The sequence below is a fragment of the Sorangium sp. So ce185 genome, assembly GCF_051526825.1.
Lineage (GTDB): Bacteria > Myxococcota_A > Polyangia > Polyangiales > Polyangiaceae > Sorangium > Sorangium cellulosum_D.
Genome location: NZ_CP150316.1, coordinates 12,887,702 through 13,003,044, shown reverse-complemented (window position 1 = coordinate 13,003,044; position 115,343 = coordinate 12,887,702). Strand labels below are relative to the sequence as shown.

General features: G+C 72.6%; 89 protein-coding genes and 1 pseudogene (2 of these 90 running past the window's edge). 60 read left to right on the top strand and 30 right to left on the bottom strand.

The window, feature by feature from the left end; all coding sequences use genetic code 11:
* From WMF26_RS48035 to WMF26_RS48020, 4 genes are all read left to right on the top strand, one after another.
* Window positions 1-139, top strand: the 3' end of a protein-coding gene (locus WMF26_RS48035) for a hypothetical protein (protein WP_437998171.1). 227 nt of this gene lie to the left of the window's left edge; the window shows 139 of its 366 coding nt (coding positions 228-366); its start codon lies beyond the left edge, outside the window; its stop codon occupies window positions 137-139.
* A gap of 12 nt (window positions 140-151) precedes the next feature.
* Window positions 152-505, top strand: a complete 354-nt coding sequence (locus WMF26_RS48030; protein WP_437998170.1) for a type II toxin-antitoxin system RelE/ParE family toxin — start codon at window positions 152-154, stop codon at window positions 503-505.
* Window positions 506-599: 94 nt separating this feature from the next.
* Complete coding sequence (gene thiO / locus WMF26_RS48025; protein WP_437998169.1) at window positions 600-1,709, top strand: glycine oxidase ThiO; 1,110 nt, start codon at window positions 600-602, stop codon at window positions 1,707-1,709.
* A gap of 156 nt (window positions 1,710-1,865) precedes the next feature.
* Window positions 1,866-2,351 carry a hypothetical protein gene (locus WMF26_RS48020; protein WP_020741720.1) on the top strand — a complete coding sequence of 162 codons (486 nt, stop codon included), beginning with the start codon at window positions 1,866-1,868 and terminating at the stop codon, window positions 2,349-2,351.
* On the opposite strand, the pseudogene WMF26_RS48015 reads toward WMF26_RS48020, so the two are convergent.
* Window positions 2,348-2,599: pseudogene (locus WMF26_RS48015) on the bottom strand (hypothetical protein); the annotation flags it as partial. The gene WMF26_RS48020 and the pseudogene WMF26_RS48015 sit on opposite strands and share 4 nt — an antisense overlap.
* Before the next feature lie 176 nt (window positions 2,600-2,775).
* Between WMF26_RS48015 and WMF26_RS48010 the strand changes: the two are divergent.
* From WMF26_RS48010 to WMF26_RS47995, 4 genes are all read left to right on the top strand, one after another.
* Entirely contained in the window at window positions 2,776-3,360 is a 585-nt protein-coding gene (locus WMF26_RS48010) for an RNA polymerase sigma factor (protein ID WP_437998168.1), read from the top strand.
* A complete protein-coding gene (locus tag WMF26_RS48005) occupies window positions 3,300-4,043 on the top strand; it encodes a zf-HC2 domain-containing protein (protein ID WP_437334677.1) in 744 nt (247 codons plus the stop codon). The genes WMF26_RS48010 and WMF26_RS48005 overlap by 61 nt, the downstream gene beginning before the upstream one ends.
* 21 nt (window positions 4,044-4,064) lie before the next feature.
* Window positions 4,065-5,168, top strand: a complete 1,104-nt coding sequence (locus WMF26_RS48000; protein WP_437998167.1) for a cytochrome c biogenesis protein/redoxin — start codon at window positions 4,065-4,067, stop codon at window positions 5,166-5,168.
* A 146-nt stretch (window positions 5,169-5,314) separates the two neighbouring features.
* Complete coding sequence (locus tag WMF26_RS47995) at window positions 5,315-5,797, top strand: DoxX family protein (RefSeq protein WP_437998166.1); 483 nt, start codon at window positions 5,315-5,317, stop codon at window positions 5,795-5,797.
* A 54-nt stretch (window positions 5,798-5,851) separates the two neighbouring features.
* Here WMF26_RS47995 and mutT read toward each other — a convergent pair whose 3' ends face one another.
* Window positions 5,852-6,280: an 8-oxo-dGTP diphosphatase MutT gene (mutT, locus tag WMF26_RS47990; protein ID WP_437334674.1), complete on the bottom strand. Its 429-nt coding sequence runs from the start codon at window positions 6,278-6,280 to the stop codon at window positions 5,852-5,854.
* 410 nt (window positions 6,281-6,690) lie between these two features.
* On the opposite strand from mutT, the gene purM reads away from it, so the two are divergent.
* A complete protein-coding gene (purM, locus tag WMF26_RS47985) occupies window positions 6,691-7,737 on the top strand; it encodes a phosphoribosylformylglycinamidine cyclo-ligase (protein ID WP_437998165.1) in 1,047 nt (348 codons plus the stop codon).
* Between the two features lie 66 nt (window positions 7,738-7,803).
* On the opposite strand, the gene WMF26_RS47980 is transcribed toward purM, so the two are convergent.
* Window positions 7,804-11,454 (bottom strand): protein kinase domain-containing protein, encoded by a 3,651-nt coding sequence (locus WMF26_RS47980; protein ID WP_437998164.1) that lies wholly within the window; start codon window positions 11,452-11,454, stop codon window positions 7,804-7,806.
* 89 nt (window positions 11,455-11,543) lie between these two features.
* A complete protein-coding gene (locus tag WMF26_RS47975; RefSeq protein WP_437998163.1) occupies window positions 11,544-12,089 on the bottom strand; it encodes a Uma2 family endonuclease in 546 nt (181 codons plus the stop codon).
* Window positions 12,090-12,366: 277 nt separating this feature from the next.
* On the opposite strand from WMF26_RS47975, the gene purN reads away from it, so the two are divergent.
* Window positions 12,367-13,062 (top strand): phosphoribosylglycinamide formyltransferase, encoded by a 696-nt coding sequence (gene purN, locus WMF26_RS47970; RefSeq protein WP_437998162.1) that lies wholly within the window; start codon window positions 12,367-12,369, stop codon window positions 13,060-13,062.
* Entirely contained in the window at window positions 13,059-14,687 is a 1,629-nt protein-coding gene (locus tag WMF26_RS47965; RefSeq protein WP_061624474.1) for an NAD(P)-binding protein, read from the top strand. Before purN ends, WMF26_RS47965 begins: the two co-directional genes overlap by 4 nt.
* Before the next feature lie 249 nt (window positions 14,688-14,936).
* Here WMF26_RS47965 and WMF26_RS47960 read toward each other — a convergent pair whose 3' ends face one another.
* Window positions 14,937-15,731, bottom strand: coding sequence for an ABC transporter ATP-binding protein (locus WMF26_RS47960; protein WP_437952767.1), 795 nt, complete (start codon window positions 15,729-15,731; stop codon window positions 14,937-14,939).
* Window positions 15,732-16,468: 737 nt separating this feature from the next.
* Here WMF26_RS47960 and WMF26_RS47955 point away from each other — a divergent pair.
* Together WMF26_RS47955 and WMF26_RS47950 are read left to right on the top strand one after the other, a co-directional pair.
* Entirely contained in the window at window positions 16,469-17,872 is a 1,404-nt protein-coding gene (locus tag WMF26_RS47955) for a hypothetical protein (RefSeq protein ID WP_437998161.1), read from the top strand.
* Window positions 17,873-18,139: 267 nt separating this feature from the next.
* Window positions 18,140-19,504, top strand: a complete 1,365-nt coding sequence (locus WMF26_RS47950; protein WP_437998160.1) for a hypothetical protein — start codon at window positions 18,140-18,142, stop codon at window positions 19,502-19,504.
* Window positions 19,505-19,733: 229 nt separating this feature from the next.
* Here WMF26_RS47950 and WMF26_RS47945 read toward each other — a convergent pair whose 3' ends face one another.
* On the bottom strand, window positions 19,734-20,759 hold the full coding sequence (locus tag WMF26_RS47945) for an aminoglycoside phosphotransferase family protein (protein ID WP_437998159.1): 1,026 nt from the start codon (window positions 20,757-20,759) through the stop codon (window positions 19,734-19,736).
* A 123-nt stretch (window positions 20,760-20,882) separates the two neighbouring features.
* Complete coding sequence (locus tag WMF26_RS47940) at window positions 20,883-21,221, bottom strand: hypothetical protein (protein WP_437952763.1); 339 nt, start codon at window positions 21,219-21,221, stop codon at window positions 20,883-20,885.
* A 371-nt stretch (window positions 21,222-21,592) separates the two neighbouring features.
* Here WMF26_RS47940 and WMF26_RS47935 point away from each other — a divergent pair, with 371 nt between their 5' ends.
* Complete coding sequence (locus WMF26_RS47935) at window positions 21,593-23,404, top strand: DUF2169 family type VI secretion system accessory protein (RefSeq protein WP_437998158.1); 1,812 nt, start codon at window positions 21,593-21,595, stop codon at window positions 23,402-23,404.
* Window positions 23,405-23,503: 99 nt separating this feature from the next.
* Entirely contained in the window at window positions 23,504-24,958 is a 1,455-nt protein-coding gene (locus tag WMF26_RS47930; RefSeq protein WP_061621310.1) for a type VI secretion system Vgr family protein, read from the top strand.
* A 109-nt stretch (window positions 24,959-25,067) separates the two neighbouring features.
* On the opposite strand, the gene WMF26_RS47925 is transcribed toward WMF26_RS47930, so the two are convergent.
* The 5 genes from WMF26_RS47925 to WMF26_RS47905 form a co-directional block, all read right to left on the bottom strand.
* Window positions 25,068-26,282 carry an STAS domain-containing protein gene (locus WMF26_RS47925; RefSeq protein ID WP_437998157.1) on the bottom strand — a complete coding sequence of 405 codons (1,215 nt, stop codon included), beginning with the start codon at window positions 26,280-26,282 and terminating at the stop codon, window positions 25,068-25,070.
* A gap of 407 nt (window positions 26,283-26,689) precedes the next feature.
* Window positions 26,690-27,109, bottom strand: coding sequence for a PIN domain-containing protein (locus WMF26_RS47920; protein ID WP_437998156.1), 420 nt, complete (start codon window positions 27,107-27,109; stop codon window positions 26,690-26,692).
* Complete coding sequence (locus tag WMF26_RS47915; protein WP_437998155.1) at window positions 27,106-28,056, bottom strand: hypothetical protein; 951 nt, start codon at window positions 28,054-28,056, stop codon at window positions 27,106-27,108. The genes WMF26_RS47920 and WMF26_RS47915 overlap by 4 nt, the downstream gene beginning before the upstream one ends.
* Before the next feature lie 88 nt (window positions 28,057-28,144).
* On the bottom strand, window positions 28,145-28,549 hold the full coding sequence (locus tag WMF26_RS47910; protein ID WP_437998154.1) for a hypothetical protein: 405 nt from the start codon (window positions 28,547-28,549) through the stop codon (window positions 28,145-28,147).
* A 14-nt stretch (window positions 28,550-28,563) separates the two neighbouring features.
* The gene (locus WMF26_RS47905; protein WP_437998153.1) at window positions 28,564-29,310 is read right to left on the bottom strand and encodes a hypothetical protein; all 747 of its coding nucleotides are present in this window, start codon (window positions 29,308-29,310) and stop codon (window positions 28,564-28,566) included.
* Between the two features lie 455 nt (window positions 29,311-29,765).
* Between WMF26_RS47905 and WMF26_RS47900 the strand changes: the two genes are divergently transcribed.
* The 6 genes from WMF26_RS47900 to WMF26_RS47875 all read left to right on the top strand — a co-directional run bounded on the left by WMF26_RS47900 (window position 29,766) and on the right by WMF26_RS47875 (window position 40,964).
* Window positions 29,766-31,511 (top strand): ATP-binding protein, encoded by a 1,746-nt coding sequence (locus tag WMF26_RS47900; protein WP_437998152.1) that lies wholly within the window; start codon window positions 29,766-29,768, stop codon window positions 31,509-31,511.
* On the top strand, window positions 31,508-37,015 hold the full coding sequence (locus WMF26_RS47895) for a hypothetical protein (RefSeq protein WP_437998151.1): 5,508 nt from the start codon (window positions 31,508-31,510) through the stop codon (window positions 37,013-37,015). The genes WMF26_RS47900 and WMF26_RS47895 overlap by 4 nt, the downstream gene beginning before the upstream one ends.
* 112 nt (window positions 37,016-37,127) lie before the next feature.
* The gene (locus WMF26_RS47890) at window positions 37,128-37,739 is read left to right on the top strand and encodes a DUF488 domain-containing protein (protein WP_437998150.1); all 612 of its coding nucleotides are present in this window, start codon (window positions 37,128-37,130) and stop codon (window positions 37,737-37,739) included.
* An 85-nt stretch (window positions 37,740-37,824) separates the two neighbouring features.
* Window positions 37,825-38,478: a 16S rRNA (guanine(527)-N(7))-methyltransferase RsmG gene (locus WMF26_RS47885; RefSeq protein ID WP_437998149.1), complete on the top strand. Its 654-nt coding sequence runs from the start codon at window positions 37,825-37,827 to the stop codon at window positions 38,476-38,478.
* A gap of 215 nt (window positions 38,479-38,693) precedes the next feature.
* On the top strand, window positions 38,694-39,953 hold the full coding sequence (locus WMF26_RS47880; protein WP_437998148.1) for a hypothetical protein: 1,260 nt from the start codon (window positions 38,694-38,696) through the stop codon (window positions 39,951-39,953).
* 543 nt (window positions 39,954-40,496) lie between these two features.
* Window positions 40,497-40,964 (top strand): hypothetical protein, encoded by a 468-nt coding sequence (locus WMF26_RS47875; RefSeq protein WP_437334653.1) that lies wholly within the window; start codon window positions 40,497-40,499, stop codon window positions 40,962-40,964.
* A 51-nt stretch (window positions 40,965-41,015) separates the two neighbouring features.
* Here WMF26_RS47875 and WMF26_RS47870 read toward each other — a convergent pair whose 3' ends face one another.
* The gene (locus tag WMF26_RS47870) at window positions 41,016-41,945 is read right to left on the bottom strand and encodes a ketopantoate reductase family protein (RefSeq protein ID WP_437998147.1); all 930 of its coding nucleotides are present in this window, start codon (window positions 41,943-41,945) and stop codon (window positions 41,016-41,018) included.
* A 92-nt stretch (window positions 41,946-42,037) separates the two neighbouring features.
* Here WMF26_RS47870 and WMF26_RS47865 point away from each other — a divergent pair, with 92 nt between their 5' ends.
* The 5 genes from WMF26_RS47865 to WMF26_RS47845 all read left to right on the top strand — a co-directional run bounded on the left by WMF26_RS47865 (window position 42,038) and on the right by WMF26_RS47845 (window position 52,180).
* Window positions 42,038-44,764 carry an ATP-binding protein gene (locus WMF26_RS47865; RefSeq protein WP_437998146.1) on the top strand — a complete coding sequence of 909 codons (2,727 nt, stop codon included), beginning with the start codon at window positions 42,038-42,040 and terminating at the stop codon, window positions 44,762-44,764.
* A 353-nt stretch (window positions 44,765-45,117) separates the two neighbouring features.
* Window positions 45,118-47,658, top strand: a complete 2,541-nt coding sequence (gene nirB / locus WMF26_RS47860) for a nitrite reductase large subunit NirB (RefSeq protein ID WP_437998145.1) — start codon at window positions 45,118-45,120, stop codon at window positions 47,656-47,658.
* A 51-nt stretch (window positions 47,659-47,709) separates the two neighbouring features.
* Window positions 47,710-48,093 (top strand): nitrite reductase small subunit NirD, encoded by a 384-nt coding sequence (gene nirD / locus WMF26_RS47855; RefSeq protein ID WP_437952746.1) that lies wholly within the window; start codon window positions 47,710-47,712, stop codon window positions 48,091-48,093.
* A 134-nt stretch (window positions 48,094-48,227) separates the two neighbouring features.
* The gene (locus WMF26_RS47850; RefSeq protein WP_437952745.1) at window positions 48,228-49,943 is read left to right on the top strand and encodes a DmsC/YnfH family molybdoenzyme membrane anchor subunit; all 1,716 of its coding nucleotides are present in this window, start codon (window positions 48,228-48,230) and stop codon (window positions 49,941-49,943) included.
* A complete protein-coding gene (locus WMF26_RS47845) occupies window positions 49,943-52,180 on the top strand; it encodes a molybdopterin oxidoreductase family protein (protein ID WP_437998144.1) in 2,238 nt (745 codons plus the stop codon). Before WMF26_RS47850 ends, WMF26_RS47845 begins: the two co-directional genes overlap by 1 nt.
* A 99-nt stretch (window positions 52,181-52,279) precedes the next feature.
* Here the strand turns inward: WMF26_RS47845 and WMF26_RS47840 are convergent, their stop codons facing one another.
* Entirely contained in the window at window positions 52,280-53,143 is an 864-nt protein-coding gene (locus tag WMF26_RS47840; protein WP_437998143.1) for an endo-1,4-beta-xylanase, read from the bottom strand.
* Between WMF26_RS47840 and WMF26_RS47835 the strand changes: the two genes are divergently transcribed.
* The 6 genes from WMF26_RS47835 (at window position 53,142) to WMF26_RS47810 (ending at window position 59,890) form a co-directional block, all read left to right on the top strand.
* Window positions 53,142-53,498 (top strand): hypothetical protein, encoded by a 357-nt coding sequence (locus WMF26_RS47835; RefSeq protein ID WP_437316569.1) that lies wholly within the window; start codon window positions 53,142-53,144, stop codon window positions 53,496-53,498. The genes WMF26_RS47840 and WMF26_RS47835 overlap by 2 nt on opposite strands.
* Before the next feature lie 618 nt (window positions 53,499-54,116).
* The gene (locus tag WMF26_RS47830) at window positions 54,117-55,145 is read left to right on the top strand and encodes an ABC transporter substrate-binding protein (protein ID WP_437998142.1); all 1,029 of its coding nucleotides are present in this window, start codon (window positions 54,117-54,119) and stop codon (window positions 55,143-55,145) included.
* Between the two features lie 107 nt (window positions 55,146-55,252).
* Complete coding sequence (locus WMF26_RS47825) at window positions 55,253-56,803, top strand: sugar ABC transporter ATP-binding protein (protein ID WP_437998141.1); 1,551 nt, start codon at window positions 55,253-55,255, stop codon at window positions 56,801-56,803.
* Window positions 56,784-57,866: an ABC transporter permease gene (locus tag WMF26_RS47820; RefSeq protein WP_437998140.1), complete on the top strand. Its 1,083-nt coding sequence runs from the start codon at window positions 56,784-56,786 to the stop codon at window positions 57,864-57,866. The genes WMF26_RS47825 and WMF26_RS47820 overlap by 20 nt, the downstream gene beginning before the upstream one ends.
* Before the next feature lie 35 nt (window positions 57,867-57,901).
* Window positions 57,902-58,873, top strand: a complete 972-nt coding sequence (locus tag WMF26_RS47815; protein WP_437334639.1) for an ABC transporter permease subunit — start codon at window positions 57,902-57,904, stop codon at window positions 58,871-58,873.
* A gap of 24 nt (window positions 58,874-58,897) precedes the next feature.
* Window positions 58,898-59,890 (top strand): NAD-dependent epimerase/dehydratase family protein, encoded by a 993-nt coding sequence (locus WMF26_RS47810; RefSeq protein ID WP_437952741.1) that lies wholly within the window; start codon window positions 58,898-58,900, stop codon window positions 59,888-59,890.
* Between the two features lie 180 nt (window positions 59,891-60,070).
* Here WMF26_RS47810 and galK read toward each other — a convergent pair whose 3' ends face one another.
* Complete coding sequence (gene galK, locus WMF26_RS47805) at window positions 60,071-61,183, bottom strand: galactokinase (RefSeq protein WP_437998139.1); 1,113 nt, start codon at window positions 61,181-61,183, stop codon at window positions 60,071-60,073.
* Window positions 61,184-61,478: 295 nt separating this feature from the next.
* Between galK and WMF26_RS47800 the strand changes: the two genes are divergently transcribed.
* From WMF26_RS47800 to WMF26_RS47785, 4 genes are all read left to right on the top strand, one after another.
* A complete protein-coding gene (locus WMF26_RS47800; RefSeq protein ID WP_437998138.1) occupies window positions 61,479-62,570 on the top strand; it encodes an amidohydrolase family protein in 1,092 nt (363 codons plus the stop codon).
* Window positions 62,571-62,765: 195 nt separating this feature from the next.
* Entirely contained in the window at window positions 62,766-63,779 is a 1,014-nt protein-coding gene (locus WMF26_RS47795; RefSeq protein WP_061628578.1) for a zinc-binding alcohol dehydrogenase family protein, read from the top strand.
* A gap of 120 nt (window positions 63,780-63,899) precedes the next feature.
* The gene (locus tag WMF26_RS47790) at window positions 63,900-65,030 is read left to right on the top strand and encodes a mannitol dehydrogenase family protein (RefSeq protein ID WP_437998137.1); all 1,131 of its coding nucleotides are present in this window, start codon (window positions 63,900-63,902) and stop codon (window positions 65,028-65,030) included.
* A 204-nt stretch (window positions 65,031-65,234) separates the two neighbouring features.
* Window positions 65,235-66,500 (top strand): MFS transporter, encoded by a 1,266-nt coding sequence (locus WMF26_RS47785; protein ID WP_437998136.1) that lies wholly within the window; start codon window positions 65,235-65,237, stop codon window positions 66,498-66,500.
* Window positions 66,501-66,502: 2 nt separating this feature from the next.
* On the opposite strand, the gene WMF26_RS47780 is transcribed toward WMF26_RS47785, so the two are convergent.
* The 3 genes from WMF26_RS47780 to WMF26_RS47770 all read right to left on the bottom strand — a co-directional run bounded on the left by WMF26_RS47780 (window position 66,503) and on the right by WMF26_RS47770 (window position 71,053).
* Window positions 66,503-68,005: a UxaA family hydrolase gene (locus WMF26_RS47780; RefSeq protein WP_437952736.1), complete on the bottom strand. Its 1,503-nt coding sequence runs from the start codon at window positions 68,003-68,005 to the stop codon at window positions 66,503-66,505.
* A gap of 184 nt (window positions 68,006-68,189) precedes the next feature.
* Window positions 68,190-69,212, bottom strand: a complete 1,023-nt coding sequence (locus WMF26_RS47775; protein ID WP_437998135.1) for a sialate O-acetylesterase — start codon at window positions 69,210-69,212, stop codon at window positions 68,190-68,192.
* A 176-nt stretch (window positions 69,213-69,388) separates the two neighbouring features.
* Window positions 69,389-71,053, bottom strand: a complete 1,665-nt coding sequence (locus WMF26_RS47770) for an FAD-dependent oxidoreductase (protein WP_437998134.1) — start codon at window positions 71,051-71,053, stop codon at window positions 69,389-69,391.
* A gap of 136 nt (window positions 71,054-71,189) precedes the next feature.
* Between WMF26_RS47770 and WMF26_RS47765 the strand changes: the two genes are divergently transcribed.
* Window positions 71,190-71,921, top strand: coding sequence for a TetR/AcrR family transcriptional regulator (locus WMF26_RS47765; protein ID WP_437952732.1), 732 nt, complete (start codon window positions 71,190-71,192; stop codon window positions 71,919-71,921).
* 42 nt (window positions 71,922-71,963) lie between these two features.
* On the opposite strand, the gene WMF26_RS47760 is transcribed toward WMF26_RS47765, so the two are convergent.
* Both WMF26_RS47760 and WMF26_RS47755 read right to left on the bottom strand, forming a co-directional pair.
* Complete coding sequence (locus WMF26_RS47760; RefSeq protein ID WP_437998133.1) at window positions 71,964-72,236, bottom strand: hypothetical protein; 273 nt, start codon at window positions 72,234-72,236, stop codon at window positions 71,964-71,966.
* A 32-nt stretch (window positions 72,237-72,268) separates the two neighbouring features.
* A complete protein-coding gene (locus WMF26_RS47755) occupies window positions 72,269-72,487 on the bottom strand; it encodes a hypothetical protein (RefSeq protein WP_437570056.1) in 219 nt (72 codons plus the stop codon).
* Between the two features lie 78 nt (window positions 72,488-72,565).
* Here WMF26_RS47755 and WMF26_RS47750 point away from each other — a divergent pair, with 78 nt between their 5' ends.
* A complete protein-coding gene (locus WMF26_RS47750) occupies window positions 72,566-72,895 on the top strand; it encodes a hypothetical protein (RefSeq protein WP_129580459.1) in 330 nt (109 codons plus the stop codon).
* Between the two features lie 93 nt (window positions 72,896-72,988).
* Here the strand turns inward: WMF26_RS47750 and WMF26_RS47745 are convergent, their stop codons facing one another.
* Both WMF26_RS47745 and WMF26_RS47740 read right to left on the bottom strand, forming a co-directional pair.
* Window positions 72,989-74,044 carry a 2-isopropylmalate synthase gene (locus tag WMF26_RS47745; RefSeq protein WP_437998132.1) on the bottom strand — a complete coding sequence of 352 codons (1,056 nt, stop codon included), beginning with the start codon at window positions 74,042-74,044 and terminating at the stop codon, window positions 72,989-72,991.
* 203 nt (window positions 74,045-74,247) lie between these two features.
* Window positions 74,248-74,658 (bottom strand): VOC family protein, encoded by a 411-nt coding sequence (locus tag WMF26_RS47740; RefSeq protein WP_437952727.1) that lies wholly within the window; start codon window positions 74,656-74,658, stop codon window positions 74,248-74,250.
* Window positions 74,659-74,888: 230 nt separating this feature from the next.
* Between WMF26_RS47740 and WMF26_RS47735 the strand changes: the two genes are divergently transcribed.
* The 4 genes from WMF26_RS47735 to cysW all read left to right on the top strand — a co-directional run bounded on the left by WMF26_RS47735 (window position 74,889) and on the right by cysW (window position 79,401).
* Window positions 74,889-76,370 (top strand): hypothetical protein, encoded by a 1,482-nt coding sequence (locus WMF26_RS47735; RefSeq protein WP_437998131.1) that lies wholly within the window; start codon window positions 74,889-74,891, stop codon window positions 76,368-76,370.
* A gap of 113 nt (window positions 76,371-76,483) precedes the next feature.
* Window positions 76,484-77,548, top strand: a complete 1,065-nt coding sequence (locus WMF26_RS47730; RefSeq protein ID WP_437998130.1) for a sulfate ABC transporter substrate-binding protein — start codon at window positions 76,484-76,486, stop codon at window positions 77,546-77,548.
* Window positions 77,548-78,468, top strand: coding sequence for an ABC transporter permease (locus WMF26_RS47725; RefSeq protein WP_437998129.1), 921 nt, complete (start codon window positions 77,548-77,550; stop codon window positions 78,466-78,468). The genes WMF26_RS47730 and WMF26_RS47725 overlap by 1 nt, the downstream gene beginning before the upstream one ends.
* A 30-nt stretch (window positions 78,469-78,498) precedes the next feature.
* On the top strand, window positions 78,499-79,401 hold the full coding sequence (gene cysW / locus WMF26_RS47720) for a sulfate ABC transporter permease subunit CysW (protein ID WP_061622886.1): 903 nt from the start codon (window positions 78,499-78,501) through the stop codon (window positions 79,399-79,401).
* 29 nt (window positions 79,402-79,430) lie between these two features.
* Here the strand turns inward: cysW and WMF26_RS47715 are convergent, their stop codons facing one another.
* On the bottom strand, window positions 79,431-82,001 hold the full coding sequence (locus WMF26_RS47715; RefSeq protein ID WP_437998128.1) for a M1 family metallopeptidase: 2,571 nt from the start codon (window positions 81,999-82,001) through the stop codon (window positions 79,431-79,433).
* Window positions 82,002-82,200: 199 nt separating this feature from the next.
* On the opposite strand from WMF26_RS47715, the gene WMF26_RS47710 reads away from it, so the two are divergent.
* The 5 genes from WMF26_RS47710 (at window position 82,201) to WMF26_RS47690 (ending at window position 89,426) form a co-directional block, all read left to right on the top strand.
* On the top strand, window positions 82,201-84,069 hold the full coding sequence (locus tag WMF26_RS47710; RefSeq protein ID WP_437998127.1) for a CotH kinase family protein: 1,869 nt from the start codon (window positions 82,201-82,203) through the stop codon (window positions 84,067-84,069).
* A gap of 99 nt (window positions 84,070-84,168) precedes the next feature.
* Window positions 84,169-85,866, top strand: coding sequence for an ATP-binding protein (locus WMF26_RS47705; RefSeq protein ID WP_437998126.1), 1,698 nt, complete (start codon window positions 84,169-84,171; stop codon window positions 85,864-85,866).
* Between the two features lie 634 nt (window positions 85,867-86,500).
* A complete protein-coding gene (locus WMF26_RS47700; RefSeq protein ID WP_437998125.1) occupies window positions 86,501-88,234 on the top strand; it encodes an amidohydrolase in 1,734 nt (577 codons plus the stop codon).
* A 106-nt stretch (window positions 88,235-88,340) separates the two neighbouring features.
* The gene (locus WMF26_RS47695) at window positions 88,341-88,997 is read left to right on the top strand and encodes an HAD family hydrolase (protein ID WP_437998124.1); all 657 of its coding nucleotides are present in this window, start codon (window positions 88,341-88,343) and stop codon (window positions 88,995-88,997) included.
* Window positions 88,998-89,042: 45 nt separating this feature from the next.
* Window positions 89,043-89,426, top strand: coding sequence for a hypothetical protein (locus WMF26_RS47690; protein WP_437334615.1), 384 nt, complete (start codon window positions 89,043-89,045; stop codon window positions 89,424-89,426).
* 18 nt (window positions 89,427-89,444) lie between these two features.
* Here WMF26_RS47690 and WMF26_RS47685 read toward each other — a convergent pair whose 3' ends face one another.
* The gene (locus WMF26_RS47685) at window positions 89,445-90,311 is read right to left on the bottom strand and encodes a DUF899 domain-containing protein (protein WP_437952717.1); all 867 of its coding nucleotides are present in this window, start codon (window positions 90,309-90,311) and stop codon (window positions 89,445-89,447) included.
* 350 nt (window positions 90,312-90,661) lie between these two features.
* Between WMF26_RS47685 and WMF26_RS47680 the strand changes: the two genes are divergently transcribed.
* The 5 genes from WMF26_RS47680 to WMF26_RS47660 all read left to right on the top strand — a co-directional run bounded on the left by WMF26_RS47680 (window position 90,662) and on the right by WMF26_RS47660 (window position 95,649).
* Window positions 90,662-91,300: an OmpA family protein gene (locus WMF26_RS47680; RefSeq protein WP_437998123.1), complete on the top strand. Its 639-nt coding sequence runs from the start codon at window positions 90,662-90,664 to the stop codon at window positions 91,298-91,300.
* Between the two features lie 51 nt (window positions 91,301-91,351).
* On the top strand, window positions 91,352-91,741 hold the full coding sequence (locus WMF26_RS47675) for an AgmX/PglI C-terminal domain-containing protein (RefSeq protein ID WP_437998122.1): 390 nt from the start codon (window positions 91,352-91,354) through the stop codon (window positions 91,739-91,741).
* A gap of 622 nt (window positions 91,742-92,363) precedes the next feature.
* Window positions 92,364-93,512 (top strand): hypothetical protein, encoded by a 1,149-nt coding sequence (locus WMF26_RS47670; RefSeq protein ID WP_437998121.1) that lies wholly within the window; start codon window positions 92,364-92,366, stop codon window positions 93,510-93,512.
* Window positions 93,513-93,745: 233 nt separating this feature from the next.
* Window positions 93,746-94,474, top strand: a complete 729-nt coding sequence (locus WMF26_RS47665; RefSeq protein ID WP_437952713.1) for a metallophosphoesterase family protein — start codon at window positions 93,746-93,748, stop codon at window positions 94,472-94,474.
* Between the two features lie 713 nt (window positions 94,475-95,187).
* Window positions 95,188-95,649: a hypothetical protein gene (locus tag WMF26_RS47660; protein WP_061622719.1), complete on the top strand. Its 462-nt coding sequence runs from the start codon at window positions 95,188-95,190 to the stop codon at window positions 95,647-95,649.
* Window positions 95,650-96,013: 364 nt separating this feature from the next.
* Here WMF26_RS47660 and WMF26_RS47655 read toward each other — a convergent pair whose 3' ends face one another.
* From WMF26_RS47655 to WMF26_RS47645, 3 genes are read right to left on the bottom strand one after another with little or no spacing between them, the layout of a single operon-like run.
* Window positions 96,014-97,075, bottom strand: a complete 1,062-nt coding sequence (locus WMF26_RS47655; protein ID WP_437998120.1) for a hypothetical protein — start codon at window positions 97,073-97,075, stop codon at window positions 96,014-96,016.
* Window positions 97,072-98,724: a M16 family metallopeptidase gene (locus tag WMF26_RS47650; protein ID WP_437998119.1), complete on the bottom strand. Its 1,653-nt coding sequence runs from the start codon at window positions 98,722-98,724 to the stop codon at window positions 97,072-97,074. The genes WMF26_RS47655 and WMF26_RS47650 overlap by 4 nt, the downstream gene beginning before the upstream one ends.
* Window positions 98,725-98,728: 4 nt before the next feature.
* Window positions 98,729-100,630, bottom strand: coding sequence for a M16 family metallopeptidase (locus tag WMF26_RS47645; protein ID WP_437998118.1), 1,902 nt, complete (start codon window positions 100,628-100,630; stop codon window positions 98,729-98,731).
* Between the two features lie 175 nt (window positions 100,631-100,805).
* Between WMF26_RS47645 and WMF26_RS47640 the strand changes: the two genes are divergently transcribed.
* The 3 genes from WMF26_RS47640 (at window position 100,806) to WMF26_RS47630 (ending at window position 102,945) form a co-directional block, all read left to right on the top strand.
* The gene (locus WMF26_RS47640; RefSeq protein ID WP_020741644.1) at window positions 100,806-101,006 is read left to right on the top strand and encodes a DUF350 domain-containing protein; all 201 of its coding nucleotides are present in this window, start codon (window positions 100,806-100,808) and stop codon (window positions 101,004-101,006) included.
* Between the two features lie 16 nt (window positions 101,007-101,022).
* Window positions 101,023-102,303 (top strand): hypothetical protein, encoded by a 1,281-nt coding sequence (locus WMF26_RS47635; protein WP_437998117.1) that lies wholly within the window; start codon window positions 101,023-101,025, stop codon window positions 102,301-102,303.
* Between the two features lie 231 nt (window positions 102,304-102,534).
* Window positions 102,535-102,945 (top strand): response regulator, encoded by a 411-nt coding sequence (locus WMF26_RS47630; protein ID WP_020741642.1) that lies wholly within the window; start codon window positions 102,535-102,537, stop codon window positions 102,943-102,945.
* A gap of 215 nt (window positions 102,946-103,160) precedes the next feature.
* Here the strand turns inward: WMF26_RS47630 and WMF26_RS47625 are convergent, their stop codons facing one another.
* Window positions 103,161-103,436: a hypothetical protein gene (locus WMF26_RS47625; RefSeq protein ID WP_437334606.1), complete on the bottom strand. Its 276-nt coding sequence runs from the start codon at window positions 103,434-103,436 to the stop codon at window positions 103,161-103,163.
* Window positions 103,437-103,772: 336 nt separating this feature from the next.
* Between WMF26_RS47625 and WMF26_RS47620 the strand changes: the two genes are divergently transcribed.
* The gene (locus WMF26_RS47620; RefSeq protein ID WP_437998116.1) at window positions 103,773-104,198 is read left to right on the top strand and encodes a hypothetical protein; all 426 of its coding nucleotides are present in this window, start codon (window positions 103,773-103,775) and stop codon (window positions 104,196-104,198) included.
* A 114-nt stretch (window positions 104,199-104,312) separates the two neighbouring features.
* Here the strand turns inward: WMF26_RS47620 and WMF26_RS47615 are convergent, their stop codons facing one another.
* Both WMF26_RS47615 and WMF26_RS47610 read right to left on the bottom strand, forming a co-directional pair.
* Entirely contained in the window at window positions 104,313-105,677 is a 1,365-nt protein-coding gene (locus tag WMF26_RS47615; protein WP_437998115.1) for a hypothetical protein, read from the bottom strand.
* A gap of 42 nt (window positions 105,678-105,719) precedes the next feature.
* Window positions 105,720-108,623 carry a trypsin-like serine protease gene (locus WMF26_RS47610; protein ID WP_437998114.1) on the bottom strand — a complete coding sequence of 968 codons (2,904 nt, stop codon included), beginning with the start codon at window positions 108,621-108,623 and terminating at the stop codon, window positions 105,720-105,722.
* Window positions 108,624-109,536: 913 nt separating this feature from the next.
* Here WMF26_RS47610 and WMF26_RS47605 point away from each other — a divergent pair.
* The 4 genes from WMF26_RS47605 to WMF26_RS47590 form a co-directional block, all read left to right on the top strand.
* Window positions 109,537-110,529 carry a glycosyl hydrolase family 18 protein gene (locus WMF26_RS47605; protein ID WP_437998113.1) on the top strand — a complete coding sequence of 331 codons (993 nt, stop codon included), beginning with the start codon at window positions 109,537-109,539 and terminating at the stop codon, window positions 110,527-110,529.
* Between the two features lie 166 nt (window positions 110,530-110,695).
* Entirely contained in the window at window positions 110,696-111,289 is a 594-nt protein-coding gene (locus WMF26_RS47600) for a DUF4360 domain-containing protein (RefSeq protein ID WP_437998112.1), read from the top strand.
* A 314-nt stretch (window positions 111,290-111,603) separates the two neighbouring features.
* Window positions 111,604-114,351, top strand: a complete 2,748-nt coding sequence (locus WMF26_RS47595; RefSeq protein ID WP_437998111.1) for an AAA family ATPase — start codon at window positions 111,604-111,606, stop codon at window positions 114,349-114,351.
* 105 nt (window positions 114,352-114,456) lie between these two features.
* Window positions 114,457-115,343, top strand: partial view of a protein kinase domain-containing protein gene (locus WMF26_RS47590; RefSeq protein ID WP_437998110.1) — the beginning only. 1,402 nt of this gene lie beyond the right edge of the window; only the first 887 of its 2,289 coding nucleotides appear in the window; it begins with the start codon at window positions 114,457-114,459; its stop codon lies beyond the right edge, outside the window.

Below are 115,343 nucleotides of genomic sequence, written 5' to 3'. Positions count from 1 at the left end.
GGAGGAGTGGCAGCGAGCCCAGGTCTGGGCGGTCTGGGAGCGGATGAAGGCCGGAGAGCACGACGAGGCCTCGCGCCAGGAGATCGATTCCATCTTCGACGAGGCGCTCCGTCGCGCCCGTCGTCGCGGCGCCCGCTAGGCCAGGCGCCGCGTGGGCCGCCGCGTCCGCTTTCGCCGGGAGTTCGCCCGCGACCTCCGCGATCAGGTGCGCTGGCTCGAAGAGAACCGCGGGATCGAATGGGTGGAGCGCCTGCGGACCGGCCTCGACGAGGCCATCGAGCTCGTCGCCCGCCTCCCCGCGATCGGCCCCGCCGAGGCCAAGGACAGCCAAGACCGAGCCGTCGTCCGCAGGCTCCTCCTGCGCAAGCTCCCCTACGTCGTCTGGTATCTCGCGGACGACTCCGACCCCGACGCTGACCTCTGGCTGCTGCGCCTCTTCCACGCGCGGCAGCAGCGGCCGCTGGCCGAGGCCGGTCTCCCCCCACCGAAGCCGCGGAAAAGGTGATCGCGCAACGCATCGGGTCGCTCCTTCCGGCGCCAGCCGCCCGCAGCGCTCCCGCACGCCTCCCCGCGGCGCCCGGCGTGCTATGCACGCGCCGATGAGCGACGTGGTGGTGATCGGCGGCGGCGTGGCCGGGTGCGCGTCGGCGCTCGCCCTCGCGCGGCGCGGGCTGTCCGTCCGCGTCCTCGAGCGCAACCCGGGCGAGGGCGCCTCCTGGGCGGCGGCGGGCATCATCGGCCCCCAGCTCGAGGCCGCGGGCGACGGCCCCCTCGCGCGGCTCTGCCTCGCGAGCCGGAGCCTCTACCCGGAGCTCGCCGCCTCCCTCGCCGAGGCGACGGGCATCGACGTGGGCTACCGGCAGTGCGGCGCGCTGCGCGTAGCGCTCACGCCGTCCGGGCGCGACGAGATCGCGCGCGAGGTCGCCTGGCAGCGGGAAGCCGGCCTCGCCGCGGAGCTCTGCGACGGCGACGCGGCGCGGGCGCGCGCGCCGGCGCTCTGCCAGGAGGTCGCCGGCGGCGTGTGGTTCGCCGACGAGGCGCGGATCGATCCGCCGTCGCTCATGCGCGCGCTGCGCATCGCGGCCGAGCGCGCCGGCGTGCAGTTCCGCACCGGGGCGACCGTCCGGCGCGTCCTCGTCGATCGCGAGCAGGCGCGCGGGGCGCAGCTCGAGGACGGGACCAAGGTGGAGGCGCGCTGGACGGTGCTCGCCGCGGGGAGCTGGTCGTCGCTGCTCGAGGCCTCGGGGCTCGCGCCCGCCGCGGTGCGCCCGGCGCGCGGGCAGATCGTCGAGCTCACGCCGGCGTCGCCGGTGCTGACGCAGGTGATCTACGGGCCCGGGTGCTACCTGTCGCCGCGCGACGACGGGCGCGTGCTGGTCGGCGCGACCATGGAGTTCGCCGGCTACGTCCCCGCCGTGACCTCGCGCGCGGTGCGCGATCTGCTGACCGCGGCGCTGCGGCTCATGCCCGCGCTCGGCGACGCGCCGATCGGACGGACGTGGGCCGGGCTCCGGCCGCACACGAAGGACGATCTGCCGATCCTCGGCGAGGGGGAGCTCCAGCGCCTCGTGTTCGCGACAGGGCATTTCCGCAACGGCGTCCTCCTCGCCCCGGTGACCGCGAAGATCGTGGCGGCGCTGGTCGCGGGAGAGCAACCGCCGCTGGATCTGTCGCCCTTCTCGCCCGGGCGGCCCGGCATCGCCGGCTGAGCGCGGCGGCTGCCGCCGACGGCTGAGCGCGGCGGCCGCCGGCCCATCGCCGCCGCCTCGCGGGCGCCCGCGCGGCGGCGCGCCGCGCCCCCGGCGGCCTGGCCGGGGCAGGTTCACGTGCGCTCGCCGCGCGGAGCGCCTACGCTGAGCGCCGCGATGCCGCCCACCTGCGAGCTCATCCCGATCCGGTTCTACTTCCACTGCGGCTGGGCCATCCAGGTGGATCCCTCCTTCGAGTCCGAGCTCCTGTACGGCGGGGAGACGCTGCGGATGTTCGATCCGGGCGAGCGCCGCGAGGTCTCGCTCTCGTCGATGATCTACCGGCGGCACGACGGCGCGCCCTTCACGGCCAAGGAGGTGCTGGACACCTTCCCGCCGCACGAGATGTCCGGGCTGCGCTACGAGCACGAGGAGGGGCAGGTCGCGGGCGCCGCGCTGTGGATGCACGGCGAGAGCGATGACGAGCCGGAGCCGTGCTGGGTGCTCATGGCCATCATGGTGTGCCCCGAGGCCGGCCGGCTCGCGCGCTGCACCATCGTCTGCAAGGAGGAGTCGGACCGGGACTGGGCCGTCGACACCTGGCGGAGCATCACGCGGACCCCGCCGCCCGTGCAGCTCGGGCCTGGCCCGGCGACGAGCTAGCCGCGAGGGCTTCGTCGCCCGAAGGCGAGCTGGCGGCCGGTCAGCGGGAGATCTCCGCCGCCGCTGCTCTGCGTGCCGGTCGCGCCAGCGCTGGAGCTCGCGGTCGCATCGCTACCGGCGCCCCTCCACGTGTTGCTCGCGGGGTCGTAGGTATCCGCCGACGACAGCTCTGTCCCGTCGGTGCGCCGGCTCGTCTGCCTGCCGCCTGCCACGAGCCCATGGCCGTTCGGCAAGAGGATGGCCGCGTGTCCGGCGCGCCCTCGTTGCCCGTGCTACGGGCGACACTCACCGAATGTGAGGCTCGCTACATCACGGAGGCGCGAGCACGACCCGCGGGGTCGGGAACTTTTCGCGCCCCTCACCGTGTCCTGGGAGTGTCAGGGAAACGAGGCCGGCGAAAGCCCTCCCGCTCCCCCTCCAGCGCATGCCCACGTTTCCCCACGCCTCGTTCGTCGATCGGCTCCTCGCCGAGCTCCCGTGCCTCCTGCGCGCGGCGCGCCGCCTGACGCGCTCGGAGCAGGACGCCGAGGATCTGGCGCAGGCGACGGTGGTGCGCGCGATCGAGCGGCACGCCGATCTGCGCGACGAGGGCCGCATGCGGGCGTGGCTGCTCCGCATCGAGCGATCGGTGCTGCTCAACGCGACCCGCGGCGCCCGGCAGCGCCTCGAGGTGATCGAGGGCGGCCGCGGCGCCGAGTCGGTGCCGGAGCCGCAGGGGGATCTGGAGGCGGAGCTCCTCGGACGCGGCTTCGCGGACGAGGTCGAGCGCGCGCTCGCGCGCGTGCCGCCGGAGTGGCGCGAGGCGCTGCTCCTGCGGGAGGTCGAGGACCTTTCCTACGAGGAGATCGCGGATCTCCAGGGGTGCCCCGTGGGCACGGTGCGATCACGGCTCTCGAGGGCGCGGCTCGCGCTCGTCGAGGGCCTCTCCGAACGGCACGAGGAGACGTCATGGCAGGGTGCAACCGCGAGTGGTTCGAGAACATTTCGGCGTGGCACGACGACGAGGTGACGCCCGAGGACGCCGCGCGCATCGAGGCGCACGTCGCCGGCTGCGGGCCCTGCCGGCGCGCCGCGGAGGTCCTCGGCGGCGTGCGGCGCGCGCTCGTCGCGAAGGCGGACGGGGAGGTCCCGAAGCGCCTGCGCGACCGGGCGGAGGCCGCCGCGAGGAGCGCGCGCGCGCCGCGCCGCCGCCCCTTCGCGATCACGGGAGCCCTCGCCGCCGCCGCGGCGGCCGCCGCGCTGCTCGTCGGCAGCCCGAGCCGAGGCGTGGGCGCGGCGATGGCCGACGAGCTCGTGAGCCACCACGTGCGCGGCTTCGCGCGCGAGCGCCCGTGCGACTTCGAGTCCTCCGATCCGGGCGCCGTCGCCGGGTGGCTCGAGGGGAAGCTCGGCTACGCGGTGACCGTCCCGGCGGTGTCCGGCGCCCGGCTGCTCGGGGCGCGCCTCTGCCAGATCGGAGAGACGCGCACGGCGGCGCTCATGTACGAGAGCGGGGACAAGCCGCTCACGGTGTTCGTGCCGCCCCCCGGGTCCGACGCCGCGACGGCGGCGCGCGCGCTCGCGGGGCGCGGCGTGGGGTGCACCCGGGGGCCGCTCGGCAACGCGATCTGCGCGAGGAGCGTGGAGCAGCCGGTGCTCGCTGTCGCTGAAGTGGACGTGGCGGCGCTCGCGCCGGCGCTTGGCAGGCCCTGATCCAGTGCACCACGAGGACCCATGACGCTCGGTTCATTGCTGACGCTCTTCGGCGCGGGGCTGCTGACGTTCGCGTCGCCCTGCGTGCTCCCGATGCTCCCGGTCTACCTGTCGGCCCTCGGCGGCGCCGGGGCGCTCGGCGGCCCCGACCGCGCGGCGGCGAGCCGCAGCGTGCGCCTCGCCGGCGTCGGCTTCGCGATCGGCCTCGCGCTCGTGCTCGTCGCGCTCGGCGCCGGCGCGTCGGCGATCGCCGCGGCCCTTGCGCCCCATCGGCGCGCGCTCGCCCTCGCGTCCGGCGCGATCCTGGCGCTCTTCGGCGCGAAGCTCCTCGGCGTGCTGCGCCTCCCGTGGCTGGAGCGCGAGGCGCGCCCGCTCCTCGCCCGCCTGCCGGCCGCGGGCGGCTTCTGGGGGGGCATGCTCTTCGGGATCGCCTTCGCGGCAGGGTGGACGCCGTGCGTCGGCCCGGTGCTCGGCGCCGCGCTGACCTACGCGGCCAGCGCGGGGGCCAGCCCGCTCGCCGGCGCGGTTCAGCTCGGCGCCTACGCCGCGGGCCTCGCCACGCCGCTCGTCGTCGCGGCCTTCGTCGGGCCCGCGGCCGTCGCGCTCGCGCGCCGCCTGATGCCCGCCACGCCGGCCCTCCAGCGCGTGACGGGGGCGCTGCTCGTGGTCCTCGGGATCGCGTTCGCGACCGGCCGTCTGGACGCCCTCTCTCCGGCGCCCGCGGCGGCCGTGGCCGCAGGCGCGCCCTGCGACAGCGGCTCCGCATCGGCGTGCGCGGCCCCGACGGGCGCCGTCGAACCCGGCGACGCCGCCCTTCCCGAGGGGATGCCTCGGCTGATCGAGTTCGAGAGCGCGCACTGCGCGGTGTGCGAGCGCATGGCGCCGCTCGTGAAGGAGCTCGAAGCGCGGTGCGCCAAGGAGGCCGGCACGGTCCTGCGCGTCCGGGTCGACGATCCTCGCGGGCAGGCCCTCGCGGCCCACTACGGCGTGCGCTTCGTGCCGACGTTCCTCACCGTCGATGCCGCCGGTCAGGAGGTGGAGCGCGCCGTCGGCGAGCTCCCCCGCCAGCGGCTCGCGAGCCTGCTCGGCGACGTCCGCGGCGAGGCTTGCCCCCCTGCCATGTGAGCTCCCACGGCGAGCCCCCCACGGCGGGGCTCGCTCCCTCATCCGCCCCGCCAGCCGACCGCGGAGCTCGCTCCCTCATCCGCCCCGCCAGCCACCCGAGCCTCACGGGGTGCCTCGTACCCGCTCGGGCAGGAGACATCGTTAGTATGGCTAACAAACCATCGATTTCCGAAGCGCGAGCCGGCCAATGGGCGCCCCTGCTCCTGCGCCTGGTCATGGGTTATGGCTTCATCGTGCATGGCTGGGTGAAGCTCAGCCGAGGGCCCGCCAGATTCGAGGCGTTGCTCACCCAGCTCGGCGTCCCCTTCTCGAAGCTCATGTCCTGGGCGGTGCCGTTCGTGGAGCTCCTCGGCGGCGTCGCCGTCCTCGCGGGCGCGTTCACCGCGATCGTCGCCGTTCCCCTCATCGCCACGATGCTGACGGCGATGTTCTCCGTTCACCTCAAGCATGGGTTCAGCGCCGTCAACACGATCGGATTGACGGCGGATGGGCCTGTGTTCGGCCCACCCGGGTACGAGCTCAACCTGCTGTACATCGCGGGGCTGGTCGCCCTCGCGCTCGGCGGCGCAGGCGCGTTCTCCGTCGACGCGCTGATGGGCCACCGACGACGGCTGCGAGCACGCGCCTGACGTGAAGCGACGAGCGCGGCGGCTCGCGCCGATCCGCGCTCGGGCGACGCGGGGCTAGGCCACCGCGAGGCGCGCGCGCACCTTGGCGAGCACCGCGACGTCGGCCGGCGGGAAGAGCTCGTCCCGGAGCTCGGCCGCCTCGGCCCAGCGCACGGCGGCGACGTCGAGCGCGGCCGGCGCGGGAGACCCTTCGGCGAAGGAAGCCTCGTAGAAGAGCAGCAGCACCGGCTTCGCCGGATAGCGGTGATAGGTCACCTCCACGATGTCGCCGACGCGGGCCTCCACGCCGATCTCCTCGCGCAGCTCGCGGACGAGGGCGTCCCGCGGATCCTCGCCGGCCTCGACCTTGCCGCCCGGAAACTCCCACGCGCCCGCGAGGTGGGCGCCCACCTTGCGCTGCGTGAGCAGCACGCGGCCGCGCTCGATGACCACGGCGGCGGCGACGAGGACGAGGGCAGGCGGCGGATCGGGCGCGGCGGACATGGGCGCCTAGGATGTCGACCGCGGCGCAGAAGACAAGGCCGGAGAGCCGCTCACGACAGCACCGCAGCGAAGAATCGACATCGGCCGGAGATGGTCGGATCCAGCGAGAAAGTCGCACCCGAAAACGGAATGGTACGCAAGGAGAATGCGCGCCGCGGTGTGGGCAACCGGGCGACGGCCCTCGACGCGAGGAGCGGCCGCGCTCGGGGACTGTGCGGCGCTGCGCCGCCCTGCGGCGGCGGCGCAGCGGGGTGTGCCTCAGCCGCAGGCCGCCGCGCTCGCCGGCCGTGGCGAGCGGCGCGGTCGCCTGGCCGGGAGCAGGCGCGGCGGCCTCGCCGGGAGCGAGGCGCCGGCCTCGCCGGGAGCGAGCCCGCTTCCCTTTGCCGCCGAGGTATGGGATGGCGCCTCGCATGAGCGTCACATACCGGGAAGCGGGGGTCGACATCGATGCAGGGGACGCGCTCGTCGAGCGCATCAAGCGGCTCGCCAAGCCGACGCGCACCCCCGAGGTGCTCGCCGACGTCGGCGGCTTCGCCGGCCTGTGCGCGCTGCCGGGCGGGCTGTCCGAGCCCGTGCTCGTCAGCGGCACCGACGGCGTCGGCACCAAGCTCAAGGTCGCCTTCGCCACCGGCGTTCACCACACCGTCGGCATCGACCTCGTCGCCATGTGCGTCAACGACGTCCTCACCGTCGGCGCACGGCCTCTCTTCTTCCTCGACTACTTCGCCACTGGCAAGCTCGACGTCGACGTCGGCGAGGCCGTCGTCCGCGGCATCGCCGACGGCTGCAAGCAGGCTGGCTGCGCCCTCATCGGCGGCGAGACCGCCGAGCTGCCCGGCATGTACGCCGACGGCGAGTACGACCTCGCCGGCTTCGCCGTCGGCGTCGTCGAGCGCTCCCGCATCCTCGACGGAAAGCGCATCGCCCCCGGCGACGCCGTGCTCGCCGTCGCGTCCAGCGGCCTGCACTCCAACGGCTACTCGCTCGCCCGACGGGTCCTCGAGAAGGAGATGGGGCTGCGCATGGGCGACCGCGTCGACGAGCTCGGCGCCACCGTCGGCGACGCGCTGCTCACCCCCACCCGCATCTACGCCCGCGCCATCACCGCGCTCCTCGCCGCCTGCGGCGATGCGGTCCGCGGGCTGTCGCACATCACCGGCGGCGGCCTGCCGGGCAACCTCCCGCGCGTGCTGCCCGACGGGCTCGGCGCTCGGCTCGACCTCGGCTCCTACCAGCGGCCCGCCATCTTCCACCTGCTCCAGCGCGGCGGGCCCGTCGACGAGGCCGAGATGCGGCGCACCTTCAACCTCGGCGTCGGCCTGGTCGCCGTCGTCGACAAGTCCGCGGCCGACAAGGCCATCGACGCGCTCGCCGACAGCGGCGAGCGCGCGTGGGTCCTCGGCGAGATCGTCCCCGTCGGCGACGTGCCCTTCGAGGAGCGCGTCCGCTTCGGCTGACGGCGCCGGCGCGGCGCACGCAAGGGCCCGGCGCGACGGCGAAGGCAGCCGGGCGCCGGCGCGAGCTCACCCGCCTTCGAGCCGCGCCCTCAGCTTCTTGATCGCCTCGTCGATGGTGCGGTTCTTCGTGTAACAGGGCCTCACCGCCGTCTCGAGCACGACCAGGGTGCGCTGGTCGCCCTCGGAGACGGCGCGGTCGAGGAACGGCATCTTCTCGCCGCAGGTGGCGTCGCGCAGCTCGAAGGAGATCCGGACGGCCGGCGTCCCGCGGGCCGCGACCTCCGGATCGCGGAGCAGCTTCGCCGCGCGGGTGGCCGGGGTGGAGCGGCCCCGGGTCTCGACGATCTCGTAGAGCACGTCGAGGCCGGCGGTCCCGAACCGGCGCGCGAGCGCGTCGAAGACCTGGTCGGCGAGCTCCTCGCCCGTCTTCGAGATGGCGATGGCGAGGTTGCGCGCCGCGATCGCGACCGGGCGCTCGCGGAGCGCGGTCGGATCGCGCTCGGCGAGCAGGTTGAGCGCCTCGGCGGCCTTCACCCACCGGCGCGCCCGGGCCGCGTCGGTGAGCGCCTTCCGGGTCGCCTCGTCGGGCGGTGGCTCGGCGGGCGCCTCGGGCGCTGCGGGCGATGCCTGCGCAGCGTCCTCGGGCGCCGCGGTGGTGGGCCCGGAGGCCTCCGGGGCGGCCGCCGCGTCGGCCGGGGCGGGCTCGCTCGTGGCGAGCGCGCTTGCGGCCGGCGCCGCCTGGCCGAGCTGGGGCTCCGGCTCGGGCGGGGCGCGCCCGCTGCTGGCGAGCGCAGCGATGACGCCGACGGCGACGAGGGCGCCGCCGAGGTACGGGGCGAGCCGGCCCAGGCCGCGGCCGGCGCCTTCGTCGCGCCGTCGCGACGCGCGGGCCTCCTGGGCTGCGCGCTTCCGCCTGGCTTTTTCCTCGCGCTCCTTGGCGGCGCGCTCGGCCTCCTCGGCGAGCTTTCGCTTGGCCTCTTCCTCGCGCTCCCGGGCGACGCGCTCCGCCTCGGCGGCCTCCAGCTCCCGCAGCAGCGTGGGGGCGAAGGCGGGCCGCGAGCCGCTCATTCGTTCGGAGGTCGGCTCCGACGCGGGCGCGTCGTCCTCCGGGGGCGGCTCGTCCGGCGGCCGCGATGCGGACGCTGTGACGGGAGGGGGCTCGGTCACCGGCGGCCGCGATTTCGCGGGCGAGACGGGCGTCTTCGCGGACGCGGGGTCCTCTGCGGAGGGAGCGGGCGGCTTCGAGGGCGCCGGCTCCGCCGCGGGCGACGACGGCGCCGGCTCCGCTGCCGGCGATGACGGCGGCTTCGATGCCGCCGGCCCCGCCGCGGGTGACGACGGCGGCTTCGACGGCGCCAACTCCGCCGCGGGCGATGACGGCGCCGGCTCCCCTGCGGGCGATGACGGCGGCGTCGACGGCGCCGACTCCGCTGCCGGCGACGACGACGGCTTCGACGGCGCCTGCCCCGCCGCGGGCGACGACGGCGGCTTCGACGACGCCCGCTCCACCGGGGGCGACGACGGCGGCTTCGACGACGCCCGCTCCCCTGCCGACGCCGACGGTGGCTTCGAGGGCGCCGGCCCCGCTGCGGACGCCGACGGCGGCTTCGACGACGCCCGCTCCCCTGCCGACGACGACGGCGGCTTCGACGACGCCCGCTCCCCTGCCGACGACGACGGCGGCTTCGACGACGCCCGCTCCCCTGCCGACGACGACGGCGGCTTCGACGACGCCCGCTCCCCTGCCGACGCCGACGGCGGCTTCGATGACGCCGGCCCTGCTGCGGACGCCGACGGCGGCCTCGACGACGCCCGCTCCACCGCGGCCGCTGGCAGCTCCGCCGTGCCCGGCTGCGACGGCTTCTCCTGCGGGGGCGCCGACCGGCCACGCTCCGACGGCGCGGGCAACGTCGCCCTCATCGGTGGCTGCGTGGAGACCGAGCCCTCCCGCTCCTCGGGCACTGGCTCTTCCAGCGACCGTACCGGCTCCGCTGGCCCCGGAGACGGTGCCTCCTCCGGCGGGGGCGTCGAGACCAGCGGCGCCGGCTCCTGCGACGCGGGCTGCTCCCCCGATCGCGGCGAGGGCGCGCCCGCGCGGGAAGCAGCGTCGCGCGCGGCTTCTTCGCGCGAGAAGGCGACCTGCGCCATGAACGCCGCGCCGCCCACCGCGGTCGGGCGCGAGTCGCTCGACAGCGGCGCCGCCTCGACCTCGGCAGCAGCATCGCGCGCGGCTTCTTCGCGCGAGAAGGCGACCTGCGCCATGAACGCCGCGCCGCCCACCGCGGTCGGGCGCGAGTCGCGCGTCAGCTCGGCGACGAGGGTCGGCGTATTGCGCACCGGCGTCGGCCGCGAGTAGCTCGCGGCGTCCTCCTCGTCCTCATCCTCGCCCTCCGCCCGCGCCGTCGCCTCCGCGTCGTCATCCGCCCGCGCCGGCTCCGGCGCGCTCGCGCCGCCGCCCGCCGGCTCGCCGGCTGCCCGCTGCGCGGCCGGCTCCAGCTCGTCCGCCACGTCCGTCAGCGAGACCAGACACGAATCCCCGAGGAGGATCGCCGAAGAGCCGCCGGAGCCCGCCTCCGGCTCGCGCGGCGGCGCGGCGCTGGGCAGCGGCGGCGGCCGGTTGCTCGGCTCGCGCGGCGGCGCGGCGCTGGGCAGCGGCGGCCGGTTGCTCGGCACCCGCGCCGCCTCGCCGATCGCGGGCACCGACGTCATCTCGGCCCTCGACCCCATCTCCGCCCTGGGCTCGTCCATCACGATCCCCGACGCCGCGCACGCCGCGTCGAGCGCCGCGATCAGCTCCGCCGCGCTCTCGAAGCGGGCGCGCGGCTGCTTCTCGAGGAGGCGCCGCACGACCGCCTCGATGGCCGGCGGGACCGCGACGCCGGGCGCGTGCTCGGCGATCGCCGGGACGGGCGCGCTGCGCTGCTGGTTGAAGAGCTCGACCGGATCCTTGGCCAGGAACGGGTGCTTGCCGGCCAGCATCTCGTAGAAGATCAGGCCGAGGGCATAGAGATCCGCGCGCTCGTCGACGAAATCCATCCCCAGCGCCGACTCGGGGGCGAGGTAGGCGATCGTCCCGAAGATCACCCCGGCCGTCGTGAGCCGGACCGGGCGCGACTCCCCCTCCATGCGCGTCGACTCCGGCGACGCGACGGAGCGGCGCAGCTGATCGACGCTCACCTTCGCGAGGCCGAAGTCGATGAGCTTCACGAGGTCGCCCTGCGGCTCGACGACCATCACGTTGCGCGGCTTCACGTCGCGGTGGACGATGCTCATCGCGTGCGTCGCCCCGAGGGCGGCCGCGATCTGCCGGGCGATCAGGGCGGCGCGCGCCGCGGGCATCGGCCCCCGCCGGATGATCTCGTGGAGCGTCGTGCCGCGGACGTACTCCAGGACCAGGAAGAACGAGCCGTCCTCCGCCTCGCCGAAATCGGTCGCGGTCGCGACGTTCCGGTGCTGGATGTGGGCGCCGGCGATCGCCTCGCGCTCGAAGCGCTGCACCAGCTCGGGGAGCCGCTCGGTGTCCGGGTGCAGGATCTTGATCGCGACGCGCTTGTGCATGTGCACGTGCTCGCCGCGGTAGACCGCGCCCATACCGCCCATCGCGATGACCTCGTCGATGCGGTAGCGCTTCGAGATGACCCGCCCGAGGTAGGACACCGCCCGCTGCTTCGCGGCCTCTTCGGGGGTCAGGGTCGTCTCGGGCGGGCGTTCCGACATCGTGGCGGCGCCACCCTAACCCGAGCGGCGCGGCATTGGTAGGTGGCCGACCCGCGGGGACCGACCCCCGGCGGGGCCGCGTTCGCCGCTCATCCCCCGCGATTCAGCCGCGCCCAGTAGGCGTCGACCGCGTCCGCTTGATCGGGGATCCGCGCGCATTCCGCGAGCTCGTCCAGATCGAGCTCGGGGAGCAACCCGCTCCGCTCGATCGGCGCGTACCCACCCTCCCCCAGCCGGTGGACGGAGATGCGTCCCTCCTTCCAGATCCACACCTCGGGCACCCCGAGCCCCCGGTAGACGTCGAGCTTGTCGATGCCGCCGCTCGTGATGAACACCTCGATCGCGATGTCGGGCCGCTTCGTGTTCACCTTGCCGACGCAGTAACACTCGTCGGGCTCCAGGCCGCGCTGCCTCTTCTTGCGGCGGTACGTGGTCGAGCCGTAGCCGTAGAGGCGAGCCCGGCGCGCGAGCGCCCACAGCTCGACGAGGCGCCCGATGCGCGTCTTGACATCCTCGTGGTCCGCCGACGGGCTCGTGAGCTCGAGCACCCCTTCGCAGTAGGTCATCCGCAGCCCCGGGTGATCGTCGAGCAGCTTGCGCAGCGCGACGTACTCGTCCCAGGAGACGTTGGACATCACGAAGCGTTGCTCGCCCTGGCCGGACGGGGGCGCCAAGGGCTCGGACAGGGGTGCCAACGGCTCGGACAGCGGAGCGACGGCGACCATGGGCTGAGGATAGGCGACCGCGGCGAGGCCGCAAGCGACGCTCCGCGGCGAGCCGCGGCGCTCTTGCGCCGCTCGCGCGAAGGGCAGCGCGCCACGACCCCGGGGCCGGGCCCCCGCGCCGGCGCCGGACGGCCGCTGCCGCCCCGGATCTCTCCCGCGCCCGCCCCCGCCGTAGTATCTGCCCCCCATGCCCCCCCTCGATCTCGGCGTCCTCATCTCCGGCCGCGGCTCGAACCTCCAGGCGATCCTCGACGCCATCGCCGCCGGCCGCCTCGACGCCCGCGTGCGGCTCGTCCTCTCGAACCGGCCCGGCGCCGCCGGCCTCGCGCGCGCCGAGCGCGCCGGCATCCCGACGCGCGTCATCTCGCACCAGGGGTTCGCCGATCGCGACAGCTTCGACGCCGCCGTCGTCGCCGCCCTCCGCGAGGCGGGCGCGGCCTGGGTCGTCCTCGCCGGCTTCATGCGCCTGCTCACGCCGACCTTCCTCGACGCCTTCCCGCACCGGGTCGTCAACATCCACCCTTCGCTCCTGCCCTCCTTCCCCGGCGTGGACGCCCAGCAGCAGGCGCTCGATCACGGCGTGCGCATCACCGGCTGCACCGTCCATCTCGTGGACACCGGCACCGACACGGGGCCCATCCTCGCGCAGGCCGCCGTCCCCGTCCTCGACGGGGACGACCGCGACGCCCTCGCCGCGCGCATCCTCGTCGAGGAGCACGCCCTGCTCGTCCGCGCCCTCTCGTGGATCGCCGAGGGGCGCCTCCGGGTCGCGCCGCCCGCCGCGTCCGGCGGGCGCGCGCGCGCGACGATCGCCGGCGTCGACACCGCGCTCGGGCTCGCCCAGGGCGGCCGCGCGCCCGAACAGGTCGAGGAAGGGGCGTGATCCACAAGCACTACGACGTCATCGTCCTCGGCCGCTCCATCGGCGCGCTCACCGCCGCGGCGCTCCTCGCGCGGCGCGACTTCACCGTCATGGTCGTCGGGCACGGCGAGCGCCCGCCCACCTACCGCCTCGACCAGCACGTCCTCCGCCGGCGCGCCTTCACCATGCTCGCCGAGCCCTCGCCCGCGTGGCGCCGCTTCCTCGTCGAGCTCGCCCAGTCGCAGACCTGGAAGCGCCGCATCGTCCCGGCCATGCCCATGCTGCAGGTCGTCGCGCCGCGCCGGCGCCTCGACGTGCCGCCCGACATGGTCCTCTTCGGCCGCGAGATCGACCGCGAGTTCCCCGAGCTCCGGCGCGTCGTCGACGAGCTCTACGCCGAGCTCGCCCACGTCAACGGCGCCGCCGACGACGCGTTCTCGCACGACGCCGTCTGGCCGCCGGGCACGTTCTGGGAGCGGCGCGAGACCGCGCGCTACGCCGCCATGCTCCCGTACGCGCGCGCCGAGCCCGACGCCGACCTGCTCGTCGAGTTCCCGCGCGGCCACCTGTTCCGCTCGATCGTCACGCAGTCCGTCCTCTTCGCCACGGATCTCTCGGCGCTCCCGCCCCCCTTCGCGGTGGCGCGCCTGCACGGGGCGTGGACGCGCGGGCTGATGATGCTCCCGCGCGGCGAGGAGGAGCTCGAGGAGTTCCTCGTCGAGCGCATCCTCGCCCACGGCGGCCGCTGCCTCCTCGACGAGCGCGCCGCCTCGGTCCACGTCCGCCGCGGCACCGCCGCGGGGGTCGTCGTCGACGGCGACGACCACCCGAACGGCAGCAGCTTCGTCATCACCGACATGGACGGCGAGACGCTCGCGAGCCTCTCGGGCGGCGAGGGCATCCACAAGCGCGCGCTGCGCGAGTGGCCCCGCATCACCTCCTCGGTCGGCCGCTTCGTCGTCTCGCTCATCGTGCGCCGCGAGGGCTTGCCCGAGCCGCTCGGCCCCGAGTCGCTCCTGCTCCCCTTCCCGTCCGTGCCTGCCGGCCGCTCGCTCGCCCCGCCGCCGCCGCGCGCGCCGGGCGACGCCTCCGGCGGGCGGCCGAGCTCGCCGCGCGCCACGCGGCCGTCCGGGCCGGGGCGCCCGGTGATCCACCTCCAGCGCTGCGATCTCCCGCCGCCGTCGACCGACACGCTGCTCGTGGCGGAGATCCTGCTGCCCGACCGGAGCCCGCTGTCGCTGCTCGAGGCGCGCCAGGCGGTGCTCGACGCGCTCACGGCCGAGCTCCCCTTCCTCGAGCGTCACCTCGTGCTCGTCGACTCGGTGCACGACGGGCTGCCCGTGTGGCTCTACGACGGCCAGCGCCGCCGCCTGATCGAGCGCGCCGCCCTGAAGGGCGCGGCCCCGGGCGCGGAGCCGATGGTGCGCCAGCTCGAGGTCGACCCGCCCGGCTATCTCGGGCTGGCGGGCGAGCCGATCCGCGGTCCGATCGAGCGCACGCTGCTCGTCGGCCGGAGCGTGCTGCCCGGCCTCGGCCAGGAGGGCCAGCTGCTCGCCGCGTGGGGCGCGGCGCGCCTCGTGACCCGCACCGACCGGCGCAAGGAGCGGATGCGGAGGGACATGTGGAGCAAGGTGGAGATCGGGTAGCGCGGGGGGGGCTTCGACGAAATGCCCGGCCCCCAGAGAGGGTGTTCTCGGGGCGGGGTGGGGGCCCCGCCGAACTCGCCTGAACCATGAGCCATCCGGCAAGCCGGATGACTCATGGTTCAGGCTCAGACATCGGCCCATCCCCCACCCCGCCCCGAGAACACCCTCTCTGGGGGCCTACCGCTTTCTATGAATCTGATCGGAGATCGGTAATTTCCGGCGGCGGGTGAGTCGCGGGAGCGCCGTGTGTCACGGGGAGCGGGGGAAGACCTGGTAGAAGCCGTCTCGCTCGACCACGGAGAGCGGCACGTCGAACAGGCGCGACAGGTTCTCGTCGGTCAGCACCTCGCGCTTCGGGCCGTCGGCGAAGATGCGGCCTTTCCTCAGCAGGACGACCCGCTCGATCTCGGGCGGGATCTCCTGCACGTGGTGCGTCACCAGGATCAGCGTCTTCCCGCTCCGCACGAGGCGCCTGAGCAGGTCGACGAGCTCGAACGCGGCCTTCAGGTCGAGGCTGGTCGTCGGCTCGTCGAGCACGAGCGCCTCCGGGTCGTGCACGAGCGCGCGCGCGAGCAGGCAGCGCCGCTGCTCGCCGGCGGACATCTCCGCGATCGGCTTGCCCCCGAGGTGCGCCACGCCGAGCTCGCGGAGCACCGCCTCGGCGCGCCCGCGCTGCGCGCCGGTCGGCGGCTGGTGCTCGTGCAGCCCGGCGCTCGCGAAGAAGCCGGAGAGCACCACGTCGGCCCCTCGCACCTCCCGCGGATAGGACATCTGCAGCTCGTACGACACGAGCCCCAACCTGCGCCGGAGGGCGAACACCTCCCACCTTTCGCGACCGAGGATCCGCACGCCCGAGCCCTCGCGGTGGACCGGATAGATCTCCTTCGAGAGCAGCCGGAGCAGCGTCGACTTCCCCGCCCCGTTGGGCCCGAGGATCGCGGTGCTCTCCCCCTGCTCGATGCGCAGCGACAGCCCCTCGAAGACGCGCGTATCGCCGCGGTACACCTCGGCGTCCTCGATCTCGATGAGCGCGGGCGCGCTCATCGGTCCACTCCACGGTTCGCGTTCATGCGGCGCAGACTACCGGAGTGCCTAGCTGGATAAAAGATGTACATCCTATCCAGCGACACCTCGCAACTCAAGCGCTTTTGACGAGCGGCACACGGATCTCACATGTCGGTCTTACATGTCCGCACATGTCAGACACGCGCGGTGTGATGCGGCGAGACCGAGCGTCGTCAGCTTGAATATTACTGCCAGGCTGCGTCCTCAAGGCCTCTTTCGTGGAATCTTCTGCTACCGGGCGCGAGATGGCGCCTCTCCCGGTGAGACAGCGAACGTTCGTGGGTGCGAGCCGCGCCGAGCACCCGAATCGTGATCCCCTGATGTGGCCCTTTGCCACGGTCGCATTCTCCTATGTTTGCGCGAATTTTCCCCTGTTTTCCCGCGCTTTCCCAGCGTCTTTCCCAATCGAATCAGGGGTTTCGCGGTGGATCGTCCGTGCCCCGGATCGGCGATCCACTCGAGCGATCACTCACCATCTCTCGCGGACAGGCACCGTCGAAAATCTGCGCATGAATTGGCGTTTGCCGATCTCGAGAGATGGATGGCCCGGTCGTTGCAGTCCCCCTGGCACCTTCAACGAGTGCCCCGCGCCAAGCCGATGCTGGCGCTCGGGAGTGAGAAAAATCCGACGCGGCGCCGAGCCGCTCGGCCACTTGGAGATTGACGCAATGACGAAGATCAAGGGTTCGCTTTTCGGTGCTGGGGCAGTCTCGTGCATGCTCGCCGTTCTCGGCGGGTGCATCGTCGCCGCGGACGACGGCTCCAGCGTCTCGGAAGAGAACGAGATTTTCGCCGATGAGGTCGCAGCGGCCGCGGCGGCGTCGCAGATGCGCTTCGGCGTTGCCCCCCAGTGGAGCCAGAGCTGGGCGCCGGGCTCGTCCGGGCCGGCCAACGTCGACGTGGTCGCCGTGGGCGACTGGCTGCAGTCGAACGGCTTCACTTCCACACATAAGAGCAAGCTTCAGCAGATCGTCAACCAGGGGAAGACCCCCTACTTCTTCGGCTACATCGCCACGGACATGACGAAGAAGGGGCTCGGGTCCGATCGCGACTGCGACGGCGACTCCGGCGCGCCGCTGTGCCAGCGGGGCGCGGCGTACGTGCGCAGCAACATCGGCAAGATGGTGGAGGCCTACAAGCAGGCGGCGCAGTCGATCAACGCGTCCTTCGGCGGGCGGTCGGTCGAGGCGCTCATCCACATCGAGCCGGACTGGTACCAGTTCTCGCAGACGGCGCAGCAGAACGCGCTCACCGAGACGGAGTCCGACAGCTTCATGAACCAGATCCTCGGCGCCATCCGCTCCGGGTGCCCGTCGTGCAAGGTGGTCATCGACTTCAGCCCGTGGTTCAGCCCGGGGGCCACCAAGTGGGCCTCGTCGGTCGGCGACTTCTACGACGGCTGGGACCGCAGCGTGGTCAAGTACGTCGGCCTCACGGGCAAGCAGTTCCCGTTCACCGAGGGAAAGATCGACAACTTCACCTACCGCGAGATCACGGCCGCGCTCGCCCTGCCGCTCGTCATCGTCGACGCGTACACGTTCGGCGGCGGCCCGATCAACGTCGACACCACCTGGCTGAACGCGAACAACGTCGCCAAGGCGGTCGACATGGGCGTCGCCATCGTCATGCTCTCGCAGACCGGCGACGTCGCCGCCTACGACCGCTTCATCGCCAGCGTGAAGGGCGGCAGCTCCAGCAGCAGCTCCAGCAGCAGCTCGACGACCACGAGCAGCAGCTCGACGACCACGAGCAGCAGCAGCGGCGGGGGCAGCGGCGGCTCCGGCGGCAGCGGTGGCGCCGGCGGCAGCGGCGGCTCCGGCGGCAGCGGCGGCTCCGGCGGCGGCACCGGGACCGGCGTGCGCGTGGAGGGCGGCAATGTCGACGTCAGCATCACCACGTCCACGTCGTGGTCCAGCGGGTACTGCAAGGACGTCAAGCTGACGAACAAGGACACCCGCGAGGTCACGTGGACGCTCTATGTGCCCAGGGAGGGCACCATCTACAACAGCTGGAACGTCAAGGCCGACGCGACGAGCACCAACTTCGTGTTCTCTGGAACGTGGAACGCCAAGCTCTCGGCCGGCTCGAGCACCACCTTCGGCTATTGCGCGAACCGCTGACGGCCGGATCGAGGGCGCCGCGCGGCCGCGGAGGCGAGGAGCGCCTCACGGCCGCGCGGCGCGCCAGCCCGCCGAACGGCTGATCGACACGGGGCCAAAGGCCCTCCGGACTCCCCTCTTCTCCCGCTCTCCCGCGCCCCGCGCCTTTTGGTATCCTGGGCGCACCGTGCCACCCGACCCGCAGCGCTGCCTCCTCGCCGGCCGCGGCCCGATCCGCGCCACCCGCGCCGCCGCGCCGCGCGCGCGCTGTCCGGACCGGAGCGCCGCATGCCGCTGAAGCTCCGGGTCACCTGGCGCAACGCGGGCAGCCCGCTCTTGCCGGACGCGCTCTCCGAGGTGCAGGCGACGGCCGACGGCGCGCCGCTGCCGCTCGCCCGCGCGGGCCCGGGGCTGCGCGAGTTCGACGTCCCCGCGGGCGCGGCGCGCGTCGCGCTCACGGCGCGCTTCTCCGCGGCCTTCGGCGCCTTCGAGGACGTCCCGGCCCTCCAGGAAGAGGTCCTGTCGGTCGAGCAGGCCTTCGACGTCGCCGGCGGCGGGACGGCGCTCGGCCCCGCCCCGGACCCGGCGCTCGGGCAGGCGCACCCGCTCGTCGACGTGACGTCCACGCCGGGCCTCGCGCTCGCGCAGATCAGGACCGATTTCGTCGACATCACCCCGTTCTGGATGGCCTATGCGCGGTACTCGGACGAGTACCAGCGCGAGCACCGGCCCGGCACGGAGCTCGTGGCCCTCGGCGCCACCGCGGGAGAGCCGAAGATCTGGTTCGCGAGCATCCCGGAGGCGTGCAAGGCGCCGCCGGACGCCGGGGTCTCGGCCCTCGTGTTCTACCGGCCGGAAGGGTACGCGTATACCCGGGTCGATCAGCGCCACGAGATGTTCGGTCTGAATCGGTACCTGCTCAGCCCCGACCCGGATCCGAGCGCCTCGTACTGGGCGCGCGACGTGTTCGAGCGCGATCCGCGCGACCAGTCCCGCTGGGTGTATCTCCGCTGCGGCTTCGAGGAGGCGCTCGCCGCGAGCGGCCGGGCGGTGGTCCTGCTGCACCCGTGGCCGAGCGGCACGAGCTTCGGCGCCGCGACGAGCGCGGGCCTGCCCGGCCTGGCCGAGGCGGCGCTCCGCTTCCTCGGGGGCGCGCGCAGGATCGGGCTCGGGCCGGGCGGGGCGCGGCTCGGGAAGCTCGGGCTCGCGGGCTTCAGCGCGGGCGGGCTACCGCTGTGGCAGGCGCTGGCCGCCAACCTGCGACGGGTGAGCGAGGTGTTCGCCTTCGACGCCCGCGGCATCGCCAAGAGCGAGGCCACGATCCTCCGCTGGTACAGCGGCGACGCCTCGCGCCGGCTGCGGATGACCGGCGGGCACCAGCTCGACGCGAACGCGGCGATCCAGCGGAGGCTCGCGGGCAACTCGGACGGGGCCCGCGTCTCGTGCCTGCCGCCCGACAAGAGCGGCTATCTCCCCGGGGTCAACCCGCGCTGGGATCACGTGTGCTCCTCGCTCGACGCCGGCGAGAAGGACGCCTATCTGAACGCCGACTGGGTATGGCACCAGTTCGCGATGTTCGGCGGCGTCCCGGAGGCCGGTGGGACGAGCGCCGTCACGTTCCTCCAGCGCTTCCTCGAGGCGTCGGATCTCTGAGCCGGGCGGTTCCGGAGGGGCGCGGGGCCAGCCGGCCGACGAGGCGAGGGAGAGAATTTAACGCAAAGGCGCAAAGGCGCAAAGGCGCAAGAAGAAGAATGAGAAAAAGAAGAGATTGAAGCGCTCGCCAGATCGAGACGCTCGACGAACTCCCTTTTTTCTCTTATCTTTTTTGCGTCTTTGCGCCTTTGCGCCTTTGCGCCTTTGCGCCTTTGCGTCAAATTCTCCCTCACGCCCGCGCGACGATCCTCGAGAGCGCCCGCATGTCCGCGTCATCGCCGAGCCGCGAGAGCGCGGCGCGCGCCGTCGCCAGCGCGGGCTCGACGTAGCGCAGGTAGCTCGGATCGGCGCCGATGCGGTCGAGGAAGACGAAGCGCCCGGCGTCCTTGAGCTTGCGCTGGACCGTGACCAGCTCGAACTCCCGGCCGAGCGCCTCGCGCGCCGCCCGATCGAGCGAGGCGGCGGCCGCATACTCGTCGAGGCGGGCCTCGACGAACGGTCGATCGAGGTCCTGGAAGCTGTCGTTGAGGAGCGTCGCCAGGTCGTAGACGCGCGGGCCGAGGAGGGCGTCCTGGAAGTCGAGCCACGCGAGCTCGAGGCCCCCGCCCGGCGCGTCCACGACCATGAGGTTGCGGCTCTGGAGGTCGCGGTGGACGAAGCCGCGCGGCCACGCGGCGATGCGCCGGGCGAGCCGATCCGCCAGCGCGTCGAACTCGGCCCGCGCAGCGTCGTCGAGCCGGAGCCCGCGCGCGTCGAGCGCCCACGCGCGGAAATGGTCGAGCTCCCAGCGCAGCAGCGTCGCGTCGAGCGCGCAGGCGTCGACGATCGAGCCGCGCGGGAGCGCCGCGAGCGCCCGCTGCGCCCGCGCCAGATCGCGCACCGCGAGCGCGTAGACCTCGGCGCGACGCGCGGGCTCGCGCTCGACGAAGGCCGCGAGCGTGCGGTCCCCGAGGTCCTCCAGGAGGAGCAGGCCGTGCTCGCAGTCCTCCGCGAGCAGCGCCGGGACCCGGACGCCCCGCTCGCGCAGCAGCGCGTGCACCTCCAGGAACGGCCACCGCGGGGGAGCCGCGCCGGCCGCGGCTCCATCGCCGTCCGCGCTCGGCGCGAACATCGCGACCGCCGTGCCGGCCGGCGTGACGACGCGCAGGTAGCGCCGGCACGACACGCCGCCGCGCAGGGGCGAAAGCGACGACGGACCATGGCCCGTGACCCGCTGGACGAGCCGGTGCAGGGCGTCGGGGTCGAGCTCGCGCACGCCCCTTCGTACGCCGTCAGCCCATGCGGGCGCCAGCCTTCCCGGCGCGATCGCCTCCCGGCGCGATCGCCTCCCGGCGCGGATGCCCGGTTCCCGGCGCGGCGGCGTGGCCGCCAGCGCGCCTCAGCAGGCGCCGGCGCAGCCGTCGGCGCTCTGGAACCAGAGGCCGCCAGAATCCTCGCACTCGCTGCGGTCGTACCTGCCCGAGCAGCAGCGCTCCTTGCTCTCGCACACCTTCGCGACGCTCTCGCCGCTCCGGAAGCAGCATTTCCGGCTCTCGGGCGGCTCGGGCGCGGCGGCCGGATCCTGGGGCGCGGCCGGGTCCCCGGGCGCGGTCGCCTTCTCGATGACCACCGGGACTGCGGGCGCGACGAGCGTGGCCACCGTGTCGCAGCCGAACGAGCCAATCATGACGAGGACGGCGAGCGCCGCCAGCGCGCGAGCGGTTCCAGCCAGCTTCATGATCGCAGTGGGTCGCATGGGCGCAGGGCGGCCGCAAGTTTCTGCGCGCCGCCGCCCCGCGCAGCGGCCGATACGACGCTCGCCCCCAGCCATTCGTTATGGCGACAACGACCCTCTCGGGCGCCGCCACCGACCCTCGCGGCGCGCCATCGACCCTCTCGGGCGCCGCCACCGACCCTCGCGGCGCCGCCATCGACCCTCGCGACGCCGCCACCGACCCTCGCGGCGCGCCATCGACCCTCTCGGGCGCAGCCGCCGACCCGCGCGGCGCCCTACAGCAGGGCCGCCGCGCGCGCACCGCCGGCAGATCGGCCCGGCGCGGCGCGCGTTCGGCCGGGGGCGCGACGGCGGCTGTGCTATACACCCGTGGAATGGCGAACAGTGCGACGGCGCCGGAGAGGGTCACGCCGCTGAACGGAGCCGCGGCGACCTCGGTGGCCTGGCGTCACCGGGGCGAGCTCCGCATCACCGTGATCGTCAAGGCCACCTTCGCCTTCGCGGCGGACGCGGAGATGCCGAGGGTCGAGCCGCAGAAGATCCTCCACGGGGAGGTGCACCACGGCAACAACCCGGGCCGGAGCGTCAGGCTCACGAGCGATCTGGCGCCGCGCCTCGACCAGGCCGACGTGCTCTTCACCGGCCACGCCCACGCGCCGCCGCCGGGCGCGCCCGTGCACTCCCTGCCTGTGCGACTCACGATCTCCGACGAGGGCGAGGTCCTCCTCGACAAGGAGCTCCTCGTCCAGGACAGGGCCGGGTTCCAGCGGATGCCGATCGTGTACGAGCGGGCGCTCCGCGGCGAGAGCGATCACGAGAACTTCCTCGGCGTGCAGGCGACCGGCGACCCGTCCGATCCCGAGGCGAACATCCTCGATCCGCTCCATCCGGCGCGCGCGGCCGGCTTCGGCCCGATCGCGCGCGCCTGGCCGGCGCGCAGGCGGCTGCTCGGCGCCACCCCGCGCAAGGCGCTCGACGCCCCCATCGCCGACATCCCCGACGCCTTCGCGTGGGCGTATTACCAGGCCGCGCCCCCCGATCAGCGGACGCGCCCCCTGCGCGGCGGCGAATGGATCGAGCTCACGGGGCTGCACCCCACGCTGCCGCGCGTCCGGATGCGGCTGCCCGAGGCGCGCGGCCGCGCGCGCATCCACGGCCTCTCGGTCTTCGGCGTGAGCGAGGGCCAGCCGCTCGATCTGCACGCGGACACGCTGCGCATCGACGGCGACGAGCAGCGGTGCACCCTCGTCTTCCGGGGCAGCTTCGCCGTCCCCGACGAGGCCGCGCTCGCGGCGGCCGCCATCGTGGCGGGGGTCGAGCTCCCCGGGGAGCCGCTCGAGTGGCCCGAGCGGCCCGCCGAGGCGGGCGCCGCGGGCCCCGGCCTCGCCCGGGCGGCCGACGCGGCCGGCCGCGCGCTCGGCCCGGACGACGGCGTCCTCGGCGCCACCCAGGCCGATCCGGCCGCCGGGTCGCGCACGATGAGCCTCGCGGAGGACGGCGTCGCGGCCTTCGTCCGGGCGGCGACGCCGTTCCGCGACGGGCCTCCCCCCGGCGACCCCGCCGGGCACGCCGCGGGCGCGGGGGCGCCGGCGCCCCGGTTCGACACCGGGACCCTCTCGCTCTCCTCGGCGGAGGACGCCCCGGCGGGGTCTCCCCTCACGACGCTGGCCTTGCTGTCCGAGGCCGACGACGCGGCGGACGCGCCGGCGCTCCCGTTCCAGCCGGCGCCCCCGGGCGCCGGGCTGCCTCCGTCGATGCTCGCCCGGGAGCCGGTCGCGGCCGACGAGCGCATGGGCTCGGGCACGCTCGCGCTCTCGTTCGAGGACGACTGGGAGCCGCGCGCCGACGCGCCCGGCGGCGCCGTCCCCGCGGCGCCGTCGCTCGATCCGGAGCCCGCGGCCGCGGGCGCGACGGAGCCCTCGCTCGCGCGGCTCCCGGAGCCGTCGTCCCCGGAGCTCCTGCCGGCCGCGGAGCCGCCGCCTCCGGCGCCCGCGCTGCCGGAGCCGTCGCCTCCGCCGCAGCCGGTGATCAGCGCCTCGCCCGCGCGGTCGTTCGAGCCGGACGAGCCGCCGGCGGCCCCGCCGCTCCGGCGGCCGCCGCCCCCGCCGCCGGAGCGCCCGTCGCTGCCGACCCCGTCCCCCGCATTGAGGAGGAGCCTTTACGAACGGTTCGAGCGCAAACGATAGCCCGCAAGGCCCGCCTCGGCGGGCGCGCCGGGCGCCCTGGCGGGCGGCGCACCGAGGCGGGAGATCCTCTCCCACAGCACGATGGATGGAGCTGCGACGATGACCACCCAGCACGAATCCGTAGACATTCGCATCGAGCTCGCCGGCTTGTCGTCCGACGTCCTCCAGCTCAACAGCCTCTCGGGGCGCGAGGCGATCTCGCAGCTGTTCGCGTTCGACGTCGAGGTCGCGTGCCCGAACGAGGCGGCGGTCGACGGCCAGGCCTTCGCGGGCGAGAGCGTCGCGCTCGTCTTCGAGCGGGACGGCGTCGAGCTGCGGCGCATCCACGGGATGGTCGCCGAGGTGCACGATCGCCTCGCGACGCTGCTCGACCACCGGGCGTACCGGCTGCGCATCGTCCCGCGCGCGCACCGGCTCACGCTCGTCGAGACCACCGAGATCACGATGAACAAGGCGGTGCCGGAGATCATCAAGCAGAAGCTGGAGCTCGTGGGCCTGAGCGGGAGCGACGTGGACTTCCGGCTGATGGGCAGCTACCCGCAGCGGGAGTTCTCGGTGCAGTACCAGGAGACCGATTTCGCCTTCATCTGCCGCCTGGCCGAGCACGTCGGGATCAGCTTCTTCTTCGAGCACCAGGACGGTCAGGACACGATGGTCTTCACCGACGACGCCAGCGGGTTCAAGCCCGCGGCCGGGGCCGCCGCGTCCGTCCAGTTCCGCGAGCGCGGGGAGACCCGTGACGTCTTCGAGATCGGGGCGACATCGCGGCTCGTGCCGAGCGTGTTCGTGGCCCGCGACTACAACTACCGGCAACCGATGCTCGATCTGACGTCGGAGCACGTCCTGCCCGCCGGGTATGCGGGGGGCGTGATCGAGTTCGGCGGGCACTACAAGACGCCGGCGGAGGGGAAGGTGCTGGCGCAGATCCGGGCCGAGGAGCGGCAGGCGACGCAGCTCGTCTACACGGGCAGGAGCGCCGTGTGCGGGATCGGCGCGGGCGCGCGGTCGACGCTGGAGGGGCACCCGAACCTCGAGGGGCTCGAGCTGCTCTTCGTCGAGGTGGAGCACCAGGCGACGCAGCCCGCCGGCGGCTGGGGCGGGGGCGAGGCGCCCCAGCGCTACGTGAACACCTTCCGGGCGATCCCGAGCAAGAACACGTATCGGCCGCCGCGCGTCACGCCGGTCCCTCGGATCAGCGGCGTGGTCACGGGGATCGTCGACGCGGGGCCGGGCGGCGGGGGCAACGACGCGCAGATCGACGATCAGGGCAGGTACATGGTCCGGTTCCTGTTCGACACGGGGGCGGCCGGGGGCCTGACGTCGAGGCCGGTGCGCATGCTCCAGAACCACGCCGGCGCGAACTACGGCACGCATTTCCCGCTCAAGCCGGGGACCGAGGTGCTCATCGCCTTCGTGAACGGCGATCCCGATCGTCCGGTGATCGTGGGCGCCGCGCCCAACCCGCTGACGCCCTCTCCGGTGAACAGCGCCAACCGGTCGACCCACCGGATCAAGACGCAGGGGGGCATCGTCTTCGATCTCGTGGACGAGTGAGCCGCGCGCGGCGCCCCGGGCGAGGCGCGCCTGCGCTGGCCCGGGCGGCGCGCCGCGCGTGGGCGGCGCGGCTGGGCGCGGGGCGCTGCGGCCGCGCGCCGGGGGGCGTTCAGGGGGACGGCGGCTTGCCGGGCGCCGGGTGGCTCGGCGCGAGCGAGGCGGCCTGAGCGCGGGTCATGGTCCGGATGGCGTAGTTGAGGGCGGCGCGCAGGTTGCGTTGCGTGTTGAGCTGGGAGAGGTCGAGGCCGAGGGCGACCATGGTCTGGGCGACGGTCGGCTTGATGCCGGCGACGATGCCGTCGGCGCCGAGGAGCCGGATCGCGGTGACGAGCTCGACGAGGTGGGCGGCGACCTTGGTGTCGACGACCTCGACGCCGGTGAGGTCGAGGATGGCGAAGCTCGCCCGCTTCTCGACGATCTGCCGGAGCAGGCTGTCCATGACCTCGGCGGTGCGCACGCTGTCGACGGTGCCGACCATGGGCAGCGTGAGCACGCCGTCCCAGACCTCGATGATGGGCGTGGAGAGATCGCGAATCACCTTCTGCTGCGCCGCGATCCGGTCGATCTGAATGCGCAGCTCGTTCTCGACGATCTTGGAGTCCGACACGTCGAGCGAGATCCCGAGCACGCCGTCGACGCGCTCGCCGGGCGCGCTGCGGAGCGGGATGAGCCAGGTGTCCCAGTAGGTGCCGTGCGCCTCGCTTCGGCCGCGGCGCACCTGGCCGTCGTACCATTGCCGCATCTCGGCGGCGGTGTCCGGGGAGGCGGCATAGAGGTCGAACACGTTGAGCCCGAGGTGCTGCCCCGGCGTCAACCCGCTCTTCGCGATGGCCTTGCCCTGGTGATAGACGTAGGTCCCGTCGCCGTCGGTCGCCCATATCGCGATGGGTTCCACGTACTCGGCGATGCCGTCGAGGATGCGCGCCTTGAGCCGCAGCGTGCTCAGCTCCTCCTCGGTCGCCGCGGGCGCGGCGGCGGCCGTGGGCGCGGGGCGGAGCGAGCCGAGGACGGCGCCGCGATCGGACGACGACCGGCTGGCGGTGCACGAGAGCGGCCGGTAGGCGCCGCCGCCGTCGCGCAGGCGCACGTCGAACGAGACGGGCTCGCCGCGCTGGAGGAGCGCCGACCACGCCGCCGCGAGCGCCGCGCGATCGTCCGGGTGCGCGAGATCCGCGAGGAGCGCGCCGCCCTCGACCCCGGGGCCCAGCGCCTCGCGCAGCCCACCGCTCCCGTGGAGCAGCGCCCCGTCGGCCGAGGCGATGAAGAGCAGATCGGGAGAACGGGCGAAGAGCTCGCCGAGCAACGCGCTGGGGGCAGATTCCATCAGGCTCACATCTCCTCGAGGGCAAGAAGCCCAGATATACCGTGGACGAAGCGCGCGGGGGAAGGGCTTCCCGGGTCGGCGCGATGCGATCGGGATGAGAATGCGCGCGGCATCAGCGTGCCGGCTTACGGGGAGAGAAAGCGGGCCGGCTCAGCGGCGCGTGACGGAGAGGGCGGTCGAGGGCGACGGAGATCGACTTGCGCAGACAGGAGCGGCGCAGGGGTGGTGAGGGGCGCGGGGGATTTGGCGGTCACAGGAACGTGAGAGCTCATCGAGGATTGGTTTGATCGGCAGATCGGACGTAGTCGCCATAGGACAGGCCGTCGTCGCGCAGGACGTTGCAGCAGGACCAGAGCTTCTGGACGATTTGAGCGGAGGGGTTCGACACGTTCAGAGGACCTTGTCTTTCACTCGAAGCAGACGCGCTGGATGAACTCGCCGTGAAGTGGGTCGAAGTCCTTGTCCGTCGTGATCAGGGTAGCGGATGCTGCCCGAGCGCATGCCGCGATCCAGATATCGTTATCGGACAGCTTCTTTCCCTTTCGCACCAGGTATGTATGCATCGCGGCGTAGGCTTCGAACACGGCCTCATCGTGGATATCGATCGGCACGAGCTGCCCGAGGAGATCTCGGAGACGTTCTGTCTTGTCTTCGCCCCAGCCGCGGTACTGCGCAAACGCGAGCGCCTCGCCGACCGTGACGACGGAGATCAGCGGGCGCTCCGCGCGCTTGCCGAGGCGCATCGCTGCGTCGATCGCCCTGCCGGTCTCGTTCCCTCGTACGAGATGGAGGACGACCACAGTATCGAGCAGAACGAGCCCAGTCATGAGAGCTCTTTGATGGCCTGGTCGAACTCCTCGTCCGTCTCGTCGCCCGGCCACTTCCCGAAGATCGCGTTGACGCCGGACGTCGCGGTCTGCGGTCTGTAGAGCGCTCGCGGCTCCCTGCGACGACCGAAGATGGGCTTCGGGACCTTCGACCAGAAGCCGGAGATCCCCTCCCCATCTTCGATCCGCTCGGCGTCGAGCCGAAGGATACGACCCGAAGGGCGGTACACTGCCCGGCCGTGGACCATGACGCGACGGCTGAGGAGCTCGCGGGCGGCCTCGACGCTCCCCCCAGCGAGCACGCCCCGGATCTCCTCTCCGCTGTCGAGCTTGATCGCGAAGGACTGGGTGCTCATCCGGACCATGTCGAGCAGGCCAGCGATGCGCACGGCCTGGGCTCTTGGCGTGGATGCGCTGAGCTTCCTCGCCGTCTCGACCGTCACTCGGTCGACCACGGCCTCGCCGGGAGCACCGGTCCGGTGCTCCTCGACCCGAAGCGCGTCGAATCCGGCCTCGAGCAACCGGCCGAAATGAGCGACGCGCTGGAGCAGGGGGCGATCGAAGCGCTCGCTGTCCGGGTTGCCGGCGCCGACGTCCTGGAGGACGCCGGCGAGCACGTCGAACCCTGTCCAACCGGGAGGAGGCCGCGACGGCCATATCTCCGCCTGAAGATAGAGCTCCTCGGCGGCCTCGCCGAGCTCCGGTGCCTCGAAGTGCAAGGTCGTGTCGTCGTTGCCCTCGACGTCCACGAGCCGGATGTCGCAGGCGGCGTTGAACCAGGCACGAGGTCGTCCGGCCGCGACGCTCCGCCCCTCGAAGGCCATCAGGACGGAGCGCCGCACCGCAACGTCGACCTGCTGGAGGGCGACGCCCAGCGGGGCGGCTGGCACGCGATGGCCGAAGCGCTTCGCGCTGGAGAGGCGGACGGCGTGGTGGACGATGGGCACGGCGGGCTCCTTCGGGTCGTGGCGTGGCTCGGCCGAAGCCGACAGGAAGAGGATAGCGCGAGCGGGCGCCGCCGTGCACGGTGGGGCGTCAGGTGTCGGGCTCCTGAGCGAAGTACTCCGCCACCTTCTCGAGAAAGTTGGGCTTGAGGGACGATGCGAGCTGGAGCTTACGGATTCCCTCGAGGGTTTCGCACAGTTTGTTGAACGGCAGGAAGCCACAGACCTCGGGAAGTGCCTTCTCGCGCAGCGCGAAGGTCGGGCGCTGGATCTCGTGCTCGACCTTGTCGCGGCGCTCCTCGGGAGCGACCAGGTAGAGCTTGATGTCGAGGTTCGGCTGGAGGGACAGGAGATCCGACATCCGGAGCAGACCGGAGTAGATCGACGTGGTGCACTCGATCTCGAACACGCGCCGCACCCCGGTGAGATATCCAACGATCGTATCGAGGACCCATGCCCGCGCGCGAGGGCGGGAGGCCAGCTCAGTGGTGTACACGGCCTCCCCGGTGCTCAGGCAATCTCTGGCGGCGCGGGCGCCTCGGGCACAGCCTTCTTCGCCCTCTTCACCCTCGCCGCGGCGGCGCGGGGGACATTGAGCTCGTCCAGATAGCCGAACACCTGGGCTTCGAGGTCGGGCGGCAGCTTCGGGTTGTGCTCTAGCTCGTCGGCGATGCCCGCCCGCAGGCGGGAGAGGAGGCCTATCGTGGCGGCGCGGAGCGCGCCCGCGCCCTTGCGCGAGGTCTCCTTCATGTCGGCGCGATCGCTGAGCATGGAGTGGAGCCGCTCGCCGGCGTCGAGGAAGCCGCTGATCCAGTCATGGAGGGTCTCTCCGCCGGCGGCGGGGAAGCGCTCGAGATCGGCCTTGTGCTGCTTGAGGATCTTCTTGCGCTCGATGGCCGCCCTGGCCTCATCCGCGTAGCTCGCCTTGAGCTCGGACAGGGCGGGGATGAACGCGCGGCGGATCCGCGTCGCAGCGGCGACCGTCTCCGCCGAGACCTGCGGGTGCCGGAGGTAAGCCTCGGTCATGTACCAGACCGCCTTGCCGAAGCCATCATGCTCCACGTCGGTCTCCTCGAGCTCCGCCGCGAGGGCCTTCCCTCCGATCACGACGGGAGGGAGCGCGGAGATCTCCTCCAGCTTCTTCGCGAGCATCGGCTCGTAGGTCTCGCCGGAGCTCGTGCGCAAGAGCGCCGGTCTGCGCTTGTCGAACAGGTCGGTGAGCCCGAGCTTCAGATCGGACAGCGTGAGTAGTTGCATCCTGTCGAGGGTAGAAAGGCGAGCAGGAAGATCAAGCCGCCCCGGCCGTCGGAACAGTGCCGCTCGGGCGGCGAGGCGCGGGCGTCGCGCCGACCATCCCTGATGCCCCGGCCGCGAGGCGCGGGCGTCGCGCCGACCATCCCTGATGCCCCGGCCGCGAGGCGCGGGCGTTGCGCCGACCATCCCTGATGCCCCGGCCGCGAGGCGCGGGCGTCGCGCCGACCATCCCCGCTGCCCCGGCCGCGAGGCGCACGCGTCGCGCCGACCATCCCTGCTGCCCCGCCGGCGAGGCGAACAAGCCGGAGCCACGACGGCGATCTGCAGGGCGCCGGGAAGGGGACATCATGAGTCTTCCAGAACACGCCCGAGGACCGCCTCCGCCCTGGGATACCCCATGAGCCTTCCAGGACACGCCCGAGGACCACCTCCGCCCTGTGATACCCTCGCAACGCGCCATGGCCCCCTACCGATCGTCCCGCGAGGACCGCGCCGCGCCGAAGGCGCCGCCCCCAGGCCCCGTGGCCGACATGGTGCAGCAGTTCGCCGACCCGTACGCCTTCCTCCGCGAGCTCGTGCAGAACGGCATGGACGCCGGCGCGCGCAAGATCTCCGTGCGCGTCGAGACGCTGCCCGGCGCCTGCGCCACCTCGGTCGCCGACGACGGCAGCGGCATGAGCCGCGAGGACATCGAGGGACCGCTCCTCACCCTCTTCAGCTCGTCCAAGGAAGGCGACCCCAGCAAGATCGGCAAATACGGCGTCGGCTTCGTCTCCGTGTTCGCCATCCAGCCAGAGCAGGTCGACGTCGAGACGTGGCGCGACGGCCAGGCCTGGCTCCTCCACCTGCGCAGCGACACGAGCTACGAGCTCGAGGACGCCGGGCCCCGACAGGGCAGCGGCACCCGCGTGACCCTGATCCAGCGGCTCAGCCGGGAGGCGTTCGTGGAGCACGCGCGGCGCGCGCGGGCGGCGCTCCGCCGCTGGTGCCGCCACGCCGAGTGCGAGATCGCCCTCAGCATCGCCGACCACGAAGGAAACGCGCGCGCATCCGTCGAGCGCATCGACGCCCCGCTCTCCGTCGCGGCGCCCGTGTCCGTGACCGCCGTCGAGGAGGACACCACCTTCGTGGTCGGCCCGTCCGCCGGCGCCCAGCACCTCCCACCCCCCACCGGCGGCGAGCCCGCCGCCGAGCAGGGCCAGAGCTTCGCCGGCTTCTACAACCGCGGCCTCACCCTGTTCGAGACCACGGACGAGCTCTTCGGCGGGCTGTCGGGCGTTCGGTTCAAGGTGATGAGCCCCCACCTCCAGCACACCCTGAGCCGCGACAACGTCCGCCGCGACGACGCCTTCTGGGAGGCGCTCGCCCGCGTGCGCGAGCTCGTCAAAGGGCCGCTCCGCCGCAAGCTCGCCGCACGCCTCCCCAAGGCCGCGGCGAGGGCCGCCGCCAGCGAGCGCGCCGCCGCCACGTACGCGGCCATGCTCGAGGCGGCGCTGTCGCCGCCGACCGCGCTCGATCCCGACGAGATCCCGTTCCCGCTCGCGAGCCCCGTCGCCGGCGACCGGGCGCGCGCCGGCCTGCGGGCGCTCGCGCCAGGGCGCGAGCCGCTGCTCGTCGCCGATCGGGCCGACGCGCTGACCGAGGCCATGGCGCAGGGCGGCCTGCCCGTCGTGCTGTGCAACCACCCCGCCACCGTCGCGCTGCTCAAGCGGTGCTTCCCGGCGGCGCGCATCGAGCACGCGCGCGCGGCCTACCTGCTCGTGCACGAGGCGCCCGAGAGCGCCCGCGCGGCCGACGCGCCGCTGCTCCAGGTGGTCGAAGGCGCCCTCGCCCGCGCCCGGCACCGCGTCGCCCGCGTGAGCCTCTGCCAGATCCAGGGCGCCCTCCGCGAGCGCGGCGCGATCCTCCTGCCCGCCCGCGAGCGCGGCGGGCCCGAGCGGAGCTGCCACGCCGCGCGCGACGTGGTGCGGCGCGCGGCGCGCTTCCGGCCAGGGCACGCCCTCTACCTCAACGTCGACAGCGACACCGTGGCGCTCGCGCGCAGGCGCGCCGCCGTCGATCCCGTGACCGCCGGCAACCTGCTCGCCCGCGCGCTGCTCGTCGAGGCCAAGGGGCCGCTCGACCCCGACGACAGCGACCGGCTCCTCGACCTCGCGGCGAGCCCGCCGCCGCTCGCGCGCGCGCCGAGGGGGCTCCCGCGGTGAGCCGGATCGTCGCCCGCGGCGCCATCCGCGTCGATGCCCGCCGCGCCGTCCAGAAGCTCCGGGAACACCTGCTCGTCGACCTGGACCTCTACCTGCTCGAGCTCGTCCGCGCCGCCGCGGCCGGCGGCGCGACGCGGATCGACCTCGAGTACGACGCCGACGACGTCGCCGTGACCTTCGACGGAGCGCCGCCCGACGCGCCCGTCCTCACGCGCCTGCTCGACCACGTGCTCAACGCCGCGCCCGACGCGCCGTCCCGGAGGCTCCGGCTGCTCGCGCTCGGCGTGAACGCGGCGCTCGGGCTGCGCCCCGCGCGCGTCGACCTGATCACGACCGGCCGCGGGCCGTCCGGCGAGGCCTCCGGGGCGACCTGCACGCGCGTGCGCTTCACGCCCGCCCTGCTCGAGGCGCCAGCCGACGCCCTCGCGCCGGCCGCCGCCCCCGCCTGCGACGAGGTGCCGCGGCCGCCCGGGATGCCCGCCGCCGGGCTGCGCGTCGAGGTGCGGCGGCGGCTCGGATGGTCGGTGCTGCGCCGGGCGCTCACCGGCGACACCCCGCCGGAGCTCGCCCACCTGGCCGCGGCCACCGCCGACTTCCCGATCCCGATCACCCTCGCCGGCGAGCCGCTCCGCCGCGCCCTCCCGGGCGGCCAGCCCGCGGCGCTCGTGCGCGTGCCCTTCCACGTGCACGGCGCGCGCCGCGCCGCGATCGAGATCGTCGCGCCCCGCGACCTCGCGGCCGCGCCGGCCGCCGCCACGCCCCTGCCCGCGGCGCCCTCGTCGCCGCTCTCCAACGCCCTGTCTCCCCTCCCGCCGCTGTCCCCGCCCCTGTCCCTGCCCCTGTCCCTGCCCCTCTCCGGCCTCCCCGCCGTCGACTACCTCGAGCACGGCGTGCGGCTCGTCCGCGAGCGCTTCCACTTCGAGCCGCGGTTCCCCTCGGCGCCCTACCAGGGCGTCGAGCTCCCGGTCCGCCTCGTCGTCGACGCGGACGAGCTGCCCACCAACGCCTCGCGCTCGGCGCTGCGCGAGGACGCGCCCCTCCGCGCGCGCCTGCGCGAGGCGGCGAGCGGCGCGCTGCTCGACGCGCTCGCGGCGCTCACCGCCGTCGCCCGCGGCGAGGGCACGATCCCCGAGGGCGCGCTCGTCCTCGACGAGGACCGCGGCCGGATCGAGGACGCGCTCGCGGCCTTCGCGTGCGTCGCGACCGGGGCGGCGCGCGCGGGCGGGAGGCTGCCCCCGGAGGCGCAGGCCGCGCGCGAGCTCCCGCTGCTCCGCGACGGGCACGGGCGGCCGATGTCGCTCGCGGCGCTCGACGCGCACGACGCGACGACCCTGTTCCTCCATCGCGGCGACGCGAGGCTCCCGGAGGAGCTCTCCCCCTGGGCCAGCGACGTGATCTGGAGCCGCGGGGGGCTCGTCGAGCGCGCGCTCGCCGGGCTCCCGCTCGCCGACACGGAGGCGATGCTCGAGCAGGCGAAGCTCGGCGCCGGGCGCCGCAGGGCGTTCCTCCTGCACGCGACCGGCGAGCCCGTGGTGCCGCCCTCGCCCGAGCACGCCTTCCGCGCCGCCTTCCACGTGGACGAGGGGCCGCTCGACGGCCTGCGCGGCGAGCTCGCCGTCTTCGCCGACGGCGGCGAGGCCCACCGCGGCGCCGAGGTCCGGGTGTTCGTGGACGGGCGGCACCTCGAGACCGTGGCGCTCGATCCCGCCGCCGTCCCCCTGCCCGTGGAGATCGCGCTCGCGTGGGAGGGGCGCGTGCGGCCGCGGTTCGGGTACGACGGCGTGGAGCGCGACGCGCGCTTCATCCGCGCGATCCGCCACGCGCTCGGCGTCGCGCTCGCCGCGGCCGACGCCGAGGCGCGGCGGCTCTTCGGGCCGAGGGCCGCGCACCAGGGCGCGCCGCCGCCCGAGCGCGAGCTCGCTCGCCTGAGGGGCCCGCTGCGCGCCGCGATCGGGGCGCTGTTCTGCGCCCCGCCGCGCCTCGGCGCGCCCGGCGGCAGGCAGGCGCGGCGCGGCGCGCCGGGGCGGCGCGGCGGCGATGACCTCGCGCCGTCGCGCTTCGGCGGCCTCCTGGAGGCGCGGCTCTGGCCGCTGCACGGGTCGAGCCGGCTCATGAGCCTCAAGGGCCTGGCCGCGTTCGCGCGGGCGGCGGGCGGCCTCTGCACCGCGCCGCCCGAGGCGCGGGGGCGCGCGGCCGACCGGCGGCCCGTGCTCGCCGCCTCGCAGCGCGAGCTCGACTGGCTCGCCGCCGCGATCCCGGGGTGCGAGCTCGTCCCCTACACGCCGGGGCTCTTCGGCGAGGACGAGCTCGAGGCGCGCGGCCCGGCGCGGCGGCGCGCGCTCGCGGCGTCGCTGGAGAAGCTCGCGCCGAAGGGCGCCGCGGGCGCGCCGGTCCTCGAGGTCGCCGGCGCCGGCTTCCTCGCCCTCGCCACGCCCGGCGACGCGATGGTCGAGGTGTGGCACCACGCGTCGCAGCCGCTCGCCACCCTGAAGGCCGCGCCGCTCCTCGGCCCCGCCCACGTCGCGATCGACGACGACGCGGCGGTGCCGAACCGGGCGTGGAACGGGGTCGTGTCGCCCCGCAACGACGCCGCGGTCCACGAGGTCGAGCGCGCGCTCTGCGAGGCGATCGTCGCCGCGCTCGAGGGCGACGCGGCGGCGCGCGCGCGGCTCGGGCTGCGGGACGATCCGCTCCGCCACGGCGGCAGGCCGGACGCGCGCCTCGCCGCCTACCTCCTCGACAGCGCGCGGGCGCTCGCGGAGCGGGCCCGGAGCACGCCGGCCGAGGCGGGCCCCGGCGGGCTCGCGGCGCGCATCCGGCGCCTGCCGCTGCTCGCGATGCTCGACCCGCGCGGCCAGGAGGTCGCGCGCTCGCTCGAGGCCGTCGACCGGGCGCACCCGCCGCCGGCGCCGATCCCGGTGCTCGACGAGGCGCCCGGCTTCGAGACGCTCGCCTGGCACCCCCTCGTCGTCCGCGACCCGCGCGAGCGCGCGGCGCTCCTGCGGTGGGCCGGCGGCCGCGTCCTCCCGGCGGCCGCCGCGGTGCCGGCGCGGCGGCTCCGCGCCGCCATCGAGCAGAACCTCCGCAGGCGCGCCGAGAGCGCGCAAGAGACGCGAGGGACGCAAGAGACGCAAGGGACGCAAGAGGCGCAAGAGGCGCAAGAGGAGCGCCGGGCGGGCGCCGGCGCCGCGCCGGCGCCGCGCGCGCCGCTCGCGCAGCCGGGCGCGCCGTCGCACCCGCTCCTCCGGGTGAGCCCCGCGGCGCTCGGCGTGCGCGATCTCGAGGGCGAGATCGAGATCGTCGAGGGGCCGGCGTCGGACGCCCGCCTCGTCGGCCCGGGCGGCGAGGAGCGGCGCCTCGAGGTGGACCTGCCGATCCCGCTGCGCATCGTGGCGCGCGCCTCCTCCGCGGACCCGCCGAGGGACGAGGTGCACGCGCTGCTGACGCGCCTCGCGAAGGGCGCGGGCCGCTACCTGATCTCGCTCGCGCCCCACTTCGACGAGCTGCCGCCGTTCGTCCGGAGCCACACGCGCCGCGCGGTCCTGCGGACGCTCGCCCAGGGCAAGCGCGTGGTCGCGGGCGCCGCGAGCGCGCCGCTGTTCCCCGACATCGAGGGGACCCTCTGGTCGCTCGACGAGCTCCGGCTCAACCCGCGCGCCACGTGGCTGTGCACCTCGACGCCGCCGCCCTACCCGAAGCAGCGCTACGAGCGGCCGGTGCTCGCGCTGAGCACGCCCGAGCGGCTGCAGCTCGCGACGGCGGTGGTCGTCAAGGACATCACCGACGTCGTGGCGCGCGATCGCGCGACCGAGGAGCGCCTCGCGGCGCCGCCGCTCGCCGTCGTCGGCCTCGACGACGGCGCGCGCGCGGCGTGCTTCGCCGTCTTCCCCTTCGCCCCGCAGGAGGGCGCGCCGCCGGCGCACGGCGAGATCGGCCTGCTCGCCCCGGAGCACGCCGGCGCGGCCGGGATCGCGGTGCACGTCGGGCGGCGCCCGCTCTGCGCGATCGACGCCGGCGACGGGTGGCCGCTGTGCGCGGCCGTCAACGACGACGCGCTCGAGCCGAACCGCGCCTTCGACGGGCTCAAGGCGAGCGCGGACGCGGCGAGGCTCCGGCAGGCGGTGCGCGACGCCGCCGGCCGGTGGCTGCGCGGCCGGCTCGCGCCGCCCGGGGACGCGCTCGCGACGCGGTGGATCGACGCCGCCACGGGCGGGCCGCGGCCGCTGTTCGTGACCGGCGCGCTCTGGCTGCCGGCGCGGTGGCCCCGCGCGCCGCGGGTGCTCGTCGGCGCACCCTCCGCGGCGACCGTCGAGGGCCGCGGCCCCGGCGAGGCCGGCGGCGCCGGCGAGGGCCGCGGCGCCGGCGAGGGCCGCGACGCCGGCGAGGGCGGCGGCCACGGCGAGGGCAGCGGCGCCGGCGAGGGCGGCGGCCACGGCGAGGGCTTCACGCCGCGCGCGCTGCTCTCCGGGGCGGGCGCCGGCGGCGTGAGCGGGCTCGCGCCGGTCGAGGGGATGCTCCTCGTGTGGCCGCTCCACGCGGCGCCGTGGGAAACGGTCGCGGAGCTCGCGATGGCGGCGGCGGCCTCGATGGCGGCCGAGCTCTCGGACGAGGCGGCCGCCGCGCCCTACCTGTGGAACCTGCACCTGCTCGGCCGCCTCTCCGGCGGCAGGCTCGCCGCGCGGACCGCCGGCGGGGAGACCGTCGGCCCGGCGGAGGTCCGCGCGGAGCTCGCGGCGCGCGGCTGCCTGTGGATCACCGATCGCCGCGGCAGCGCGGACGGCGATTTCCCGGAGGAGACGCCGGCGTTCGTGCTGCTCGACGACGGCTCGCCGCTCGTCGAGGTGCTGCGCCACCGGGCCTCCCCGGGCGCGCTGCGCGAGCTCGGCGCGCCCGCGGCGCCGCCGGCGTCGACCGGCGCCGGCGTGGGCGCGGCCGAGGTCGGGGTCGCCGCCGGGGCCGTCGCTTTCGCGGCGAACGCCGAAGCGCCGCCGAGCTCCCGCGGCGCGCGCGCCGCCGCGGGCATGACCCTGGAGCGATCCCCCGCGGGCGCATCCAGCGCCGAGGCCGCCGCGGGCGCGCCCGACTCGAGCCGCGCGCGCGCGTGGGTCGGCGCGCTGTGGCGCAGCGTCCGCGGCCTCATCGGCGGCGAGGCGGCGGCGCTGCCCGGCGCCTCGCCCGAGCGGCGCGGCGCCCCGGCCGAGAGCCCGCTCGCGGCGGCGCTCGGCGAGGCCATCGCCCGGATGGGCCTCGCGGGGTCCCCGGTCCGCGCCGTCGTCGAGAGCCGCTCGGGGCGGCCGGTCCGTTACGACGCGAGCCGGTGCCACATCGTCGTCAACACCGAGCACGAGGCGCTCGCGTGGCTGCGCGGGCGCGGCGCGCCGGACCCCGCGGCCGTCGCGCTGCTGGCGGCGGCCGCCGTCGGCGAGGTGAACCGCGCGCTGAAGTCGGTCACCGACGCGGAGGAGCGCCGGGCGCTCGAGCACCTGCTGCGCTGGATGGGGTAGCGCGCGCCGGCGGCGCGCCGCCGGGGCATAAGGCCCGCGCCGGCGCGGCAGAGCCCGCCCCGCGCCTCCGCCGCGCGTTGCCTGCCCGCCGCCGGGACGCAAAGCTCTCTCCGTGGACACCGTCTTCACCATCGGCCACGGCACCCGCAGCGTGGAGGAGCTCGTCGAGCTGCTCGGCGAGGGGCCGGCCGACACGCTCGTCGACGTCCGGAGGTTCCCGGGATCCAGCCGCTCGCCGCACCTCGGCCGCCCCGCGCTGGCCGAGGCGCTGCCGCCGCTCGGGGTGACCTACGTCTTCCGCGGCGACGCGCTGGGCGGCCGGCGGACCGGGCGGGACGGCTCGCCCCATATCGCCTGGGAGAACCCGAGCTTCCGGGCCTACGCCGACCACATGGAGACGGCCGAGTTCCAGCGCGCGCTCGCCGAGGTGGAGGCGGAAGCCCGGGCCGGACGGCGCTTGGCCGTCATGTGCGCCGAGACGCTCTGGTGGCGCTGCCACCGCCGCCTCATCGCCGACGCCCTCGTGGCGCGCGGCCTCGCGGTCGTCCACCTGCTCGGCCCCGGCGCGCGGGCCCCGCACACGTTGAACCCCGCGGCGCGGATCGACCGCTCCGGCCGCCTCATCTACGACGTCGGCGCCCAGCGCGCGCTGCCGCTCGGCGGCGCCGGCGCCGGGCGCGCCCCTGCGCCGGCGCGGCCCGCGCGCCCGCGCCGCGCGCGGTGATCCGCGGGCCGCGCCGCGCCGCCGGGTGCATCCGCCCCGGGTCTTGTGCTCCACTGCGCCCATGACGGAGAGCGCCGCGGCGCGAATGACCGAGAAGATCGCGGCGGTGCTCGCCGGCCGCGAGCCGAGCCTGCCTTCCCGCGCCGGCGAGGCGCTCGCGCGCTGGCTCGAGCTCGTCCAGGGGTGGAACGCGAAGGTCGATCTGACGGCCGCGCGGAGCCCCGATGAGCTCGTCGATCTGATGCTCGCGGACGCGCGGCTCCTCTCGGAGCACGTCCCCGAGGGGCGGCGCGTGGTCGACGTCGGCACCGGGGCCGGCGCGCCCGGGCTGCCGCTCGCGCTGCTGCGGCCGGATCTGGACGTGACCCTGGTCGAGCCCCTGCAAAAGCGCGTCGCCTTCCTGCGGACGGCGATAGGCACGCTGGTTCAGGAGGGCGAGCTCAAGAAGGCACCGCGGGTCGAGCGCGCGCGCGGCGAGGACCTCGTGCGCGCAGGGAGGTCGTTCGAGGTGGCGATCTCCCGCGCGACGCTCGCGCCGGACGCGTGGCTGCCCCTCGGCGCGGCGCTCACGGCGCGCGAGCCGGCGGAGCGGCGCGAGATCTGGGTCCTGCTCGCCCGCGACGAGCCGCCGGCGCACGCCGGCTGGGCGCCCGCGACCGATCTCCGGTATCGCTGGCCGCTCACCGGGGCCGATCGACGCGCAGTGCGGTATCTGCCAGAAGCCGCCAAGAATGCCTGATCGCCAGGTAGGGCGCCCCCTGAGAAAGTCGCGAATCGCGCCGATTGCGTTGCTGCCGGCGGCTGCACCCCGGAGCGTCGTCCGCTTTTGCGGAGGCTCCATTTCGCGAGCTTCTCGGTTCCCAGGTATGGCGGAGCCTCACCGATTCCGTTACTGTCCGGAAACCACATGCAGGCGCCCGACCTGGGCACCGCCTCTTGGCTCCGGAGACAGGCATGAAAATCCAACGCATTTCGGCGGTTTTGCTCACCGCGGTCGCCACCTCGGCAGGATTCATCGGTTGTGGCTCTGACGATCCGGACGATGGCGCTGGCGGGACCGGGGCCTCGGGCTCGGCCTCGTCCACGTCCGCGTCGACCACGGGCCCCGTCGCCGTGAGCACCGGCAGCAGCGGCCCGGATCTCGCGAAGTTCCTCGGCGCCGCGTGCGAAGCGGACGCCGACTGCGGGCCGGACGGGATCTGCTTTCTGGAGGGGTCCAACGACTTCTTCGGCGGCGGCCCTTCGGGCGGGTACTGCACGAAGGAGTGCGGCGGAGACGACGATTGCGAGGGGGAAGGCAGCGTGTGCATCGGCGACCTCTGCCTGCTCGGCTGCATTCCGGGGGATCCCCCGTTCACGGAGGGCGACGCGAGCGTCGATCCGGACAAGTGCCAGGGGCGCGAAGAGCTGCGCTGTGAGGCATTCCAGGGGGCGACGGTCTGCTTGCCGGGCTGCGGCGCGGACGTCCAGTGCAGCGACCGCGTGTGCGACCCCCGGTCGAGCGTCTGCGTCGACGAGCCGAACGAGGGGCTGCCCAACGGCACCCAGTGCGAGCTCGACGAGGACGGCAACGATCCCTGCGCCGGGTGGTGCGTCGGCGTCACCGACGAAGTCGCCATGTGCGCCGAGCTCTGCGGGCTCAATGGCGATCCCGCCCTCGACTGCGGAGGTCCGCAGAAGGGCCTCTGCGCTTACCCGCTCGATCTGGACGCCGGTCCGGGCGACATCGGGCTCTGCGTCAATGCGTGCAAGGCCCACAGCGACTGCCTCCTGCCGCTCTTCTCCTGCGAGAACCTGGGCACGGAGACGAACGTCGTGGGCTTCTGCTTCTTCGGGCCGGCCGAGTGCGAGGACGTCGGGGAAGAGTGCGAGGATGGGACCGTCTGCAGCGAGACGCCGCACGGCCTCTTCTGCCTCGATCCGGCCTTCCCGCTGGACGACGCCGGCACGGGCGGCGGCGGCGGCGGTGGTGGCGCCGGCGGTGACGGCGGCGGTGGTGCTGGCGCCGGCACGGGCGGCGAGGGCGGCACCGGCGCGACGAGCGGCACGGGCGGCACGGGCGGCGAGGGCGGCACGGGCGGCGAGGGCGGCACCGGCGCGACCGGCGGCACCGGCGGCGCGGGCGGCACCGGCGCGACCGGCGGCACCGGCGGCGCGGGCGGCACCGGCGCTGCTGGCGGCGCGGGCGGTGCTGGCGGCGCTGGCGGCGCCTGATCGGCAAGTCCCCCGGACCCGGGCCTCTCCTCCCCAGCGAGCGCCGCGGACATCGCGGATGAGGCCCTCCGGTCCACACGCTTTCTCCAGCTCCTCGAACTCCCCTCCTCTCGTCGCGTCACCCTCTCTGCTCCATCAAGGTTGAGCGCCGGGCTCGAACAGGAGGGAAGACGGGAAGAAACGCCCGCGACGCTCTCCCCTCCTCTCCTTCCACGTCCAATTCTCCGCGCAGATCGGCGCGCTCGCGAGCCCATCCGTTCGGGGGTGTAGCGATGTTGGAGCGCTCGAGCCGTTCGGCCTGTGACGGACCCGCGAGCGTCAAGCCCGCGGCCGAGGAGGGAGAACGCGAGCGCGCGACGCGGTTTCCCGCGTGGATCGCGCCTCTCGGCGCGAGCACCACGAGGCGCGCCGTCCCACGCGGGGCAGATCGCCACACGAGACGACCGGCGTGGCGCGCCGGCCGCGCGTCGACGCTCGCCGCGCGCCGACGCGCGCCGCACCGGCACCCCGTTTGCTCATGCGCCATGCGGCCAGGAGGACCGCATGAACAAGCTCGCTCTTCTCACCTCGGCCGCCGCCGTGGCGGTGGCTACCATGGGATTCACCGAAGCCGCGCACGCTCAGGAAAGGACGCGCGACACGGTCACCATCACCGATTCCGTGCCGAACCGCGGGCTCATCTGGAGCGGCGTCGCCGTGCTCGGCACCACCTACGGCATCTCGACCGTCGTGGCGACGTTCAGCGACAAGCCCGCGGACCGAGCGCTCTGGGTGCCCATCGCGGGGCCCTGGATCGATCTCGGGACCCGCGGCAAATGCGGCGGCGATCGGTCGTGCAACGCCGAGGCGACCAACAAGGTGCTGCTCGTGGCCGACGGGCTCGGTCAGGCCATCGGCGCGCTGCAGATCCTGAGCGGCTTCATCTTCCCGGCGAAGCGCACGGTGACCGAGGTCGGGAGCGTGCAGATCATTCCCATGGGCAAGGGGCTCGCCGCCAGGACGGTGTTCTGAGCCGACATGGGACGTCGTGAGCCCGCCCCGGCCCCGCCGCGGGCCCGGGGCCTACCCGGCGGCAGGCGGCGCGCTCGCCCGGAGCGACAGGCCGCGAACGAGCGTCGCGAGCGTGCGCAGCACCGGGGTGTCGATCCCCGCCCGGCGCCCGCGATCGACCACGGCGCCCTGGAGGATGTCGACCTCGGTCGCGCGGCCGGCGCGCACGTCCTGCAGCATCGACGGCTCGGTGAGCGGGAAGTCCGCGCGCGTGAGCGCGATCATCGCGTCCGCCGTCGCCTCGGAGATGTCCGCCCCCTCCGCCCGCGCGACCGCGATCACCTCGAGCATCGCCGCCCGGAGCAGGTCCTCCATGCGCTCCACGACCGCCCCGGCGCGCTGGCCGGTCAGCGCGCAGATCGCGTTGAAGGGGGCGTTCCAGACCATCTTCTCCCAGAGCATCGCCCGGTAGTCCGAGCCCCGGCGGACGGGGATGCCGGCGCGCTCGAGCAGCGTGGCGGTCGCCTCGACCCGCGCCTCCTGCCCCGGCCGGTACGGCGCGAGGCCGGCGCGCGTCGCCGCGAGCGTCTCGATCTCCCCAGGGCCGCTGAGGCCCGCGGACATGTACGCGATGGAGGCCAGCACCCGCGAGGCGCCGACCTCGCGCGCGACCGCATCCTCCGACTCCAGCCCGTTCAGCAGGGGCAGAGCGAGGCCGTCCGCCGCGAGCAGCCCGGGGAGCTTGGCGCTCACCTCGCCGAGCGACGGCCACTTCACGGCGACGAGCGCGAGATCGAACGGCCCGCGCACCGCGTCGAGCGGCGCCACGCGCAGCGGCGGCGTGCGCACCTCGCCGGTCGGCGTACGGAGGATCAGCCCGCGCGACCGCATCGCCTCGGCGTGCGCGCCCCGCGCGACGAAGGTGACGTCTTGCCCGGCGAGGGCGAGCCTCGCCCCGAAATAACCGCCCACCGCGCCCGCGCCGACAACGAGGATCCGCATCGGCGGCGACCATAGCACGCTCGGACCGAGGACCGAGCGCAGAGAACCGACATGTGGCGATCAGCGCGGATTGCGGATATGCATGAGCCCAGATGCAAAGGCCGGACGTCCCCACCACGGCTCAAGCCGGCGGCAGCATGACCGAAGGCGGCGAGCCGAGCGCGACGCTGGAAGGCGAGCAGATCCAGCTCTTGCTCGACGCCCTGCCGGCGCTCATCTCCTATATCGATGACGAGGAGCGCTATCGCATCGTCAACCGGGCCTACGAGCGCTGGTTCGGCGAGGATCGCGTCTCCCTCGCCGGCCGGCACGTGCGCGAGGTGATCGGCGACTCCGCCTACGCCGCCGTGAAGCCGCGCATCGACGCGGTGCTCGGCGGGCAGCCGCAAGACTTCGAGTCGCGGCTCGTGTACCGCAGGAGCGGCAGGCGCCACGTCCGCATCCAGTACATTCCTCATTTCGGCGCGAGCGGCGAGGTGGCCGGATTCTTCACGCTCGTCGCGGACATCAGCGAGCAGAAGCGCGCCGAGGAGGCGCGCCGCTTCCTGGCCGACGCGACCGCCCTGCTCGATCCGGTGCTCGATCGCGACACGAGCTACCGGCGCGTCGCGGAGCTCGCGGTCACCTCCGTGGCGGACTGGTGCTCCGTCCACACGATCGAGCCGGACGGCGCCCTGCGCGCCCGGGTCATCGCGCACGCGGACCCGGCCAAGGCAGAGCTCGTGTCCAGGCTGGCCGAGCGCAGCCGGGTCCCGCCGGAGGCCGAGACGCCGCTGCACGAGGTGCTCCACGGCGGCCCCGGCCGGCTCCTGTCCGAGATCCCCGACAGCGTGTTCGCCGGCGTGGCGCGCGACGCCGAGCACTTCGCCGCCCTGCGCGCGCTCGGCTGCCGCTCGGCGGTGATCGTGCCGATCCGCGGCGAGGAGTGCGTCCTCGCGGCGCTCACGCTCGCCTCCGCCGAGTCGGGCCGCACCTACACCGCGGCCGATCTCGCCTTCGCCGAGGAGCTCGCGCAGTGCATCCAGGTGGCCCTGCAGCGCATGCGCCTCTACGACATGGCCCGCGACGCCGAGGCCGAGGCGCGGCGGCGCTTCCTGGCCGAGCAGGAGGCGCGCCGGGCCGCCGAGCGCGCCGCGCAGCGCATGGCCGGCCTCCAGCGCATCACCGCGGCGCTCGCCGACGCGCTCACCTGCGAGGCGGTCGCGGAGGTCGCCGTCGACCAGGGCGCCGCCGCCGCGGGGGCGTACGCCGGGTCGATCGTCATCACGGCGGGCGACGCGATCGAGTGCCTCAAGGCGGTCGGCTACCAGCCCGAGATCGTCGAGCGCTTCCGGAGGATGGCCACCTCCGACGGCCTCCCCCTCGTCGACCCCCTGCGGACCGGCGCGCCCGTCTGGCTGCGCACGCGCAAGGAGTGCGCCGCCCGGTACCCGGACTTCGCCGCCACCGCGCTGACCTCCACGACCTCCTCGCTCTGCTGTCTCCCGCTCCTCGTCCAGGAGCGGCCGATCGGCGCGCTCGGGCTGAGCTTCGCGGAGCCCCGGCCGTTCGATCACGAGGAGCAGGAGTTCCTGCTCGCGCTGTCGCGCCAGTGCGCGCAGGCCCTCGAGCGCGCCCGCCTGCACGAGGAGCGCGCCGCCATCATCGAGCGCGAGCGGCGCGTCGCCCTCGAGAACGCCCGGCTGTACCGCGAGGCCCACGAGGCGGACCGGCGCAAGGACGAGTTCATCGCGATGCTCTCGCACGAGCTCCGCAACCCGCTCGCGCCCATCACCACCGGCCTCGAGCTCCTGCGCATGAGCACCGGCGACCGCGGCGACCGCGACGACAGCCAGATCCTCGCGACCCTCGAGCGGCAGGTGAAGACGATCGTGCGGCTCGTCGACGACCTGCTCGACGTCTCCCGGATCACGCGCGGCAAGATCGAGCTGAAGCGGGAGCGGTTCGACGTCGGCGCCGTGGTCGAGACCGCGGTCGAGTCGGTGCGCCCGCTCCTCGCGCAGCGCCGGCACGAGCTCGCCCTGTCGGTCGAGCCGGGCGTGCTCGTGCACGGCGACCGGGTGCGGATCGAGCAGATCGTCGTGAACCTGCTCACCAACGCCATCAAGTACACGAACCCGGGCGGCCGCGTGTCGCTCTCCTGCGCGGCGAGCGGCGGCGACGCGTGGATCCGGGTGACGGACACCGGCGTCGGCATCTCCGCCGAGCTCTTGCCGCGCGTGTTCGAGCCGTTCATGCAGGCGCGGCGCACGCTGGATCGCTCGCAGGGGGGCCTCGGGGTCGGGCTCACGCTCGTGAAGCGGCTGGCCGAGCTGCACGGCGGGCGCGTCGAGGCCATGAGCGCCGGCCCCGGCGAGGGCACCGCCATCAGCGTCTGGCTCCCGCTCGCGGGCGCGTCGGCGGACAGCGCCGCGGCGCCTTCGACCGAGATCCCGCGCTCCGGGGCGGGCGCCCTCCGCGTCCTCCTCGTCGACGACAACGTCGACGCCGCCGAGGGCCTGCGGCGCATCCTCCAGCTCCACGGCCACACCGTCGCGATGGCGCACGACGGCCCGGCGGCGCTCGAGGCCGCGCGCGCGTCGAAGCCCGAGCTCGTCCTGCTCGACATCGGCCTGCCCGGGATGGACGGCTACGAGGTCGTCCGGCGCCTGCGCGCCGAGCCCGAGCTCCGGGGCTCCTACATCGCCGCCGTCTCCGGCTACGGGCAGGATCAGGACCGCCGCCGCTCGCGCGAGGCCGGCTTCGACGCGCACCTGACCAAGCCGGTCGCCACGGCGCAGCTGCTCGCCCTCGTCGCCGAGGCCGCCCCACGCGGGTGACCGGCCCGCCGCCTTTCAGAACTGCAATGCAGTCGCCGCGGCGGCGCGACACACGCGCGAAACAAACTCCTCCTGATTCGCGATAATCGCCCGTTTCCTTTCATTGACGCTGTCGAGATCGCCCTCGCGCGCAGCCTCGTTGCGCTCGCCGGGCGCCGCGAAACACGCAGGAAACAGAGGGAATGTCCGGGCTCGAGCGCGCCATCGGACACACAATTTATTCCAGCGAAACAGTTGTGAAACAGAGGTCACAGTAGACAAGATCCTGTCCGAGACTACGGCCTGCGCCGCGCTCGGACGGCAGTACGGCAGTGACGGTGAGGGTGACTCACCGGGTCCAAAGGTGGGTTTGCATGAGCAAGAAGAAGGACCTCCTCGTCATCGGCAACGGCATGGTCGGGCACAAGCTCATCGAGAACATGGTCCTCGGTGGGTTCCTGCGCGAATGGAACATCACGACCTTCTGCGAGGAGCCCCGGCTCGCCTATGATCGGGTGAACCTGTCCGCCTTCTTCAGCGGAAAATCGGCCGACGACCTCTCGATGGTGAAGCCCGGCCTCTACGAGGAGGCGGGGATTCAGGTCCACCTGGGCGACAAGGCCGTATCGATCGACCGCCGCAAGAAGGCCGTGACCTCCGCGAAGGGGAAGACGGTCTATTACGACAAGCTCATCCTCGCCACGGGCTCGTACCCGTTCGTGCCGCCCATCAAGGGCAAGGACACGAAGGGCTGCTTCGTCTACCGCACGATCGAGGACCTCGAGGCCATGGCGGCCCACGCGAAGGGCGCGAAGGTCGGCACGGTCATCGGCGGCGGCCTGCTCGGGCTGGAGGCGGCCAACGCGCTCAAGAACATGGGGCTCGAGGTCCACGTCGTGGAGTTCGCCCCGCGCCTGATGGCCCTCCAGGTCGACGACGCCGGCGGGGCGATCCTCCGCCGGAAGATCGAGTCGCTCGGCGTCCACGTGCACACGAACACCTCGACCACGGAGATCGTCGCGGAGCACGGCCGCGTGGCGCGGATGCTCTTCGCCGACCAGACCGACCTCGCGACCGACATGATCGTCTTCTCCGCCGGCATCCGGCCGCGGGACGAGCTCGCCAGGGCGTGCGACCTCGCGATCGGCAGCCGCGGCGGCGTGGTCATCAACGAGCGCTGTCAGACGTCCGATCCGGACATCTACGCGATCGGCGAGTGCGCGAGCTATCAAGGCCAGCTCTACGGCCTGGTGGCGCCCGGCTACCACATGGCCAAGGTCGCGGCCGACGCCCTCACCGGCGGCAAGGAGACCTTCGCCGGCTTCGACATGAGCACCAAGCTCAAGCTGATGGGCGTGGACGTCGCGAGCTTCGGCGACGCGTTCGCGGCGCAGCCGGGCGCGCGCGTGGTCAGCTTCATGAACGCGACCTCGAACGTCTACAAGAAGCTCGTCGTCAGCTCGGACGGCAAGCACCTCCTCGGCGGCATCCTGGTCGGCGACGCCTCGAACTACGGGCAGCTGCTCCAGCTCGTGCAGAACAAGATCGTCCTGCCGCCGAACCCCGAGGACCTCATCGTCACGGCGCGCGAGGGCGCGAAGCCGGCGGGCTTCGGGGTCGAGGCGCTGCCCGACACCGCGACGATCTGCTCGTGCCTCAACGTCACGAAGAAGGCGATCTGCTCGGCCATCTGCGACGACAAGCACGTCACGCTCGCCGCCATCAAGGGGCACACCAAGGCGGGCACCGGCTGCGGCTCGTGCACCACGCTGATCACCGACATCCTCAAGAAGGAGCTCAAGAAGGCCGGCGTCGCGGTCACCAACTACATCTGCGAGCACTTCAACTACTCGCGGCAGGAGCTCTATCACCTCGTCCGGGTCCACGCGATCAAGACCTTCGACGACCTCATCGAGCGCCACGGCAAGGGCAAGGGGTGCGAGATCTGCAAGCCGGCGGTGGCCTCGATCCTCGCCTCGACGTGGAACGAGCACATCCTGAACAAGAAGCACCTCCCGCTCCAGGACACGAACGATCGCTTCCTGGCCAACGTCCAGCGGGACGGCACCTACTCGGTGGTGCCGCGCGTGGCGGCCGGCGAGATCACGCCCGATCAGCTCATCGCCCTCGGGCAGGTCGCGAAGAAGTACAACCTGTACTCGAAGATCACGGGCGGCCAGCGCGTCGACCTGTTCGGGGCGCGGCTGGAGCAGCTGCCCGACATCTGGAGCGAGCTCATCGCGGCCGGCTTCGAGTCGGGGCACGCCTACGGCAAGGCGCTCCGCACCGTGAAGTCGTGCGTGGGCAGCACCTGGTGCCGCTACGGCGTGCAGGACTCGGTGGGCTTCGCGGTCGCGGTCGAGAACCGCTACAAGGGGCTGCGCAGCCCGCACAAGCTGAAGTCCGCGGTGTCCGGCTGCGCGCGCGAGTGCGCCGAGGCGCAGAGCAAGGACTTCGGGATCATCGCGACGGAGAAGGGCTACAACCTCTACCTCTGCGGCAACGGCGGGATGAAGCCGCAGCACGCCCAGCTCTTCGCCGCGGATCTCGACGAGGCGACGCTCATCAAGTACCTCGACCGGTTCTTGATGTTCTACATCCGCACGGCGGACCGGCTCCAGCGCACGGCCACGTGGTTCAACAACCTCGAGGGCGGCATGGATTACCTCCGCCAGGTCATCATCGAGGACTCGCTCGGGATCTGCGAGGAGCTCGAGAAGGAGATGGCCCACCTCATCGCGACCTACGAGTGCGAGTGGAAGGCCGCGGTCTCCGATCCCGAGAAGCTCAAGCAGTTCCGCCCGTTCGTGAACGCCGGCGAGCCCGACCGGAGCATCGTCTTCGTCAGCGAGCGGGCGCAGCACCGCCCCGCGGCCTGGAAGGAAAAGTCGACGCTCGTCGAGGAGATGATCTGACCGCGGGCCGAGGGGCCTCTTCCGAGGGAAATCGCCATGAACGAGCTGCACATGTCGGAATCGCCTAGAAGCGAGGGCGCGGGCCAGGGCTGGGTCGAGGTCTGCGGGGTCGAGGACATCATCCCGAACACGGGGGTCTGCGCGCTCGTGGGGAAGCGCCAGGTCGCCGTCGTCCGGGTCGGCGAGGGCGAGGAGATCTACGCCATCAGCAACTTCGACCCGTTCAGCAAGGCGTTCGTCCTCTCCCGCGGGATCGTCGGCGACAAGGGGGGCGTCCCCAAGATCGCCTCGCCCATCTACAAGCAGAACTTCGACCTGCGCACGGGCCAGTGCCTCGACGACCCGACCGTGCGCGTCCCCGTGTATCCCACCCGGATCCGGGGCGGGCGCGTCGAGGTCCTGGACGCGGCGCAGCCGCGCGGCGTGGCGAGCTGACCCGATGGGCTTCTTGGGCAGCGCCGCGCTCCGCTTCGCGACGGGCACGCCGCCGCTGTCTCTGTGTCTCTTGGAATTCTCCGGGCTGGGCTTCCGCGCCGGGTAGACAGGGAATCTCGATGAGCGTTGCAAAGGTGTCGGACACTCACTTTCGTTTGCCCATCGTCAACTCGCCGCCGAAGATCCAGGACAGCAACAAGAACCTGCTCCAGGCGCTCCTCGCCGACCAGCAGAAGCTCACGGCGGTCGAGCGGTTCTCCAAGCTGCACGAGGAGCACGCGCTCCCGGCCCAGTCCAAGTATTACCGCGACCTCATCCCGTTCGAGAAGCCGAAGCCCGGGCAGCAGTACGCCTTCGAGGTCGATCTGGACGCCTGCACCGCGTGCAAGGCGTGCGTCACCGCGTGCCACAGCCTGAACGGCCTCGACGAGGACGAGGTGTGGCGCTCGGTCGGGCTCCTCCACGGCGGCACGCCCCAGACGCCGGCGCAGCAGAGCGTGACCACGGCGTGCCACCACTGCCTGGACCCGGCGTGCATGTCGGGCTGTCCGGTCAAGGCCTACGAGAAGGACCCGGTCACCGGCATCGTCAAGCACCTCGATGATCAGTGCATCGGCTGCCAGTACTGCATCCTGATGTGCCCCTACGACGCTCCGAAGTTCAACGCGGAGCGGGGGATCGTGCGCAAGTGCGACATGTGCAGCGACCGGCTGGCCAACGACGAGGCCCCGGCGTGCGTGCAGTCGTGCCCGAACGGCGCCATCCGCATCACGGTGGTCGATCAGGCGCAGGCCGTGCAGGAGAGCCAGACCAACGTCTTCCTGCCGGGGGCGGCGGCGCCGGAGATCACGATCCCGACGACCAGCTACAAGACGAAGAAATCGCTCCCGCGGAACATGCTCCCCGCGGACTTCTACCAGGTGAGCCGGGAGCACTCCCACCCTCCGCTCGTCGCGATGCTCGTGCTCACGCAGCTCTCGGTCGGCGCGTTCTGCGTGAGCCTCGCCCTGAACGAGCTCCTCGGCGCGCAGGCGACGCGGGGCTTCGGCGGCCACAGCGCCACCTTCGCGCTCGTCTTCGGGCTCGCCGCGCTGGGCGCGAGCCTCCTCCACCTGGGCCGGCCGCAGTTCGCGTTCCGGGCGTTCCTCGGGCTCAAGACGTCGTGGCTCAGCCGGGAGATCCTCGGGTTCTCGCTCTTCGCGGGCGCCGGGACGGCCTACGCCGCCTCGTTCTGGGTGCCCTCGATCCCGGCGCTCGCGCCGCTCTCGCCGCTCGGCCAGCTGCAGACGCCGCTGTCCTACGCGGTCGCGCTGAGCGGGATGCTCGGCGTGTTCTGCTCGGTGATGGTGTACGCGGCGACCCAGCGAGACCACTGGAGCGGCGGCCTCACGGGCTTCAAGTTCGCGAGCACGGCGGCCGTGCTCGGGAGCTCGACGGTCCTGATGGTGGCGCTGCTCCTCAGCGACGAGCACGCGGCGCTGCTCCTGACCGGCGGCTTCCGCGCGCTGAGCGGGTTCCTGTGCGTGGCGATGGGGCTCAAGCTGCTCGTGGAGCTCTCGATGTTCCGGCACCTCCGCAAGCGGAGCCACTCGACGCTCAAGCGGAGCGCGATCCTGATGACGGGGGAGCTGAAGGGCGCGACGGGCTGGCGGTTCGCCTGCGGCGCGCTCGGCGGCATCGTCCTGCCGGCGCTCAGCCTCTTCTCGGCGCCGAACAGCGGCGTCAGCTCCGAGGTCCTGATGGCCATGGCGGTCGTGGCCTTCTTGTTCTGCCTCGCGGGCGAGTTCCTCGAGCGGTACCTCTTCTTCGCCGCCGCGCCCGCGTCCAAGATGCCCGGAGGGCTCTCCTGATGACCACCCCCGACGCCAAGAAGACGGAAGCGGAGCCCAAGAAGGCGGACAACCTGCTCCTCCAGCGGAACGGGCCGCTCACGCGCGACCTCTTGCTCACCCCCGGCGAGTTCGGCCTCGGGCGGGTGCCCGCGCGGCTGAAGCCCGATCAGACGACCACGGTCGTGTGCGGCTTCTGCTCGACCGGGTGCGGGCTGAACGTCCACCTCAAGGACGGCGAGGCGATCAACCTCTCTCCGAACACCGACTATCCGGTCAACCTCGGGATGGCGTGCCCGAAGGGCTGGGAGGCGCTCACGCCGCTCCGGGCGAGCGACCGCGCCACCGCGCCGCTCCTCAGGAACGCCCGCGGGAAGCTGGAGCGGGTGGAGTGGGACGTCGCGCTGCGCACGTTCGTCGACCGGTTCAAGGCGATCCAGGAGGCGCACGGCAAGGAGTCGGTCGCCTTCATCAGCACGGGGCAGATCGTCACCGAGGAGATGGCCTTCCTCGGGGCGCTGGCGAAGTTCGGGATGGGCATGCTGCACGGGGACGGCAACACCCGGCAGTGCATGGCGACGGCGGTGGTCGCCTACAAGGAGTCGTTCGGGTTCGACGCGCCGCCCTACACGTACCGCGATTTCGAGGAGTCCGACGTCGTGGTGCTCGTCGGCTCGAACCTCTGCATCGCCCACCCGATCATGTGGGAGCGGCTGTGCAAGAACAAGAACCGTCCGGCGATCCTCGTCGTGGATCCGCGCAAGACCGAGACGGCGATGGCGGCGACAGCGCATTATGCGCTGAAGCCGAAGTCGGATCTGACGCTGTTCTACGGCATCGCGCACATCCTCATCGAGCGCGGGTGGATCGACCGGGAGTTCATCGACGCGCACACGGTCGAATTCGAGCAGTTCAAGGCGCACGTCGAGGAGTTCACCCCGGCGCGGGTCGCCGCGGCGACGGGGATCGGCGAGGAGCAGCTCGCGACGTTCGCGGAGACGATCCATAGCGGGAAGCGGGTGTCGTTCTGGTGGACCATGGGCGTCAACCAGAGCCACGAGGGCGTGCGGGTCGCGCAGTCGCTCATCAACCTCGCGCTGATGACGGGGAACATCGGGCGGCCCGGGACCGGGGCGAACTCCATCACGGGCCAGTGCAACGCGATGGGCTCGCGGATGTTCAGCAACACGACGGGCCTGTTCGCCGGCCACGACTTCACGAAGGAGGAGCACCGGAAGAAGATCGCCGGGATCCTCGGCGTCCCGGAGGAGGTCATCCCGACCCGGAACAGCCTGGCGTACGATCAGATCATCGAAGGCATCCTGAAGGGGAAGATCAAGGGCCTCTGGATCATCGCGACGAACCCGGCCCACTCGTGGATCAACCAGGAGGACCTGCACGAGCTGCTCGGCCGCCTGGAGTTCCTCGTGGTGCAGGACATGTACGCCACGACCGAGACGGCGGAGCGCGCCCACCTCGTGCTGCCGGCGGCCTCGTGGGCCGAGAAGGAGGGCACGTTCATCAACTCGGAGCGGCGCATCGGCCTCGTGAAGAAGGTCGCGCGGGCGCCGGGGCAGGCGCTGGCCGACTTCCACATCTTCCAGCTCGTCGCGCAGTACTGGGGGTGCGGCGATCTGTTCAAGGAGTGGAAGAGCCCGGAGGCGGTCTTCCAGATCCTGAAGCGGCTCTCGAAGGGGCAGCCGTGCGACATCACGGGGATCGAGGACTACGCGATGATCGACGAGCGGGGCGGCATCCAGTGGCCGTACCCCGAGGGGGCGTCGTTCGAGGCGAACGAGCGGCGGCTGTTCGAGGACGGCGCGTTCTACCGGCCGGACCAGAGGGCGAAGTTCGCGTTCCAGGCGCCGCGGCAGCTGCCGGAGCCGACCGACGAGCAGTATCCGTTCACGCTGCTCACCGGGCGAGGGAGCTCCAGCCAGTGGCACACGCAGACGCGGACCAAGAAGTCGGCGGTGCTGCAGCGGCTCTATCCGAAGGAGATCTACGCCGAGGTGAGCCCGGTCGACGCGAAGAAGCTCGGCGTCGAGATGAACGAGTGGGTGGTCATCGCGTCGCGCCGCGCGGAGATCAAGGCGCGGGCGTTCGTCACGAACTCGGTGCAGCCGGGGGAGATCTTCATCCCGATGCACTACGAGATCACGAACAAGCTGACGTTTCCGGCGTTCGATCAGTACTCGAGGCAGCCGTCGTACAAGGCGTGCGCGGTGAAGGTGCGTCGCGAGGAGGATCGCGGGTAGAGGGGTCTCGTGGATCTACCCGGCTCCCGTGGAGGGAGCTCGACGCCCGGGGGGCGGCCTCACGCGGCGCCCCCGACGCGAGACCGCGTCAGCGCGGCGTCAACCGCGGTCCAGGAAGTCCATCAGCCACTGCATGGCCGGACGCAGCCTGCCGTCCGGGTGCTGGAGGCCGGTGTTGTCCCGCCAGGTGGCGCCGACGATGTAGCCCCACAGGGTGATGCCCGGGACCGAGGGGTGATTCCAGAACATCGTGAACTGCTCCTCCATCACCCGCTTCTGCTGGTTGTCGTCCCCGAGGCCGATGTCGTACTCGGTGATGTACACGGGCTTGCCCAGAGAGGCCATCTTGTCGATGTAGCCCTTCACCGTGTTGGTGTTGATCTTGTACGCGTCGTGGGCCTGCGCGCCGAGCGCGTCGACCGGGGCGCCAGCGCCGATGACGGCCCTCGCGATCCGCATGAAGTTGTTGTGGTCGTTCTCGTATTCGATGTTGTTGTAGTCGTTGAGGATCAGGACCGCGTTCGGACAGAACTCGCGCGCCCACTTGAAGGAGTTCACGATCCAGTCCCAGCCGCTGGCGCCGTCGCCGCCGATGCCGTTCTTGTACGAGGGCGTGGTGTGGGGCGGCGGCTCGTTGACGACGTCGATGTACTTCGTCTTGGGGTAGCGCTCGCAGAACGCCTTCATCCAGTCCCGCACGGCCGCCTGCTGCTCCCCCGCGGAGAGGCGACCCACCCAGTCGGGCTGCTGGGCGCCCCACACGAAGACGTGGTGCTTGAAGATGATGTTGTTGTCCTGGGCGTACTTGTAGATCCGGTCGAGCGCGCTCCAGTCCCTGTTCCCGCGGGACCTCTCGACGGAGCCCCACTTGCCCTCGTTCTCGGGCGTGATCTGGTTCCAGTACTTGGCGAAGCCGTCGCGCACGTTGCCGTTGGTCGTGATGTTGCCGACGAACTTCCCCATGGGCTCGGGGACGCCCGTCCCGGTCGAGGTGGTGCTCGAGGCGTCCGAACCGCCGCCGCCCTCGTTCGACCCGCCGGTGCCGGCGCTGGTCGTGCTCGCGCTGGTCGTGCTCGCGCTTGTCGTGCTCGCGCCTGTCGTGCTCGCGCTGGAGGTCGTGCTGGCGCTGGTGGTGGTGCCGGTGCTGCCCGCCGCCCCCGCGCCGCCGCCGCCGCCGTCGCCACCCCCATCGCCTCCATCACCGCAGGCAGCGAGCGCCGCGATTCCGAGCGCGATCCAGGCCGAGTTGCAAAGCCATCGAGAAGAGCGGTTCTTGTTCACGTTGGACTTCCCCTTCAGTGATTGGGTAAGTTTTTGATACGCGCAGTATTTTCAGGGCAGTCGGATTAGAACGGTGCCGGTGCGCGTGCCAATCGCACCAGCGCTCGTGTGCCCGGCGCGGGTAGGGCCTGACCGCTGCGTCGGCGAGCGAGGTGTCGCGCGCGTCGGCGGCGGCCGAACGAACGGAGTCGACACCGCGACCGATCCAGAAAATTCCCGGTTCGCATAACGGCCCTGCTGAGAAAGCCTTAAGGACGATTTGAGATGTTAACGATCACAAAGACTAAGTCAACACTATTTACTTAGTCGGTGTGCCTAGTCGGTGTGCCCGGACACCGGCGACTGGTGGGGCTCCTCCGGAGCGGCGCGTCACGAGGGGGCTGCTCGGGGGGCGCGTTAGATCGGCGCGAGAGCGGCGCGGGTCAGCGGGTCATCCGAGCGCGGCGGCGCCCTCGGCGCGGCCGATCCATTTTGGTTGACATCAGCCATGTTAACGTTCACAACGGTTTCTGGTATCCTTTCGCTTCGCGCTGGGTAGACTCGCGTGCGCCCGGGCCCTTCGGCCCCGAGGGCTGCATCGACAGCGATGCATCGGCGCCCGCGCTGGGCCGGCCATCGAACCGCGTCCGAAGGGACAGCAGGAAGGGAGAATAGCATGCACCGCCAGAACCACGTGTCACGGAGGGCGCTCCTGGCCATCTTGGGCGCACTCTCCATCGGCGCCGGCTGCTCCCGCGGGGAGAGCGAGGCCGACAGCGCCGCGCCGAAGCCGGCATCCGGCACCGAGCCCGCGGGAAAGAAGCCGAAGAAGCTGTCCGAGATCGTCGTCGGCTTCTCGCAGACCGGCGCCGAGAGCTCGTGGAGGATCGCGCACAGCAAGTCGATCCAGGAGGAAGCCGAGAAGCGCGGCGTGCAGCTCCTCTTCGCCGACGGCCAGAACGTGCACAACAACCAGGTCAACGCCGTCAACGGGTTCATCACCAAGGGCGTCGACGTCATCGTCATCGCGCCGCAAGAGTCCGTGGGCTGGAAGCCGACGCTGAAGGAGGCCAAGCGCGCCGGGATCCCGGTGGTGCTCACGAGCCGGGGCGTGGACGCCGAAGAAGATCTGTACGCGACGGTGATGGTCGCGGACTTCGTCTGGGAGGGGCGCCGGGCGGGCGAGTGGCTCGCGAAGCAGACGAACGGCAAGGCGAACATCATCGAGCTGGTCGGCACGCCGGCGGCGGACGTGGCGGTGATGCGCAAGGCCGGCTTCGCCGAGGCCATCGCGAAGCACCCGGACATGAAGGTCATCGCGAGCCAGAGCGGCGACTTCACGCGCACCAAGGGCAAAGCCGTGATGGAGACGCTGCTCTCGGCCCACAAGGGGGAGATCAACGCCGTCTACGCCCACAACGACGACATGGCGCTCGGCGCGATCCAGGCGATCCAGGCGGCGGGGTTGAAGCCCGGGCAGGACATCGTGGTGGTCTCGGTCGACGCCGTGAAGCCGGCCTTCGAGGCCATGATGGAGGGGAAGCTGAACGCGACGGTCGAGTGCAACCCGCTGCACGGCCCCCTGCTCTTCGACACCATCGAGAAGATCGTGCGCGGCGAGGCGGTGCCGAAGCGCACGGTCGTCCCTGGCCAGGTCTTCGAGCGCGAGCAGGCGGCGGCGACCATCGGCTCGCGGGCCTACTGAACCCACGGAAGAGGAGCCGGCGCCGGCGCCCTGAGGCGGCGGCGCGAGCACCCCCACGCACGTGAGCCCTCTGGTCGAGCGGCCCTCACCCACGGAGTAGCAGCCGCATGCCTGGTCCGAAAGCGTTGCTCTCCGTCGAGGGCCTCAGCAAATCCTTCCCCGGCGTTCGCGCGCTGCACGACGTTCACCTCGAGGCGCACGCGGGCGAGATCCAGGCGCTGATGGGGGAGAACGGCGCCGGCAAGTCGACGCTGATCAAGCTGCTCACCGGGGTGTATCTCCCGGACGCGGGGGCCTTGCGGCTCGACGGGACGTCGATCCGGCCGACCTCCCCCCGCCACGCGGAGTCGCTGGGGATCAGCGCGGTGCACCAGGAGATCAGCCTCATCCCGCACCTCTCCATCGCGGACAACATCATGCTGGGCCGGCAGCCCCGGCGCTTCGGCCTCATCGACCAGCGCGCCGTCCGCGCGAAGGCGCGTCAGGCCCTCGCGCGCCTCTCGCTGGACCTCGACGTGTCGCGATCGGTCGCGTCGCTCTCCACCGCGCTGCAGCAGATGGTCGCGATCGCCCGCGCGCTCGCCGTCGACGCCCGGCTCCTGATCCTCGATGAGCCCACCTCCAGCCTGGACGAAGCGGAGACGGAGCGGCTCTTCGACGTGATGCAGAGGCTGAAGGCGCAGGGGCTGGCGGTGCTCTTCGTGACCCACTTCCTGGATCAGGTCTACGCCGTCAGCGACACGATCACGGTGCTCCGGAACGGCTGCCTGGTCGGGCAATACGCGAGCAGCGCGCTGCCGCGCCTCTCGCTCGTCCAGGCGATGCTCGGCGTGGAGCTCGGCGACGAGGAGAAGCCCGCGAAGGGCAGCCCCGCCGGCGAGGGAGAGGACGCGAGCGCCGCGGAGCCGGTGCTCGCCGCGCGCGGCCTCGAGCGGAAGGGGGTCGTCGGGCCGATCGATCTCGCGCTGCGGCCCGGCGAGGTGGTGGGGCTGGCGGGGCTGCTCGGCTCGGGCCGGAGCGAGACCGCGAGGATGCTCTTCGGCATCGAGCCGGCCGATCGCGGCGAGCTCGCGGTGGACCGCCGCGGGATCGAGATCAAGACGCCGCGGCGCGCGATCCGGGCGGGGCTCGCGTACTGCCCGGAAGACCGGAAGGTGGAGGGCATCGTCCCGAACCTCTCCGTGCGAGAGAACCTCGTGCTGGCCTTGCAGGCCTCCCGCGGGGCGCTGCGGGTGCTCCCGCGGAGCGAGCAGGATCGCCTGGTCCAGCACTACATCAAGGCGCTGAGCATCAAGACGCCGTCCCCGGAGACGCCCGTCAAGCTGCTCTCGGGCGGCAATCAGCAGAAGGTGCTGCTCGCGCGCTGGATGGCCATGCAGCCACGGGTCATGTTGCTCGACGAGCCCACGCGCGGCGTGGACATCGGCGCCAAGCTGGAGATCGAGGCGCTGGTGAGGTCGCTCGGCGAGAAGGGGGTCGCCACGCTCTTGATCTCGTCCGAGCTCGAGGAGATCGCGCGCAACTGCTCCAGGGTGGTGGTCCTGAGGGACCGCAAGCAGCAGGGGGAGCTCGCGGGAGCGTCGGTGACCCCTTCGTCGATCATCCAGGCCATTGCACAGCACAAGGAGGCGCCGCGCGATGCTCGAGAAGATCGCTGAAGCCGCGCGCACGAACGCGAGCCCCACGGGCGTCGGGATCATCCTCTTCACCGCCGCCGCCGGCGCCCTGCTGCTCAGGCGCGGGCGCCGCGAAGCCTGGCCCTTGCTCGGCCTCCTGGCGCTCCTCCTGTTCAATTTCTTCCTGTCCAAGAACTTCTTCTCCATCGTCGAGCGCGACGGGGCGTATTACGGGACACCCATCAACCTGCTCAACCAGGGCGCGGAGGTGATGCTCCTCGCCATCGGCCTGACCCTGGTGATCGCCGTCCGGGGCATCGACCTGTCGGTCGGCTCGGTCATGGCGCTCTCCGGCGCCACCTGCGTCATCCTGATGAAGGACGCCGGCCACGGGCCGCTCGTCGCGGCGCTCTTGTCCTTGCTGGTCGCCGGCGGCGTCGGCTTGTTCAACGGCGCGCTGGTGACGTCGCTGAACATCCAGCCCATCGTCGTGACCTTGATCAGCATGGTCGGCGTTCGCGGCGTCGCCATGCTCATCACCCGCGCCGAGCCCGTGACGCACGTGGACGCGACGTTCGCGTTCATCGGCAACGGTCACGTCGGCGGCTTGCCGTTCTCCATGCTGCTGGTAGCGGCCGTGTTCGTCGTCGCCGCGCTGCTCTGCCGGAAGACGGCGCTCGGCCTGTTCATGGAGGCGATCGGCGACAGCGAGCGCGCGAGCCGGCTCGCGGGTGTCAGCGACCGCCGCATCAAGCTCTGGCTGTACGGGTTCTCCGGCCTGTGCGCCGGCATCGCCGGGCTCGTGGCCGCCTCGTACATCTCCACGGCCGATCCCGACCGCGTGGGGCGCCTGCGGGAGCTCGACGCCATCTTCGCCGCGGTGATCGGCGGTACGGCGCTCACCGGCGGGCGCTTCTACCTGGGCGGCACGCTGATCGGAGCATTGCTCATCCAGACGCTCTCCACCACGATGTACATCCAGCACGTCCCCTCGGAGATCGAGCCGATGCCCAAGGCCGGCGTGATGCTGGTGAGCTGCCTGCTCGTCTCGGAGGAGTCGCGCCGGCGGCTCATGGCGCTGCTCGGGCTCAAGCGGGGGAAATAGCGATGCGGAGCTTGGATCGGCGAGATGTGCCGCTCGTGGCGACTGCGGTCCTCCTGGTCGCGCTCTACGCGGGGGTGCTGGTCGGTTACGAGTCGGCGCGCAGCCTGCGCTTCCTGGTCGACCTGATCAAGGGGAACGCGGCGATGGGCATCTGCGCGGTGGGCATGACGTTCGTCATCCTGTCGGGGGGCATCGATCTCTCGGTCGGGTCCGTCGTCGCGCTGACGACGGTCGTCGTGGGCACGCTGATAACAGGCGGTTGTCATCCGCTGCTCGCGTTCTGTGTCGGCCTCGCGGTGGCGGTCTCGCTCGGCGCGGCCACGGGGTACCTGATCCACGAGTTCTCGTTGCCCCCGTTCCTGGTGACGCTCGCGGGCATGTTCTTCGCGCGCGGCGCGGCGTTCCTCGTCAGCATGCAGCCCATCGCCGTCGATCATCCCGCGCTCGACTGGATCGTCGATGAGCTCGGCTTCACGGCGATGATCCCGGGCCTCGGCCGGACCTGGGTCCCGGCGACGGCGCTCCTGTTCTTGATCGTCCTCGCGCTCGGCGTGGTCCTTCACCGCAGCACGAGCTTCGGCCGGAACGTCCTGGCCATGGGCGGGGACAGGCAGGCCGCGCTGCTCATGGGGGTGCCGCTGGGCGCCACGACGGTGGCCCTGTACGCGCTCAGCGGTCTGTGCGCGGGCCTCGGCGGGGTCACCACGGCGCTGATCGACAGCGCGGGGAAGCCGAACATCGGCGCCGGGCTGGAGCTCGAGGCCATCGCCTCGGTGGTGATCGGCGGGACGCTGCTGACCGGGGGTGCTGGCAGCGTCGTCGGCACCGCGATGGGCGTGATGATCACGGGCATCGTGCGGGCGGTGATCAACCTGGATGGGCGGCTGCCGTCGCCGTGGCACCACATCAGCATCGGGCTGCTGCTGCTCGGCTTCATCGTCATGCAGCAGCTCCTGATCCGCTCGGCCCCCGCGGCCAGGGGTGGCGAAGCGCGGTCTCATCGATGATGCAGGAGAGCGAGGAGCGATAGAATGGGCGAGACGAAGCGAATCCTTGTCGCCGGGGCGACGGGCAAGGTCGGCCAGACGTTCATCCGCAGGTTCCTGTCCGACCCCGGGTTCGAGGGATGGAAGGTCCGCGCGCTGTGCCATAACCGCATGCTGCAGCCGACGGCGCGCATGGAGGTGGTGCGCGGGTCCATCGAGAGCAGGGCCGTGGTCGACGAGGCCGTGGAGGGCGTGACCCACGTGCTGCACCTGGCGACCTGCAAGGAGACCCCCGAGAGCATCATGGACGTGGCCATCAAGGGCATGTTCTGGCTGCTCGAGGCGTGCCGCGTCAGCCCCACGTTCGAGCAGTTCATCCTGATCGGGGGCGACGCCGGGATGGGCCACTTCTTTTACCCGCACCCCGTCCCGGTCACGGAGGCGCAGAAGCACAGCGCCTACCCGGGCTGTTACGCCCTGTCCAAGGTGCTCGAGGAGGTCATGCTCGAGCAGTACTACATCCAGTATGGTCTGAACGGATGCTGCCTGCGCGCGCCGTGGATCATGGAGAAGGACGACTTCAAGGCGCAGCTCTCCTTCGGTGACGACGTGTTCGGAGGGCCGAGGTGGCGCGATCTGGTCGGCGCCCAGGCGGCAGAGGGCTACGTCCGCTCGGGCGCCGTCCCCGTGATGCTCGACCCTGACGGCGCGCCGGTGAAGCGCAACTTCGTGCATGTGGAGGACCTGGTCGCCGCGATCCTCAAGGCCATCGACCACGAGAAGGCTCGCCAGCAGACCTTCAACATCTGCATGGATGAGCCGGTGGATTACGGTGAGCTGGCGCGTTACCTGGAGGCCACGCGGGGCCTGCCGAGCGTGAGGGTGAAGACGCCGTACCGCTCGACCTGGCTGGACAACACAAAGGCGAAGTTCCTGCTCGGCTGGCGGCCGCAGTACGACCTGGCGCGGCTCACGGACGCCGCCTTCGACCACGTGCGCGCGCCCGAGGACCCGCGGATCACCTGGTATCCCGGTTGACGAGCCCCGCGGCCGGGCCGGTGGTGCTCAAAGTTGCCCGGAGATAGTTCACATGAAGGCGAGAAGATCATTGATCTTTTCTTCCCGCCTTCCCGCCTTCATGTTCAATTTTGAGCACTGCCGCCGAGCCGAGGCTTCGCGCCGTGCGCTCGCCAGCGGCCGCGGCGCCGTAGCGCGCTGTCACGAGGCGGGCTCTCCCACCAGCACCGTCGCCTGGCGCCCCGGCGTTCGCCCGTAGGCCTCGACGACGGCCCGGCCCACCTGTGCCGCGCAGCCGCGCTTCACCAGGGCCACGATCGAGCCGCCGAAGCCGCCGCCGGTCAGCCGGGCGCCGAAGACGTCCGGCTGCGCCCGCGCGCTCTCCACCAGCGCGTCGACCGCCGGCACCGACACCTCGAAATCGTCGCGCATCGACCGGTGCGACGCGTCGAAGAGCTCGCCCAAACGGCCGAGATCCCCGGCGCGGAGGGCGGCCACGGCGGCGAGCACCCGGGCGTTCTCGGTCACCACGTGGCGCGCGCGCCGGTCGAGCGGCGCCGGCAGCGACGCGATGCGCTGCTCGGCGGCCGCATCGACGTCCCGGAGCTGCGGCACGCCGAGCAGGGCCGCGGCGCGCTCGCACTCCGCGCGCCGCGTCTTGTAGTCGCCGCTCGCGTGCTGGTGCGCCACCCCCGAGTTCACGACGAGCAGCTCGGCCTCGGCGGGCAGCGGGATGCGCTCGAACGCGAGCGTCCTCGTGTCGATGAACAGCGCCGTGTGCTCGTCGGCGAGGCTCGCGGCCATCTGATCCATGTTCCCGACGGGCGCGCCCACGAAGTCGTGCTCCGCCGCGTGGGCGATGCGGGCGATCTCCACGTCGTCGATGGAGAGGTCGAGCATCTGCCGCAGGGCGCGGGCGAGCGCGACGAGCAGCGAGGCGCTCGACGACAGGCCGCTGCCGAGCGGCACCGACGACTCTATCCTCGCGTCGAAGCCCGAGATCGACACGCCCCGGCCGCGGAGGACGGCGGTGATGCCCTGCACGTAGTCGAGCCACAGGCCGCCGCGCGACTCCTCGCCGACGCGGAACCAGCGCTGGCCGCCGCGGTTCACGCTCGTGGTGGCGACCTGGACGAGCCCGTCGCCCCGCGGCGCCATCTCGATACGCGTCTTCTGCGGGATCGCCGTCGGCAGCACGTACCCGCCGCTGTAATCGGTGTGCTCGCCGATGAGGTTCACGCGCCCCGGCGCCTCGGCCACGACCTTCGCCGGGCGGCCGAAGGCGGCCTCGAAGCTTTGCTCCTTCATCGTCATCGCGGCGCTCCCGTGTTCACGCGGAGAAGGAAACCCAAACGTATCCGGGACGTCAAGCTTCGACCGCCAGACGTGCCCGGATCGATAGAACATTCTTATTCTACGCGATCTACCGATCTCCAGGCCCCCGCGGCCGCATTCGTGTGCTGACACCACCCTCGTGGGCTCACCTCATCGCTCATCGCCAGGGAGCCGCCCAGGCTCGTCGGGCGGACGAACGGATCGATGTTGACATCTTGAATGTTAACGTTAACATATAGCTCTCGTACTTCGGCTTTGCCCTGAGGGGATTGTCATGCGTACCGGCATCATCGCCGTCGGGATCGGGTCCGCCGCCGGTTCCGAAAGGCTCCACCTGAGCGCGCTCACGAGCATCAGGACCACCGTCGCCAGGTTGTGCCTGATGACGGTGCTCTCGCCGCTCGCGGCGTGCGCGTCGTCCTCCTCGACCACCGCCCCGCCGCCCGAGAGCGCGGACGACACGAGCAGAGCGGCGGCCCCGCTCACCGCGCCGGCGCAGCAGCGCGGCCCGATCCTCGACACGCACATCCATCTCTACCAGGTCACGCGGCCAGGCGGCGTCGTTTGGCCGGAAGCCAAGCAGAAGCCGATCTACCGCGACGTGCTGCCCGACGAATACCAGGCCATCGCGATGCAGAACGGCATCGTCGGCACCGGCGTCGTCGAGGCCAGCCCCGTCGTCGAGGACAACTTCAAGGTCCTCGAGATGATGAAGGGCAACGGCTTCTTCAAGTTCCTCGTCGCGCAGCTCGAGATCGGCTCGCCGACCTTCAGCGCCGATCTGGCCCGCCTCGCCGCGGACCCGCGCGTGGTCGGCATTCGCGGCTTCCTCTGGAGCCCGAAGCTGACGCTCGACGAGAAGCAGCTCGCCTCGCTGGAGGAGCTCGCGGCCAAGGGCATGACGCTCGACATCATCAGCCGCGGCGCCTTGAACCCGAAGGACAAGGTCGAGGCGCTCGCGACCGCGGTGCCCAAGCTCCGCATCATCATCGACCACCTGGCGGGCGCGAAGGGCGCGACGCCGGATCCGGCCTGGGTCGACGCGATGCAGCGGCTGGCCAAGCACCCGAACATCTACATCAAATTCTCGTCGTTCTTCGACATGTACAATCCGGCCGCCACCGAGGACGATCCCTGGAGCGCGCCGACCGACCTCGCGGCGTACAAGGCGCACTTCGACGTGCTGATGAACGCCTTCGGCGAAGACCGGCTGATCTGGGGCAGCAACTGGCCCGTGGTCGACATGGGCGGCAGCCTGGCGTCGGAGATCGCGATCGCCGAGGTTTACCTCAAGGAGCTCGGTCAGGGAGTGCGCGACAAGGTCATGTACACGAACGCGCAGAAGTTCTATGCGCGCCGGCCCTGAACAGCGGCGTCCCGAGCGCCACGGCGGTGGCGGCGGCCGCCGCCCCGGTCACGGGTCGTAGAGCGACGCCGCGTCGCTGCGGATCCGGCCGTTCGACGCGGCCATGTACTTTTCTCGCCGAACGAAGCGGCCCGGCGTCGGAGCGCGCCGTGAGAGCCGCGAGTGAACGAGGTCGCTCCGCGAGGTGATGACAGCATGAAAGCCCTGACGATCACCGGCCCGTCGGTCGCACAGGTGACCCAGATCAGCGAGCCCAGGCCGGCGCACGATCAAGTGTTGGTCCGCGTGCAGCGGGTCGGCCTGTGCGGCTCCGACCTGAACACGTTCCTGGGAAAGAACCCGATGGTCACGTACCCCCGGGTGCTGGGTCACGAGGTGGCCGGCACGATCGTGGAGCTCGGCTCCGGCGTCGAGGCGGACTGGCGCGTCGGCGCCGACGTCACGTTCACGCCGTACACGGCGTGCGGCGTGTGCCCCTCGTGCTCCGCGGGGCGGCGCAACGCCTGCCGGAACAACAAGACCATGGGCGTTCAGCGCGACGGCGCGCTCACCGAGCTCGTGGCCGTGCCGTACCAGAAGCTGTTCACGTCACGGAGGCTGAGCCTCACCGAGCTCGCGCTCGTCGAGCCGTTCTCCGTCGGCTTTCACGCGGCGGCGCGGGGGCGCGTCGAGGCCGAGGAGACCGTCCTCGTGATGGGCTGCGGCGGCGTGGGGCTCGGCGCCATCGCCGGCGCGGTGAGCCGCGGCGCGCGCGTGATCGCGTTCGACACGCAGGAGGAGAAGCTCGGGCTCGCCAGGGCGCTCGGCGCGCGTGAGGCGGTGCAGGCGAACGCCGACGCGCGCGAGCGCGTCATGGACCTGACGAACGGCGACGGCCCGGACGTCGTGATCGAGGCCGTGGGCGCGGTCGCGACGTACCGCGACGCCGTGGAGTGGGTGAAGTTCTGCGGTCGCGTCGTGTACATCGGGTACGGCAAAGAGCCGGTGAGCTACGAGACCAAGCTGTTCGTGATGAAGGAGCTCGACATCCTCGGGTCGCGCAACTGCATGGGCGAGTTCTCGGACGTGATCGCCTTCTTCGAGCGGCGCACGTTCGACCCGAACCTCCTGATCTCGAAGACGATCCCCATCGAAGGCGTGCCCGAGGCGCTCGCCGACTGGGCAGCCTACCCCGGTCGAACGGCCAAGATCATGGTCGGCCTGTCGTGAGCGCGCGCGGCTCGGCGCGTTCCCCGAGCGGATTTCGGACGACGACGGTCCGAACGCCTCCGCTCGAGGACGAGCAGCGACTTTTAACATCCCCTCATCGTGAGCCGCCGGAGGGCTGACATGGGCAATCCGATCCTTCAATTCGGCACGAGCCGGTTCCTCCAGGCTCATGCGGACCTCTTCATCTCGGAGGCGCTCGGCGCCGGCGACGCGCTCGGGACGGTCACGGTGGTGCAGACCACGTCGAACCCCGAGAGCCGCGCGCGCGTCGACGCGCTGCGCGCGCGGGCGCGCTACCCCGTGCGGATCCGCGGGCTGCGCCGCGATGAGGTCGTCGATACGACGATCGAGTGCAGCTCGATCACGGAGGCGCTCGACGCGAACACCGACTGGCCGCTCGTGCTCGAGCGCTTCGCGCGCGACGCGCGCGTCGTGCTCTCGAACACGAGCGACAGCGGATACGCCTGTTTCCACGAGGACACGGAGGCGTCGCTCGCGCCCGGCGCTCGCGCGCCGCGCGGGTTCGCCGCGAAGCTCGTCGTCCTGCTGCGCGCGCGCTTCGAGGCGGGCGCCGCGCCGCTCACGCTGCTGCCTTGCGAGCTCGTGTCGAACAACGGCGACACGCTGCGCGCGCTGGTCGTCGGCGTCGCGCGCCGGTGGGGCGCCGACGCCGCCTTCCTGCGCTATATCAAGCACACGTGCATCTGGGTGAACTCGCTCGTCGACCGGATCGTCTCCGAGCCGATCCGCCCCGTCGGCGCGATCGCCGAGCCCTACGCGCTCTGGGCGATCGAGCGGCGCGAGGGCATGGTGCTGCCGTGCCAGCATGAGGCGATGATCGTGACGGACGACCTGCCCCATTACGAACGCCTGAAGCTGCTGCTCTTGAACCTCGGGCACACCTACCTCGCCGAGCGCTGGCAGACGGACGGGCGCCCCGCCGACGAGAACACGCGCAGCGCGATGCGCGATCGGGCCCTGCGCGCCGACCTCGAGGCGCTGTGGCGCGACGAGGTGCTGCCCGTCTTCGACGCGCTCGGCAAGAGCGCCGCCGCGCGCGCGTACCTCGACGAGGTGCGCGATCGCTTCGAGAACCCGTTCCTCGATCACCGGCTGTCCGAAATCTCGAAGAACCACGGCGAGAAGAAGCGGCGGCGCTTCGCCCCCGTGATCGATCTCGCGCGCGAGCTCGACTTGAAGATCGAGCAGCCCCGGCTGCACCGGTCGCTCCGCGCGAGCGTGCCCGCATGAGCCCGTGAGGCTGCCGCAGGCGAGCTCGCGCGGCAGGCCGACCGCGCGCGCCGCCGCCCTCGCGACGCGGAGGGCCCCACGAGCCCGGCGCCGTTGCCGTGGGTCCGCGCGCGCGCAACGTACCGCGAGGCGGCGCCGCCCGGCGGACAGCGCGCGAGACCTGCCGATTGCGCGAACAGAACCGCTACCCAGGGAGACATGCAGATGAGGAAGATGCGTTGGGTCGTGCTTTTGCTGTGCTTTCTCGCCGTCGCCCTCAACTACATCGATCGCGCCAACCTGGCGGTCGCGGCGCCCCAGATCGAGAAGGCGCTCGGCATCGGCCCTGCCCAGATGGGGCTCATCATGAGCGGCTTCTTCTGGACCTACGCGCTCATGCAGATGCCGTTCGGCTGGTTCATCGACCGCGTGGGGGCGCGCAGCGCGCTGCCGTTCGCCGTCGGCTGGTGGTCGCTCTTCACCGCGGCGACGGCCGGCGCGTCGAGCGTCGCGGGGATGTTCGGCTGCCGGCTCTTGCTCGGCGCCGGCGAGGCCGGCGCGTACCCGGCCTGCGCGAAGCTCGTGAGCCAGTGGTTCAAGCCGCGCGAGCGCGCCCTCGCGACGGGCATCTTCGACAGCGGCGCGCGCGTCGGCTCGGCGCTGTCGATCCCCCTCGTCGCCCTTATCGTCGACACGCTCGGATGGAAGGCGGCCTTCATCATCACGGGCTTGCTCGGCGCGGTGTGGATCCTCGGGTGGGTCGTCATCTACCGCGGCCCCGCGCACGGCGACATGACGGGTGAGACCGACGTCGTCCACCCGGCGCCCGCCAAGGACGCGCCAGGCGGCGTGACGTGGGCGTCGCTCTTCCGCCACCGCACGCTCTGGGGCATGATGCTCGGCTTCTTCTGCCTCAACTTCACCAACTACTTCTTCATCACGTGGTTCCCGAGCTACCTCGTGCAGACGCGCGGCTTCTCGCTCAAGGCGCTCGGCACGCTCGGCATGATCCCCGCGCTGATGGCGATCCCGGGCGGCTGGATCGGCGGCTTCGTCTCCGACGCGCTCTATCGCCGCGGCTTCAGCCTCACCGCCGCGCGCAAGACCTGCATGGTCGGCGGCATGCTGATGTCGTCGGCGATCACGCTGTCGGCGCTGACGTCCGACATCACGCTGATGCTCATCTTCTTCGGCGTCTCGTACGCGAGCCTCGCGTTCGCCGGCGCCAGCGTCTGGTCGCTCCCCGGCGACGTCGCGCCCACGCCGCGCCACGTGGCTTCCATCGGCGGCATCCAGAACTTCGCGTCGAACCTGGCCGGCATCGTCATCACGACGTTCACGGGCGCGATGGTCTCGCTGACCAAAGGCTCGTTCACGATCCCGCTCGTCGTGGCGGGCGGCTTCTGCCTGCTCGGCGCGTTCAGCTACCTCGTCATCGTCGGCAAGATCGAGCCGCTCCAGCTCGACGTCGAGCGCCGCGAGGCGGCCTAGCCTCAGAGGGTGACGCCCCGCTTCCAGAGCGCGATCTCGCGCTCTTCGTTCTCCTCGGCGCGGGTACTCCGGCCCGAGGCGGTGGCCAGCACCAAGTCCATCAGCGCGCCGGCGGCCGCGTCCATCGATTCTCCCGAGGCGACGCGGCCGGCGTCGAAGTCGATCCAGCGCTGCTTGCGCTGGGCGAGGCTGGAGTTCGTGGCGAGCTTGAGGGTCGGCACGGGAAACCCGAGCGGCGTGCCCCGGCCGGTGGTGAAGAGGATCACCGTCGCGCCGGCGGCGGCGAGCGCCGTGGACGAGACAGCGTCGTTGCCGGGGGCCTCCAGCAGCGCCACGCCCGGCTCCCCGCGGATCTGGCCGCCGTAGCGGACCACCTCGGACACCCGGGCGCGGCCGGCCTTCTGCACCGCGCCGAGAGACTTCTCCTCCAGCGTGGTGATGCCGCCGGCGACGTTGCCGGGCGAGGGGTTCTCCGACACCGGCTCGCCGTGAGCGATGAAATAGCGCTTGAAGTCGTTCACCACGCCGACGACGTCGGCATAGACCCCCTCGCTCTCGGCGCGGGCCATGAGCAGGCGCTCGGCGCCGAAGATCTCGGGGATCTCGGTGAGGATGGCCGAGCCGCCGGCGGCGCAGACCTTGTCGGCGATGCGGCCCACGAGCGGGTTGGCGGTCAGCCCCGAGAAGCCGTCCGAGCCGCCGCATTTGAGGCCGATCACCAGGTCGGAGACGGGGCAGGGCTCGCGGCGGTCCTGCTCGGCGACCCTGACCAGCGCTTCGACGGCCTCGAGGCCCGCTTCGAGCTCATCCTCGGCCGCCTGGGCGTCGAAGGACCGCAGGCGCTCGCGATCGAGCTGCGGGGCGCTCTCGAGGAGCACGCCGAGCTGGTTGTTCTCGCAGCCCAGGCCGATGATCAGCGCGCCGCCCGCGTTGGGGTGGCCAGCCAGGGCCGCGGTCATCCGGCGGGTCGCGTCGAGGTCGCCCCCGAGCTGCGAGCAGCCGTAAGGATGGGTCAAGGCGTAGACCCCGTCCACGCGGCCCTTGAAGCGCTTGTCCGCCTCGGCGGCCACCTTCTGCGCGGTGCGCGCGACGCAGCCCACCGTCGACAGGATCCAGATCTCGTTGCGGGTGCCCACCCGCCCGTTCTTCCGCCGGTAACCCAGGAAGGTGCGGTCTTCGGTCGCGGAGAGGGGCTCCGGGCTCGTGGGCTCGTAGGTGTAGGTGTCGAGGCCGGAGAGCGCGGTGGCCAGGTTGTGCGTGTGCACGTGGTCGCCCGGCTGGATGTCCGCGGTCGCCCGCCCGATCGGCCAACCGTACTTCCGCACCGGCTCGCCGGCGGCCACCGCGCGCAGCGCCACCTTGTGCCCGGCCGGGATGTCGGCGCGGGCGGTGATCGCCTCGGCCACCGGATCGCCGGCGGCCAGGCCGCGCACGGCGACGGCCACATCGTCTCGGGGATCGATCCGCAACAGGGAGGCTGCCAAGCTCATATCACCCCTGGTCATCGGTGTGTCATCGGCGCGCCAAACCCGCGCGGCGCCGCACGCGCGAGCGCCGAGAGGGACGAGGATGCCCGCGCCGTCGGGCAGTGCTCAAAATTCATATTGAACATGAAGGCGGGAAGGCGGGAAGATAAAGCTCAAACATCTTCCTGCCTTCCCGCCTTCATGTGAACTCTCGAATCCGCGCTCAGAGACCCAGGACGCCGATCATCTTCTCGGCGTAGCGGGTGCCCAGGGTGACCAGCGCGTCGTGGCCGAAGTGGAGATTCCACGTGTCGGCAGGATCGATGGCGAGCCCTTCCGCCGAGACGACGTGGGCGTTGGCGACCAGCCCTGGGAGCTGGCCGACGAGCGAGTTGTGCCTCGCGCACGACCCCGAGTAGAGGAGCTCCCCCGCGAGGAACGGCACGTCGCCGAGGCCGAGGTCCGCGCGCAGATCCGAGATGAACGTCTTCACCTTGCCGGGCCACGCCGGGTCGCCGCAGTTCGACTCGCCTTGATGGAACAAGATCCCTTCGATCACACCCCCGGCCTCCTGCGCCGCCTTCGCGCGCGACAGGATCCAGTTCCACTTGCTCCCCCCCGCCTTCATGAACGTCTCCACCTTCTCCCCGCTGAGGGCGGACGGGACGAGGCCAATGCTGTCCTGAGCGGGGTAGCGGTCGAGGATGGTCTTGGCGAAGTAGTCGCCGGGCCCGATCGCTCCGTTCCAGCACTCGTGGAGCGGCGGGGCAGCGATGTCCCACTCGCCTTCGACACGCCCGGTCGCGGCGCAGTCGTCGAAGCCGAGGACCTTGATGCGGGGATTCTCCATCTTGTCCGCGTTCGAGGCCTTCGGGTACCCGGCCATGTTCGATTGCCCGAGGAGGAGGAACACGTGAAACACGGGCTCGGCCGGCCCTGCGCTGCTGCTCGCGCCGCCCGCGCCGCCCGCGCCGCCAGTCCCCGAGGCCTCTCCGCCTCCCCCGCCGCCCGCGGACGCCGAGGACGCGGCCTCGGAAGGCGCGCCGCCCGACCCTGTGCCCGCCGCCGAGGTGGACCCGGAGCCAGCGCCGACAGAGGCGCCGCTCGTCGCGCCAGCCCCGCCGGTGCCCGCGGCTCCGGTCGCTCCGGCCGAGACGTCCGCTTCACTACAGGCAAGGGCCCCGATCAGCGAGAACGCGACGCACGAGGGGATGAGCCCGGGCGAACATCGAAGCATGCTTTTCATAAGAGAATTTTCCCGGCAGACCCGCGTCCTGGGCGAAGCCGAAGCAGCGGCCCGGCGTGTTATGTTAACGTTAACAATAACGATGTCAATTCCAAACGGCGCACCGGCGTCGAGCGGGCGCCTGGCCGCGCTGGGGGCGCTCCTCGGCGAGCCGAGATGCCCGCCGCGCGAGGGCGCTACCCCCCGAGCGCCCGCGCGAGCGCGCCTCTCAACACCGACGCTGCGTCCTGCTCCTCGCCCCGTGCCCGCCACGCCACCACGCCATCGGGTCGCACCAGCAGCGCCCCGCGCCGCCCGATCCCCGCGAGCCGCTGCCAGCGGTCGCGCTCGTCCTCGAAATCGATCCCCGCGCGCAGCACGTCGATGGTCGCCCCGATCGCGCGCGCCGCCTCGCCCCACGCCGCGGCCTCGCGCCCGGCGATCAGCGTGAAGCGCCCGTCGATCAGGTCCAGCGTCGACTCCCGCTCTCCGTCGCGCGCGATCCACGCGTGCGGCATTCGCGTGCCCGGGCGGCCGTCGAGCCGGAAGCGCGCCGCGCGCCCATCCGCCGTGATCGCCGCGGATCCATATCGATACCCGACGCCGAGGAGCTTGTGCCAGCGCCCCGGGCTCGGCGGCGTCCGGCCGGTCAGGCGCCCCCAGATCGAGCGGCGATCGAGGCCCAGCGTCTTCGAGAACGCGGCGCGCGCCATGAGGCCCTGCTCGTCGGCGTTGTTCGCCGAGTCCTCCGCCGCCACGACGGCGACGGGCCGGCGCTCCGCTTCGTACGTGTCGAGCAGGGCGGGGCGCGCCTCGCCGCGGAGCACCAACGCGAGCTTCCACGCGAGATCGTGAGCGTCGGCGACTCCGGTGTTCGCGCCCATGCCGCCCCACGGAGGCATGAGGTGCGCGGCGTCCCCCGCGAGGAAGACGCGCCCGACCCGGTAACGATCGGCGACGCGAGACGCCGACTCCCACGGCAAAACGCTCTCGACCCGGATCGGCACCTCGCCCGCGCCGAGCGCCTTTCGCACGAGCGAGGCGCAGCGCTCGGGCGGGTAGTCCTTCGGCGACTCGCGCGCGGGGTCGTACACGAGGTGGAACACCCAGCGCGCGCGGTTGTCGATGGCGGCGAAGAGGCCGCGCACCTCGGGGTGGTGGACGATCGCGAGGCTGAACTCCCGATCTCGGACGAAGTCGGCGAGATCGGCCTCGAAGAGGACGTTGAGCAGATGGCCCAGCGATCCGCGGCCGCTCGTGGAGACGCCGAGCGCCTGCCGCACCGGGCTCCTCGCGCCGTCCGCCGCCACGAGGTAGCTCGCGCAGACGCGCCGCGTGGCCCCGGTCGCCCGATCGCGCAGCACGGCGCGCACGCGCTCGTCGTCCTGCTCGAACGAGACGAGCTCGGTCGAGAACGACAGGCGCGCGCCGCGCTCGCGGGCGGCGGCCGCGAGCACCGGCTCGAGCAGATCCTGCGTGATCCGGCAGGCGCGCGTGGGGCTCGCCGATCCGAGCCCGATCTCGCGCCCGAGCAGCGCGCGGAAGAGCCGGCGCAAGAGCTTGCCGACCGGCGCGTCGATCGCCTGCGCGAGCGTCTCGCCGAAGAGGAAGCCCAGGTGGATCGGTGTTTTGGCGCCCGCCTCGCGGATGGCCGGCTCGAGGCCGAGCTCGCGATAGAGCTCCATCGTGCGGGCGTTCACGCCGCGCGCGCGCGGCTGGATCGACGTGCCCGCGTGGCGCTCGACCAGCGTCACGTCGACGCCGTGACGGCGCAGGAACAGCGCGGCCGACAGGCCGACGACGCCTCCGCCGACGATCAGGACGGGGACCGGCGGCTCGCTCTCGGTAGGATCGTGCTCCATGCCTTCACCTCGCTCGCAGGGTGGCGGTGCGCAGCGCGAGCCCAGGCCGGCGCGCGCGCGCTTTTCGGGTGAGCGCGCGGCGGCGATGGTCTACGGTTGGACTCGGCAGTCCAACAAATTGGACTGGTGAGTCCAAATGTCAACCCGGAAGCGGCTCGACCCCAGGCCTGCGCGCGAGGGCGCCTCGGCTCCCCCCGCCGCGGGCTCGCCCGTGAAGCACGCCGCCATCGTGGAGGCGGCGAAGCGCGTGTTCCTGCGCGAGGGCGTCTCGCGCGCGAGCGTCGACACCATCGCCGCCGAGGCGGGCGTGTCGAAGCAGACGATCTACAACCACTTCGGCGACAAGGAGCGCCTGTTCTTCGCGGTGATCGAGGGCGTGCAGGGCGCGGCGTCGGCCGAGCAGGAGCGGGCGTTCGACGAGCTCTTCGCCACCGACGCCGAGCCGGCGGTCGCGCTCGGCCAGCTCGGGCGGCGCCTGCTGGCGTGGGTGTTCCGCGAGGATCTCTCCGCGTTCCGGCGGCTCGTGGTGTCCGAGGTCGCGCGCTATCCGCAGCTCCGCCTCGCGTGGGCGCAAGGTGGACCGCTGCGGTTCATGATCCGCCTCGTCGGCTACCTCGCGCGCGAGACCGAGCGCGGCCGGCTCGACGTGGCGAAGCCGGAGCGCGCCGCGCGCCAGTTCATCGCGCTCCTCTCGGCGGAGGCGCAGGACGTCTCGGTCTACGGCACGCTCCCGCTCGCGCCGTCGCAGATCGACGCCATCGTCGACGAGAACCTGGAGATGTTCCTTCGCGCGTACGGGCCGCGGCCGAAGCCTCCGGCGAGGCCGCGGGCGGCCCGGAGAGGGAAGAAGAAGCAGGCCGGCGCGTGACGGCCCCGGAGGAGACCTGCCGCAAGGCCGGGATCGCCGCGTTCAGCGGTCGCCCTGGGGCTTCACCGCCGGCGCGCCCTGGGTCGGTCCGAGGCCGCGCTCGGCCGCTCTCGACGCCGCGGGCACGTTCCCGGTCCCGTTCGGCTGCCGGTCGCCGTCCTCCTGCGCCGCCGTGGACGCCTCGATGGCCACCGGCGGCTTGGGCATGTCGCTCGGCTCCTCGTGCTCGTCAGGCCCCTCCATCCCGCCCGAGGCGCCCACCGCCGCCTGCCGCGCGGCCTCTTTCTTGATCTCCTGGATCTTCTGCTCGTCCATGGGCTTTCTCCATCGCGCGCATCGCGCGCGGCTCAGACCCCGCGCGGGAAGTCGCCCTGCGGCGGGATGCGCGGGTCCTGGGTGGGGTCGGGCGAGGGCGGCTCGGGCTGCTCCGGCCCCGGGTCACCCGGGTTCGGCGGCAGCGGGACCTCCTCGTCGCCGCCGGGTACGTCCGTCTTTGCGAGCTCGTGCGTGCGGTTGTTCATGTGCTCCTCCAGCAACCGTTCACTGCAACCGTCGAGCCACTGCATCGTGCAATCTTCGAGCCGCGGCGTACGAGCCGCGCCCGGCTTGACGCCCCGTCCCGGCATCCGTGATCTGCGGCCGGCGTGCTCTCGATCCGTCACGACCCCTTCCCGCTGGAGGCCGCCCGCGACCTGCTCGGCATCGTGCGCGCGCTCTACGCCGCGGCGCGCGCGCGGGGGGCGAGCGTGGCAGATCTCCACGCCATCGCGGCGGTGGGCGACGATCTGCGGCAGGCGATCGCCCTCGCCGCCGCCCACCCGCCGGGCACGCTCGGCTTCTCGTCGGCGTGGACCCGCGCGGAGCGCGCCGCCGCCCGCGTCGGCGAGCTCGCGGACGCGCTCGCGCCCGCGGCGCCGATCGTCCACGCCGCCCTGGCGCGCGTCGGCGGCGGCAAGGCCACGCCCGGCGGGTGAACGCCGTCGCGCCCCGCCGAGGGGCGACGTCGCGCCGCCGAGGAGCGCGTCACCCCCGGCCCAGGAGCGCCGTCACCCGCGCCGGGGAGCGCGTCACCCGCGGCGGACGAGCGCCCCCGCGATGGGGTGGTCCGGCGGGATGGGCCAGGCGAGGGCGCGCGAGGCGACCGCGCAGTACGCGGCGAGGCGCTCGCGCGGCACCGGGGCGCGCGACCCGAGCCGACCGAGGTTGTCGAGGAGCAGCTCGAGGCAGCTGTTGCCCACCCGCTCCCCGACGCCGAGCGCCGTGGCGTGGACCCGCTCGACCCCGCACGCCGCCGCCCAGAGCGCGGCGGAGAGGCCGAGCCCGCGGTCGTTGTGGCCGTGCCAGTCGAGCTCGATCCCGGGCGCGCCCAGGGCGGCGAGCTCGCGCCGGGCGAACGCGACGAGCGCCGCCACCCCGGGCGGGGTGACGTGGCCGGTCGTGTCGCACAGGCAGAGGCGCGCGGCGCCGGCGTCCACCGCGGCGCGGAAGAGCGTGTGGAGCATGCCGGGGGGCGCGCGGGTCGCGTCCTCGGCGACGAGGCAGAAGGGCAGGCCGGCCGCGGCGGCGGCCCGCCCGGCGGCCTCGACGCTGCGGGCCAGGAAATCGGGGCCCCACCCCTCGACGAAATGCCGGATCGGCGAGCTGCCGATGAACGCGTAGACCACCATCGGCGCCCCGGCGCGCTCGGCCACGCGGGCGACCTCCTCGATGTCCGCGGCGGTCGTGCGCGCGGCCGCGGTCAGGGCGAGCGGCAGCCGGGACGAGACGATCTCGCGGGCGAGCAGGCAGGCGTCCTCGAACTGGCGCGGCCCGGCCGCGGGGATGCCGAGGTTCACCGCGTCGACGCCGACGCTCGCCATCGCCTGGAGCAGCTCGATCTTCTGCGCGCTCGGCGGGTTCACCGTGGAGACGCCCTGGATGCCGTCGCGCAGCGTCTCGTCGAGCACCTCGACCGGCCGGGCCGCGCGCTCGAAGGGCAGCCACGCCTCGTCCTCGGCGCGGGCAGCGGCCCAGGCCTCGGCGGGCACGCCGCCCGGCGGGAGCCGGCGCTCCGCCGGCGCGGGCTCCGCGCGATTCCAGTCGAACGGGGCCGCGGCGCCGGGATCCCGGCCGTCGGTGCTCATGCGCTGCATGTCATGTCGCAGGGGATCTCGGCGTGGCGCATGCACAGCGCGCCGCGTCGACCGGCGCGGGGGAGAGGTTACTTCATGTCGGGCGCCGGAGCAGGTCCCGATCTCCGGCGGACGCCCGGCCGGGCCTCGCTCTGCGCGCGGTGCTCGCCGCGCGCCCCGGCTCGCCCCGCGCCCGGCGCGCCGCGCGCCCCGGCTCACTGCGCGCCCGGTTTGCCGGGATCGTCGCTCCAGACGTTGGCGTTGCCGTGCGCCTCGAGCGGGCCGCGCTGCGGGCGGACGACGCAGAACCGCTGGCCCGTCGGCGCCTCCATCACCCACCAGCGCTTGATGAACTCCACGCGCCGCGCCCCGAGCGCCTCGAGCCGCCGCACCTCGGCGTCGAGGTCGTCCGTCTCGATGTCGAGGTGCGTCCGGCTCGGGTGCTCGACCTGCTGCACGAGGACGATGAGCTCATCGTCCCGGGTCTCGAGCTCGCGGTAGCCGCCCGCGTCCGGAGCGGCCTTCTTGACGGGCTTGCCGAAGGCGCGGCCCCAGAAGTCCGCCGCGGCGTCGACGTCATCCACCTTGCAATCAATCACGAGAGCACAAAGACGACTCCGGTGCATGCGATCTCCCTCCTGCCGGATGGCGCAGCGACCTTACGCGGCGCCGCCAGAGGCGTCTCCCCCAAACCAGCGCGCCGACGCGCCGGCGCGGGGCGATCCAACGCCGGCGGGCGTCCGGATCTTGCCGAAGAGACGCGCTTTGCGCGCGGGCAGCGGCAGCGTAAAAAGCTGTTCCAGGAGCAACCTGCTGCTCCGGGACACCTGCCGCTTCAGGAGCTTCGATGACGTACATGCCTCGCTTGCTGACGAACTCGCTGGCGCTCTTCACGCTCGCGCTCTGCGCCGGCTGCTCGCCCTCCGAGCGGAACTTCGCGACGGGCACAGGCGGTCAAGGCGGCGACGCCGGCCACGGCGGCGCGGGCGGCAAGGGCGCCGGAGGCGGCACGGGCGGCGCGGGCGGCAAGGGCGACGCGTGCGCCTCGCCGGACGACTGCCCCGCCGCGGAGAACCAGACGCCGACGTGCGAGGCGGGCGTCTGCGGCGTCGTCTGCGACGCCGGCTTCCTGGACTGCGACACCGCGGCCCCGGGCTGCGAGACGAGCGCGAGCGCCCACGAGCACTGCGGCGCCTGCGGCAACCGCTGCGCGACGGAGTGCGTGAAGGGCGACGAGGGCGCCTTCTGCAACGACCCGGTCGAGATCTCGGCCGGGTTCGCCCACACGTGCGTGCTCCGGCGGGACGGCAGCGTGTGGTGCTGGGGCAGGAACGCGTTCTCCGAGTCGGGGAAGCCGGACAGCGAGCCGGTCGTCCCCGTGCCGGCGCAGGTCGCCCTCCCCGGCAAGGCCATCCATGTGGCGGCGGGCGGCGGGTTCGCGCGCGACGACGACCAGTTCCCTGCCCACTCGTGCGCGATCCTGGAGGACACGACGGTCACCTGCTGGGGGCGCGGCACGCTGGGACAGCTCGGCAACGGCTCGTTCTACTCGGCGAGCGAGCCGGCGCGGGTGCCGAGCCTGATCAACGTCGTGCAGCTCTCGCTCGGCGCGGCGCACTCGTGCGCGGTGAAGACGGGCGACGAGCTCTACTGCTGGGGCGCCGACGATGAGGGCCAGCTCGGCAACGGGGAGTCGCCGCAGACGGGCACCCCGGACTTCATCCAGAGCGACATCCGGCAGGTCTCCGCCGGCCAGGATCACACCTGCGCGATCAAGGCCTCCGACCGAGGCCTCCTCTGCTGGGGCCGGAACTTCGACGGACAGCTCGGCTTCGCCGGGGCCCGCGAGAACGCCACCTCTGCGGTGGAGGTCGCGGCGCCGCTCACCGCGGGGGTCGACGAGGTGGCCGCGGGCGACCGGCACACCTGCGCGCGCAAGGGCGTGGAGGTCTACTGCTTCGGCAACGACTACAACGGCGCGGTGGGCGCCGACCGCTACGGGCCCGTGCCAGAGCCCACGCTCGTCGCCGTGCCTCAGGCCGCGAGCATCGACGTCGGCCGCGAGCGGAGCGGCGCGGTGTCCGGCGCCGCGCGGGGCCTCAAGATGTGGGGCGTCGGCGCCCTCGGCCACGGGAAGCCAGGGCTGTCGTCGCAGCCGGTCGACGTGCCCATCGACGGCGTGGCGCAGCTCGCGGCCGGCTATCACCACACGTGCGCGCTGCGGACGACCGGCGAGGTGCTCTGCTGGGGCGAGAACGCCGACGGGCAGCTCGGCGTGGGCCTCGACGTCGTCGAGGAGCAGCTGTCGCCGGTCGCGGTCAGGCTCGCGCCGCCCTGAGCGCGAGCGCCCGGCGGCCGCCACCCCGCTCCGCCGGAGAGCGCGGGGCGCTCCTCGCGACAAGGGCCCTGTCCGGCGGTAGAGTTGCCGCCCTTTCCACCCAGGATGAGACGATGAAGACAACCTCGCTCCGTTTCGCGCTCGCGCTGGGCGCCCTGCTCCTCTCCGCCGTCGGGTGCGAGGAGAAGAAGACGACGACCGCGGCCGAGGGGAGCGCGGAGGGCCGGGTGGCGAAGCTCTCGGTCGCGTCCTACGACCCCACCCGCGAGCTCTACCAGGAGCTCAATCCCGCGTTCGAGCGGTGGTACAAGCAGAAGACCGGCAGGGACGTCGACGTGGAGACCGATCACGGCCCGTCGGGCAAGCAGGCGCGCGACATCGCCGCCGGCAAGGAGACGGACGTGGCCGCCCTGTCGGTCGACTTCGACGTCGACACCATCGCCAAGGCGGGCCTTTTGCCCGCGACCTGGCGCGATCGGCTGCCGAACGGCTCGGTGCCGTACACGTCGGCCGTCATCTTCCTGGTCCGCAAGGGCAACCCCAAGCAGGTGAAGGCCTGGGAGGACCTCGCGCGGCCCGAGGTGGTGTCGCTGTGCCCGGATCCGAAGACCGGCGGCGGGGCGCGGTGGATCTACCTGTCGACCTGGGCGCACGCCGCGCGCAAGGCGAAGGCCGAGGGCCGGAACGACGCGGAGGCGGAGGCCGCGGCGCGCGAGTTCACGGCCAAAGTCTACGACGACGCCATCCTCGACCCGGCCATGCGCGGCTCGTCGACGCGCTTCATCGTGCAGCGCACGGGCGACGTCCTCTTCGGCTGGGAGAACGAGATCCTCCAGATCGCCGCCGATCCGGCGACGGCCGACCAGTTCGAGGTCGTCGTCCCCTCGGACTCGATCACGATCGAGGTCCCCCTCGCGGTCGTCGACAAGGTCGCCGAGCGGCACGGCGTCAAGGACGTCGCCGAGGCGTACGTGGAGTTCCACTTCTCCGACGAGGGCCAGGAGCTCATCGCGAAGCGGTACAACCGCCCGTACAGCGAGGCGATCGCGAAGAAGCACGCGGACCGGCTGAGGCCCCTCGCGCTGTTCCGGTTCAAGGACCATTTCGCCGACTGGCCGACGGTGATGAGCGTCCATTTCGGCCAGGGGGCCGAGCTCGACAAGATGCGGAAGAAGTGATGTCGCGCGGCGCGCGCGTGCTCCCCGGGTTCTCGCTCTCCCTGGGCGTCGCGGTGCTCTACCTGAGCCTCGTCGTCCTCCTGCCGCTCTCCGCCCTGTTCCTGAAGACGGCGGAGCTCGGGTGGGGTCGCTTCTTCGCGGTGATCACGAGCGGCTGGGTCGCCGCGGCCGTCCGGTTCACGCTGGGCGCCTCGATCGCCGCGGCGCTCCTCAACGTCGTCGTGGGCCTGCTCATCGCGTGGGTGCTCGGCCGGTACACCTTCCCGTTCGCGCGCGTCATCGACGCGGTGATCGACCTGCCGTTCGCGCTCCCCACGGCCGTGGCCGGGATCGCGCTCTCCACGCTGTACGCCGAGGGCGGTTTGCTCGGCGGGGCGCTCTCCAGCGTGGGTTTCCGGTACCCGTGGCCCGTCTGGCGCGGGTTCGCGGCCGGCGGGTGGGGCGAATGGCCGATCGCGTGGACGGTGTACGACCGGATCTCCCTGGCGCCGCTCGGCGTGGTGATCGCGATGGCCTTCGTCGGCCTGCCGTTCGTCGTGCGCACGGTGCAGCCGGTGATCGAGGACCTGAGCCGCGATGTCGAGGAGGCGGCGGCGACGCTCGGCGCCAGCCGATTCCAGATCTTCCGCGCCGTGGTCCTGCCGGAGCTCGCGCCGGCGCTCCTCACCGGGTTCGCGCTGGCGCTCGCGCGCGGCCTCGGCGAGTACGGGTCGGTGATCTTCATCTCGGGCAACCGGCCGGACACCGAGATCGCGTCCCAGGTGATCATCAAGATGATCGAGGTGAACGAGACGGGCACCTACGCCGACGCGACGGCGGTCGCGGTCCTCTTGCTCGGGGCGTCGTTCGCGCTCCTCTTCGCGATCAACCTGCTCCAGCGCGCCGCCTCGCGCGGCCACGCGGGCAGGGCGGCGGGCTGACGCCCGCGGCCGGTGGACTCGAGTCGCGCGATGCTCGCCCCCCGCCCCCAGACAGGCCGCGAGGACACCGCCGGTGGCCGCGGAGCGCGCCGGCTGCTGATCGGCCTGTGTGTGATCCTCGTCGGCGTGTTCCTGGTCCTGCCGCTCGGGGTGGTGTTCTGGCACGCCTTCAGCGAGGGCCTGAGCGCCTATGGACAGGCGGTCTTCGACCGCGCGACGTTCCGCGCGGCGGCGCTCACGCTCCTCACCACGGCCGTCGCGGTGCCGCTCAACACGCTGTTCGGCGTCGCGGCGGCGTGGGCCATCACCAAGTTCGAGTTCCGGGGCAGGAGCCTGCTCGTCACCCTGATCGATCTGCCGTTCTCGATCTCGCCGGTGGTCGCCGGGCTGTGCTTCGTCCTGCTCTTCGGGGCCAACGGCTTCTTCGGGGCGTTCGTGAACCGGACCTACACGGTGAGCCTCGGGTTCGCGAGCCTCGACGTCTCCACCCGGGTCATCTTCGCCTTGCCCGGCATCGTGCTCGCCACGGTGTTCATCACCTTCCCGTTCGTCGCGCGCGAGCTCATCCCGCTGATGCAGGCCCAGGGGAGCGAGGAGGAGCAGGTGGCCCGCGTCCTCGGCGCGAACGGGTGGCAGATCTTCTGGCGCGTCACGCTGCCCAACATCCGGTGGGGCCTCCTGTATGGCGTCATCCTCTGCACCGCCCGGGCGATGGGCGAGTTCGGCGCCGTGTACGTGGTCTCCGCGGGCTCGTCGGATCAGGTGACGCTGCCGCTCCACGTCGAGCGCGTCTATTACGCCAACATGGTCCGCGTCATGCCCGCGTTCGCCGTCGCCAGCCTCCTCGCCGGCGTGTCGGTGATCACGCTGGCCGTGAAGGCGGCGGTGGAGTGGCGGTTCAAGGGCGAGCTGAAGAAGAAGGACGGCGGATAGATCGGAGTCGCCGAGGCGCGGAGTCGCCCTCAGCAGCGGGAAGGGTTGGCGAGCATCTCGACGGCCTCCGCGGAGAGCTCCACGCCGTCGAGGCCCCCGACGAACTCGCCCCAAGCGGCGGCGTCGCCCTGCGTCAGCGCGAAGGCGACGCACATCACCCAGCCATCGAACGGCGTCGTCGACGCCGTGCGCAGCTGGTGGCTCAGGGCGGCCAGGGCCTCCGCGTTCTCCGCCGCGGTGGGCGCCATCGTGCGGCTCAGCCCTGTGAGCGCCTCGCTGAGGAGATCGGGCACCTCCGTGGACGCGACGATCTCGGAGAAGAAGGCGCGGAAGGCGGGGAAATCCTCCGGCGGAGCGCGATCGGCCTCGGTGCGGATCCTTGTCGTGGCGAGCGAGCGCGCGCGCAGCGAGCTGGACTGCCTGGCGACGTTCCCCCAGGCCGACAGCACCGTTTCGAGCGGCAGGTCGAGGTTGTACAGGAACCTCAGGTGCGCGTCGGAGAGATCGCCGGCCGGGGGCCCCGCCGCGAGCGCTGACCACTCGTCCGCGTAGAGCGCCAGCACGTCGACGACCTCGCCGCACGCCCCGTACTCCAGCCACGGCGTGAACTCGGTCCACCGCGCGTAGGGAGGCCCCGCGAGCAGCGGCGCGAGCGCGCTCGACCACGCCGCCCGCAGCGCTGGATCCAGCGCCGGATCCGCGGCCCGAATGCACGCCACCCAGACCGCCATGGCCTTGGCGTCCTCAGCGTCGAGGCCGTCGAGGAAGGCCGCGAACGCGTCCGGGGTCACGGGCTCCGGCAAGCCGGCGCCGAGGACGGCCGTCTGGTGGACGCCGCCGGCCTCGAGGAGGCGCGCGACCTGCGAGGGGCTCGTGGGAACGCGAAACGAGGAGAGGCGCGCCGGGAGGTCGTCCGGTTGCAGGCTGAAATCGACCAGGTGGTGCCAGGAGACGTGGCGGTCGAGCGGGTCGAGGATCAGCAGCTCGCCCTCCCGCTGCGGGGCGACGTCCACGCCCTGGTCGACTTCGAGCACCTGCGAGCGCGTCGTGCCGTCGTCCGCGATCCAGAGGAGATCGATCGGCGCAACCAGCGCCCCATCCGGATCGCGCAACGTCACGAGCACGCCGCCGGAGGGCGACCGCCCGAGATCGAGGTGCGGGAGCGCGCTGGCCCGGACCGCCCGCCGCGCGCGGGCGGCCGCGTCGGGGCCGAGGGGCCCCGCGAAGGCGTCGAGGAACTCGTCCGTACCGATGGCGCCGAAGCGGTGGTCGTCGAGGACGTCGCGCAGCGTGCCCCAGAAGGCCTCCTCCCCGACGAGGCTCCGGATCTGGGTGAGCAGCCACGCAGCGCGGCCGTAGGGCCCGGACGTGTACTTATCGGCGGGAGCGCGGTCCGGATCCACGATGGGGTTGTGCGACCCGGCCGAGAAGGAGTCGCCGTTCAGCGTCCCCTCGCCGCTCTCGTCCAGGTAGACGCGCGCGCCCTCGCTCGCGAGCAACGTCGCCATGCCCTCCTTGATCCACAGGTCGTCCCAGCTCTCGACCGTCACGAGATCGCCGAACCACTGGTGGCCGATCTCGTGGATCGTGAGCTTCAGGTCTTCGGAGATCGTCGGAGCGGTGCTCCCGAGCTCCCCCTGGAAGCTGATGCCGAGGTTCTCGATGCCCCCGCCGAACTCCGGCACGAGCACCACCGCGTACTTCTCGAAGGGATAGGGCACGAGCAGCTCCTCGAAGAGGCCGATCGAGCGGACCACCTCGTCGAGCAGGCGGCCGTAGTCGCCCGGGACGCCGCGCCGGTGCCAGACCGAGACGGGGAGGCTCCCCTTCATCGTGCCCTCCACCTCGAAGTCGCCGATGGCGAAGGCCATGAGGTAGATCGGCACCGTGTAGTCCGTCGCGTACTTCATGCGACGGCCGGACGCGCCCTGCTCGTCGGAGACGAGCGTGCCGTTCGCGATCATCGTCTCGTGCGCGTCCATCGCGAGGTCGATGGAGAAGACGGCGCGGTCCTCGGGCGTGTTGTGGCACGGCAGCCAGAGCGCGGCGTTGAGCGGCTCCGAGATGGTGTAGACCACGCGCGACGCGGCGGGGTCCCCCCAGCGGGCGGGGATCGCGCGGAGCGCCTCGCTCTCGGCGGCCTCGTAGTCGATCTCGAGCGTGATCGCCCGGTCCGCCGCGATGCCGGGCACGCGCGAGACGTCGATGCTAAGCGCCCCGGGCTCGGCGTCGACCGCGTAGGGCAGGTCGGCGCCGCCGGCCAGGCGGACCGCCTTGACCTCGGCCACCGCGCTGTCGAGGCGCAGAGAGCGCAGGCCGTCGTCGCCTGGCAGGAGCGTCATCGCGACCGTCGCGACCAGCCGCCCCCGGCTCCAGTCGAACTCTCCCGTCACCTCGTAGCGCTGGACGTCGATCGCCGCGCCCGCCGGCGGCTCGGGCTCGGGCGGCGGCCCGGTGTCGGGCGGCGGCAGCTGCGTGTCGTCGGGCGGCGATTGGCCTGGAGCGACGGGATCGGCGCCGGAGCACGCGGCCGCGAACGACGCCAGGAGGACGGCGGCGAGCCGCGCCCCCGGGCGGACAAAGGATCTGGCAAGGTCCATTCGAACACCTCGATGGAGGAAGAAGAAGCCGTGGCCCTCCGTCGATTGGCTCCCCTCCCCGCCGGTTTCGTGCTCCTCGCCGGGAGAGGGCCGATGTAGGGCGCGACGCACCGCGTTTGGAGGCTCGTGGACCCCGGCTCGACGCGCTGACTCGAGGAGACGTGCAAGGACCGAGCAACGCATGTAGAAGAGAATGACCGTGAGAAAGTCATTTTCGCCCTCCTGGAGCTGGCCCGGTCCGCTCGCGATGTCGATTGCGCTGCTCGTCGCCTGCGGCGACGCCGCGGTGGATCCCCGGCCGGACGGCAGCAGCGCGGTCAGCGCAGGCGCAGGCGCGGGCGGCTCCGGCGGCGACGCAGGGGCCGCGGGCGCCGGCGGGCTCGGCGGCGCGGGCGGTGGGACCGGCGGCGCGGGCGGCGCCGGCGGGGAGGAGCCGCCGCCGCCCGATCCGGCAGCGCCGCTCTTCGCCGGAACGAGCATCCCGCGGTTCGAGATCGAGCTGTCGCAGGTGTCGATCGATCGGCTCGACGCCGCGCCCGAGGACTACGTCCCCGGGGAGCTCACGGTGACCCTGGACGGCGAGGTGATCGAGCTCGCCGACATCGGCGTGCGGCTCAAGGGCGTCCACGGCTCGTTCCGGACCCTGGACCAGAAGGCCGCATTCCTGCTGAAATTCGACGAGTTCACCGACGACCAGACCCTGCTCGGGGTGGAGAAGCTCGCGCTCAACAACATGGTCCAGGACCCGAGCATGATCCACGAGCGCCTCGCCTACGCGCTGTTCCGCGCGGTGGACGTGCCCGCGCCGCGCGCGGCCCACGCGACGGTCTGGGTGAACGGCTCGCTCTACGGCCTGTATGCCACCGTCGAGACGGCGGATAACCCTCGCTTTCTCGATCGCTGGTTCGGCGGCCACAAGAGCAGCCTGTACGAGGGGGCTTACGGGAGCGATCTCGAGCGCTCGAGCATCGCGACCTTCGACCAGGACAACGGCGACGACGTCGGGTTCGCCGATCTCGTGGAGCTCGTGGAGGCGCTCGACGAGATGGAGAGCCCGGACACGTTCCTCGCCGAGGCGTCGCGGCGCATCGACATGGAGCGCTACCTCGCGTTCGCGGCCGCGGAGACCTTCATCGGCCACTGGGACGGTTATGCCTGGTATCGCAACAACTACTTCATCGCGCGACGCCCGGACGACGGCCGCTGGACCTTCTTGCCGTGGGGCGTCGACCAGACCTTCTCGGACCCGCTTTATCCCTTCGGCGGCGAGGCCCGACTCCAGCGGATGTGCACCGCCTCGCCGCCGTGCCTGCAGGCGCTCGCCGCGGCGTTCGAGCGCGTCCTCGAGCGCGCGTCGGCGCTCGACCTCGTGAGCGACGCCGAGGCGGCGCGCGACCTCATCTGGGACGACGTGCTCGCGGATCCGCGCCGGGAGGTGAGCTCCGATGTCGTCGCCGCGCAGATCGACGCCACCATCGCCTTCCTGAACGACCGTCCTGCCGACGTGCGGGCGTCGCTCGCCTGCGCGGACCCCTCGGGGATCGACGCGGACGGCGACCTCTCGTCCGGCTGCGGGGAAGACTGCGACGACGGCGATGCGTCGGTGCACCCGGGCGCCCCCGAGCTGTGCGACCTGATCGACAACAACTGCGATGGGCGCGTGGACGACGACCCGTCGTGCCCGCCTTGCGGCCTGCTGGCGCTCCCGGAGGGCGGCTCCCTGGCGCTCTGCTTCGCGCCCGCGACATGGGAGGACGCGGAGCTCGACTGCGTCGCGCAGGGCGGGCACCTCGTGTCCATCCACGACGCGGAGACGCAGGATCTCGTGGTCTCGATCGCCGACGCGGTCCAGCCGGGCGACTACTGGATCGGGCTCACCGACGCGGAGTCCGAGGGAGACTTCGCGTGGACCGACGGCACACCGTACGACGACGAGCGCTGGGCCGGCGGCGAGCCGAACAACGCCGGCGACGGAGAGAACTGCGTGGAGCTGGCGAGCTGGGCCAGCGGGCTGTGGAACGACATGCCCTGCGACGCCGAGCTGCCGTACGTGTGCAGGCTGCCTTGACGAGGATCGCCGGCGCACGGCGACGTCCTCGCCCGTTCGGTTGCGCCACCACGCCGGTTCGGCCCAGATTCACCGCCCATGTGGCGACGCTCCCCGCCCGTGTCAGGCGAGTCGGCGGCCGGCGCCCTCGGCGGCATCGGGCGGCCGATGGGCGACGGCTGCCCGCCCGACAGCCATGCGATCCCCCAGCGCTACGGCGGGGCCGTCCTGGCGGGCATCGCGGCCGTCGGGATGACGGCCCTCGTCTGGCCGAACATCGATCTCCGGAACGGCTATTTTCTTCTGCCGCTCATCGCCATCGTCTTCGTGTCCGTCCGCGCCGGCTTCGGGCCCGCCATCGCGACCGGGATCATCGGAGGGTTCGGGGGGGCATACCTCGTCCTGGAGCCTCGCGGTTCCTTCGCCGTCGACTCGAGAGCCGATGTGCTGGTGCTCTCGCTGTACTGCGTCGTCGGGCTCGCCACCGGCGGGCTGGGCGCCGCGGTGCGGTCGACGCACCTGCGCACCGGGGCGCTGGCGGCCCAGCACGCGGCGCTGCACGAGCAGGCGAAGCGCCGGGCAGCTCAGCAGGCGGCGGTCGCCGCCGTGGGGCAGCAGGCGCTCGCGGGCGCCGCGACAGACGACCTCCTGGAGAGCGCCGCCCGGCAGACCGCCGCGGCGCTCGGCACCGAGGAGGTGGGCGTCTTCGAGGTGCTGCCCGACGGCATCACGCTCGTGCGGCGCGCAGCCGTGGGCCGCTGCCCGCGCGCCGCCGGGTCCGAGCGGATCGACGCCGGGCCCGGAACCCAGGCCGGCCACACGCTCTCGCGCGTGGAGGCGGTCGTGTTCGACGACCTGCCCGGCGACCGGCGGTTCCGGCCTGCCCCCTGCCTGCTCGCGCAGGGCATCAAGAGCGGGATGAGCGTGAGCGTCCACGGCTTCGGCGCCCTCTGCGCGTGCACGACGCGCGCGCGGAGGTTCACGGACGACGAGGTCCATTTCATCGGGGCGATCGCGAACGTGCTCGCCAGCGCGATCCTCTGCCGGCGCGCCGAGGCGCAGCGCGCGCGGCTGTACCAGGACGCGGAGGACGCCATCAAGCGGCGCGACGATTTCCTGGCGCTGGCCGCGCACGAGCTCAAGACGCCGCTCACGCCGCTGAGGCTCCTCGCGGGCAGCATCCTGCGGGCCGTGCAGCGAAACACGCCCGCGGAGGCGCTGCGCGAGAAGACGGCGGTCATCCTCCGGCAGGTCGATCGGCTCGCGGAGCTCGTGGACGACCTGCTCGACGTCTCGCGCCTCACCGCGGGGCGCCTCGATCTGCAGCTCGAGGAGGTCGATCTGGCGGCGGTGGTGCGCGACGTGGCGTGGCGCTTCCGGGACTCGCTCTCGCGCGCGGGCTACGCGCTGCGCGTCGCCGCGGACGAGCCGGTCAGCGGGCGATGGGACCGGACGCGCGTCGACCAGATCGTCACGAACCTCCTGTCCAACGCCGCGAAGTACGGCGCGGGCAACCCCATCGACGTCGAGGTCGCGGGGGACGACCGGACGGCGCTCCTCGTGGTGCGGGACCGGGGCATCGGCATCGCGCCCCAGGACCACGTCCGCATCTTCGAGCGGTTCGAGCGCGCCGCGGACCACGCGTCGTACGGCGGGCTCGGGCTCGGGCTCTGGATCGTGCGCCACGTCCTCGCGTCGCTCGGCGGGACCATCCGGGTCGAGAGCGCGCTCGGCGCGGGCACGACGTTCATCGTCGAGCTGCCGCGGCGCGCGGCCGGCGAGGACGGCGACGGGCGCCACGGCGCTCACCTGAAATAGCCGTCGTGATCCCCTGATCGACGCCGGCGCGGGCCGCCGCGAGGGCGCCACGAGCGCGCCGCCCTCGCCCAGCGGAGGGGCGGCGCTCGGATGCATCGACGGCGTTCGCCGTCGATGCCGGACAGACGTCATCGATACTCCCAAGAGCTACGCGTTCGACGCGGGATTTCTTCCTCGGCGCGCGCGATGGCAATCCTTGCTGCTCCTTGCCCAGACGGTGGGGCAATCGTTGCCAGTACGGCAAAGTTTGCCACGCGCACGCTGGACCCGCAGGCGAGCTCCAGTGCGCGACCACGCTCCACGAAGTCTACAACGCCATGCAGAACGACGACGTCTGCGGTCCTCTGGTCCAACAGTACCAGACGGCCATGAGCTGCTTGTCGCAGGAGATGTCCTGTGAGGAGCTCGACAGTGCCAGTAGTGGTCAACTTTGCCCAGAGAGAGTCCACATGAAGGCGGGAAGAAAACCTTAATGTTCTTCCCGCCTTCCCGCCTTCATGTTCAAATTCGACCACGACTCGCAACCCGCTCCTCAGGGACTCCCCATCCCCTTCCTGCGGCGCTGGCTCGGCCGAGGTGAGGCCGACGCCCTGACCGCCGTTGCGCGCCCCGCGCGGGTGCTAGGGTGGCGCTCATGTCGAACGTGCTCCGAGCGGCGCTCCTGAGCCTCTTCGGCAGCCTCGCCCTCGGCTGTGCCTCCCCTGGCCCGCCCGCCGCCGCGCCGGCGCCCTCGACGCCCGCACAGCCCCCAGCGCCCGCAGATCTCGTGATCACGGCCGGCGTCGTCCGGACCATGGACCCCAGGAGCCCGCTCGCCGAGGCGGTCGCCGTGCGCGGCGAGCGGATCGTCTTCGTGGGCAGCGCGGCCGACGCGAGGGCCTTCGTCGGACCGGCGACGCGCGTCGTGGAGCTGCCGGGGCGCGCGGTCGTGCCCGGGCTCGTCGACGGGCACGCCCACCTCTACGGGCTCGGCGTCGCGCTGGAGACGCCGAGCGTGCGCGGCGCGCGGAGCGCGGAGGCGGCGGCGGCGGTCGTGGCCGAGGCGGCGAAGGCCCGCCCGAGGGGCGAGTGGATCACCGGCCGCGGCTGGGACCAGAACCTCTGGCCGGGCGCGGCGTTCCCCACGCACGCCCCGCTCGACGCCGCGGCGCCGGAGCACCCGGTGGCGTTGCGCCGCGTCGACGGGCACGCGCTCTGGGCCAACGCGGCGGCGATGCGCGCCGCCGGGGTCGGCAGGGGCGCGCAGGATCCGCCGGGCGGGCGCATCCTGCGCGACGCGGCGGGCGAGCCGACGGGCGTCTTCATCGACAGCGCGATGGACCTCGTCGAGGCCAAGATCCCGGCCGATCCGCCCGCCGTGCGCGAGCGGCGCATCCTGCGCGCCGCCGAGGAGGCGCTCTCGTCCGGGCTCACGGGCGTGCACGAGATGGGCGTCGACGACGAGACCGTGGCGGTCTACCGCGCGCTCGCCGCCGCCGGGCGGCTGCCGATCCGCGTCCACGCGTACCTCGCCGGCGCGGGGCGGCTCGAGGGGCTGCGGGCGCGCGCGCCCGACGCCGACGCGGCGGGCACGGCGATGTTCGTGCTGCGCGGGGTCAAGCTCTTCGCCGACGGCGCGCTCGGCTCGCGCGGCGCGGCGCTCCTGGAGCCGTACGCGGACGAGCCCTCGACGAGCGGCCTCCTGCTGATGGATCGCGAGGCGCTCGCGCGCGCGGCGCGGCTCGCCGCCGACGCGGGCTTCCAGCTCGCGGTGCACGCCATCGGCGACCGCGCGAACCGCGCCGTGCTCGACGCGTTCGAGGCGCTCGGCCCGGGGCGGGCGGCGGCGCTCCGGTTCCGGGTGGAGCACGCGCAGATCGTCTCGCCCGACGATCTGCCGCGCTTCGCGGCGCTCGGCGCGATCGCGTCGGTGCAGCCGACGCACGCGACGAGCGACATGCCGTGGGCGCCCGCGCGGCTCGGCGCCCGCCGCCTGAAGGGCGCGTACGCCTTCCGGTCGCTGCTCGCGTCGGGCGCGCGCGTCGTGTTCGGCTCGGATTTCCCGGTGGAGGAGCCCTCGCCGCTGCTCGGCATCTACGCGGCCGTGACCCGGCAGGATCTCTCGGGACAGCCCCCGGGCGGGTGGATGCCCGAGGAGCGGCTCGGCCTCGACGAGGCGCTCCTGGCCTTCACCGCGGCGCCCGCGTACGCGGCCTGGACCGAGGGCCAGCGGGGCCGGATCGCGGAAGGCTTCGTGGCCGATCTGACGGTCCTCGGCCGGGATCTCTCGCCCGATCGCTCGCTCGTCGACACGCCGATCGACATGGTGGTCGTGGGCGGCCGCGTGGCGCGCGCGCCGCGCGATGAGGGCGCGGCGCGCGCGCCATGAGGGCGTGCGCCTCCGCGGAGCACGGCTCCGCCGGCCGGGCGGCCGGGCTCGCCGTTGCGGCCGGCGGCCGCGCTCGCCTACGCTCGCGCGCGAGGGAACCTGCGGGATGATCCACGCCGTCCTCTTCGATCTGGACAACTGCCTGAGCGCGGCGGACGAGGTGGGGAGAGAGCTCCTCGATCCGGTGTTCGCGGCGATCCGGCGGGCGAACCGGGGCGAGCTCTCCGAGGAGGCGCTCGAGCGGGCATTCTCCGACTGCTGGCGCCACGCGCTCGATTTCGTCGCCCAGGAGCACGGCTTCTCCGCGGAGATGCTCGCGGCCGGCTGGGCGGCGTGCGCCCAGCTGGAGGTGAGGGCGCCGATGCGCGGCTACCCCGACCTCGGCGCGCTCGCCGAGCTGCCTGCCCTGCGCTTCCTTGTGACGTCCGGCTTTCGACGGCTCCAGGAGAGCAAGATCAGGGCGCTCGGCATCGAGCGGCTCTTCGCGGGGATCCACGTCGACGCGATCGATGAGCCGGGCAGGAAGGGGAAGCAGGGGATCTTCGAGGAGATCTTGCGCGCTCGCCGCCTCGACCCCAGGGAGGTGCTCGTGGTCGGCGACAACCTGGAGTCGGAGATCGAGGCCGGAAACCGGCTCGGGATCAGGACGGTGCAGATCCTGCGGCCGGGCGTGCCACGGGGCGAGGGCGCGACGTACACCGTCCGCGACCTGCATGAGCTGAGGGCGCTCGTGACGCGCGAGAACGGAGGGCGAGCTCCGTGAAGCGCGAGCGGGCCGCCGAGCGCGTGCGAGCGTAGGATCGGGCGCATGATCGCACGCTACCAGATCGTCCGCGGGCGCCGTCGCGACGGCGATCCGCTGCCAGAGGGCAAGCGGTACGATACGCGCAAACACACGCAGCACGTCCTGAGGCCCACCCCGGAGATCGTCGAAGCGTTCCTGTCCGACCCGTCGCAAGCGGGCTTCGAGCGGTTCCGCGCCGCCTACATCGCGGTGCTCGATCAGCGGTTTGCGGAGCAAGCGTCGCGCTTCGACGCGCTGGCGCAGGAGGCCCGGCAGGGCGACGTCTTCCTCGGCTGCAACTGCCCCACGGCGCGCCAACCCGACGTTCGGCGCTGTCACACGTCGCTGGCGCTGGAGTACCTCGCCCGCAAGTACCCGGACCTGGACGTGAGGTTCGCAGCGCGGTGAGGGGTCATCCGGCGCGGCTCAGCGCCGCAGCCGAGAGCAGCAGTCGTCGGCCTCGGGGGCCGCGGGCGCGGGCCGCGCGCCGCTCGAGTCGGACAGATCCTCCTGCTCGTCGGGGTAGCGGATGCGCTCGTCGCCGGCCTTGGCGCCCTGCCCGGCGCTCCGCCCCTTGGGCTCTTCCCAGTCCTCCTGGCGCCCGAGCGCGGTCAGGTCGAGGAAGTAATACGAGCCGCCCGTCGACTCCGTGCCGCGCCCGTAGGTCGAGTAGGTGTGGTACACGCGCTCGCCGTCGCGCAGGAAGCAGCTCAGCCCGTGCAGGTCGAAGGGCTGCTTGCCGCCCAGATAATAAGCGGAGCCCGCCTGTTCGTGCTCGGCGGGGGTACGGTAGTTGTACTCCACCGGCGCGACCGACTCGTCGAGCGTGACGTGGTAGTCGTAGTTGAAGCGGCTGCCTTCTGACGAGTACCAGGGTACCGGCCAGCCCATGCGCGCCTTGAACGGCGCGATCTTCTCCCACGGAGCGCGCGAGATGAACGCGAACGTGGTGTCGACATGGTGCCAGTGCCGCAGGTGTCCCTTCGAGATCTGATCGGCGAAGCCCGAGCAGCTCGGGCAGCCGCGGTCCTTGGGTTTGCCGTCCTCGAACAGCCACATGAAGTGATAAACGATGAGCTGCTGCCGGCCCTCGAACAGGTCGAGCAGGCGCAGCCTGCCGTGCTGCCCCGAGAACTCGTACGGCTCGGTCACCTCGACCATCGGCAGGCGCCGGCGATCCGCGTTGAGCTGGTCGCGCGCTCGCGTCAGCTCCTTCTCACGGGTAAGCAGCGCCTTGCGCTCCTCCAGCCACTCGGCGCGCGAGACGACGCGCGGTAGTTCGATCCGGGTCATGGGTACGTCTCCAGGGTCATCGGGAATGGGCCTCGCCCGGTGCGGGCGCTGCCCGGGGACGGGCTCGGAGCATGGACCGCCGGAGCGCGCGGATCTCATCGGCGCATCGGTCGAGAAAGCGACGATGGATCGCCCGTCACGCATATGGCACGCCGATTGCGTGGTGCGCCGGCGCGAGCCGTTCCGGTGAAAATCCGGGCTAGCTCGCGGCGCCTGATCTGGGCTAGGGTGCGAGGCATGGAGCTCGCCCGCGAGCCGACCTTACCTCTATCCGGGGTGTTCGTCGTGCTCGCGCTGAGCGCGCCGCCCAGCGACCTGGGCCCGTGACAGCGGCCCTTGGAGTCTCGATCATGAACGAACTCTCCGACAACCAAAGCGCGAGGCGCCATCCGCGCCCTCGCTCCTGGCCCGGCGCCCATCGCGTGTCGCGGCGCCCCGCGGGCCTCGGGCCTCGGCTCGCCCTTGCCTTGCTCGTGGGCGTGGGCCTCGGCTCGGCGGCCTGCGGCGGCGTCACCGCGTTCGAAGGGGGGCGGGCGTTCGCCATCGCGGGCACGCCCCCGCCGCCCCCGCCCCCGCCCCCGCCCGAGAAGAAGCGCGTGGAGGTGACGGAGAAGCAGATCGTCATCAACGAGAAGATCCTCTTCGAGCACGACAAGGCGGTGATCCGGACGGAGTCGCACAGCCTGCTCAACGAGGTCGTCGACACGATCAAGAAGCACCCGCACATCAAGAAGATCGCCATCGAGGGGCACGCGAGCTCCGATGGCGCGGACGAGCACAACCTGAAGCTCTCGGATCGCCGCGCGAAGGCGGTGATGGAGTACCTCGTCAAGCACGGGATCCCTCAGGGCATGCTCACCGCCAAGGGCTTCGGCGAGACCAAGCCCATCGCGGACAACGAGTCGGAGGAGGGGCGTGAGAAGAACCGCCGGGTCGAGTTCAACATCGTCGAGCAGGACACCGCGAAGCCCGCGGCGGAGGGGCAGTAGATGCTGATCCGGGGTCGATCCACGAACGCTGCTCCCGGCAAGGAGGCGCGCATGAAGCATTGGCTCTTGGGTGTTGTCGTTCTGGCCTCGTCGGGCGCGTCCACGGGGTGCTCCTTCGCGCTGCGGAGCCCGGAGATGTACCGGGACGACACGGCCGCGCTGCTCGCGACGAGAGAGGAGCAGATCCGCGCGTGCTACGACGCGGAGCTCGCCCGGAATCCCGGCGCGGAGGGCAAGGTCACCGTCAGCTTTCTCGTGCTCGAGGACAGCGGCCGCCTCGTGGACATCGTCGTCGAGCCGGAGGGCACCACCGCCTCGAAGGAGGTGGCGAGCTGCGTCGTCGACTCGATCGAGGGTCTCGTCCTGACGCCGGCGGATGAGAACAAGGGCAAGGGGAAGTTCGTCTGGGAGTTCACGCCGCCCCGGGCGCCGAAAGCGTAGCGCGGGTTTCGGCGGGGACTGGGGCACCGCCCTCTGTCGCTCGCCGCCGTCCTCCGCCGTTCGCCCTCCGCCTTCCCTCCTCCGTCTTCCCTCTTCCCTCCTCCGTCTTCCCTCTTCCGTGCGCGTGCGCGTGCTCGTGCGCGATTCCGCCGGAGTCAGCGCGCACGCGCACGCGCACGAAGGACGAGCACGGAAGACGGAAGACGACAGACGACAGACGACAGACGACAGACGACAGACGACAGACGACAGACGAGGGACGGACGACGTCTCCATGATGCCCGAGCCAAAACCGCTCTAGCCCCGGCGGCGGGATGACACCGCACCGCGGCGGGTCGCCGCGGAACGGGTCCACGACAGTGACACTCGGCCGTGACGCGAGCTGTCACGCGCGCGCGACAGCGCCCCTGGGTCCCCCTCGTGACAAGCCAGGCCGCTCGACGCCGCGGGCCTGACGCTCAAGGCCAGATCGCCGTCGCTCAACGCACCTCGCGACGCCGGACACGAGGCTTGGCCTGAGCGGGTCCCGCTGCGCGGCGCCCGCGGCATGCGCGTTGCAGTCTCCCTTCCGCGATCACACCACGATCGCTGTCAACGTCGAAATCGAGGAAGGGGACTGATCATGAAAAGCAAGACTCTGCTCGTGGGCTCGCTCGTCGCCGGCATCATGAGCGCAGGTTGCGGTGAAGCGCACGATGGGACCGAGGAGGGCGGGGTGGACTCCGCCCAGCAGGCGCTCATCTCTCGCACCTGGGCGTATGCCTGGGCGCAGCAGGCGACGGGCTCGTTCACCGCGAGCTCGAGCTACTCGCGGAGCTCCTCCGGAGACCTCTTCGGGCAGGGCGTGGACAACACCGTCACGCAGCTCGGCACCGGGCGGTATCGCGCGCGGTTTCCAGGCATCGGCGCGGATGCCGGCGGCAACGTCCAGGTCACGGCCTACGGTCCGGGCTCCGAGCGCTGCAAGGTCGAGGGCTGGAACGCAAGCGGCGATGCCGTCGACGTCCGCGTCAATTGCTTCACCGCCGGCGGCGCGCCGGTCGACACCCTCTTCAGCATCGCGTATGTCCGCAAATCGGGCACAGGGCCCTCGCACGAAGCGTACGTCTGGGCGGACAACCCGACGGCGCCGGCGTACACGCCGAACCTGACGTACCAGTTCAACTCGAGCGGCGAGAGCAACACGATCGAGCGCCAGGGCGTAGGCCGCTACGCCGTCACCCTGCCGTCGCAGACCGCGGCCGGCGGGACGGTGGAGGTCACGGCCTACGGCCCGGGAAGCGAGCACTGCAAGGTCAGCAGCTGGGCGCAGTCCGGAGACGACGCCGTGGTCTACGTGCGATGCTTCGACAGCTCGGGCGCCCCGTCGGACGGGCGTTTCACCCTGAACTTCGGCCGATCGACGCAGGTCAACGGCGCGCTGTCGTACAGCTACGCCTGGGCGCACGACGCCACGGCCGCGGCGTACACGCCGAGCCTCTCCTATCAGAAAGGCTACATCGCGGGCGACGTGGGTGACGTCACAACCGACATCACCGCCGGGCGCACGTCCGCAGGCCGCTATGTCGTCAACCTCCCCGGCATGGCGGCGACCGGCTCGAACGTGCAGGTCACGGCCTACGGCACCGGCTCGGAGCACTGCAAGGTCGTCAGCTGGTCCGGTGACGCGGCGGAGACGCAGGCCTACGTCGCCTGCTTCGACGCCAGCGGCGCCGCGGCAGACGCGCGCTTCGTCATCGTGTTCACGGACACCAAGACCCTCTTCTTGTGAGGATGTCAAGGGCGGGCGAGCGCGCCCGGTGAGCGAAACGTCGACTGCATCCGTCGACCCCGAGCCGAGATCGCCACGCGGGACCACAGGCATCGCTCGGGCGGACGCGAGGGGCTGGAGGCGACGCCGGACATGGTCTAGCCTTTCGGGTTGTCGCTCGACCAACCGCCGCACCACCGCGGCGCCGAGGGCCGCCCCAGCGCCCCGACGGCCGCCCGCGAAGAGGTCCTCCCATGCGCGTCGCCCTGATATCCGACATTCACGGCAATGAAGTGGCGCTCAGGGCCGTGCTGGCCAGCATCCAGGCGGCCGGCGTCGATCAGGTGATCTGCCTCGGGGACGTCGCGACGCTGGGGCCGCGGCCCCGGGCCATCCTGGACATGCTGCGGGAGCTCGGGTGTCCGTGCATCCTCGGCAACCACGATGAGTTCATGCTGGATCCGGGGCTGATCCGCACCTACACCGAGGCGCCCATCGTGATCGACGCGGTGGACTGGTGCCGTGATCAGCTGTCCGCGGACGACCTCGACTTCCTGCGCACGTTCCAGGCGCGCCTCACGATCCCGCTCGACGACCGCGCGACGCTCCTCCTGTTTCACGGCTCGCCCCGGTCTCACATGGAGGATCTCCTCTCGAGCACGCCGGCCGAGGAGCTGGATCGCCGCCTCGACGGCCACGCGGCGACGGTGATGGCCGGCGGGCACACGCACCTCCAGATGCTCCGCCAGCACCGCGGCGCGCTCCTCGTGAACCCGGGGAGCGTCGGGCTCCCGTTCAAGGAGTACGCGAACGGCGGGCCGCCGACGCTGCTGCACCACGCCGAGTACGCGATCGTGGAGGCGCGCGGCGGCGCCGTGAGCGTCAGCCTGCACCGGGTGCCGGTCGACCGGGACGCCGTCCGCGCGGCCGTGAGCGCGTGGGACAACCCGATGCGCGGCGCGCTGCTGCAGCAATATGCCTGAGGGCGCGCGGCCCGCAGTCGTGGTCAGATTTGAACATGGAGGCGGGAAGGCGGGAAGAAAACCTTAATGATCTTCCCACCTTCCCGCCTTCATGTGGACTCTCTCTGGGCAAAGTTGACCACTACCCGGCCCGCGGAGAGAGAGCGCCTCGAGACCGGGCTCGGCCAGCATCACTTTGCACTCGTTGGAGGGTGTCTGGCACGACTTGAACTCCGTCTCTATCCCCTACGTGAAGCTCCACGGCGGCGACATCCGGCTCATCTATCGCGACCAGAACCACCCTGACGGGTCGCGGAATAGGACATCAAGTGCATTGGCGACGCGCTGTTGGGCCGGCTTCGCTGGATGAAGAACCCCGCGATGAGGGGGTTTCGGCCGGAGACGATCTCCACGCCGGCCGCTCGATGCAGTCGACGGGCTCGCCCGCACGTCGTGGTGGAGCAACCCGGCGGCCTCGAGCACGGAGCGGTGCGCGACCCGGCGAGGGAGGCGTGGGCGAACCGCCCGCGCTGTCCCCGCGGGCGTGGAGCCGCCGCCGGTGTGGCCGGGGAGCGAGCTCCGGCGCCGCCCCGGGCGCGCCGCGCCTCGATGACCGCCGAGCGCCGCCCGCGGATCCTGCGGCGCCGGCGGGGCCGACAGCCCCGATCTGCGTGCGGCGGGGCGCGGCGTTCTGGTAGCCTCGAGGGGGCGCGCCGGCGTGCGATGGAGTCCCGATGACGAAATACGAGCAGATCAAGCTGTCCTATGAGGCGTCGAAGGCGGCGATCGGCCAGGTCGCGGAGGAGCTCCTGCACTGGATATACGAGCTGCGGGACCACATGGCCTGGCCGCGGGACAAGTGGGCGCTCAACCGGATCGCCGGCGATGTCCACGCCAACGGGCTGCTGCAGCGGTTCGTCGTCGAGAATCACCCCGGCGTCGGCGAGGTGTTGAAGTGCCAGCTGTCGCTCACCGTCGAGGAAGAGCTGCCGTTCACCGTCGACTTCTTCGCGGTGGGCAGGACCGACCGGGGCCTCCTCGTCGTCCTCGTCGGCGGCGAGCAGATCACCGTCAGCAAGGCCGCCCCCGAGCCGTTCTTCGAGAAGGCCGTGGAGCACATCCGGCAGCAGGCGAGGCGCGTGGCAAAGACGCGCCGCGTGGGGGCCGTCGCCGGCACGCCCCACCGCCCGGCCTAGCCCCCGGCGCGAGGCGCCCAGGCGAGCGCCGCCGTCGCAGAGCACCAAAGCAGCGCCGCCGCCATCGAGAGGCTCCGCGGCGGCGCCACCGGGCAGCAGCTTCGAGCGAGCGAGCGCGGCCAGACTTCACCGGCGAAACCCGCCCCGGCCAAAACGAAAGCCGAAGCCCCAAGGGGCGTGCGCAAACGCACGATATCTCGTCGGGACACCCCTGGCCCAGCTCCTGCTTCTACTGGACGGCGAGCGCCTGAGGGACGGTTTTCCCCCCCCAACCGTCGGACAGGCGCTCTTTTTTTTTGTGCGCGTTGCGGCCTCGGTGCCGCCGCGCGCGGGTGCTGCGCCGGAGCGCCGCGTCCCGCGGCGGTCACGGCGAGACGCAGGGCACGCCCGACGCGGCGTCCGGCGAGAGCAGCGGCGGCAACCACCGCCGCAGCACCAGGGGCACCATGGCGTCGTGCGGCATGGGCTCCGTCGGCTGGAGCTGCTCCAGCTCGCGGAGCACGCCGGGCGCGGCGGGGCGCGCCTCGACGCCGCGCTGGAAGGCGCGGCGGAAGTCGGCGATGGGGCGCTTCGCCCAGCTCATCGTCTGCCACGACACGACGACGTGCGTGGCCGGAGGCGACTGCGAAAGCGGGAGCGCGATGTCGACGTCCATGCACGTGTCGATCACGAGCGCCGCGTGCACGGGAATGGACGCGCGCACGGCGGTCGCGACGCCGCCCTCCCGGTTGCAGCCGCCGCCGGAGTGGCCCGCGACGATGACGCGCGTGCGGTCGATCGTGGCGACGCCGCGCAGCCGGGCGGCGGTGGCGTCGAGGAACGCGTCCAGGTCGAAGGCCGGCCAGCTCGTCCGCGCCACGGCCACGGCCGCCGGGAGCACGGCGCTCGGCGCCGCGACAAGGATCGGCGGGATCTGGCCCGCCTCCATGAGCTGCGCCGCGATCCGACGGACGTCGCCCTCCTGGCCGCCCCCCATCCAGCGGTACTTGATCTGCGCCGCGTTGGTGCCGTGCAGGAACACGAGGATCGGCAGCGGCCGCGCGGGCTCGGCGGCCGCCAGGCGGTGCACGAACGCGCGGCCCAGCCAACGCTGCTCCGGCGGCACCGCGCCCGCGGGAGCCCCGGCATGCGCCGCGCCCTGCTCGACCGCGCCGCTCGCCGGCGGGCGCTCGTAGTCGTAGGTCGCGCCGTCGAGCGGCCCCGCGCGCAGCCCGGGCGCCGCCTTCGCGGCGGCCACCGGCGCGGGCCTCGGCTGCGCGCCCGCGCGCACCGGGGCGGCCGCGGCCGCGAGCCCGGCCGCGAGCGCGAGCGCCGCCCGCAGCGCGACGCCGCGCGCCGCCCGCAGCGCGCATCCGCCAGCCGCCCCCGGCGCGCGCGGGACGGCGAGCGCCGCCCGCGGCGCGCGCGGGCGCCCGGCGGCCGTCACGGCTGCTCCTGCGCCGGCGCGTCGCGGCCCGCGCCGGGCGCCGGCCCCTGCCCTGCCGCGGGCGAGGCGCTCGCGTCCCGCGGGATCGTGCGCTTCCGCTCGAAGGCGCGCGTCGGGTCGACCACCTTCACGTCGCCGAAGCGGCTCAGCATCGGGCCGATCACCTGCGCGTCGCCCACCGCGACGACCACGGCGCGCGCCGGCCGCACGTGGTCGGCCGCGACCTTGCCGGCGAGGGCCGGCGTGATGTCCCGGAGCTCCTTGCGGTAGCCGTCGTGGTGGTCGTCCGGCAGATCGAGCACCGAGAGCCGCGCGATCTCGTCCGCGAGCCCCGCGGCCGTCTCGACGCCGAGCCCGAGGCCGCCCGCGAGCCGCCGCGCCGCCGCGTCCACCTCCTCCTGCGACGGCGCCGTGGTCGCGAGCCGCTCGATGTGCTCGAGCATCGCCTGCGCGGCGGCGCCCGTGCGCGCCGCCGGGACGCTCGCGTGGGCCAGGAGCGGGACCGGGCCGTGCGCGACGTCGAGCGTCGTCGCGGACGCCGCGCGCGCCGCGCCGCGCGGCTCGAGGAGGTCCTGCGAGAAGCGCCCCGAGGGGCCGCCGAGCACCTCGCTCGCGACCGCGAGCGCAGGAAAGTCCTGGGCGCCGCGCTCGGGGCCGAGGACGCCGAGGAAGAGCTCGGTCTCCGCGCTCTTCGGGCGATCGACGACCGTGAGCTTGAGCGACCCCCGGGGCATGGGATCGGTGAACGAGAGCGCCGGCGGCTCGTCGGCCCTCCGGTCGGCGAACGCCTTCTCGACCGCGGCGCGCGCGGCCTCGGGCGTCGTGTCGCCCGCCACCACGACCACGGTGTTCTTCGGGACGTACCACGCCGTGTGGAACGCGCGGCAGTCGGCGGCGGTGATCTTCGCGAGCTCCGCCGTGGTCGCGCCGAACGAGGCGTACGGGTGCAGCTCGGTCGGGAGCGCGTAGAGGTCGCGGAAGAGGACCATCATCGCGCCCCAGCGGCCGTCCGCGTGCGCGCGGTCCCGCGCCGCCTCGGCCGCGCGGGCCTTCAGCTTGGCGAGCTCCGCGGCGTCGAGGCGCGGCCGCTGCACGACGAGCCCGAGCAGCTCGATCGCCTCGGCGAGGCGATCGCTGGTCGTGCGCAGGCGGATCACCGTGGCGTCGAGGCCGGTGTCCACCGACACGGAGGCGCCGAGCGACTCGAGCCGCGCGAGCAGCTCGCGGCCGGGGAGGTGGCCGGCGCCGCCGCGCAGCAGGAGCTGGCCGGTGAGCGCGGCGAGCCCCGTGCGCTCGCCGTCGGCCGCGGACCCGCCGTGGACGACGACCCGGACCTCCACGAGCGGCAGCGCGCGGTTCACCGCGGTGGCGACGCTCAGGCCGCTCGGGAGCTCGGCCCACGCGATCGGGGGCATGCGCGCGGGCCGCGCGGGGCCGGACGGCGGGGGCTGCTCCCGGCGCGCGGCCTCGGGGGGCGGCGCCTCCGCCGCGCCCTTGGCCGGCGCGGCCGCGTGCGCGGGCGGGCGCGGGGCGCGCGCGGCCGGAGCGCAGCCGCACGCCACCGCCGCGGCGAGCGCCGCGGCCCAGGAGAGATAGGGGCGCGCTGTCCGTCGGGCGCGCCGTCCGCGTCGGTGGATTCCCTCGCTCATGCCGTCACTTCTTCCTGGGCTTCGCCGTCTTCGCCGGCTTCTTCTTCGCCGCGGGCCGGGCCGCAGCGCCGCGCGCCTTCGCCGGGCCCTTGGCCGGCGTCGCCTTGTCCTGGCCCTTGCCCGGCGCGGCCGCGGCCCGCGGCGCGCCGGCCGACGCGCGCGGCGGCGGGGCGGCTCCCGGGATCCCGGGCGGGTAGGTCTCCACGATGGTCCGGCGCGTCGGGCCGAGGTGATCGCGCGCGGCGCGCTGCACGTCCTCCCGGGTCACGGCGAAGTAGCGGGCGAGCTCCCCGTTCAGGCGGCTCGCGTCCCCGAAGAGGAGCTCGTGCTCGGCGAGCGCCCGCGCCCGCGCGCTCGCGCCCGCGAGGCCCGACACGAACGCCGACTGGAGCTGCCGGCGCGCCCGCGAGAGCTCGGTCGCCGGCGGCCCCGCCGTCGCGAGCGTCCGGATCTCGCCCTCGATGAGCTTCTCGACGTCGCCGACGCGGGCGCCCTCGGCGAGCCGCACGTCGATGGAGAAGAGGTCGGGCCCGCGGTGGCGGTCGATCGCGACCCGCACCGACTGCGCGACCGCCTTGTCGCCGACGAGGAGCGCCTCGAGGCGCGAGCTCTCGCCGCCGCCGAGCACGAAGGCCGCGAGCGAGAGCGCGTGGTGATCCGGGTGCCCGAGCGGCGGCACGGCCCACCCGTAGAGGATGGCCGGGGCACGGGCGGCGGCGTCCCTCACGACGCCGGTGCGCTGGCTCGTCTGCTCGGGGAACGGGACGTCCTTGAAGGGCGCGGCGGAGACGGCGGGGATGCCGTCGAAGTACCGGCGCACGAGCTCCATCGCCTCGCCGGGGTCGAAGCCGCCGGCGATCGCGAGCACCGCGCGGTTCGGGCCGTAGTAGGCGGCGTGGAAGTCGCGGGCCCAGGAGAGCTCGGCGCCGGCGAGGTCGTCCGCGTCGCCGAGCGCGGGGTGCTCGTGGGGCCAGTACCCCTGGAAGACGAGCTCGCGCAGCCGGATGCCGCCCTGGCCGTAGGCGGCGCCGAGGATCGCGCCGCGGCGCTCCTGCGCGTCCCTGCGCTGCGCCTCGAAGGCCTGCGCGCTCAGATCGAGCGACCTCATGCGATCGGCCTCGAGCCACAGGGCCAGCGCGAGCTCGTTCGCGGGCAGGGTCTCCGCGTAGGTGGTGCGGTCGACCTCCGTCTCGGCGTGGAGCTCGCCGCCGCGCTCGGCCACGAGGCGCAGGTGCTCGCCGGCGGCCACGTTGCGGCTGCCGCGGGCCATCAATCCCATCACGAGGCGCGCGACGCCGCTCCTGCCGTTCGGCTCGTCGCGCGAGCCGGCGTCGTAGGTGACGGCCACCGCGACCGTGGGCGAGCTCTTGTCGGGGCTCATCACGACGCGCAGGCCGTTCTGGAGCGTGGCGCGCTCGACGGGGATCGCGAGCTCGATCGGCGCGTCCGAAGGCGGCGCCGCGGCGCCCTTCGGCGAGGCCGCGGCGACGCGCGGCGGGCGCGCGGGCGCGGGCTTGCCGGCGGGCGGTGTTGCGGCGATGGGCGCGGGCTTGCTGGCGGGCTTCGCCGCGGCCGCGGGCGCGGGCTTGTCGGCGGGCTTCGCCGCGGCGGGCGCGGGCTTGTCGGCGGGCTTCGCCGCGGCGGGCGCGGGCTCGTCGGCGGGCGGCGCCGCGGCCGGCGCGGGCTTGTCGGCGGGCTTCGCCGCGGCCGGCGCGGGCTTGTCGGCGGGCTTCGCCGCGGCGGCCGGCGCGGGCTTGTCGGCGGGCTTCGCCGCGCCGGGCGCGGGCTTGTCGGCGGGCGGCGCCGCGGCGGCGGGACACGGCGCGCCTGCGCTCAGCAGGCCGAGCGCCGCGAGCCCGGCCGTGAGGGCGCCGCGGAGCAGGGTTCGGCTCGCGGTCGTGGACACCGCAGGGCGATAGCACGTCGCCGGCCGGGCGCGCCCGCCGCGCGACGCGGCGACCGCGCTTCACGCTGCCGGCGGTCTCGCGTAGGCTCACGCCGCAGCTTCCGAGGTCGCGAGCGCGCGCCGCGCGCCGCCCCGCGCTCAGAGAGAACCGCCGATGCCCGACGCTCAAAACCTGATGAAAGCCGTAGTCGGAACGCTGATCTTCGTCGCCCTGGGGCTGCTCGTCTTCCTGCTGGCGTTCGTGCTGATCACGAAGCTGACCCCGTTCTCCATCCGCAAGGAGATCGAGGAGGACCAGAACACGGCGCTCGCGATCGTGATCGGCTCGGTGATCCTGGGCCTCGCCTGGATCATCTCCGCGGCCATCCACGGCTGACGCGCGGGTCTCGGCGTTGGCCACGGCCGGGCCCGACCTCCTCGGCGCGCTGCCGGCCGCGCCCGCCCCCGCGGCCCGCGGCGGCTTCCTGTGGGGCCGCGGCGTCGACCTCGCGGTCTTCGGCGGCTCCGCGGCGGTCGCGCTCGCCCTCGCGGCGCTCTCCTCGGGCGGCGCGCTCCCCGCGTGGGGCTTCCTGCTGTTCGTGGTCGGCGTCGACGTGGCCCACGTGCACACGACGCTCTTCCGCACCTACCTCGATCCCGAGGAGCTCCGCCGCCACCCCGCGCTCTACGCCGCCGTGCCGCTCGCCTGCTACGCCGCCGGCGTCGCGCTGCACCTCGCCTCCGAGCTCTCGTTCTGGCGCGCGCTCGCCTACGCCGCGGTGATCCACTTCGTGCGCCAGCAGATCGGGTGGGTCGCGATCTACCGCGCGCTCGCGGGCGAGCGCTCGCGCGTCGATCGCCTCCTCGACGACGCCCTCATCTACGCGGCGACGGGGTGGCCGCTCCTCTACTGGCACGCGCACCCGCCGCGCGCGTTCGCGTGGTTCGTGGACGGCGACTTCGTGAGCTCGCCGCGGCTCGCGGCCGCGGTGGCCCCGCTCGGCGCGGTGTACGCCGCGCTCGCCGTCGCGTACGTCGCCCGCGCGCTCCACCGAGCCTGCGTCGCCCGCGCGCCGCTGAACCTCGGCAAGCACGTGGTCGTGGGCACGACCGCGGCGACCTGGTACGTCGGCATCGTCGCGACCGACAGCGACTTCCAGTTCACGGTCACGAACGTGATCGTCCACGGGGTGCCGTACATGGCGCTCGTGTTCGCGTACGCGCGGGAGCGGGCCCGCGAGGCGCCGCGCTCGCTGCTCGCGCGGGTCCTCGCCGGCGGGCTCCTCGCCTTCCTCGGGCTCGCGCTGGCGCTCGCGTTCGTCGAGGAGATGCTCTGGGATCGGCTGGTCTGGCACGACCGGCCGGAGCTCTTCGGCGGCGCCGTGGACGAGCCGCTCCTCGGCCCGCGCGCGCGGGCGCTGCTCGTGCCGCTGCTCGCGCTCCCGCAGGCGACCCATTACATGCTCGACGCGGTGATATGGCGCCGTCGCCACACGCGCCCCGCCCAGGCGCGCGCGCTCGGGTTCCGGTCCGGCTCGGCGGAGGGCGCGGGCGGCGGGGGCGAGCGCGGCGGGGGCAGCGAGGGCAGCGGGCGCGGCGGCGCCGGCGAAAGCGGCGGCGCTGGCGGGCGCGGCGGCGCCGGCGAAAGCGGCGCGGCGGGCGCCGTGTCGCTCTCGGCGAGCCGAGAAGCTTGACCCGCGGCGCAACTCCCGTAACCCTCGGCGCTTCGCATGGCTTCGCTCGCGGCGCCCGCGCTCCCGCCACGCCCCTTGCCCTCCGATGGGGCGTGGAGCCGGAGCCGCCTCGCGCAGCCCGGGACCATGGATCCGGAGAAGATCCGAAGATGCTGAGACCATGCAATGCGTGCGCGGCCTGCGCCTGCTATCGCTTCGACATGCTCGCGCAGCCTGGGAGAGGTGACAGAAATGAGTGAACCACGGCCAACCGACGGGCCCGGCGCGCCGCGCCTGACGCCGATTCCCCCGAATCCGCGCGCCCCCGTCCTCCTGGTCGACGACGACGCCGAGCTCCGCGAGATGCTCCGCGAGATGCTCGAAGCCTCGGGCTACGATGTCTACTGCGCCAGCAACGGCAGGGAGGCGCTCGATCTGCTGCACGAGGCAGATCCGCCGCCCGGGCTCATCCTGCTCGATTTGATGATGCCGGTGATGACCGGCGAGGAGATGCTCGCCGCGTTGAAGCAGGTGCACGCGCTCGCGGCCATTCCGGTGACCATCGTCTCCGGCCACGACGGCCCGCCCGAGGGCACGGCCTACCTGAAGAAGCCTGTCGACTTCGGGGCGCTGCTCGCCATCGTCCAGAAGACCTGCGGCTAGCCCGCGCGGCAGCCGAGCGCACCCAGCAGTCGAGCACACCCAGCAGTCGAGCGCGCGCGGCGGTCACGCTTCCGCACAGCAGCCGAGCGCGCGCGGCGGTCTCAGCCCCGCGCGGCAGCCGAGCGCGCGTGGCGGCCACGCTCCCGCGCAGCGTCCAGTTCGCGCGGCGTCGTGGTCCGTGCAGCAGCCGAGCGCGGCGCTACGCCCGCGCGCCCTCAGACGGCCCGTGAAGCGTCGCCGCGCAGGAGGGGCGCGACGCAGACCCGATCGCCGAGCAGCGCGGCATCGGCGCCGTCCCGCTCGCCGCGCAGCGCGGGCGGCGCCGGCGACCGCGGGCTCATCGCCGCGAAGGCGAGGAGGCCCACCACGGTCAGCAGCAGCGCGAGCGCGAACGCCGCTGCGAGGAACAAGATGCCGAGCGACGCGCGGTCCGTTCCGCCTTCGCCCGCGCCCTGCTCCGGGTCCTCGTCGCGTCGCTCCGGCTCATCCACGCTTCAGCCTCCAGTCCGTGGTTGTGCTTACCGCCTCGCGCCGGATGGCGCAACGGACGCAGCGAGCCCTGGCTGCTCTCACGCGTTCGCCCGGGGCAGCAGCGTCCCGGCGGACCTGATGGTCAGGACATTGTCTGTCCGGTGGACCTATCGCCGTCCGCCTCCGGCGGCGATAGGTTCGCCTCCTCGGAGGGCGTGCGAATGGCAGAGAGCCGCACCAGCGACGCTGTGGAGAAGAGCGGGCAGGCGAGCTCAGATCGCCTGTGGATCCTCGTCAACACAAGTCATCGTGAGTCAGCTCCAGAACGCGTGAGCGGCCGACATCCGCGCGAAACCGTGGTGGTACGCGACGGCGACACTCTCCTCGTCAGCGTCGATGTCGGCAGGGGCTCGTCGCTCGCGGTGCCGTTCGACAAGGCAGAGCTCGCCTGTCCGGAGGCGACGCTCATCGTGCGGCTCGCGGCGAGCTCCACGCCGTGCGCCCGATGCGTCGACGAGCGCCTCGCCAGGGCGGCAGAGGAGCTCGGCGGGCTCGACGCGGAGAGCGTCTTCCGCGCGGTCCGCGCCGCGATCGCCGGCTGCGCGAACCGCGGGCACGGCGAGCGGCGCGGAGGCCAGGCCGACGCCGGCGGGGCTCCGCCCGAGAGCTCGGTGACGCGGTCGTGCGGCGCGCTCCGCCTGGCGCCGGCCAACGCGCCTCACGTGCCCGCGGGGGTGGCGCTCCCGGGCGACGGCGATATCGATGTCATCCTGATCATCTGAGGCCGGTCTGCTGAGCTCGTCACGACGGTGCGCTCAGCAGCGCCGCAGCAGTGAGCCCGCCACGGGCAGGCGGACCCCGCCATGGGGCGTGCCGCTGGGTGTGCGGGTCGGACATCACGGGGCGGGATCGCCGGGGCCGAGCTCCGAGATCGCCTGGCGCACGATGCCGCCCCGGACCCAGACCCAGACCTCGCGGGAGTCCACGTGAGCGATGTTCTCGATGTCGAAGAGCTCGGGCGGCGTCTTGAACGACCAGTGATGGGCGTCAGACAGGCGGTAGACGTGGATCACCTTCTCGCCGATCGCGTAGACGGCATAGAAGCCTTCCCCGGCGGCCGAGATGGGGTATCCGATGATGGGGCCCGCCCGGCGCTTCTTCGGCGCGAGATCCGCCTTCGTCGCCGCGAAGGGGCTGGTCCAGAGGCTGGACGCCCCGTAGAACCCGTCGTCGGAGAAGGGCTCCGCTTCCAGCCACACGAGCGTCTGCCCGTCGCTCTTGATGTCAGCGACGACCCGAGGCGACTCCGCCCGGAGCAGCGGTTCGATGGTGTGGGTCCGGCGGTTCCAGATCCACCCCTCGGACGTACCGACCTCGAAGACCGCCAGGCCGAGCGCATGATCGCCGACTGGATACATCTGGTCGAACGATGGCGCGTCGTTGCCTGACGGGCGACCGAACCTCTTGGCCTGGTTGCTGATCCTGTCGTAGATGTTGATCGTGCCGGGCCCGGGCCCCGAGAGCGCGAAGGTGTCGTCGCTCGTGTGGAGGCCCTGGCTCAGCGCGTCGACCGGGATGGGTTGGCTCGCGGTGGCGAGCGCGTCGTAGCCGGAGACGAGGTAGGCCGAGCCGGGCGTCGCGACGCTCACCCTCTGCGCGCCGAGCCATACCCGCTCATGACCGACGCTGGGCACCGTCGGTATGCAGTACTCCGGTTTCGGGTCGGCCTCGGGCACGGTCGGCTCGAGGTCTCTGTAGCGCCATGCGGCGAGCGGCCTCCCGTCGGCGTCGTAGACGCCGGTCCGTCGCTCACCCCGGTACTGGAGGTACAGCCCGACGCGGTAGCCGTCGCCCCATCGAACGACGCTCGGCGAGGCGGTTCGTGGATACTTGTCGGCGTCCCAGTCGACGGCGAGCGACGTGCAGCCCGGAGCGTTCCCCGGGCACTGCTCCCAGCGCAAGTGCGGCAGCGCCTTGCCGGGCTCGTCGGCGACGTCGATCTGGCACCGGTCGAGCCAACGCGTGGCCCTCCAGGTGCTGTCCCCTGGATGTTCAGACGCATCAGGGGGAGCGCCCGGGCCAGCGTCACCCGGGACGCTGGCGCCGGTCGCCGCCTCGCCTGCAGTCCCGGACGCGTGCGTGCTGCCCTGGCTCGCGTCACCGGCCGCCCTATGTCCGCCGGTGCCGTCGAGGCTCGGAGGCTCCGGCGCGCCGCGAGAGCAGCTCGCCGAGAGGGCCGAGAGGGAGAAGAAGAGCGGCACGGCGCGCGCCGCGAGACTAGCAAGGAGGTCGTGTTGCATGGCTCAGAATAGCGTGGGCATCTTGGTGCTCGAGGGCGTGCTGAAGCCGGTCATCAGCGGCACCTCGGTCGTAGAGATGCTGCTGTCCGGATGCTTTTGGGACACGGACATGGTGTTCACACCCACGAGCGGGGCGCCGCTGAGCCACATCGCCATCTCCTTGAGGCCGGCGAATCCGAGGTCGCCCGCGTTGACGGTGAACCGAGCGAACGCCGCCCGCGATGCCGTATTCCACGGGGAGGTGATGGGGGAGGTCGCGGCCAGGATCAGATCGCCCGCCTCGCCCGGGGCCAGCCAGTACTTCTGAAAGTCGTTCCACCACACAGGGAACTGGGCCAGCGTCTCGACCTCCTTTTGCGGCTGCCACCGCCTCAGCCTGAGGACGCCACCGACCTTGTCGAGCAGGTAAACGGAGCGGTCTTCCAGGCGGTAGGTGGCGCTGATCACGGCGCCAGGCAGGGTGCTCCCTGGGATCGGGATCTCGGTCCAGAGCTCCGAGTCGACGTCGAGCATCCAGGCCGAAGGGTTGGGCTGCGACGCGGGCTGGCCGTCGACGGTCCCGCCGATGACGAGGAGCCGGCGGGTGGTCGCCGAGAGCACGCGCGCCTCGTTGCCGTGCAGCACGGGCCCGTTCAACGGGATGGAGCTGCCCTGGCCAGCGGAATACGAGACGAGCGGCGGTCCGTCGAACTTGGTGCTGAAGACCTGAGCTTCGAGCTGGTTGTCATCGGCGCCGTCGAGCGCGACGGCCCTCAGGAGCGTCTCGCCGGGGATCTGGTCGCGGAGGAGCCGCCGGAACGGCTCGGCGACGGCGACAAGGCTGACGGCCCCGCTGGCGGCGTCGGCGTAGAGGCTCGTCACGGGGGCGGAGAGCCCGGACACGAGCGCCAACCCCGTGGGCGTAGCGCGGTAGATCCGGGGCAGGTTGATCACTGGGTCATGGGACTGATACAGGTCGGTATAGCCCAAGGGGCATTCGGGGCAGAAATACCTGTCTTTAAGGTTGATGGCGTCGGGCGGGATGATCGGCCTGCTCGTGGCGACGAGGGAAGCGTCGCCGGAGAAATAGTAATTGCCGAACTTGATGGCCTGGGTCTGGTTGTACCCGGTCACCGGGGAAAAGCTGGTCAGGTGGCTGAAGAGCACCCCCTGGACGCGGCGGCTATAGGTGCCCGTCTGCACGTGGCTGGCCCCGAGATCGAGGAAGTCCCAGTCGACGGTCCGCTTGATGTGCTCCGGATTGTCGTTGAACGGCAGAGTGTACGAGATGCCGAGGCTCTTTCCGTTCGCCCACCCGTTGTCGGCGGTGCTCGATCCGCTCGCCTTGGTGGAGAGATTGTGCCACTTTGGGTGCGTGGTGAACTCTGCGGACTCTCGTCTGCAGTCGGTCAGCGGGTCATGATCGCAGGCGAACCGCCCCTCCAGCGTGTCGGTGTCGTAGTTGGGGCAGTCGCACCACTTCAGCTTGAGTGTCCCGCTCGTGTTGTTGGCGCCGACGTTGCCGATTACCGGCTTCAAGTTGATCCGGTTGCGCAACTCCCAGCGGCAGGGCTCCCACACGGGGCACTCGGCCTGGCCGTTCGGCACAGGAGGGATCTCGGCCGCGGGCAGCGAGCCGCCCTGGGTCAGGTCCGCCTTGGTGCAAGGTACGGGGTCGCACGCGTTCGGGCGGAACGTATCCCTGTACAGCTGAAGATCGGCCGCGAGGGTAGGCGAGTCGGCGCGGATGATGGGCAGCTCGGTCGCGTCGGGATAAGAGGCGGCGAGCTCCGCCTCGAAATTGCAGTTCGTCGCCGGCCCTACCCACTGATTGGTCACCTGGGTGGGGCACATGTCGCACGCGTTGCCGAGGCCGTCGCCATCCGCGTCATCGTTGGGATCGGTGGCCTGCTCCGGGTTGGCGATCGTCGGGCAGTTGTCGCACACGTCGATGATGCCGTCGACGTCCGTGTCGGTCTCGTTGCAAAAGCCGAACCTGTCGCACTCGTCGATGAACCTCTGGCACTCACCGTCGAAGTTGCCCTTCGCGTCGATGATGCGGTTTCCGGCGGGGGTCACTGCGCCGAGCATGAAGCTCCGCGCCTCGCCGCTGTCGAGCGCGGCGAAGACGTTCTCCAGGAAGTAGGTGCCCGGCAGGGCCCCTCCGAACGTCTTGCCGCTGACCGCGCCGCAGAGCCTGCCCTCGTCATCCAGGAGAGGTCCGCCGGAGTCGCCGCCGTAGCTCCCCTCGTACTCGTCGCACACCCAAGGCCAGTTCACCAGCGTCCAGATCGAGGTGTCGTAGAAGATGTCGCCGTAGTCCTCGTGCGAGCGGTCGTACTCGAGCGGACTGCTGCTGTACCTCCGCAAGGAGGGGATATCGCTGCAGACGAGGATGTCGTCCGTGTCGCCCCCGAATCCCACGATGGTACCGTCGAAGACCGAGCCGCACGCGTCCTCGTCCGGCAGGTGGAGCGGCCGGGCCAGCGTGCGCGGGACCCGGGTGTCCAGGCGAAACACGGCGATGTCGCGCGACCGCTCGTCGTCGTCCCATGTGCTGTTCGGCACGGTGGAGCCGACGAAGACCGGGCCCGACACGGCCGTCGTGTGCATGAAGGTGGTGGCGGGCGAGGCCGCGTCGGGATTCGTGGTTAGGGAGACGCTGAAGTTCTGGTTCTTGAGGGTCCCGTCATCGTTCAGGAAGCAGTGCTTCGCTGAGACGACCCAGAACGGTGTGATCAGCGTTCCGCTGCAGTAGCCGCTTGCAAAGTTCAGCCTCACCACGTGAGGGTACTGGTTCCCGTTGTCCACGATGCCGTTTCCGACGGCATACGCTGGGGTGTTGAAGCAGGTGCCGAGCACCGCGAGCGTGCCGGCGACTGATAGCTTTTTTAATGTCGCTCTCACTGACTTCGATATTCCCTTCACGGCAGCGGGGCGCTCCTCCTGCTCTGGTTCCAGAGACCTGCTTCGCAGGTAAAGCCCTGCACGATGCGCCGAACCGCCATGGTGGGCGCAGGCGGCCCTTCGCCGGTGATCGTCTCGACGACGCCGGACAGCGACGGGCTGAGCTCTCGGTGGGAGCGATGATGAGTCCGCTTCCTCAACCGTCCGTTTTCAGCAAAAGCCGTGCCGGCCGTGGCTCGCCGGCGGCTTCAGCGGACCTGGCGAACCCGCTCCGGGGGCCGCCTGCCGCGGATGCCGGGAATATCGGCCAATGACGGCGCTTTCCATTCCGCGCGCGGGGCCAGGGCTCTGTCGGCGCCTCGGGGGTGACCGCGGCGCTCTTCGCGCCACGACCGTGACATGTCACGGTCGCGGCGTGACATGTCCCGCTGCGACCGTGACATGTCACGCCGCGACCGTGACATGTCACCGGGCGCGCGACGCCACCGCTCGAGCTCGGAGGTGCCGCGCCAGCGCGCTGAACGTGGTTACGTCCAGGCGGACCCGCCATGGGGCTTGCATCGGTCCCGTGGTCCCGCGACCACGGATGATTTCGGCGCGACAGGAAATGCCGCACCTCGGTGCATGGTTAACCCGTTCGTAACCGCATCATCACGCGGCGTACGAGCGAACGGGCCGAACAAGCCCTGATCAAATAATCTGAAGGGCTGATCCCCGTCGCGCCATCAAGTCCATGAGCTGCCCGGATCCGGGAGGCGAGCTGTCCTGTGTGCTCTGGGCCGATGTGCGAAAGGGTTCTGCCATGCTGCATAATTCTACCTTCACTGCTGCCAGGATGTCTTTTCTCCTTGTCGCCATCGCCGCGGGCGGGATCGGATGCCTCGATTCCGGGTCGTCGCAGGGCGAGGCCGATGTAGGGCACAACGAATCTGCCGTGTGCGCTGACTATCCGGAATGGCACGAAGGTCAATGGTACGCGGAGGGCGCCATCGTGAATTACCAGGGGTCGGCCTACATCGCCGAGCACGACAATCCCGGCTATATCCCGACGGTCAGCACGTACTTCTGGGAGCCTTACTCCGCCTGCGCCGACGCCCCCGAGCCCGGCGCGGTCGGCGCGCTCCCCGCGAAGGTCGTCGCCGGCTACTACCCCAACTGGACGCCGTCGCCCGTCCGCATCCGCGACATCAACAGCAATTACAACCTCATCTACCTCTTCGCCGCGCATCCCGTGGGAGGGCCGCCCGGCACCACCGGCGCCGTCACCTGGACGCCGTCGGGCGACGACAGGGGAGCGGCGACGCACCTCAAGGAGGACATCCAGTACGCCCGGACGACCCAGGATCGCAGGATCATCCTCTCCATCGGCGGCGCCGGCCAGGGCATGAGCTTCCCGGACCGCGGCAAGTCGCAGACGTTCGTCGACAGCGTGGTCGGCATCTACAACGACCTGGGTGGGTTCGACGGGATCGACTGGAACACCTTCGAGGCCAACCAGAACCCCGACACCGAGGAGATGATCTGGATCAGCCTGGAGCTGAAGCGGCGCTTCCCCGGCTTCATCATCACCGCGCCTCCGGCGCCCTGGAACCAGCGCGACAAGGATTTCTGCAAGGCGATGGTGGACGCCGGCGCCATGGACTACGCCGCCCCGCAGTACTACGACGGCCCCGACCTCGACCAGCAGTCCTACATCGTGAACAACGTGGACCAGTGGGTCCGGCTGCTCGGTCCCACGCACGTCGTCGTGGGCTTCGGGATCTGGGACGAGCAGCATTACATGTCGATCGACGAGGCGATCCCCACGTGGAACGAGGTCGAGGGCAACCACCCGACGCTCCGCGGGGCGTTCGACTGGCAGATCCACATCGACGAGAGCCAGGGGTGGCCGTTCGCCGACCGCATCGGGCCTCTGGTCACGGACTGAAGCGACGCCGCGCGGCCCCACGGGGGGAACGCACCATCGCCGCCGCGACCCGGATGGCGCGCGGTTTGCGATGGGCCGAATTTTCCGGTCACCACGAGAGGACTTTATGAGACGATTCCAACTTACCAGCGAGCTTTTGAACCGTCATGTTCGGTCGTGCCTTGCGATGCTGCTTTGTTCCTCCCTGTGCGTCGCATGCGCCGACGCCTCCGACGAAGTCGAGATGGTGGAAGGCCAGCCGGCCGCCCTCGACGGCGGCGACGTGCCTGACCCGAGCCAGGTCTCGATCACGGCAACTGCCTCCGGCTGCGGAACCATGAATACGCAGGTCGGGGCCCTCAACACGGAATACGCGCTCACGTTCGATGACGCTCGCGGGGGCCGCGACGACTTTGGCACGTACGACGTCGCTTGCGACGTCGAGGTCACCTACACGTTTCCAGCGGGCTACACGTTCGATGCGCCGTCCCTGGATGTGTTTGGTGACGTGTATACCGAAGACGCAGCTGTCGTCACGGTTCAAGCGAGCCGATCACTGGCCGGCACGGCCAGCGTCTCCAAGGCGTTTGTCGACACGGACGTCGAAGGGGTGTTCGAGCTGCTCTCCATCCCTGCCGGGGGACAAGCGGGCAGCGCCCCGTGCGGCGCCACCTCGGCCACGGTCAACGTGCAGCTCCGCGCCACGATCGGTGGCACGGGGAGAGCAGCCGTCAAGTTCAACTATATCGATGGGCTGATCCCCTGGCGCCGCTGTCAATGAACCGACGCAGGGACTGCCGCGTATGCCGGGTGGAGGCCGAGGTCCGGTACCACGCTCCGGGGGCGCGTAGAGCTCGGGGTGCCTGGCGCGTAGCACCTGGACGAGGGGTCGGCTGAGCGTCTCCGGCGAGCCGCCGACCTCCGTCGTGTCGCACGGGACAGGGCGGCGCGCGCCGGGCACAACCGCGGGCCGGCCCGAGCGGCGCCGCGCGAGCTCGTCCTGGCGGACGCCGGGGCGGGCAAGGGACCTCCGATCCGAAATTTGGCCCTCCCGCCCCCGGCATGCGAACCCGGGGCCTGGAGACCTCTGCAAGGATGACCAGCCCTCGCTCCCACGCCGAGCTCGTCACGCTGCGCAAGCTCGCGCAGGACCTCGCCGCCCAGCGCAAGGAGCGCCTGTCGAGCGTGCACCTCCTCGCCGCCATCGCCCTGAGCGGAGGCCCCGCCGCGGAGCTGCTCCGCGATCGGCGGCTCGACGACGAGGCCCTGCTCAAGGCGAGCCGATCGGTCGACGACGAGGGCCCCGACCCGATCGGCAGGGCCATGGGCGGCGCGCGCGACGTCGCCAAGCGCGCGACGGCCAAGGAGCCCGCGGCGCTCCACCTGCTGCTCGCGCTCCTGTCCGACCGCAGCTCCGCCGCGCACCGGGCCCTCACGCAGTCGGGCGTCGACCTCGCGCGCCTCAGGACCGCCGCGCTCCAGATCGCCCTCGGCGTGGTCCAGGCGCGGCGGACGCCCATCCGGGTGGTCCACGACGGCGGCGCGCCGGAGAAGCCGGCCGCGCCGGCCAAGACGGCGCCAGCGCGCCGCGCCCGCGGCGACGTCGAAGGTCCAGAGCGCACGCCGCGCCCCTCGGCCGACCTGCGGCCGTCCAAGGCCACCGGCATCGCCGTGCCGGAGCTGCGGCCCTCCAAGGGCGCCGGCGTCGCCGTGCCGGAGCTGCGGCCCTCCAAGGGCGCCGGCGTCGTCGTGCCGGAGCCGCGGCCCTCGAAGGGCGCCGGCCCCGGCGTCACCGTGCCGCTGTTCCCGCCGCCGCGCAGGCCCATCGCGGCCCCGAGCGCCGGCGAGGCCCTCCCCGCCGAGCCGACCGCCCTCACGCCCGCGCCCCGGCGCGCCCTCGCGGCGGACGACGCGGCCGCCTCGCCCGTCCCGCCCTCCGTGGTGCGGCCGCTCGCGGGGCTCCCGGCCGCCGCGAGCTCCGTCGCGGCGCGCTTCACCCTCGACCGCGCGCGCTTCCCGGCCCTCGCCTCGCTCGGCCACAACCTCTCGCTCGCCGCGGCCCAGGGCGAGCTCGAGCCGATCGTCGGGCGCGAGCGCGAGATCGAGCAGGCGCTCGACGTCCTCGCCAAGCGCCACGCGAACAACCCCTGCCTCCTCGGCCCGGCGGGCGTGGGCAAGACCTCCGTCGCGCGCGGCATCGCGCACCGGCTCGCGTTCGAGGAGCGGGAGCCGCGCATCGTCGTCGAGCTCGTGCCGTCGGAGCTGCTCGCCGGCACGGGCGCGCGCGGCGCGCTGAGCGAGCGCCTGTCCGCGCTGCGGGCGGAGCTCCGCGAGGCGGGCGGGCGGGTCATCCTGTTCATCGACGGCATGTCGGAGCTCTTCGGCAGCGGCGCGCTCGACGAGGCGATGGCCGAGCTCAAGCTCGCGCTCGCCCGCGGCGAGCTCACCCTGATCGGCACCGCCACGCCCGAGGAGTACCGGAAGAGCATCGAGGTCGACCCGGCGCTCGCGCGGCGCTTCACCGTCGTCGAGATCGACGAGCCCGAGGAGGACGAGGCGTTCCTGCTGCTCCAGAGCGTCGCCGTCGGGCTCGGCGCGCACCACGGCCTCGCGTTCACCGACGAGGCGCTCGCCTCGGCCGTCGCCTGGTCGGTGCGCTACCTGCCCGGGCGCGCGCTGCCCGACAAGGCGCTCTCGATCCTCGACCTCGCGGGCGCCCGCACGCGCCGGCGCGCGCGCCCGCCCGAGAGCGCCCGCGCCGAGCTCCGCGAGCCCGCGCGGCAGGTCGGGCCCGCCGAGGTCGCCGAGGTGGTCGCCGAGCTCGCCGACCTCCCGGTCGAGCGGCTGCTCGAGACCGACCGCGAGCGGATGCTCGCGCTGGAGACGCTGCTCGCCGACAAGGTCGTCGGCCACGGCGAGGCGCTCGCGCGCATCGCCCGGGTGCTGCGCCGGAACGCGGCCGGCCTGCGCGCCCGCCGGCCGATCGGATCGTTCCTCCTGCTCGGCCCGACCGGCGTGGGCAAGACCGAGACGGCGAAGGCGATCGCCGAGGCGCTGTTCCACTCGCCGGACGCCATGACGCGGCTCGACTTCTCCGAGTACGCCGAGTCGCACGCGGTCGCGCGCCTGGTCGGCGCGCCGCCCGGCTACGTCGGCCACGAGGCGGGCGGCCAGCTCACCGAGGCGGTGCGGCGGCGGCCGTACCAGGTGGTGCTGCTCGACGAGATCGAGAAGGCGCACCGCGACGTGCTCGAGGCGTTCCTGCAGGTCTTCGACGAGGGCCGCCTGACCGACGGCCGAGGCCGGCGCGTCGACTTCACGAACACCGTCCTCGTGATGACCTCGAACCTCGGCGCGGCCGAGGCCGGCGCGCTCCGGTCCGAGCGCGCCGTCGGCTTCGCGCGCGCCTCCGGGGCCGTGTCGCCCGAGCGCCTCGGCGAGGCGATGCTCTCCGCCGCCCGCGCCGCGCTCCCGCCCGAGCTCTACAACCGCATCGACGAGGTCCTCTGCTTCTCGCCGCTCACGCGGGCGGACGTCGCCGAGATCACGCGCCGCCTGCTCGGCGGCCTGGAGCGCGAGCTCGAGGCGCGCGGCGTGGAGCTCGAGGTCGAGCCGGCGGCGATCGACGCGCTGCTCGACGCCGGCGGGTTCGATCCCGAGCTCGGCGCCCGGCCGATGAAGCGCACGATCGCGCGGCTCATCGAGGCGCCGCTCGCCGAGCTCATCCTCCGCGGCCAGCTGGAGGAAGGCTCCGCGGCGCTCATCGGCGTCGAGCAGGGCGAGATCGTGGTGGACGCGATCGCGCGGGCCGGCGAGCGGCGCTACGCCGCGTGCTCGAGCTGAAGCAGAGATCCGGCGGAGATCCGCGCGTCGAGGCGCCGCGCGGAGCACGCTCCGCGCGCGCGAAAGGGTCTCCGCCGGCCGATCGCTCGTGTAAGCTGCCCGTCGATGAGCAGCGCGGGAGGCGGCCCTCACCGACCGGGCTCGCTGCGGGGGATCCCGGGACCCGGTGAGATCGTCGGGGGCAAGTACCGCATCGAGCACGTCATCGGCCAGGGAGGCATGGGGGTCGTCGTCGCGGCGCGCCACACCACCCTGAAGCGGCGCGTGGCGCTGAAGTTCCTGCTCCCCGAGGAGAACCGCGACGCGCAGGACGTGACGCGCTTCCTCCGCGAGGCGCAGGCGGCGGCCGCCATCACGAGCCAGCACGTCGCCCACGTCATCGACGTCGGCACGACCGAGGCGGGCGTGCCGTACTTCGTCATGGAGCTCCTCCGCGGGATCAACCTCGCCGAGCTCATCGAGCGGCGCGGGCCGCTCTCGATCGAGGACGCCGTGGGCTACGTCCTCGAGGTGTGCGAGGCGATCGCCGAGGCGCACGCGCTCGGGATCGTCCACCGCGATCTGAAGCCGAGCAACATCTTCCTCGCCGAGCGGGAGGACGGCTCGAGCCAGATCAAGGTGATCGACTTCGGGATCTCGAAGACCCTGGACGCGGGCGCGCTCGGCGCGGACAGCAAGCTGACCGCGACGCGGATGATCCTCGGCTCTCCGCCGTACATGTCGCCCGAGCACGTCCGCTGCGCGCGGAACGTCGACACCCGGACCGACATCTGGGCCATCGGCGTGATCCTCTACGAGATGCTCACGGCCAGGCGGCCGTTCGAGGCCGAGGCGGCGTCCGCGATCTTCGCGAGCATCGTGGCCGATCCGCCCGCGCCGCCGCGCCGCCACCGCGCGGACATCCCGGACGAGCTGGAGCGCGTCATCCTGAGCTGCCTGGAGAAGCGCCCGTACCTGCGCCCTCAGACCGTCGCCGATCTCGCGCGGTCGCT

Excerpts from the sequence above, each read along its gene's own strand:
- WMF26_RS47765 (WP_437952732.1), top strand. The coding sequence starts at position 71,190 with ATGTCAACCCGGAAGCGGCTCGACCCCAGGCCTGCGCGCGAGGGCGCC.
- purN (WP_437998162.1), top strand. The coding sequence starts at position 12,367 with ATGCCCCCCCTCGATCTCGGCGTCCTCATCTCCGGCCGCGGCTCGAAC.
- WMF26_RS47845 (WP_437998144.1), top strand. The coding sequence starts at position 49,943 with ATGACCACCCCCGACGCCAAGAAGACGGAAGCGGAGCCCAAGAAGGCG.
- WMF26_RS47650 (WP_437998119.1), bottom strand. The coding sequence starts at position 98,724 with ATGAGCGAGGGAATCCACCGACGCGGACGGCGCGCCCGACGGACAGCG.
- WMF26_RS47875 (WP_437334653.1), top strand. The coding sequence starts at position 40,497 with ATGAACAAGCTCGCTCTTCTCACCTCGGCCGCCGCCGTGGCGGTGGCT.
- WMF26_RS47775 (WP_437998135.1), bottom strand. The coding sequence starts at position 69,212 with ATGAAAAGCATGCTTCGATGTTCGCCCGGGCTCATCCCCTCGTGCGTC.
- WMF26_RS47810 (WP_437952741.1), top strand. The coding sequence starts at position 58,898 with ATGGGCGAGACGAAGCGAATCCTTGTCGCCGGGGCGACGGGCAAGGTC.
- WMF26_RS47690 (WP_437334615.1), top strand. The coding sequence starts at position 89,043 with ATGATCGCACGCTACCAGATCGTCCGCGGGCGCCGTCGCGACGGCGAT.
- WMF26_RS47820 (WP_437998140.1), top strand. The coding sequence starts at position 56,784 with ATGCTCGAGAAGATCGCTGAAGCCGCGCGCACGAACGCGAGCCCCACG.
- thiO (WP_437998169.1), top strand. The coding sequence starts at position 600 with ATGAGCGACGTGGTGGTGATCGGCGGCGGCGTGGCCGGGTGCGCGTCG.
- WMF26_RS47920 (WP_437998156.1), bottom strand. The coding sequence starts at position 27,109 with ATGACTGGGCTCGTTCTGCTCGATACTGTGGTCGTCCTCCATCTCGTA.
- WMF26_RS47665 (WP_437952713.1), top strand. The coding sequence starts at position 93,746 with ATGCGCGTCGCCCTGATATCCGACATTCACGGCAATGAAGTGGCGCTC.
- WMF26_RS47940 (WP_437952763.1), bottom strand. The coding sequence starts at position 21,221 with ATGAAGCTGGCTGGAACCGCTCGCGCGCTGGCGGCGCTCGCCGTCCTC.
- WMF26_RS47700 (WP_437998125.1), top strand. The coding sequence starts at position 86,501 with ATGTCGAACGTGCTCCGAGCGGCGCTCCTGAGCCTCTTCGGCAGCCTC.
- WMF26_RS47960 (WP_437952767.1), bottom strand. The coding sequence starts at position 15,731 with ATGAGCGCGCCCGCGCTCATCGAGATCGAGGACGCCGAGGTGTACCGC.
- WMF26_RS47595 (WP_437998111.1), top strand. The coding sequence starts at position 111,604 with ATGACCAGCCCTCGCTCCCACGCCGAGCTCGTCACGCTGCGCAAGCTC.
- purM (WP_437998165.1), top strand. The coding sequence starts at position 6,691 with ATGAGCGTCACATACCGGGAAGCGGGGGTCGACATCGATGCAGGGGAC.
- mutT (WP_437334674.1), bottom strand. The coding sequence starts at position 6,280 with ATGTCCGCCGCGCCCGATCCGCCGCCTGCCCTCGTCCTCGTCGCCGCC.
- WMF26_RS47885 (WP_437998149.1), top strand. The coding sequence starts at position 37,825 with ATGACCGAGAAGATCGCGGCGGTGCTCGCCGGCCGCGAGCCGAGCCTG.
- WMF26_RS47865 (WP_437998146.1), top strand. The coding sequence starts at position 42,038 with ATGCAAAGGCCGGACGTCCCCACCACGGCTCAAGCCGGCGGCAGCATG.
- WMF26_RS47600 (WP_437998112.1), top strand. The coding sequence starts at position 110,696 with ATGCTGCTTTGTTCCTCCCTGTGCGTCGCATGCGCCGACGCCTCCGAC.
- WMF26_RS47640 (WP_020741644.1), top strand. The coding sequence starts at position 100,806 with ATGAAAGCCGTAGTCGGAACGCTGATCTTCGTCGCCCTGGGGCTGCTC.
- WMF26_RS47995 (WP_437998166.1), top strand. The coding sequence starts at position 5,315 with ATGGCTAACAAACCATCGATTTCCGAAGCGCGAGCCGGCCAATGGGCG.
- WMF26_RS47725 (WP_437998129.1), top strand. The coding sequence starts at position 77,548 with ATGTCGCGCGGCGCGCGCGTGCTCCCCGGGTTCTCGCTCTCCCTGGGC.
- WMF26_RS47840 (WP_437998143.1), bottom strand. The coding sequence starts at position 53,143 with ATGGGGAAGTTCGTCGGCAACATCACGACCAACGGCAACGTGCGCGAC.
- WMF26_RS47830 (WP_437998142.1), top strand. The coding sequence starts at position 54,117 with ATGCACCGCCAGAACCACGTGTCACGGAGGGCGCTCCTGGCCATCTTG.
- WMF26_RS47980 (WP_437998164.1), bottom strand. The coding sequence starts at position 11,454 with ATGTCGGAACGCCCGCCCGAGACGACCCTGACCCCCGAAGAGGCCGCG.
- WMF26_RS47900 (WP_437998152.1), top strand. The coding sequence starts at position 29,766 with ATGGCCCCCTACCGATCGTCCCGCGAGGACCGCGCCGCGCCGAAGGCG.
- WMF26_RS47935 (WP_437998158.1), top strand. The coding sequence starts at position 21,593 with ATGGCGAACAGTGCGACGGCGCCGGAGAGGGTCACGCCGCTGAACGGA.
- WMF26_RS47730 (WP_437998130.1), top strand. The coding sequence starts at position 76,484 with ATGAAGACAACCTCGCTCCGTTTCGCGCTCGCGCTGGGCGCCCTGCTC.
- WMF26_RS47790 (WP_437998137.1), top strand. The coding sequence starts at position 63,900 with ATGGGCAATCCGATCCTTCAATTCGGCACGAGCCGGTTCCTCCAGGCT.
- WMF26_RS47880 (WP_437998148.1), top strand. The coding sequence starts at position 38,694 with ATGAAAATCCAACGCATTTCGGCGGTTTTGCTCACCGCGGTCGCCACC.
- WMF26_RS47835 (WP_437316569.1), top strand. The coding sequence starts at position 53,142 with ATGGGCTCGGGGACGCCCGTCCCGGTCGAGGTGGTGCTCGAGGCGTCC.
- WMF26_RS47760 (WP_437998133.1), bottom strand. The coding sequence starts at position 72,236 with ATGGACGAGCAGAAGATCCAGGAGATCAAGAAAGAGGCCGCGCGGCAG.
- WMF26_RS47930 (WP_061621310.1), top strand. The coding sequence starts at position 23,504 with ATGACCACCCAGCACGAATCCGTAGACATTCGCATCGAGCTCGCCGGC.
- WMF26_RS47660 (WP_061622719.1), top strand. The coding sequence starts at position 95,188 with ATGACGAAATACGAGCAGATCAAGCTGTCCTATGAGGCGTCGAAGGCG.
- galK (WP_437998139.1), bottom strand. The coding sequence starts at position 61,183 with ATGACGATGAAGGAGCAAAGCTTCGAGGCCGCCTTCGGCCGCCCGGCG.
- WMF26_RS47685 (WP_437952717.1), bottom strand. The coding sequence starts at position 90,311 with ATGACCCGGATCGAACTACCGCGCGTCGTCTCGCGCGCCGAGTGGCTG.
- WMF26_RS48005 (WP_437334677.1), top strand. The coding sequence starts at position 3,300 with ATGGCAGGGTGCAACCGCGAGTGGTTCGAGAACATTTCGGCGTGGCAC.
- WMF26_RS47795 (WP_061628578.1), top strand. The coding sequence starts at position 62,766 with ATGAAAGCCCTGACGATCACCGGCCCGTCGGTCGCACAGGTGACCCAG.
- WMF26_RS47825 (WP_437998141.1), top strand. The coding sequence starts at position 55,253 with ATGCCTGGTCCGAAAGCGTTGCTCTCCGTCGAGGGCCTCAGCAAATCC.
- WMF26_RS47740 (WP_437952727.1), bottom strand. The coding sequence starts at position 74,658 with ATGCACCGGAGTCGTCTTTGTGCTCTCGTGATTGATTGCAAGGTGGAT.
- WMF26_RS47675 (WP_437998122.1), top strand. The coding sequence starts at position 91,352 with ATGAAGCATTGGCTCTTGGGTGTTGTCGTTCTGGCCTCGTCGGGCGCG.
- WMF26_RS47670 (WP_437998121.1), top strand. The coding sequence starts at position 92,364 with ATGAAAAGCAAGACTCTGCTCGTGGGCTCGCTCGTCGCCGGCATCATG.
- WMF26_RS47755 (WP_437570056.1), bottom strand. The coding sequence starts at position 72,487 with ATGCAGTGGCTCGACGGTTGCAGTGAACGGTTGCTGGAGGAGCACATG.
- WMF26_RS47955 (WP_437998161.1), top strand. The coding sequence starts at position 16,469 with ATGCTCGCCGTTCTCGGCGGGTGCATCGTCGCCGCGGACGACGGCTCC.
- WMF26_RS47905 (WP_437998153.1), bottom strand. The coding sequence starts at position 29,310 with ATGCAACTACTCACGCTGTCCGATCTGAAGCTCGGGCTCACCGACCTG.
- WMF26_RS48020 (WP_020741720.1), top strand. The coding sequence starts at position 1,866 with ATGCCGCCCACCTGCGAGCTCATCCCGATCCGGTTCTACTTCCACTGC.
- WMF26_RS47925 (WP_437998157.1), bottom strand. The coding sequence starts at position 26,282 with ATGGAATCTGCCCCCAGCGCGTTGCTCGGCGAGCTCTTCGCCCGTTCT.
- WMF26_RS48010 (WP_437998168.1), top strand. The coding sequence starts at position 2,776 with ATGCCCACGTTTCCCCACGCCTCGTTCGTCGATCGGCTCCTCGCCGAG.
- WMF26_RS47780 (WP_437952736.1), bottom strand. The coding sequence starts at position 68,005 with ATGACCAGGGGTGATATGAGCTTGGCAGCCTCCCTGTTGCGGATCGAT.
- WMF26_RS47630 (WP_020741642.1), top strand. The coding sequence starts at position 102,535 with ATGAGTGAACCACGGCCAACCGACGGGCCCGGCGCGCCGCGCCTGACG.
- WMF26_RS47680 (WP_437998123.1), top strand. The coding sequence starts at position 90,662 with ATGAACGAACTCTCCGACAACCAAAGCGCGAGGCGCCATCCGCGCCCT.
- WMF26_RS47745 (WP_437998132.1), bottom strand. The coding sequence starts at position 74,044 with ATGAGCACCGACGGCCGGGATCCCGGCGCCGCGGCCCCGTTCGACTGG.
- nirB (WP_437998145.1), top strand. The coding sequence starts at position 45,118 with ATGAGCAAGAAGAAGGACCTCCTCGTCATCGGCAACGGCATGGTCGGG.
- WMF26_RS47975 (WP_437998163.1), bottom strand. The coding sequence starts at position 12,089 with ATGTCCAACGTCTCCTGGGACGAGTACGTCGCGCTGCGCAAGCTGCTC.
- WMF26_RS47785 (WP_437998136.1), top strand. The coding sequence starts at position 65,235 with ATGAGGAAGATGCGTTGGGTCGTGCTTTTGCTGTGCTTTCTCGCCGTC.
- nirD (WP_437952746.1), top strand. The coding sequence starts at position 47,710 with ATGTCGGAATCGCCTAGAAGCGAGGGCGCGGGCCAGGGCTGGGTCGAG.
- WMF26_RS47870 (WP_437998147.1), bottom strand. The coding sequence starts at position 41,945 with ATGCGGATCCTCGTTGTCGGCGCGGGCGCGGTGGGCGGTTATTTCGGG.
- WMF26_RS47770 (WP_437998134.1), bottom strand. The coding sequence starts at position 71,053 with ATGGAGCACGATCCTACCGAGAGCGAGCCGCCGGTCCCCGTCCTGATC.
- WMF26_RS47695 (WP_437998124.1), top strand. The coding sequence starts at position 88,341 with ATGATCCACGCCGTCCTCTTCGATCTGGACAACTGCCTGAGCGCGGCG.
- WMF26_RS47735 (WP_437998131.1), top strand. The coding sequence starts at position 74,889 with ATGCCTCGCTTGCTGACGAACTCGCTGGCGCTCTTCACGCTCGCGCTC.
- WMF26_RS48000 (WP_437998167.1), top strand. The coding sequence starts at position 4,065 with ATGACGCTCGGTTCATTGCTGACGCTCTTCGGCGCGGGGCTGCTGACG.
- WMF26_RS47950 (WP_437998160.1), top strand. The coding sequence starts at position 18,140 with ATGCCGCTGAAGCTCCGGGTCACCTGGCGCAACGCGGGCAGCCCGCTC.
- WMF26_RS47800 (WP_437998138.1), top strand. The coding sequence starts at position 61,479 with ATGCGTACCGGCATCATCGCCGTCGGGATCGGGTCCGCCGCCGGTTCC.
- cysW (WP_061622886.1), top strand. The coding sequence starts at position 78,499 with ATGCTCGCCCCCCGCCCCCAGACAGGCCGCGAGGACACCGCCGGTGGC.
- WMF26_RS47715 (WP_437998128.1), bottom strand. The coding sequence starts at position 82,001 with ATGGACCTTGCCAGATCCTTTGTCCGCCCGGGGGCGCGGCTCGCCGCC.